The organism is Nocardia sp. NBC_01503, from assembly GCF_036327755.1.
Lineage (GTDB): Bacteria > Actinomycetota > Actinomycetes > Mycobacteriales > Mycobacteriaceae > Nocardia.
The window spans coordinates 1,027,296-1,142,266 of record NZ_CP109596.1 but is presented as its reverse complement, the minus strand read 5'-3'; the positions used below and the strand labels follow the sequence as shown (position 1 = coordinate 1,142,266).

The 114,971-nt window shown below is 65.9% G+C and carries 107 protein-coding genes, 2 tRNA genes and 3 rRNA genes (2 of these 112 cut by a window edge); 77 read left to right on the top strand and 35 right to left on the bottom strand.

Annotated elements, in window-relative coordinates; translation table 11 throughout:
* Positions 1–145 carry the beginning of an MmyB family transcriptional regulator gene (locus OHB26_RS05355; protein WP_330183122.1) on the bottom strand. The gene continues 497 nt to the left of window position 1, outside the view, so the window shows 145 of its 642 coding nt (coding positions 1–145); its start codon is at positions 143–145; the stop codon falls past the left edge of the window.
* Between OHB26_RS05355 and OHB26_RS05350 the strand changes: the two genes are divergently transcribed.
* Entirely contained in the window at positions 144–1,253 is a 1,110-nt protein-coding gene (locus tag OHB26_RS05350) for a DUF2157 domain-containing protein (protein WP_330183121.1), read from the top strand. The two genes, OHB26_RS05355 and OHB26_RS05350, sit on opposite strands and share 2 nt — an antisense overlap.
* 15 nt (positions 1,254–1,268) lie before the next feature.
* Here the strand turns inward: OHB26_RS05350 and OHB26_RS05345 are convergent, their stop codons facing one another.
* From OHB26_RS05345 to icmF, 4 genes are all read right to left on the bottom strand, one after another.
* Positions 1,269–2,330: an amidohydrolase family protein gene (locus OHB26_RS05345; RefSeq protein WP_330183120.1), complete on the bottom strand. Its 1,062-nt coding sequence runs from the start codon at positions 2,328–2,330 to the stop codon at positions 1,269–1,271.
* Positions 2,331–2,428: 98 nt separating this feature from the next.
* Positions 2,429–3,754: a Dyp-type peroxidase gene (locus tag OHB26_RS05340; RefSeq protein WP_330183119.1), complete on the bottom strand. Its 1,326-nt coding sequence runs from the start codon at positions 3,752–3,754 to the stop codon at positions 2,429–2,431.
* 61 nt (positions 3,755–3,815) lie between these two features.
* Positions 3,816–4,223, bottom strand: a complete 408-nt coding sequence (locus OHB26_RS05335; protein ID WP_330183118.1) for a DUF3224 domain-containing protein — start codon at positions 4,221–4,223, stop codon at positions 3,816–3,818.
* A gap of 62 nt (positions 4,224–4,285) precedes the next feature.
* Positions 4,286–7,522 (bottom strand): fused isobutyryl-CoA mutase/GTPase IcmF, encoded by a 3,237-nt coding sequence (gene icmF, locus OHB26_RS05330; protein WP_330183117.1) that lies wholly within the window; start codon positions 7,520–7,522, stop codon positions 4,286–4,288.
* 202 nt (positions 7,523–7,724) lie between these two features.
* Between icmF and OHB26_RS05325 the strand changes: the two genes are divergently transcribed.
* The 5 genes from OHB26_RS05325 to OHB26_RS05305 are packed head-to-tail and all read left to right on the top strand — an operon-like array spanning position 7,725 to position 13,177.
* Positions 7,725–9,257, top strand: coding sequence for a CoA-acylating methylmalonate-semialdehyde dehydrogenase (locus OHB26_RS05325; RefSeq protein ID WP_330183116.1), 1,533 nt, complete (start codon positions 7,725–7,727; stop codon positions 9,255–9,257).
* Positions 9,258–9,259: 2 nt separating this feature from the next.
* A complete protein-coding gene (locus tag OHB26_RS05320) occupies positions 9,260–10,399 on the top strand; it encodes an acyl-CoA dehydrogenase family protein (protein ID WP_330183115.1) in 1,140 nt (379 codons plus the stop codon).
* Entirely contained in the window at positions 10,396–11,496 is a 1,101-nt protein-coding gene (locus OHB26_RS05315) for an enoyl-CoA hydratase/isomerase family protein (RefSeq protein WP_330183114.1), read from the top strand. Before OHB26_RS05320 ends, OHB26_RS05315 begins: the two co-directional genes overlap by 4 nt.
* Complete coding sequence (mmsB, locus tag OHB26_RS05310; protein WP_330185502.1) at positions 11,463–12,404, top strand: 3-hydroxyisobutyrate dehydrogenase; 942 nt, start codon at positions 11,463–11,465, stop codon at positions 12,402–12,404. Before OHB26_RS05315 ends, mmsB begins: the two co-directional genes overlap by 34 nt.
* Positions 12,401–13,177: an enoyl-CoA hydratase gene (locus tag OHB26_RS05305; RefSeq protein WP_330183113.1), complete on the top strand. Its 777-nt coding sequence runs from the start codon at positions 12,401–12,403 to the stop codon at positions 13,175–13,177. Before mmsB ends, OHB26_RS05305 begins: the two co-directional genes overlap by 4 nt.
* Before the next feature lie 32 nt (positions 13,178–13,209).
* Here the strand turns inward: OHB26_RS05305 and OHB26_RS05300 are convergent, their stop codons facing one another.
* Both OHB26_RS05300 and OHB26_RS05295 read right to left on the bottom strand, forming a co-directional pair.
* Positions 13,210–14,247, bottom strand: a complete 1,038-nt coding sequence (locus OHB26_RS05300) for a hypothetical protein (RefSeq protein WP_330183112.1) — start codon at positions 14,245–14,247, stop codon at positions 13,210–13,212.
* A gap of 76 nt (positions 14,248–14,323) precedes the next feature.
* Entirely contained in the window at positions 14,324–14,866 is a 543-nt protein-coding gene (locus tag OHB26_RS05295) for a MarR family winged helix-turn-helix transcriptional regulator (protein ID WP_330183111.1), read from the bottom strand.
* Between the two features lie 90 nt (positions 14,867–14,956).
* Here OHB26_RS05295 and OHB26_RS05290 point away from each other — a divergent pair, with 90 nt between their 5' ends.
* Both OHB26_RS05290 and OHB26_RS05285 read left to right on the top strand, forming a co-directional pair.
* Positions 14,957–15,787, top strand: a complete 831-nt coding sequence (locus tag OHB26_RS05290; protein WP_330183110.1) for a DUF3105 domain-containing protein — start codon at positions 14,957–14,959, stop codon at positions 15,785–15,787.
* A gap of 63 nt (positions 15,788–15,850) precedes the next feature.
* Positions 15,851–15,924: transfer RNA gene (locus OHB26_RS05285), tRNA-Cys, on the top strand.
* A 39-nt stretch (positions 15,925–15,963) separates the two neighbouring features.
* Here the strand turns inward: OHB26_RS05285 and OHB26_RS05280 are convergent.
* Positions 15,964–17,370, bottom strand: a complete 1,407-nt coding sequence (locus tag OHB26_RS05280) for a metallophosphoesterase family protein (protein WP_330183109.1) — start codon at positions 17,368–17,370, stop codon at positions 15,964–15,966.
* A gap of 7 nt (positions 17,371–17,377) precedes the next feature.
* The gene (locus tag OHB26_RS05275) at positions 17,378–17,884 is read right to left on the bottom strand and encodes an Rv0361 family membrane protein (RefSeq protein WP_330183108.1); all 507 of its coding nucleotides are present in this window, start codon (positions 17,882–17,884) and stop codon (positions 17,378–17,380) included.
* Positions 17,885–18,035: 151 nt separating this feature from the next.
* Here OHB26_RS05275 and OHB26_RS05270 point away from each other — a divergent pair, with 151 nt between their 5' ends.
* The 5 genes from OHB26_RS05270 (at position 18,036) to OHB26_RS05250 (ending at position 23,762) form a co-directional block, all read left to right on the top strand.
* Complete coding sequence (locus OHB26_RS05270) at positions 18,036–19,055, top strand: iron ABC transporter substrate-binding protein (protein ID WP_330183107.1); 1,020 nt, start codon at positions 18,036–18,038, stop codon at positions 19,053–19,055.
* 3 nt (positions 19,056–19,058) lie between these two features.
* The gene (locus OHB26_RS05265) at positions 19,059–20,609 is read left to right on the top strand and encodes an ABC transporter permease (RefSeq protein ID WP_330183106.1); all 1,551 of its coding nucleotides are present in this window, start codon (positions 19,059–19,061) and stop codon (positions 20,607–20,609) included.
* Positions 20,606–21,727: an ABC transporter ATP-binding protein gene (locus OHB26_RS05260; protein WP_330183105.1), complete on the top strand. Its 1,122-nt coding sequence runs from the start codon at positions 20,606–20,608 to the stop codon at positions 21,725–21,727. Before OHB26_RS05265 ends, OHB26_RS05260 begins: the two co-directional genes overlap by 4 nt.
* 131 nt (positions 21,728–21,858) lie before the next feature.
* Entirely contained in the window at positions 21,859–22,212 is a 354-nt protein-coding gene (locus OHB26_RS05255; RefSeq protein WP_330183104.1) for a hypothetical protein, read from the top strand.
* A gap of 179 nt (positions 22,213–22,391) precedes the next feature.
* The gene (locus tag OHB26_RS05250) at positions 22,392–23,762 is read left to right on the top strand and encodes a hypothetical protein (RefSeq protein ID WP_330183103.1); all 1,371 of its coding nucleotides are present in this window, start codon (positions 22,392–22,394) and stop codon (positions 23,760–23,762) included.
* Here OHB26_RS05250 and OHB26_RS05245 read toward each other — a convergent pair.
* Both OHB26_RS05245 and OHB26_RS05240 read right to left on the bottom strand, forming a co-directional pair.
* Positions 23,717–25,009 carry an alpha/beta hydrolase family protein gene (locus OHB26_RS05245; RefSeq protein WP_330183102.1) on the bottom strand — a complete coding sequence of 431 codons (1,293 nt, stop codon included), beginning with the start codon at positions 25,007–25,009 and terminating at the stop codon, positions 23,717–23,719. The genes OHB26_RS05250 and OHB26_RS05245 overlap by 46 nt on opposite strands.
* A 50-nt stretch (positions 25,010–25,059) precedes the next feature.
* Positions 25,060–25,455 (bottom strand): winged helix-turn-helix transcriptional regulator, encoded by a 396-nt coding sequence (locus OHB26_RS05240; protein WP_330183101.1) that lies wholly within the window; start codon positions 25,453–25,455, stop codon positions 25,060–25,062.
* Between the two features lie 84 nt (positions 25,456–25,539).
* Between OHB26_RS05240 and OHB26_RS05235 the strand changes: the two genes are divergently transcribed.
* A complete protein-coding gene (locus tag OHB26_RS05235; RefSeq protein ID WP_330183100.1) occupies positions 25,540–25,932 on the top strand; it encodes an alcohol dehydrogenase catalytic domain-containing protein in 393 nt (130 codons plus the stop codon).
* A 116-nt stretch (positions 25,933–26,048) separates the two neighbouring features.
* On the opposite strand, the gene OHB26_RS05230 is transcribed toward OHB26_RS05235, so the two are convergent.
* The 3 genes from OHB26_RS05230 to OHB26_RS05220 form a co-directional block, all read right to left on the bottom strand.
* Positions 26,049–26,124, bottom strand: a tRNA-Arg gene (locus OHB26_RS05230).
* Between the two features lie 121 nt (positions 26,125–26,245).
* A complete protein-coding gene (locus tag OHB26_RS05225) occupies positions 26,246–26,962 on the bottom strand; it encodes a DUF305 domain-containing protein (RefSeq protein WP_330183099.1) in 717 nt (238 codons plus the stop codon).
* Positions 26,962–27,924: a DUF3105 domain-containing protein gene (locus OHB26_RS05220; protein WP_330183098.1), complete on the bottom strand. Its 963-nt coding sequence runs from the start codon at positions 27,922–27,924 to the stop codon at positions 26,962–26,964. The genes OHB26_RS05225 and OHB26_RS05220 overlap by 1 nt, the downstream gene beginning before the upstream one ends.
* Positions 27,925–28,049: 125 nt before the next feature.
* Between OHB26_RS05220 and argS the strand changes: the two genes are divergently transcribed.
* The 31 genes from argS (at position 28,050) to OHB26_RS05065 (ending at position 61,975) form a co-directional block, all read left to right on the top strand.
* The gene (gene argS, locus OHB26_RS05215; protein WP_330183097.1) at positions 28,050–29,708 is read left to right on the top strand and encodes an arginine--tRNA ligase; all 1,659 of its coding nucleotides are present in this window, start codon (positions 28,050–28,052) and stop codon (positions 29,706–29,708) included.
* Positions 29,709–31,130: a diaminopimelate decarboxylase gene (gene lysA, locus OHB26_RS05210; RefSeq protein ID WP_330183096.1), complete on the top strand. Its 1,422-nt coding sequence runs from the start codon at positions 29,709–29,711 to the stop codon at positions 31,128–31,130. It begins immediately after the preceding gene.
* Positions 31,127–32,482, top strand: a complete 1,356-nt coding sequence (locus OHB26_RS05205; protein ID WP_330183095.1) for a homoserine dehydrogenase — start codon at positions 31,127–31,129, stop codon at positions 32,480–32,482. Before lysA ends, OHB26_RS05205 begins: the two co-directional genes overlap by 4 nt.
* A complete protein-coding gene (thrC, locus tag OHB26_RS05200; protein WP_330183094.1) occupies positions 32,479–33,582 on the top strand; it encodes a threonine synthase in 1,104 nt (367 codons plus the stop codon). Before OHB26_RS05205 ends, thrC begins: the two co-directional genes overlap by 4 nt.
* 25 nt (positions 33,583–33,607) lie before the next feature.
* Positions 33,608–34,561 (top strand): homoserine kinase, encoded by a 954-nt coding sequence (gene thrB, locus OHB26_RS05195; RefSeq protein ID WP_330183093.1) that lies wholly within the window; start codon positions 33,608–33,610, stop codon positions 34,559–34,561.
* A 325-nt stretch (positions 34,562–34,886) separates the two neighbouring features.
* Entirely contained in the window at positions 34,887–36,983 is a 2,097-nt protein-coding gene (gene rho, locus OHB26_RS05190; protein ID WP_330183092.1) for a transcription termination factor Rho, read from the top strand.
* Between the two features lie 674 nt (positions 36,984–37,657).
* Positions 37,658–37,885, top strand: a complete 228-nt coding sequence (gene rpmE / locus OHB26_RS05185; RefSeq protein WP_330183091.1) for a 50S ribosomal protein L31 — start codon at positions 37,658–37,660, stop codon at positions 37,883–37,885.
* A 210-nt stretch (positions 37,886–38,095) separates the two neighbouring features.
* Positions 38,096–39,178, top strand: coding sequence for a peptide chain release factor 1 (prfA, locus tag OHB26_RS05180; RefSeq protein WP_330183090.1), 1,083 nt, complete (start codon positions 38,096–38,098; stop codon positions 39,176–39,178).
* 187 nt (positions 39,179–39,365) lie between these two features.
* The gene (prmC, locus tag OHB26_RS05175) at positions 39,366–40,223 is read left to right on the top strand and encodes a peptide chain release factor N(5)-glutamine methyltransferase (RefSeq protein ID WP_330183089.1); all 858 of its coding nucleotides are present in this window, start codon (positions 39,366–39,368) and stop codon (positions 40,221–40,223) included.
* 185 nt (positions 40,224–40,408) lie between these two features.
* The gene (locus tag OHB26_RS05170; protein ID WP_330185501.1) at positions 40,409–41,074 is read left to right on the top strand and encodes an L-threonylcarbamoyladenylate synthase; all 666 of its coding nucleotides are present in this window, start codon (positions 40,409–40,411) and stop codon (positions 41,072–41,074) included.
* An 11-nt stretch (positions 41,075–41,085) separates the two neighbouring features.
* A complete protein-coding gene (locus OHB26_RS05165) occupies positions 41,086–42,279 on the top strand; it encodes a glycosyltransferase family 4 protein (protein WP_330183088.1) in 1,194 nt (397 codons plus the stop codon).
* Between the two features lie 11 nt (positions 42,280–42,290).
* Positions 42,291–42,719: a hypothetical protein gene (locus tag OHB26_RS05160; protein ID WP_330183087.1), complete on the top strand. Its 429-nt coding sequence runs from the start codon at positions 42,291–42,293 to the stop codon at positions 42,717–42,719.
* Between the two features lie 270 nt (positions 42,720–42,989).
* The gene (gene atpB, locus OHB26_RS05155) at positions 42,990–43,838 is read left to right on the top strand and encodes a F0F1 ATP synthase subunit A (protein WP_330183086.1); all 849 of its coding nucleotides are present in this window, start codon (positions 42,990–42,992) and stop codon (positions 43,836–43,838) included.
* Between the two features lie 79 nt (positions 43,839–43,917).
* On the top strand, positions 43,918–44,163 hold the full coding sequence (locus OHB26_RS05150; RefSeq protein ID WP_067562316.1) for an ATP synthase F0 subunit C: 246 nt from the start codon (positions 43,918–43,920) through the stop codon (positions 44,161–44,163).
* A gap of 26 nt (positions 44,164–44,189) precedes the next feature.
* Positions 44,190–44,741 (top strand): F0F1 ATP synthase subunit B, encoded by a 552-nt coding sequence (locus OHB26_RS05145; RefSeq protein ID WP_330183085.1) that lies wholly within the window; start codon positions 44,190–44,192, stop codon positions 44,739–44,741.
* A gap of 19 nt (positions 44,742–44,760) precedes the next feature.
* Positions 44,761–45,573, top strand: coding sequence for a F0F1 ATP synthase subunit delta (locus OHB26_RS05140; protein ID WP_067562321.1), 813 nt, complete (start codon positions 44,761–44,763; stop codon positions 45,571–45,573).
* Positions 45,574–45,643: 70 nt separating this feature from the next.
* Positions 45,644–47,284 (top strand): F0F1 ATP synthase subunit alpha, encoded by a 1,641-nt coding sequence (atpA, locus tag OHB26_RS05135; RefSeq protein WP_330183084.1) that lies wholly within the window; start codon positions 45,644–45,646, stop codon positions 47,282–47,284.
* Between the two features lie 58 nt (positions 47,285–47,342).
* Entirely contained in the window at positions 47,343–48,314 is a 972-nt protein-coding gene (locus OHB26_RS05130) for a F0F1 ATP synthase subunit gamma (protein WP_330183083.1), read from the top strand.
* 91 nt (positions 48,315–48,405) lie between these two features.
* A complete protein-coding gene (gene atpD, locus OHB26_RS05125; RefSeq protein ID WP_067562330.1) occupies positions 48,406–49,848 on the top strand; it encodes a F0F1 ATP synthase subunit beta in 1,443 nt (480 codons plus the stop codon).
* Between the two features lie 6 nt (positions 49,849–49,854).
* Complete coding sequence (locus OHB26_RS05120) at positions 49,855–50,232, top strand: F0F1 ATP synthase subunit epsilon (protein ID WP_330183082.1); 378 nt, start codon at positions 49,855–49,857, stop codon at positions 50,230–50,232.
* Between the two features lie 250 nt (positions 50,233–50,482).
* The gene (locus tag OHB26_RS05115) at positions 50,483–51,088 is read left to right on the top strand and encodes an MspA family porin (protein ID WP_330183081.1); all 606 of its coding nucleotides are present in this window, start codon (positions 50,483–50,485) and stop codon (positions 51,086–51,088) included.
* Between the two features lie 28 nt (positions 51,089–51,116).
* Entirely contained in the window at positions 51,117–51,809 is a 693-nt protein-coding gene (locus tag OHB26_RS05110) for an MspA family porin (RefSeq protein WP_330183080.1), read from the top strand.
* A gap of 149 nt (positions 51,810–51,958) precedes the next feature.
* Positions 51,959–52,378 (top strand): DUF2550 domain-containing protein, encoded by a 420-nt coding sequence (locus tag OHB26_RS05105; protein WP_330183079.1) that lies wholly within the window; start codon positions 51,959–51,961, stop codon positions 52,376–52,378.
* A 204-nt stretch (positions 52,379–52,582) separates the two neighbouring features.
* Positions 52,583–53,176: a cob(I)yrinic acid a,c-diamide adenosyltransferase gene (locus tag OHB26_RS05100; protein ID WP_330183078.1), complete on the top strand. Its 594-nt coding sequence runs from the start codon at positions 52,583–52,585 to the stop codon at positions 53,174–53,176.
* Between the two features lie 10 nt (positions 53,177–53,186).
* Entirely contained in the window at positions 53,187–54,449 is a 1,263-nt protein-coding gene (gene murA, locus OHB26_RS05095) for a UDP-N-acetylglucosamine 1-carboxyvinyltransferase (RefSeq protein ID WP_330183077.1), read from the top strand.
* A gap of 464 nt (positions 54,450–54,913) precedes the next feature.
* Positions 54,914–56,432 (top strand): 16S ribosomal RNA (locus OHB26_RS05090).
* A gap of 318 nt (positions 56,433–56,750) precedes the next feature.
* Positions 56,751–59,866, top strand: a 23S ribosomal RNA gene (locus tag OHB26_RS05085).
* Between the two features lie 104 nt (positions 59,867–59,970).
* Positions 59,971–60,087 (top strand): 5S ribosomal RNA (rrf, locus tag OHB26_RS05080).
* The 16S, 23S and 5S rRNA genes sit together here, the layout of an rRNA operon.
* Before the next feature lie 118 nt (positions 60,088–60,205).
* Positions 60,206–60,943 (top strand): rhomboid family intramembrane serine protease, encoded by a 738-nt coding sequence (locus OHB26_RS05075; protein WP_330183076.1) that lies wholly within the window; start codon positions 60,206–60,208, stop codon positions 60,941–60,943.
* Positions 60,944–60,976: 33 nt separating this feature from the next.
* Positions 60,977–61,657, top strand: coding sequence for an endonuclease NucS (gene nucS, locus OHB26_RS05070; protein WP_330183075.1), 681 nt, complete (start codon positions 60,977–60,979; stop codon positions 61,655–61,657).
* 9 nt (positions 61,658–61,666) lie between these two features.
* Entirely contained in the window at positions 61,667–61,975 is a 309-nt protein-coding gene (locus tag OHB26_RS05065) for an ATP/GTP-binding protein (protein WP_330183074.1), read from the top strand.
* 184 nt (positions 61,976–62,159) lie between these two features.
* On the opposite strand, the gene OHB26_RS05060 is transcribed toward OHB26_RS05065, so the two are convergent.
* Both OHB26_RS05060 and mce read right to left on the bottom strand, forming a co-directional pair.
* On the bottom strand, positions 62,160–63,128 hold the full coding sequence (locus tag OHB26_RS05060) for a hypothetical protein (RefSeq protein ID WP_067574197.1): 969 nt from the start codon (positions 63,126–63,128) through the stop codon (positions 62,160–62,162).
* 86 nt (positions 63,129–63,214) lie between these two features.
* Entirely contained in the window at positions 63,215–63,685 is a 471-nt protein-coding gene (gene mce / locus OHB26_RS05055; RefSeq protein WP_330183073.1) for a methylmalonyl-CoA epimerase, read from the bottom strand.
* Between the two features lie 112 nt (positions 63,686–63,797).
* On the opposite strand from mce, the gene OHB26_RS05050 reads away from it, so the two are divergent.
* The 3 genes from OHB26_RS05050 (at position 63,798) to OHB26_RS05040 (ending at position 66,372) form a co-directional block, all read left to right on the top strand.
* The gene (locus OHB26_RS05050; RefSeq protein WP_330183072.1) at positions 63,798–64,979 is read left to right on the top strand and encodes an acetyl-CoA C-acetyltransferase; all 1,182 of its coding nucleotides are present in this window, start codon (positions 63,798–63,800) and stop codon (positions 64,977–64,979) included.
* A 135-nt stretch (positions 64,980–65,114) separates the two neighbouring features.
* The gene (locus tag OHB26_RS05045; protein WP_330183071.1) at positions 65,115–65,465 is read left to right on the top strand and encodes a DUF3817 domain-containing protein; all 351 of its coding nucleotides are present in this window, start codon (positions 65,115–65,117) and stop codon (positions 65,463–65,465) included.
* Positions 65,466–65,523: 58 nt separating this feature from the next.
* Positions 65,524–66,372, top strand: a complete 849-nt coding sequence (locus tag OHB26_RS05040) for a tetratricopeptide repeat protein (protein WP_330185500.1) — start codon at positions 65,524–65,526, stop codon at positions 66,370–66,372.
* Positions 66,373–66,478: 106 nt separating this feature from the next.
* On the opposite strand, the gene OHB26_RS05035 is transcribed toward OHB26_RS05040, so the two are convergent.
* Positions 66,479–66,706: a hypothetical protein gene (locus OHB26_RS05035; protein ID WP_330183070.1), complete on the bottom strand. Its 228-nt coding sequence runs from the start codon at positions 66,704–66,706 to the stop codon at positions 66,479–66,481.
* Positions 66,707–66,936: 230 nt separating this feature from the next.
* On the opposite strand from OHB26_RS05035, the gene OHB26_RS05030 reads away from it, so the two are divergent.
* Positions 66,937–67,560, top strand: a complete 624-nt coding sequence (locus OHB26_RS05030) for a TIGR03086 family metal-binding protein (RefSeq protein ID WP_330183069.1) — start codon at positions 66,937–66,939, stop codon at positions 67,558–67,560.
* Here the strand turns inward: OHB26_RS05030 and glgB are convergent.
* From glgB to OHB26_RS05015, 3 genes are all read right to left on the bottom strand, one after another.
* The gene (glgB, locus tag OHB26_RS05025; protein ID WP_330183068.1) at positions 67,504–69,720 is read right to left on the bottom strand and encodes a 1,4-alpha-glucan branching protein GlgB; all 2,217 of its coding nucleotides are present in this window, start codon (positions 69,718–69,720) and stop codon (positions 67,504–67,506) included. The genes OHB26_RS05030 and glgB overlap by 57 nt on opposite strands.
* On the bottom strand, positions 69,720–71,720 hold the full coding sequence (locus OHB26_RS05020) for an alpha-1,4-glucan--maltose-1-phosphate maltosyltransferase (RefSeq protein WP_330183067.1): 2,001 nt from the start codon (positions 71,718–71,720) through the stop codon (positions 69,720–69,722). The genes glgB and OHB26_RS05020 overlap by 1 nt, the downstream gene beginning before the upstream one ends.
* A 133-nt stretch (positions 71,721–71,853) precedes the next feature.
* Positions 71,854–72,504, bottom strand: coding sequence for a PaaI family thioesterase (locus tag OHB26_RS05015; RefSeq protein WP_330183066.1), 651 nt, complete (start codon positions 72,502–72,504; stop codon positions 71,854–71,856).
* A 195-nt stretch (positions 72,505–72,699) separates the two neighbouring features.
* On the opposite strand from OHB26_RS05015, the gene glgP reads away from it, so the two are divergent.
* The gene (gene glgP, locus OHB26_RS05010) at positions 72,700–75,267 is read left to right on the top strand and encodes an alpha-glucan family phosphorylase (RefSeq protein WP_330183065.1); all 2,568 of its coding nucleotides are present in this window, start codon (positions 72,700–72,702) and stop codon (positions 75,265–75,267) included.
* Here glgP and OHB26_RS05005 read toward each other — a convergent pair.
* Positions 75,264–77,318, bottom strand: coding sequence for an AMP-binding protein (locus OHB26_RS05005; RefSeq protein ID WP_330183064.1), 2,055 nt, complete (start codon positions 77,316–77,318; stop codon positions 75,264–75,266). The two genes, glgP and OHB26_RS05005, sit on opposite strands and share 4 nt — an antisense overlap.
* A 267-nt stretch (positions 77,319–77,585) precedes the next feature.
* Between OHB26_RS05005 and OHB26_RS05000 the strand changes: the two genes are divergently transcribed.
* A complete protein-coding gene (locus tag OHB26_RS05000; protein ID WP_330183063.1) occupies positions 77,586–78,947 on the top strand; it encodes an NCS2 family permease in 1,362 nt (453 codons plus the stop codon).
* 146 nt (positions 78,948–79,093) lie between these two features.
* Here the strand turns inward: OHB26_RS05000 and OHB26_RS04995 are convergent, their stop codons facing one another.
* The 3 genes from OHB26_RS04995 to OHB26_RS04985 form a co-directional block, all read right to left on the bottom strand.
* Positions 79,094–81,160 (bottom strand): ATP-dependent DNA helicase, encoded by a 2,067-nt coding sequence (locus OHB26_RS04995; RefSeq protein WP_330183062.1) that lies wholly within the window; start codon positions 81,158–81,160, stop codon positions 79,094–79,096.
* 235 nt (positions 81,161–81,395) lie between these two features.
* Entirely contained in the window at positions 81,396–81,965 is a 570-nt protein-coding gene (locus OHB26_RS04990; protein WP_330183061.1) for a nicotinamidase, read from the bottom strand.
* A gap of 209 nt (positions 81,966–82,174) precedes the next feature.
* Positions 82,175–83,536 (bottom strand): nicotinate phosphoribosyltransferase, encoded by a 1,362-nt coding sequence (locus OHB26_RS04985; RefSeq protein WP_442942856.1) that lies wholly within the window; start codon positions 83,534–83,536, stop codon positions 82,175–82,177.
* A gap of 145 nt (positions 83,537–83,681) precedes the next feature.
* On the opposite strand from OHB26_RS04985, the gene clpS reads away from it, so the two are divergent.
* From clpS to OHB26_RS04935, 10 genes are all read left to right on the top strand, one after another.
* Positions 83,682–84,059 (top strand): ATP-dependent Clp protease adapter ClpS, encoded by a 378-nt coding sequence (clpS, locus tag OHB26_RS04980; RefSeq protein WP_442942855.1) that lies wholly within the window; start codon positions 83,682–83,684, stop codon positions 84,057–84,059.
* Between the two features lie 22 nt (positions 84,060–84,081).
* Positions 84,082–84,651, top strand: coding sequence for an oxidative stress transcriptional regulator AosR (gene aosR / locus OHB26_RS04975; protein ID WP_067574202.1), 570 nt, complete (start codon positions 84,082–84,084; stop codon positions 84,649–84,651).
* Positions 84,652–84,687: 36 nt separating this feature from the next.
* Positions 84,688–85,749, top strand: a complete 1,062-nt coding sequence (locus OHB26_RS04970) for a P1 family peptidase (protein WP_330183059.1) — start codon at positions 84,688–84,690, stop codon at positions 85,747–85,749.
* A 149-nt stretch (positions 85,750–85,898) separates the two neighbouring features.
* Positions 85,899–86,348 carry a M67 family metallopeptidase gene (locus OHB26_RS04965; RefSeq protein ID WP_330183058.1) on the top strand — a complete coding sequence of 150 codons (450 nt, stop codon included), beginning with the start codon at positions 85,899–85,901 and terminating at the stop codon, positions 86,346–86,348.
* Positions 86,349–86,379: 31 nt separating this feature from the next.
* Positions 86,380–86,679 (top strand): MoaD/ThiS family protein, encoded by a 300-nt coding sequence (locus OHB26_RS04960; RefSeq protein WP_330183057.1) that lies wholly within the window; start codon positions 86,380–86,382, stop codon positions 86,677–86,679.
* A complete protein-coding gene (locus OHB26_RS04955) occupies positions 86,680–87,642 on the top strand; it encodes a cysteine synthase (protein ID WP_330183056.1) in 963 nt (320 codons plus the stop codon).
* 96 nt (positions 87,643–87,738) lie between these two features.
* The gene (locus tag OHB26_RS04950) at positions 87,739–88,440 is read left to right on the top strand and encodes a rhomboid family intramembrane serine protease (RefSeq protein WP_330183055.1); all 702 of its coding nucleotides are present in this window, start codon (positions 87,739–87,741) and stop codon (positions 88,438–88,440) included.
* Between the two features lie 74 nt (positions 88,441–88,514).
* The gene (locus OHB26_RS04945) at positions 88,515–89,279 is read left to right on the top strand and encodes a cyclic nucleotide-degrading phosphodiesterase (protein ID WP_330185498.1); all 765 of its coding nucleotides are present in this window, start codon (positions 88,515–88,517) and stop codon (positions 89,277–89,279) included.
* Between the two features lie 28 nt (positions 89,280–89,307).
* Complete coding sequence (rph, locus tag OHB26_RS04940) at positions 89,308–90,081, top strand: ribonuclease PH (RefSeq protein WP_067574167.1); 774 nt, start codon at positions 89,308–89,310, stop codon at positions 90,079–90,081.
* On the top strand, positions 90,081–90,689 hold the full coding sequence (locus OHB26_RS04935) for a non-canonical purine NTP pyrophosphatase (RefSeq protein WP_330183054.1): 609 nt from the start codon (positions 90,081–90,083) through the stop codon (positions 90,687–90,689). Before rph ends, OHB26_RS04935 begins: the two co-directional genes overlap by 1 nt.
* 86 nt (positions 90,690–90,775) lie before the next feature.
* Here OHB26_RS04935 and OHB26_RS04930 read toward each other — a convergent pair whose 3' ends face one another.
* From OHB26_RS04930 to OHB26_RS04915, 4 genes are all read right to left on the bottom strand, one after another.
* Positions 90,776–91,183: a DUF3817 domain-containing protein gene (locus tag OHB26_RS04930; protein WP_330183053.1), complete on the bottom strand. Its 408-nt coding sequence runs from the start codon at positions 91,181–91,183 to the stop codon at positions 90,776–90,778.
* Positions 91,180–91,653, bottom strand: a complete 474-nt coding sequence (locus tag OHB26_RS04925; RefSeq protein ID WP_330183052.1) for a transcriptional regulator — start codon at positions 91,651–91,653, stop codon at positions 91,180–91,182. Before OHB26_RS04925 ends, OHB26_RS04930 begins: the two co-directional genes overlap by 4 nt.
* Positions 91,654–91,726: 73 nt before the next feature.
* Entirely contained in the window at positions 91,727–92,602 is an 876-nt protein-coding gene (locus OHB26_RS04920; protein ID WP_330183051.1) for an oxidoreductase, read from the bottom strand.
* 91 nt (positions 92,603–92,693) lie between these two features.
* A complete protein-coding gene (locus OHB26_RS04915; protein WP_330183050.1) occupies positions 92,694–93,632 on the bottom strand; it encodes a sigma-70 family RNA polymerase sigma factor in 939 nt (312 codons plus the stop codon).
* A gap of 73 nt (positions 93,633–93,705) precedes the next feature.
* On the opposite strand from OHB26_RS04915, the gene OHB26_RS04910 reads away from it, so the two are divergent.
* The gene (locus OHB26_RS04910) at positions 93,706–94,362 is read left to right on the top strand and encodes a TetR/AcrR family transcriptional regulator (RefSeq protein ID WP_330183049.1); all 657 of its coding nucleotides are present in this window, start codon (positions 93,706–93,708) and stop codon (positions 94,360–94,362) included.
* Between the two features lie 76 nt (positions 94,363–94,438).
* Complete coding sequence (locus OHB26_RS04905; RefSeq protein ID WP_330183048.1) at positions 94,439–96,475, top strand: MDR family MFS transporter; 2,037 nt, start codon at positions 94,439–94,441, stop codon at positions 96,473–96,475.
* Positions 96,476–96,616: 141 nt separating this feature from the next.
* Here the strand turns inward: OHB26_RS04905 and OHB26_RS04900 are convergent, their stop codons facing one another.
* The 3 genes from OHB26_RS04900 to OHB26_RS04890 form a co-directional block, all read right to left on the bottom strand.
* Complete coding sequence (locus OHB26_RS04900) at positions 96,617–97,834, bottom strand: FAD-dependent oxidoreductase (RefSeq protein WP_330183047.1); 1,218 nt, start codon at positions 97,832–97,834, stop codon at positions 96,617–96,619.
* Positions 97,835–98,034: 200 nt separating this feature from the next.
* Positions 98,035–98,697, bottom strand: coding sequence for a PadR family transcriptional regulator (locus OHB26_RS04895; protein WP_330183046.1), 663 nt, complete (start codon positions 98,695–98,697; stop codon positions 98,035–98,037).
* Between the two features lie 116 nt (positions 98,698–98,813).
* Positions 98,814–99,614, bottom strand: coding sequence for a helix-turn-helix domain-containing protein (locus tag OHB26_RS04890; RefSeq protein ID WP_330183045.1), 801 nt, complete (start codon positions 99,612–99,614; stop codon positions 98,814–98,816).
* A gap of 122 nt (positions 99,615–99,736) precedes the next feature.
* Here OHB26_RS04890 and OHB26_RS04885 point away from each other — a divergent pair, with 122 nt between their 5' ends.
* The 4 genes from OHB26_RS04885 to OHB26_RS04870 all read left to right on the top strand — a co-directional run bounded on the left by OHB26_RS04885 (position 99,737) and on the right by OHB26_RS04870 (position 102,352).
* Positions 99,737–100,180, top strand: coding sequence for a hypothetical protein (locus tag OHB26_RS04885; protein ID WP_330183044.1), 444 nt, complete (start codon positions 99,737–99,739; stop codon positions 100,178–100,180).
* Positions 100,181–100,254: 74 nt separating this feature from the next.
* On the top strand, positions 100,255–101,274 hold the full coding sequence (locus OHB26_RS04880; protein WP_330183043.1) for a zinc-dependent alcohol dehydrogenase family protein: 1,020 nt from the start codon (positions 100,255–100,257) through the stop codon (positions 101,272–101,274).
* A 169-nt stretch (positions 101,275–101,443) separates the two neighbouring features.
* Positions 101,444–101,944, top strand: a complete 501-nt coding sequence (locus OHB26_RS04875) for a hypothetical protein (RefSeq protein ID WP_330183042.1) — start codon at positions 101,444–101,446, stop codon at positions 101,942–101,944.
* Between the two features lie 33 nt (positions 101,945–101,977).
* Positions 101,978–102,352, top strand: a complete 375-nt coding sequence (locus tag OHB26_RS04870) for a hypothetical protein (RefSeq protein WP_330183041.1) — start codon at positions 101,978–101,980, stop codon at positions 102,350–102,352.
* A 10-nt stretch (positions 102,353–102,362) separates the two neighbouring features.
* On the opposite strand, the gene OHB26_RS04865 is transcribed toward OHB26_RS04870, so the two are convergent.
* From OHB26_RS04865 to OHB26_RS04855, 3 genes are all read right to left on the bottom strand, one after another.
* Entirely contained in the window at positions 102,363–103,103 is a 741-nt protein-coding gene (locus tag OHB26_RS04865; protein ID WP_330183040.1) for a VIT1/CCC1 transporter family protein, read from the bottom strand.
* A gap of 146 nt (positions 103,104–103,249) precedes the next feature.
* On the bottom strand, positions 103,250–103,891 hold the full coding sequence (locus tag OHB26_RS04860; protein WP_330183039.1) for an NAD(P)-dependent oxidoreductase: 642 nt from the start codon (positions 103,889–103,891) through the stop codon (positions 103,250–103,252).
* A gap of 1 nt (position 103,892) precedes the next feature.
* Entirely contained in the window at positions 103,893–105,029 is a 1,137-nt protein-coding gene (locus OHB26_RS04855; protein WP_330183038.1) for an SDR family NAD(P)-dependent oxidoreductase, read from the bottom strand.
* Positions 105,030–105,125: 96 nt separating this feature from the next.
* On the opposite strand from OHB26_RS04855, the gene OHB26_RS04850 reads away from it, so the two are divergent.
* Positions 105,126–105,569, top strand: coding sequence for a MarR family winged helix-turn-helix transcriptional regulator (locus tag OHB26_RS04850; protein WP_330183037.1), 444 nt, complete (start codon positions 105,126–105,128; stop codon positions 105,567–105,569).
* A gap of 86 nt (positions 105,570–105,655) precedes the next feature.
* A complete protein-coding gene (locus OHB26_RS04845; RefSeq protein ID WP_442942985.1) occupies positions 105,656–106,741 on the top strand; it encodes a calcium:proton antiporter in 1,086 nt (361 codons plus the stop codon).
* A 9-nt stretch (positions 106,742–106,750) separates the two neighbouring features.
* Here the strand turns inward: OHB26_RS04845 and OHB26_RS04840 are convergent, their stop codons facing one another.
* Positions 106,751–106,954: a nuclear transport factor 2 family protein gene (locus OHB26_RS04840; protein ID WP_330183035.1), complete on the bottom strand. Its 204-nt coding sequence runs from the start codon at positions 106,952–106,954 to the stop codon at positions 106,751–106,753.
* Between the two features lie 443 nt (positions 106,955–107,397).
* Here OHB26_RS04840 and OHB26_RS04835 point away from each other — a divergent pair, with 443 nt between their 5' ends.
* From OHB26_RS04835 to OHB26_RS04800, 8 genes are all read left to right on the top strand, one after another.
* The gene (locus OHB26_RS04835; RefSeq protein ID WP_330183034.1) at positions 107,398–108,246 is read left to right on the top strand and encodes an ABC transporter permease; all 849 of its coding nucleotides are present in this window, start codon (positions 107,398–107,400) and stop codon (positions 108,244–108,246) included.
* Positions 108,246–109,109, top strand: coding sequence for an ABC transporter permease (locus tag OHB26_RS04830; protein ID WP_442942854.1), 864 nt, complete (start codon positions 108,246–108,248; stop codon positions 109,107–109,109). The genes OHB26_RS04835 and OHB26_RS04830 overlap by 1 nt, the downstream gene beginning before the upstream one ends.
* A gap of 3 nt (positions 109,110–109,112) precedes the next feature.
* Complete coding sequence (locus OHB26_RS04825) at positions 109,113–110,141, top strand: MlaD family protein (RefSeq protein WP_330183033.1); 1,029 nt, start codon at positions 109,113–109,115, stop codon at positions 110,139–110,141.
* Complete coding sequence (locus tag OHB26_RS04820) at positions 110,138–111,136, top strand: MlaD family protein (protein ID WP_330183032.1); 999 nt, start codon at positions 110,138–110,140, stop codon at positions 111,134–111,136. Before OHB26_RS04825 ends, OHB26_RS04820 begins: the two co-directional genes overlap by 4 nt.
* Positions 111,124–112,137 (top strand): MlaD family protein, encoded by a 1,014-nt coding sequence (locus tag OHB26_RS04815; protein WP_330183031.1) that lies wholly within the window; start codon positions 111,124–111,126, stop codon positions 112,135–112,137. The genes OHB26_RS04820 and OHB26_RS04815 overlap by 13 nt, the downstream gene beginning before the upstream one ends.
* Positions 112,137–113,219 (top strand): MlaD family protein, encoded by a 1,083-nt coding sequence (locus OHB26_RS04810; protein WP_330183030.1) that lies wholly within the window; start codon positions 112,137–112,139, stop codon positions 113,217–113,219. Before OHB26_RS04815 ends, OHB26_RS04810 begins: the two co-directional genes overlap by 1 nt.
* Before the next feature lie 323 nt (positions 113,220–113,542).
* The gene (locus tag OHB26_RS04805; RefSeq protein WP_330183029.1) at positions 113,543–114,604 is read left to right on the top strand and encodes an MlaD family protein; all 1,062 of its coding nucleotides are present in this window, start codon (positions 113,543–113,545) and stop codon (positions 114,602–114,604) included.
* Positions 114,601–114,971 carry the start of an MlaD family protein gene (locus tag OHB26_RS04800; RefSeq protein WP_330183028.1) on the top strand. The gene runs 586 nt beyond the window's last position, so the window shows 371 of its 957 coding nt (coding positions 1–371); the start codon lies at positions 114,601–114,603; its stop codon lies off the right edge, out of view. The genes OHB26_RS04805 and OHB26_RS04800 overlap by 4 nt, the downstream gene beginning before the upstream one ends.

Below are 114,971 nucleotides of genomic sequence, written 5' to 3'. Positions count from 1 at the left end.
GCGCCGCCCGCGCCGCGGTCGGCCGGGATCCATCGAAACCGGCTCGGCCATAACCTGTGTGGATCCCGGCCAAAAGCCTGCCGGGATGACGGAGAGCGGCCAGGCTCGGGGTGATTGGTGGTTGGGCGGCTGATACTGGGGGCATGATGGTCGAACGTTCGGTGGGGACCGCGCTTACCCGGCTGGTCGGTCAGGGCGTATTGACCGAAGAGCAGCGCACAGCTGTGCTCGAGGCGGTGGCGCGGGAGAGAAGTGCGCGAGCCTCCGGTGGGCGATGGGTGGCGGAGGTCGCCGCGTATGCGGGGGCGGGGCTGCTGCTCGGCGGGATCGTGCTGTTGCTCGGATCATCCTGGGAAGGGTTGGACAGGGCCGCGCAGGTCACCGCGCTGGCATTGGTCACGGTGGTACTGGTGGCCGGAGGTCTGGCGCTGGCGGGCGGGCCGCGAGCCTTGTTCCCCTGGGCCGGGAGGCAAGCCACTGCCTCAGGCCAAGTGGTGCCTGGTGGCCCCGGTGGAGTCGGTACCGGCGGCCCCGATCCCGGTGGCCTCGGTGGAGCCGTCGCCACTGTTTCCGGCGGAGCCGGGCCTGCTGTTTCCAGCGGGTCCAGTGTCCCCGGCGCGGCGGCGCATACCGTGCCGATGCGGTTGGCGGCGGCGCTGTTCGCGCTCACCTCGATATCGGTGGCGGTGCTGGTCGGCACGAGTGTCGACGACGGCGGTAATGACACCGCCTGGACGTGGGCGGCTACGGCGGGTGCGATTGTGGCGGTGCTGGCGTACGCGGCGCTGCCGTCGCTATTGGGTCTGCTGGCCATCGCCGGATTCGGGAATGCGGCCGTGGCGGCGATTCTCGATCAGGTGTCCGGGAACGGTACGGCGATCGGGCTGGGGATTGTGGTGGTCGGCGCGGTGTGGTTCGCGGCCACTCGATTCGGGTTCGCCGAACCGGCCTGGGCCGGATACGCGGTCGCCATCGTCACGGCGCTGGCGGGTGCGCAGGGCGTGCTGGCCGAGGATCGCATGTGGCCCGGTTATCTGCTCGGTGTGCTGGTGGCGCTGGTCTGCTTCGCGCTGTACCGGCGACAGAATCATCCGGTGCTGGTGATCGGCGGCGGTATCGCGCTGGCCGTCGCCGTGTCGGAGGCGGTGTGGGACTGGACGAATGGCTCCCGCAGCGCCTTCGTCGTGGTGCTCATCGCCGGTGCGATTCTGCTGGTCGTCGGTGCGGCCGTGCTGGTGCGCGGCCGCGACTGACTCCGATGCCCGAAGTCAGAGGTTGTCGATCCGATACACGCGCTGGGCATTGCCGCGGAAGATCTGCTCCAGCGCCTTCTCGTCCGCACCATGTGCGCTGAGCGCGGTCGCGACCGCCTCGGCGGCATTGCCGATACTCGTAATCGGTTTGTCCACCGGGAAATTCGACCCCCAGATCAGGCGATCGGCCCCGAATACGTCGAGGGCATGCTCCAGCAGTGGCGAAATGCGTTCCAGCAGTACGGGTACCGGTGTGGGCTCACCGCGCGGCGGCACCGGAAGTCCGAGGATCGGCATCATCAGCCCGCTCACCTTGGCCACCACATTCGGGTGGGTGGCGAGTGCGCTGAGATCGTCCCGCCACCGGATGAACAGCTCCCGCCGTTGCCCCGGATTGTGGCCGGTCTCCTTGCCCACCGGCCCGAAAATGCCCGCGGGCGTGGCGAGATGGTTCAGCACGATGGTGGCGTCCGGATAGTGCCCGGCCAGCGCGGTGACCTCGGGGAGCTGCTGCGAGTACACCCATGCCTCGAAGCTGAGCCCGCGTTCGGCCAGTGCGCCGAAGCCATCGAGGAAGGCGGGGGAGGTGAGCGCACCGGGAGTCCTGTTGTGCGCGCGCACCTTCGGGTCCGGGTGATATTCGACGCGGGTGCGAATACCCCGGAACAGCGGTGACGCCGCCAGGTGCGCGTCCAATAGTTCGGCGAATCCGGGTGCGGCCGGATCGCCCGCCCCGATGATCGCCCCGAGCGCGGGTGTATCGACCCCGAACGGCAGGCTCGCCACCCATCGCGTCTCACCGACCGGGGCCAGCGGCCCGCGACCGGTCCACTCCACCTCGATATGCACGATCGCCTCGACCGGTACCTCCCCGGCATCGGTGCGATAGTCGGCGGGCAGGTACGGATGGACGAAAGGTTCGGGGTCGCCGACGAATTCGCGATCCCGGCGCGGGGCAAGGCGCTTGGCCCAGTCGATCGGGACGGGGACGGCGCGGAAGAACTTGGCCAATCCGCTGAACTCGCGGGGCGTGGTCAGCGGATCCCACTGATGGATATGCGCATCGACGACTGTCATTCCCGCAAGGTCCATGATGTCCCTTCCGTCCGGGTCGGCTTGATGCGGATTGTTCCACGCCCCGGACGGCGAAACGCCGAATTCGCTCAGGGTGGCCGTCAGAGCCCGAGTCCCACACCGATCGGCTGGCCGACCGCGATCCCCGGCGGCATGGCGAAGATGGCGCTACCGGTGTGCTGAACGACGGTGTTCAGCCGATCGGACCCCGAGAGCAGGCGCTGTGCCTTGACGAACTGCTCGGGCGGATTGTTCATATACGCCGCGAACAGCAGCCCGGCATCGAGCTGGGCATGCCCGCTGTGCGTGTGATCGGGCTCGGTGCCCGCCGGATGAGTGTGCTCGGGAACGGATTCCGCATTCGCCTCGGCCTGGCTCGCGCTCGTCGCCACCAGCGTGCCGTAGTCGTAGCTGTACCCGCGCCGCAGCATGGGAATGCCATGCACCAGTCGCACGTGCGCGTCCGCCGGAATCACCGGCTCGCCATTCGCGGCCCGCGCGTCCAGATCCACCGGATCGGTTTCGGCGGTCCCGTTCAAGGGCGACCCGTCATCGCGCCGCCGCCCGATGATCCGATCCTGCTCCGGCCGCGAAAGCTGATCCCATTCGGCGGTGCTCATCCGGATCTTGCGGAAGACCAGATATGTGCCGCCGTGAAACCACTCGGGCTCCTCGGGCGCGTTCACCCAGACCGCCTCGTCGAACGCGGCGGACCCGATGCGCGGATTTGCGGTACCGTCCTTGTGCCCGAACATATTTCGCGGTGTGCCGCCGTCGACGGGCCTGCTCAGGAAGCCGTGCTGAGTCCAGCGCAGGTTGCCCAGTCCCGGCATGCGGGCACGTAGGGCGCGAAAAGCGTGGCTGACGATCTGCGGGTCGTCGGAGCAGATCTGCGCCATGATGTCGCCGCCGGTCCAGCCGGGGCGCAACTGATCTCCGGTGAACTCGGGCAGGGTGGCCAGGTGCCGGGGTCGCCGATCCGTCAGCCCCGACCACTCGTCGAAGACCGACGGCCCCAGTCCGAAGGTGATGGTGAGCCGGGCCGGATCGAGTCCGGTGGCGAAATCGGTGTGATCGCTGAATCCTGGTGCGCTGTCTGGTTTATCGGGTACGCGATCGCCCGCGGTCAGGGCAACGGCGGTCTCGGTCCACGCGGCCAGCAGATCCCGCAGTACGCCGCGGTCCCGGCGGGCGAGATCGCAGGACAGGAACAATGCGTGCGATTGTGCGGTCGTCGCGATTCCGGCCTGCTGGGCTCCATGGAAATCGACCGTGCGAGAGGTGTTTTCACCCGATGCGGTGACTCGACCGGCCACCGCGCCCGCCGTGGCCGCGCCCGCGGCGACCAATGCCGACCCGAAGAGTCCGCGCCGGGAGACTCGGGGCGATTCGCTCTGATTACTACGATCTGTAGTAGCTCCACTCATGCTCTCGAAGGGTAGCGACTTTCGGGGGCTGGCGCTGAAAACGCTGGTGGCGCAGCGGCTGTCAGGCGATCTCGTAGTCGAAGGCGATGCGATGGGTGCCGTCCGCATCGACATCGAGACTGCCCGCGCCGGTAATGCCCGCCAACTCCCCGGTACCGCTGCCCGGCACGATAATGAAGAACTGCGAGCTGCGATCGGTACCGGTGGTGGTCGCCGAATGCCCGAAGGCGAAGGTGCCCGCCCGGCCGTTGAGCGAGCCCTCGAAGGACTCCATGGCCAGATAGGTCCCGGTCTCGGTGGCCGGATCGAAGGCGGCGGTGAACAGGGTCGCCGCGCGCCCGGCCACCTCACCCTCGAACACCTTCTCCATCAACATGACGCCCACGGGCACGCCGGTGCTGATCGGCGGGTCCGGGACGACCTCGGTGGGTACGAACGACTTCACACTGAAAGTTCCTGTTGCCTGCATGAATTCGAGCCTAAGGGTGGGGTCCGACATGATCTTGGATAAACACGTCAGCGATCCGCGCCTCACACATTGCGCCGATACTGCCCCCCGACGGTGAAGAAGGCGTCGGTCACCTGCTGCAACGTGCACACCCGCGCGGCGTCCATGAGCACCTCGAACACATTCGCGTCGGTACTCGCCGCCTCCGCCAGCCGGGCCAGCGCCGCCGGAGCCTGGTCCCGATGCCGCTCGGTGAACTCGCGCACCCGGTGCAGCTGCGACTGCTTCTCCTGTTCGGTGCCGCGCGCCAACTCCAGCACCGGATGCTCCTGCTCCGCATGCGGATTCCGGAAGGTGTTCACGCCGATGATCGGCAGGCTGCCCTCATGCTTGCGGCGCTCGTACAGCATCGATTCGTCCTGGATGCGCCCGCGCTGATAGCCGGTCTCCATGGCCCCGAGCACCCCGCCGCGTTCGGAGATCCGCTCGAATTCGAGCAGCACCGCCTCCTCCACCAGATCGGTGAGTTCGTCGATGATGAAGCTGCCCTGCAGCGGATTCTCATTCATCGCCAGCCCCCACTCGCGATTGATGATCAGCTGAATCGCCAGCGCGCGGCGCACCGACTCCTCGGTCGGGGTGGTGACGGCCTCGTCATAGGCATTGGTGTGCAGGCTGTTGCAATTGTCGTAGACGGCGATCAGGGCCTGCAGCGTGGTGCGAATATCGTTGAAGTTCATCTCCTGCGCGTGCAGTGAGCGGCCCGAGGTCTGCACGTGGTACTTCAGCTTCTGCGACCGCTCACCGGCTCCGTACCGGTCCCGCATGGCCACCGCCCAGATGCGCCGCGCCACCCGCCCGATCACCGAGTACTCCGCGTCCATGCCATTGGAGAAGAAGAAGGACAGATTCGGCGCGAAATCGTCGATGCGCATTCCGCGCGCCAGATACGACTCCACATAGGTGAAGCCGTTCGAGAGTGTGAAGGCCAGCTGGCTGATGGGGTTCGCCCCGGCCTCGGCGATGTGATAGCCGGAGATGGAGACCGAGTAGAAGTTGCGAACGCTGTTGCGCACGAACCACTCCTGGATATCGGCCATCATGCGCAGGCTGAATTCGGTGGAGAAGATACAGGTGTTCTGACCCTGATCCTCCTTGAGGATGTCGGCCTGTACGGTGCCGCGCACGGTCGAGAGCGTCCGCGCGCGCAGCTCGGCAGCCTCCTCGGCGGTGGGCTCTCGGCCCTCGGCGGCCGAGAACTGTTCCACCGCTTGATCAATCGCGGCATTGAGGTAGAACGCCAGAATGGTGGGCGCGGGGCCGTTGATGGTCATGGAGACCGAGGTGCTCGGCGCGTCCAGATCGAAGCCGTCGTACAGCGCCTTCATATCGTCGAGCGTGGCGATGGAGACACCGGAGGTGCCGACCTTGCCGTAGATATCGGGCCGCTCGGCGGGATCATGCCCGTACAGCGTCACCGAATCGAAGGCGGTCGAAAGCCGTTTGGCCGCAGCGTGTTCGGACAACACCTTGAACCGCCGATTGGTGCGGAACGGATCGCCCTCCCCGGCGAACATGCGCGCCGGATCCTCATTGTCCCGCTTGAACGGGAACACCCCCGCCGTGAACGGGAACCGCCCCGGCAGATTCTCCGACCGCAGAAAACGCAGCAGCTCACCGTGATCGGTGAACCTCGGCAGCGCCACCCGCGGAATCGAACTGCCGGACAGCGTCTCCCGCCGCAACCGCGTGCGCAGTTCCCGATCGCGAATCCGCACCACCTGCTCATCCCCGCGATAGGACTCGGCGACCTCGGGCCATTCGGCCAACAGCGCGGCATTCTCGGGCGAGAGTTCGGTGCGCGCCCGGCGCAGCAGCTCACCGACCTCGGCTGCCCCCGAGGACGATGCATCCGCCGAAGGTGTCAGTTCGGCGAGGACCAGCTCCAGGCGTTGAATGCGTTGTGCCGCAGTGCTTTGCCGTGCCGTCGCGGCGTGATAGTCGCGCACCGTCTCGGCGATCTCGGCCAGATAGCGCACCCGGGCGGGCGGAATGATCTGCGCGAAACGAGTCGAGGCGCGGGTGTCCACGCGCGGCAGCACGCCTGGTTCGAGAGGGAGTCCCTGCTCGCCGAGCAGTCCGCTCAGATGCTGATACAGCGCCGTCACACCGTCATCGTTGAAGGTCGCGGCGCTGGTGCCGAATACCGGCATATCCTCCGGGTCGGCATGGAATGCCTCCCGGTTGCGCACCAGCTGCCGCGACACATCGCGCAACGCGTCTTGCGCGCCGCGCCGCTCGAACTTGTTGACGGCCACCACATCCGCGAAATCCAGCATATCGATCTTCTCCAGCTGGGAGGCCGCGCCGAACTCCGGTGTCATCACATAGAGCGAGACGTCCACATGCTCCGCGATCGCCGCATCGCCCTGTCCGATACCCGGCGTCTCCAGCACGATGAGGTCGTAACCCGCTGCCTTGCAAGCGATCACCATGGCATCGATATTCTGCGGCAATTCCCGTTCGCCGCGGGTGGCGAGCGAGCGGAAGTACACCCGCTCGGAGTCCAGGGCATTCATTCGAATGCGATCACCCAGCAGTGCCCCGCCCCCGCGCCGCCGGGTGGGATCGACCGCGAGCACCGCCACCCGCAGTTTGTCCTGCTGGTCCGTGCGCAGCCGTCGAATGAGTTCGTCTGTGAGAGAAGACTTTCCGGACCCGCCGGTACCGGTGATACCGAGTACGGGCACCCGCCGCGCACTCGCCGCCGCGGTGAGCTCGGCCAGATCCGCCGCGGGCAGCGCATCCTGCTGCAGGCAGGTGATGGTGCGCGCCAGCGCCGTTCGATCCCCGCTGAGCACCGCCTCGATGGCGGCGGGCGAGGTGGACAGATCCCTATCGCATTCCGCGATCAACTGATTGATCATTCCCGGCAGTCCGAGCCGCTGCCCGTCCTCGGGCGAGAAGATGGTCACCCCGGCCGCTCGCAGCCGCGCGATCTCCTCGGGCACGATCACCCCGCCGCCCCCGCCGAAGATCCGCACATGCCCGGCCCCGGCCTCGCGCAGCGCGGCGGCCAGGTATTCGAAGTACTCGATATGCCCGCCCTGATACGAGCTGACCGCGACGCCCTGCACATCCTCGCTGACCGCCGCGTCCACCACCTCGCGGACGGCGCGGTTGTGCCCGAGGTGGATCACCTCGGCCCCCTGCCCCTGCAGGATTCTGCGCATGATGTTGATGGCCGCGTCATGGCCGTCGAACAGCGCCGCCGAGGTCACGAACCGTACCGGGTGCGTCGGAATATGCAGATCGGCCATGGGAATCCTCCACGTCTGAGGCCGTACCGTTGATAATCCAATAGTAGGACGTCAAATCAAATATGAGGTGAGATCCGCCACAGCAACATCTCTGGAAATAGATGGATGTCCAACTATATGGTGACCTAAGACCGCGTGGACCTCCCGCGGAGCCGGGCTCCACCTTGGCGGATACCGGCGGTGACATCGAGACAGGACTGGCATGGTTCGCGAACTCACGCACTTCATCGGCGGGCAGCACGTCGCCGGCGCCTCCGGCAAATTCCGGGACGTCTTCAATCCCAGCACCGGACAGGTGCAGGCGCGCGTACCGCTGGCGAGCAAGGCCGAGGTCGAGGCCGTCATCGCCAATGCGGCGCAGGCGCAGCAGGTGTGGGCCGCGTACAACCCGCAGAAGCGGGCGCGGGTGCTGATGAAGTTCCTGACCCTGGTGCAGGACGAGATGGATTCGCTTGCGGCACTGCTCTCCTCGGAGCACGGCAAGACCATCCCGGACGCCAAGGGCGATATCCAGCGCGGCCTGGAAGTCATCGAATTCGCCGTCGGCATTCCGCACCTGCTCAAGGGTGAGTACACCGAGAGCGCGGGCACCGGCATCGACGTGTACTCCATGCGCCAGCCGCTCGGCGTGGTCGCGGGCATCACCCCGTTCAACTTCCCGGCCATGATCCCGCTGTGGAAGGCCGGACCGGCGCTCGCCTGCGGAAACGCCTTCGTGCTCAAGCCCTCCGAGCGCGATCCGTCCGTGCCGCTGCGCCTGGCCGAACTGTTCCTCGAGGCCGGACTGCCCGCGGGCGTGTTCAACGTGGTCAACGGTGACAAGGAGGCCGTCGACACCCTGCTGCACGATGAGCGCGTCAAGGCCGTGGGCTTCGTCGGCTCGACGCCGATCGCGCAGTACATCTACGAGACCGCCACCGCCAACGGTAAGCGCGCCCAGTGCTTCGGCGGGGCCAAGAACCACGCCATCGTCATGCCCGACGCCGACCTCGACGATGTGGCCGATCAGCTCATCGGCGCGGGCTACGGCTCGGCGGGCGAGCGCTGCATGGCCATCTCCATCGCGGTGCCGGTCGGCGAGGAGACCGCGGATCGCCTGCGCGACAAGCTGATCGAGCGGATCGCCAAGCTCAATGTCGGCCTGTCCGACGATCCGGGCGCGGACTTCGGTCCCCTGGTCGGCCAGGACGGCGTCGACCGCGTCAACGATTACGTGCAGATCGGCGTCGACGAGGGCGCGGAGCTGGTCATCGACGGCCGCGGCCTGGTGGTCGAGGGCGGCGAGGACGGCTTCTTCGCGGGCGCGACGCTGTTCGATCGCGCCACCCCGCAGATGCGCATCTACAAGGAAGAGATCTTCGGTCCCGTGCTCACCATCGTGCGCGCCAAGGATTACGAGGAGGCGCTGCGCCTGCCGAACGAGCACGAATACGGTAACGGCGTAGCCATTTTCACCCGCGACGGTGATACCGCCCGCGACTTCGCGGCGCGCGTCCAGGTCGGCATGGTCGGCATCAATGTGCCGATTCCGGTGCCGATCGCGTACCACACCTTCGGCGGCTGGAAGCGCTCCGGCTTCGGCGATCTCAACCAGCACGGCCCGGATTCGATCCGCTTCTACACCAAGACCAAGACGGTGACCCAGCGCTGGCCAGCGGGAGGAAAGGAGACCCTGTCCTCGGGCCGCTCCGCAAGCTCCGCGGCCAACGCGTTCGTCATCCCGACCATGGACTGACGATGTTCACACTCGACGAGGACGAGAAGGCGATCACCGCGACCGCCCGCTCCTTTGCCGACGAGCTGCTCGCGCCGAACGCGCTGGAATGGGATGAGCACAAGCACTTCCCGATCGACGTACTGCGCAAGGCCGGGCAGCTCGGCCTGGGCGGCATCTACGTGGGCGAGGATGTCGGCGGCTCACAGCTGCGACGCCTGGATGCCGTGCGCATCTTCGAACAGCTCTCCACGGGCTGCCCGGCCATCGCCGCCTATATCTCCATCCACAATATGGCGGCGTGGATGATCGACAGTTACGGCGATGCGGCACAGCGCAATCGGTGGCTGCCGGGGTTGACCTCGATGGATCTGCTGGCCAGCTACGCCCTCACCGAACCCGCCGTCGGCTCCGATGCCGCGGCCTTGAGCACCAAGGCCGTTCGCGACGGTGACGACTATCTGCTCACCGGGGTGAAGCAATTCATCTCCGGTGCGGGCAGCAGTGACGTCTACGTGATCATGGCGCGTACCGGAGACCAAGGCGCACGCGGGATTTCGGCATTCATCGTGCCCGCCGACACCCCCGGACTGTCCTTCGGCGCCAACGAGAAGAAGATGGGCTGGAATGCCCAGCCCACCCGGCAGGTCATTCTCGACAATGCCCGGGTGCCCGCCGCCAATCTGCTCGGCGCGGAGGGCAACGGCTTCCGCATCGCCATGAACGGGCTCAATGGCGGGCGACTCAATATCGCAGCCTGCTCACTCGGCGGTGCGCAGGCCGCCCTGGACCGCACCGTGCAGTACCTGGCCCAGCGCAAAGCCTTCGGATCGCGGCTGCTCGACAACACCGCACTGCAATTCGACCTCGCCGATATGCGCACCTCCCTGGAGGCCGCCCGCACCCTGCTGTGGCGCGCGGCCGCCGCCCTGGACGCGGACGCCCCCGACAAGGTCGAACTCTGCGCCATGGCCAAACGGTTCACCACCGACGCCGGATTCGAGGTGGCGAACAAAGCCCTGCAATTGCACGGCGGCTACGGTTACCTGCACGAATACGGGATCGAGAAGATCGTCCGCGACCTGCGGGTGCATCAGATCCTGGAAGGTACGAACGAGATCATGCGGGTCGTGGTGGCCCGCTCGGTGGTAGGAGCAGCATGAGTGAGAACGTGGCGGAACCCGAGGTGCTCATCGAGCAGCGCGACGGGCTCGGCCTGATCACGCTGAATCGGCCCCGGGCGATCAACGCGCTGAACCACCCCATGGCCCTGGCCATCCTGGAAGCCCTGCGTGCCTGGGCGACCGACGATTCGGTGCGCACCGTACTGCTCACCGGCGCGGGGGAGCGGGGACTGTGCGCGGGCGGGGATATCGTCGCCATCCACACCGATGCCAAGAACGCTGTCGCACAAGGTGATTCGCCATGGACCGCCGCCGATTCGCCGAGCGGGCGGTTCTGGCGGGACGAGTACATGCTGAACGCGCTCATCGGCGACTACCCCAAGCCGTATGTGGCGATCATGGACGGCATCGTCATGGGCGGTGGCGTGGGCCTGTCCGGGCACGCCTCGCATCGCATCGTCACCGAACGCTCCAAGGTCGGTATGCCCGAGACCGGTATCGGCTTCATCCCCGATGTGGGCGGCACCTACCTGCTCTCGCGCGCACCCGGTGAGATCGGCACCCATATCGCGCTCACCACCGCGCGAATGACCGCCGGTGACGCCATCGCCGCCGGATTCGCGGACGCTTTCGTTCCGTCGGAACACATTCCGGCACTGGTGGAGGCGTTGCACACCCTCGACGCGGATGACGCCATCGCCAAATTCGCTCAGCCCGCACCGGTTTCGGAGTTCATCGGCCAGCGCGACTGGATCGACTACTGCTACGGCGCCGACACCGTCGAGGAGATCGTGCACCGGCTGCAGACCGACGGGCGCGCGGAGGCCACCCAGGCCGCCGCCGATGTGCTGTCGAAATCGCCGGTGGCACTGAAGGTCACGCTGCGGTCGCTGCGCACCGCGCGCAAGGCCGCGAGCCTGGAGGAGGTGCTGAACCAGGAGTACCGGGTCTCGGCCGCCTCGCTGAACACCCACGACCTGGTGGAGGGTATCCGCTCCCAGGTCATCGACAAGGACCGCAATCCGCAGTGGCAGCCCGCGACGCTCGCGGAGGTCACCGACGCCGATGTAAACGCCTACTTCGGCGCACTCGGCGATCGCGAATTGGGTTTGGCCACACCGAAGGACGAGCTGTGAGCACTGAGAACGTCAGCAAGAAGGTCGGATTCCTCGGCCTCGGGCATATGGGCGGGCCGATGGCCGCCAACCTGGTGCGGGCCGGGTACGAGGTACTCGCCTTCGATCCCGTGCCCGCCGCGCAGGAGCAGGCCCGGCGGGACGGGGCCACCGTCGTCGCGACACCCGTTGCGGCCGTGGCCGAATCGGAGATCGTGATCACCATGCTGCCCAACGGCCGCATTGTGCTGGACCTCTACAACGAGGTGCTCGCGGCCGCCGAGCCCGGCACCCTCTTCGTCGACTGCTCCACCATCGATGTGGACGATGCCAAGTCGGCGGCGGAACTGGCTGTGGCAGCGGGACATCGGGCCCTGGACGCCCCCGTCTCCGGCGGCGTGGCCGGTGCCGCGGCGGGCACCCTCACCTTCATGGTGGGCGGCGCGGACGACGACTTCGCCGCCGCCCTGCCGCTGCTCGAGATCATGGGCGGCAAGGTCGTGCACTGCGGCGGCGCGGGCGTCGGCCAGGCCGCCAAGGTCTGCAACAACATGATCCTGGGCATCTCCATGATCGGACTCTCCGAGGCCATCGTGCTCGGCGAGAAGCTGGGCCTGACGCACGAGAAGTTCTTCGACGTGGTCTCCACGGCCTCGGGTCAGTCCTGGGCGCTCACCTCGTACTGCCCGGTGCCCGGACCGGTGCCGACCAGCCCGGCCAATAACGACTACCGGCCCGGCTTCGCGACCGCGCTCATGACCAAGGACCTCGGCCTGGCAGCTAATGCCCTGCAGGCCAATGGCATCGACGGCCAGATCGGTTTGCTGGCGGCGGAGATCTACCACCGCTTCAACCAGGACGAAGCGGGCAAGGATTTCTCCGCTATCGTCACCGATATCCGTAAGCGATCTGGAGGAGAACAGGCGTGAGTGACTTCGAGACCATTCTGCTGGAGCGTAAAGGCCGCGTCGCGCTCATCACGCTCAACCGGCCGAAGGCCCTCAACGCGCTGAACTCGCAGGTCCTGGCCGATATCTCGGCCGCCCTCGACGAGCTCGAGAATGACAATGAGATCGGCGCGGTCGTGCTGACCGGCTCCGAGCGGGCCTTCGCGGCGGGCGCGGACATCAAGGAGATGTCCGAGAAGTCCTATATGGAGATGTTCCTCGCCGATCACTTCGCCGGTTGGGACCGACTGGTCGCCTTCCGCAAGCCGATCATCGCCGCGGTCGCCGGGTACGCCCTCGGCGGCGGCTGCGAACTCGCCATGATGTGCGACATCCTGCTCGCCGCCGACACCGCCAAGTTCGGCCAGCCCGAGATCAAGCTCGGCGTCATCCCCGGTATGGGCGGCTCGCAGCGCCTGACCCGCGCCGTCGGCAAGGCCAAGGCCATGGACCTCATCCTCACCGGCCGCAATATGGATGCCGAGGAGGCCGAGCGCGCGGGCCTGGTCTCGCGCATCGTCCCGGCGGCCGATCTGGTCGCGACCGCGCTCGAGGTAGCCGAGACCATCGGCGCCATGTCGCTGCCCTCGGTCATGATCGCCAAGGAAGCGGTCGACCGCGCCTTCGAAACCACCCTCACCGAGGGCCTGCGCTTCGAACGCCGCGTCTTCCACTCGCTCTTCGCCACCGAGGATCAGAAGGAAGGTATGGCGGCCTTCGTCGAGAAGCGGCCCGCCAACTTCGGCAACAAGTAGTCAAGGGGGTTCGGGGTTCGGCCCCGAACCCGTCAATGCCTGGGTGGCCCAACCACTTCCACGGTCGGTGGCTTACCGTCGGTGTGCTCGCCCTCGTGGTTCATGGCGAGCGCGCCCGCGATGGTTCCGCCGAGCGTGGCGGTGACGGCGATGGCCGCGACCAGCTTTCGACGCGAGGGCGTGTCCTCACCGCGCAGGGTGGGGACCGGATTGAAGCGCACGCTGCGCACTCGGCGGGCGGAGGGGCGCTCCGCGGCGAGCAGTACCGCACCCCGGGTCGAGACGAATTCGGGCTCCGGATCGTAGATCAACGGAAGATCGAGCTGCTGTTCCAGCTCATCGCGAATGCTCTTGTTGCGGGTGCAACCACCCAGTAGAGCCATACCGCAGGGGTGCACACCGGTCTCGTCGATCATCTGCCGGACGAATGACACCGAATGATGGACACCGGCGGAGACCAGATCGGCGAAATCACTGCGGGTGATGACCGCGCGATGCCCGTCGATCGGATCGCATACCGTAATGACGCGCTCGGTGGCCAGGGCTTCCTTATGACGGCGGCTGGTGGGTAGGTCCACATTCACGCCGCCGCGCACCAGCAGCCAGCGAAGCAGTGCGTCATGCCCGTCACCGCCGAGCACCGTACTGCGCTTACTGGCCAGGATCGCATCGGTGCGACAGTCGATCTGGGTCAGCGTCAAACCGGATGCGCCCAGGTCATATAGCAGAATCGAGCCCGTCGAGGGCAGTCTGCCGGTGAAGCGTAGGTACCGGAGCTGGGCCACCTGCTCGTCGATCACCGTCAGGCGATTGCGGCCCGCGGTGGTGCGAATGGCATCGGCATGCGCCGGGCAGCGGCAGGTGACGGCGATACCGGTAATGAACTCGTCGCGCTGATCGGCGGATCCGCGCATGAGCCGGATGGCCTCGAAGACCCCCTCCTCGATACCGCCGCCGGTGCGGCGCGGCACCCTGCAACGATCGATCGGGGGCAGATGCGGCTGGTCGGAATGGGTCAGCATGGCACGCGCACCGGCCGCGCCAGCTGACACCCCGAGGACCAGCACCATGGCCTCAATGGTGAACCTTTTATCAGCCGATTCCAAGACTATGACGCAGGAAATTGGCTGACCGGATGCTGGATGGTTACTGCGGACCCCACCGGGTCGGCGAGCCACCACTGTCGAAGTCCCCTGCGGTCTGCCGGAATTCCGCCAGCAATTGCAGCAGCAGCTGTAAACGCTCCGGTTCGAGACCCGGGTTGGCGAAGACCTGCCGGTTCAAGCCGGTGGTGGCCTTGGCCACCAATTCTCTTCCGGCATCGGTGATTTCGATCAAGGTCGCACGCCGGTCACTCGGATGCGGCACCCGCTTCACCAACTCCGCCGCCTCCAGCCGATCCACCGTATTGGTGACACTCGTCGGATGCACCTGCAAACGCGCACTGGCCACCGCCATGGGTAGCGCGCCCGTTTTGCTGAAGCTCAGCAGCATCAGTAGCTCGTACCGGGAAAACGTCAGCCCCGAGGGCTTGAGCGCCTCATCCACCCGGGCCATCACGATTTGCTGGGCCCGCACCAGAGAGGTAACTGCGGCCATCCCATCGGCCACCTCGCCCCAGCCGTGTTCGGTCCACTGGCGGTGCGCCTCCTCGATCGGATCGAGCGGCAGGGGACGTGGCCGGGACATGCCCACGATCATCGCATGAGAAGCACTCGTATTCCGCCGCACCGGACCCTATTTCGGTGTCGTAGTCTTTGCGCTACAAGGAGGCAGTACGTGACCAACCCGCTCGGCCCGAAGTTCGACCCGACACCAGCACCTCGGGGCCCGTACAGTGTGCCGTTCCCAGAATTCGCTCCGCGCAAGCGCAATCGGCAGCCGCTGCTACTAGGACTCGTCATCGCCGTGATCGCCGCCGGTGTCGCGGGCCTACTCCTGTGGCCGCAGAACGCCGGGGGCGACTCCACGCCCGTCGACGAATTCGCGCCCACCGCCGCCGACCACGACCCCTCCACCCGCATCAACGGCGTCGTCCGCAAGGACTACCCGGCGGGTGTGCACGTCGCGGGCAATCAGCGGGTCGCCTACACCCAGACCCCGCCCTTCGGCGGCGCGCACGACGGCTCCTGGCTGCCCTGCACCGGCGTGAACTTCGCCGTTGCCATCCGCAATGAGAACGCGGTGCACGCGCTCGAACACGGTGCGGTGTGGATCGCCTACAATCCGGCCACGCTGGACGCCGACGGGCAGGCCGTGCTCAAGGGTCAGGTCATCGCCAAGCCGTACATGCTCATGTCGCCGTATCCGGGCCTGGACACCCCGATCTCGCTGCAGTCCTGGGGACATCAGCTCAAGCTCAGCGATCCCCGCGATCCGCGTATCGCACAGTTCATCACCGCGCTGCGAGTGAACCAGTACACCTATCCGGAGCCGGGTGCGAGCTGCTCCAACCCGACGATCGACAGCAACAACCCACCGCTGTTCGATCCCAATCCGCCGGGACCGGACGCCTATTCGGAAGCCGGGGTCGCTCCGCCGCCGCCCCCGCCTGCCCCGGAGCCCGCGCCCGAACCACCGCCCGGCCCGGAGCCCGCGCCCGAACCCTGATTGAAATCAGCGTGATTCGAACCCTGGCCCGGAAGCGTCCCGCCCGACATCATTGATTCCGATGCGGGTGTGACCGAGTGGCCAGGTAGCGGTCTGCAAAGCCGTATACGCGGGTTCGACTCCCGCCGCTCGCTCCAAACAGGCAGTCCCCCATGGATTTTCATGGGGGACTGTTCTCATTGTGGCGACGTCAGACCCGAGAAGTCGTGCAGCACGGTGTGATTGCGATCGGCGGTGGTGCCCAGGGTGTACTCCGGGAACAACCCGGAGAATTCGCTGCGGGTGCGAGTGCTCCAGCGGCGCGCGTTCGCGGTGCGGGTCTTGTGGAAGTTGAGGGTGTAGCCGCCTTCGTAGATCCGCAGCAGGGAGTAACCGCCCGGGTATTCCTTGGCCGCGGCGACCTCCAGGAACTCGACCGAAAGCGGCAGGTCCGGGTGGGTCCGGCGATTTCGGTGGGTATGTCCGGAGTGATGCAGGAAGACACCCGATGCCGACTGATAGAGGGATTGCAGTTCGGCCGAATCGGCGGCATTGAGGACGAAGCCGGGCCCCGCGAGATTGGACCAGCCGGATTCGGCGGTAACCGGGTGATGGCTGAAGACCAGGGTGGGGCGCTCCGGATCGGCTCGCAGCACCTCGCGCAGGTGATCGAACTGCGGGCGCTCGATGGTGCCGCCGGAGCCGTCCAGTTCGGTCGTGTCCAGCGAGAGTAGTCGTAGCTCACCCACCTCGAACTCGGCCAATTGCTGTCGCGGGGAGAAGGATTCGCCCCAGCAGTCGAAGTGATCGAGGTATGGCTCGCAGCTCGAGTAGTCCTCGCCCAGGTGTGGCCGGTCATGATTCCCCCTGCACGCGAACCAATCCCGGCCCGCCTCGCCCCAGGTCGTGAGGTGGCCGTGTACGCCACGGACCTGATCGGGAGTTGCCTCGGCGGTTATATCGCCCGCGATCACCAAATGGTCGGCGGCGCGATCCGGGAGACGCAAGTCATCCAGGACCGCGGTCAGCATGACCTCGGGATACGGTGGGAGACCGGGCTCCTGGCGCAGGCCGGGCGGTAGGCCCGCTGTGATGAGACCGCTGATCTCCTCGCCGAAGTGCACATCATTGGCGAGCGCGATGGTGCGCAGCAGGCGACCGGGCGGCGGCACCGGGGTGGTGAACTCGCCGGTCGCCTCCGGCGTATTCGGTAGTCGCGTAGCGATATTCAGAGCCGGTGCGGCCGGAACACCGAGGGACCGCGCCTGGAATCGATAGCGCCGCCCGGGCTCCAGGCCGGTGACCTCCGCGTAGTGGAAGGCGGTCGGCTCGGTCTCCGCGAACACCTGGCGCAGCGCACCATCCGCCGGACCCAGCCACACCTCGCCGTCGGTCTCGACCGGCACCGGAGCGCCGCTGCCGTCGGGCCCCAGAGTCGTCCAGGTCAGCACCGCCGAACTCGCGGTGATGGTGACCACCTCGAGATCGGTCACCAGCACCGAACCCGGTTGTGCGCGAACCGAACCCGGTCGGGCCAGCGGTAGCAAGGCGGCCGCCGCGAACGCGCCCAGCATCCGCCTGCGGCTCGGCCCACAGCAGGTCATGGTCGAATTACCTGCCGTCGGTCGAACACACTCGCCAGGTGCCCTCCTCCTTGCGGAGGTGCTCGGTCGCGGTGGTGGTTTTGTCGTCCGATCCCGGAACGGTCAGCGCGCCCACCATTTTCGCGGTGGCGCGATCGCCGGTGACGGTTACCTGATCGATGCTGACAATGCGGATATCCATCCGCCCCTGCTCGGCCGCGGCCTGCTGCGCGGCCGGGAGCGCGTCGTACTCGGCGCGGTCCGCGGCGCAGGCCTTGGTGACCGCGACGCCCGGACCCTTGGCCGAGAGCGTGCCGTAGAAATCGCGAATCGCGGAGTCGATGCGCTGACTGTCGCCGGGGGAATCCTTGCCGGACAGCGAGACCGCCGTCGCGATACCGCCGCCTACCACGATGACGGCCGCCGCGATCACTCCGATGAGTAGTGGTTTGCGTCCACCCCCGCGAAATTTGCCAGAGGGTTGCTGAACGTCCGTTGCGGGACTGTACGGTTGTCCGCCGGGCGGCAGGGTCATCGAGTTCCTTCGATCGGTCCACCACTGAATGTCCGCAGACTACGGCAAATCGGTTGCGATTCGGTGGGGTGCCGGATCTGTCCGCCCCGTGAGACGGTAGGTTGGTTAGCCAAACCTCAGGAATGAGGATTGGCATGTCGAAAGGACGGTCATGGCAGCGGCTCGATGGAAACTGGTGTCCGGCGCGATCGCCGCGATCACCCTGCTGGCAGCGACGGGATGCTCCGCTTCGTCCAAGGACGACAACGAGATCCTGGTCTACAACGCCCAGCACGAATCGCTGACCAAGGAGTGGGCCGAGGCCTTCACCAAGGAGACCGGCATCAAGGTCACCATGCGGCAGGGCGGTGACACCGATCTGGGCAACCAGCTCGTCGCCGAGGGCAAGAACTCGCCCGCCGATGTCTTCCTCACCGAGAACTCCCCGGCCATGGCGCTGGTCGAGAACGCCGGACTCTTCGCCGACGTGAACGCCGACACCCTCGCCCAGGTGCCCGAGCAGTTCCGCCCGTCCACCGGCAAGTGGACCGGAATCGCCGCCCGCTCAACCGTTTTCGTCTACAACACCGGCAAGCTCCAGGGCGACCAGCTGCCCAAGTCGCTGCTGGATCTGCAGCAGCCGCAGTGGAAGGGCCGCTGGAGCGCGGGCGTCTCCGGCGCCGACTTCCAGGCCATCGTGGCCGCCCTGCTCGCGCTCAAAGGTGAGGACGTCACCAAGGCGTGGCTCGAGGGCATGAAGGACAACGCCATCGCCTCGCAGAACAATGTGACGACCATGAAGGGCGTCAACTCCGGCCAGTTCGACGGCGGCGTGATCTACCACTACTACTGGTACCGCGATCAGGCCAACACCAAGGAGAGCAGCAACAACACCAAGCTCTACTACTTCAAGAACCAGGATCCGGGCGCCTTCGTCTCCATTTCCGGTGGCGGCGTACTGAAGTCGAGCAAGAAGCAGGAGAACGCGCAGCGGTTCCTCGCCTTCATCGCCTCGCAGAAGGGCCAGGAGGTGCTGCGCGACGGCGACTCGATGGAGTACCCGGTCTCGGCCACCGTCGCCGCCAACCCGGCACTCCCGCCGCTGGCGAGCCTGGACGCGCCCAAGGTCGATCCGAGCAAGCTGGATGCCAAGAAGGTCACCCAGCTCATGACCGAGGCGGGTCTGCTCTAAATCATGGCTGTCCGGACCGCTGTCGCCTCCCGGGCCACCCGGCCCGGGCTGCTCGTCACGATAATCGCGCTACTGCTGGTGGCCGCGACCTTCGTGCCGCTGGGCTATATCGTGTCCACGCTCCTCAGCACCGGATTCCATGAGACCGCACAGCTGGTCTTCCGGCCCCGGGTCGGCGAATTACTGCGCAACACAGTGAGTTTGGTGGTCATCACGGTCCCGGTCTGCCTGGTGCTCGGCATCGGACTGGCCTGGATCGTGGAGCGCACCGATGTACCCGGCACCGCCTGGTGGGGCCCGATATTCGCCGCGCCCCTGGCGGTTCCGGCCTTCGTCAACAGTTACGGCTGGGTGAGCGCCTTCCCGTCGCTGAACGGATTGTGGGCGGGCGTACTCATCGCCACCGTCTCCTACTTCCCGTTGGTCTACCTGCCCGCCGCCGCCACCCTGCGCCGCCTGGATCCGGCGGTGGAGGAGTCCGCGCGAGCGCTGGGCTCCGGGCCGATCGCGGTCTTCGTGCGAATCGTGCTGCCGCAGTTGCGCTTGGCGATCCTCGGCGGCGGACTGCTGATCTCACTGCATCTGCTCGCCGAGTACGGCGCCTTCGCCATGATCCGGTTCTCCACCTTCACCACCGCCATCTTCGAGCAGTACCAGTCCAGCTTCGCCGGAGCCGCGGGCAGCACCCTCGCGGGCGTACTGGTGGTGCTGTGCCTGGTGCTGTTGGCCGGTGAGGCCGCCGCCCGCGGTAATGCCCGCTACGCCCGCATCGGCAGCGGCGTACCGCGTGCCGCGATCCGGGTTCGGCTGGGCATCAACAAGATTCCGGTCTTCCTCCTGCTGGCCGCCGCCCTGGTCGCCGCGCTCGGGGTACCGCTGTGGACCATCATCCGCTGGCTGCGTATCGGCGGATCGAAGGTCTGGGTGATGGACGATATCGGCGAATCCCTCGGCCAGACCATCGGATTGGCCGCCACCGCCGCCGTCGTCACCACGCTCTGCGCCTTCCCGGTCGCCTGGATCGCGGTGCGCTCCACCTCACGCTTCGCCCGAATCATCGAGGGCGCCAACTACATCACCAGCTCCCTGCCCGGCATTGTGATCGCGCTGGCCCTGGTGACGGTGAGTATTCGCTGGCTGCCCGCGCTCTACCAGACGGCCGCGACGGTGCTGGCCGCGTACACACTGATGTTCCTGCCGCGTGCCCTGGTCGGTGTGCGCGCCGGGCTCGCCCAGGTGCCGATCGGACTGGAAGAGGTATCGCAGGCGCTCGGGAAATCCCGGCCGGTCACCTTCCTGCTCGTCACACTGCGGCTCACCGCACCCGCCGCGGCCTCGGCGGCGGCCATGGTCTTCGTTGCCGTGGCCACCGAACTGACCGCCACCCTGCTGTTGGCTCCCAATGGAACTCGCACCCTGGCCATGCGGTTCTGGTCGCTCTCGGGCGAACTGGACTACGCGGCGGCCGCACCCTATGCGCTGATCATGATCATCGCGGCGGTGCCGGTCACGTATCTGCTGTTCACTCAATCCAGGAAGGCGGCCGGGCTATGAGTCGTCTTGTCGTCGAGAACGTTTCCAAGACCTTCGGGTCGACCCGGGTGCTGGACGGTATCCGGCTCGAGGTGCCCGATGGCAGCTCCACCGCGGTCGTCGGCTCCTCCGGCTGCGGTAAGACCACGCTGCTGCGGGTCATCGCCGGATTCGAGAACCCGGACGCCGGGTCGGTCACCGTCGGATCGGAAGTGGTTACCCGGGAAGGGTTCTCGCTGCCGCCGCACCGCCGCAAGATCGGCTATGTGGCGCAGGACGGTGCGCTCTTCCCGCACCTCACCGTCGGCCAGAACATCGCCTACGGCCTGGATGGCGGATTGGGCGGCCGCCGACGGCATCGGCAGCAGGTGCGCGAACTGCTCGAAATGGTCTCGCTCGGAGCGGATTACGCGGAACGGCGGCCACATCAGCTCTCCGGCGGACAGCAGCAGCGGGTGGCCTTGGCCCGAGCCATGGCCCGCAAGCCCGATCTCATGCTGCTCGACGAACCATTCAGCGCCCTCGATACCGGATTGCGCGCCGCGACCCGGCAGGCCGTCGCCGATACCCTGCGCGCGGCGGGTATGACCAGCATTCTGGTCACGCACGATCAGGAGGAGGCGCTGTCCTTCGCCGATCAGGTCGCGGTCATGTGCACGGGCCGATTCACCCAGGTCGGCACGCCCGAACAGGTTTACGCGGCACCCGCGGATCTGTTCACCGCCGGATTCCTCGGCGATACCGTCCTGCTGGACGCGACCCTGCGCGCCGATGCCGCCGAAACGGCCCTGGGCCGGATTCCGGTGCAGGCCGATGCCCCGGCCGGTGCGGCCACCGTCATGATGCGGCCGGAACAGCTTGTCGCCCATGTGGTTTCCCAGGGCGCTCCAGGCTGCGCGACCGTGCGCGGCGTCGAATTCCGAGGCGCGGATGTCATGCTCACCCTGGACCTGGACGGGCGGACCGAACCCATTCAGGTGCGCCGCGTGAGCGTGGCGGCGCCGACGGTGGGGGATCGGGTCGAGCTCGAAGTACTCGGTGCCGCAGTGGCATTCACCTCCGAACAGTGCTCGGCGGCGGCCGGGACGGCCAACGGCGCCTCCCGCGCGATCACCGCTCGGGATGCCCTGGCCGTCTGAGTCGTATGACCACCGCGGCGGCGTGAATGTGCCAGCGCCGCCGTGCGCTCGGCGTGCTGCCCACGCGGCGGGGTCCGAGCACCTATATTGACGCGGGGGCGAATTGCCCCGGTTCGACGTAAGGAGTCCCGGTGCGCAGCACGCTGTTCGTCATGTCCGTCCTAGGCGCGGCAACCGTTTTCGCCCCGCTGGCCTCGGCCCAGCCGCCCGCCGGTGACTCCGCGGTGAAGGTGCAGGCCGTGTACGGCGTCGAACAGTTCCCCATCGCGGGCGTCACCGCCGATGTCACCCCGTGCGCGGGCGGCGCGGCCACCACCGTCACCACCGCGACAGACGGCAGCGCCACCTACACCGGCGGCTCGGGCTGCTATCGCGTCCAGGTCGCCACCCCGTCCGGCTGTGCGCTCGACGGTGATGCCGCCCAGCAGGTGAGCACGGTCCCGGGCATCACCCCGACCGCCACCTTCCGCTTCCGCTGCGCATAGCGGTTCACCACCGCACAAACCATCCGGCCGGTCACCGCCGGGTGCGCACCGAACCGAGTCATGGGCAAAGTCACTGCCCCTGACCTGCATGCGCATTTGCTGTTAATCTCGCAAACAGTTAGCTGTTAGTTCTGCTGAAGCGCGAGAAGCGTTCGATCACCGGTGAGAGGGTGACGAAGATGGGCGCGAAGTTCGCGTTGGTGCAACCCATGGGCGTGACTGCGATGCCGGATATACGGCGGTACACGGGGGTTGTCGAGGCGACCTCAGCATTCCTCGGTGCGGTGATCGCCGGATTGTTGCTCATGGCCCCACTCGATCTGGCCTGGACCCAGCAGGGGCAACTGGAGCTCGACCTGCTGATCTTGAATATGCCGCGGGCGGCCGCCGCCGGCGCCATGTTCGCGGTCATCGCCGCGGCGCTCGCGGTGGTGCTGGGACGGCGCACCGCGTGGGTCGTAGCCTTCGGGAGTGCCGCGATTCTGCTCGGCGATCACCTGTGGAATGTGAACAACGCGCTCACCGGAACACTCATCACCGTCAACTACGTCGATTCGATCTTCGGCGGAATTCTGCTGGGGGCTCTCACCGTCGCGGTCTTCGGCCGGCCCATCGCCACTGCCGCCTTTCTCGTCGGCGCACTCTCCAGCATTCTGATCGGCGATCTCACCGCGCTGCCCGCCTCGGGCGGATCTCCCACTTCGCTCGTCGAATGGGCAGCCGGCGGGACCCCGCCGCTGTGGCTTTTGGTGCTCGCGGTGGCGGCCCTGGCGGTGGGTGCCGGAATTCAACGCGCGGAACCGAAATCGGAGGAGGAGAACGGCGGCGATCTGCCTATCGGCCCGATCCTGTCCGCGCTGTTCCTGGTGGGTATGACCGCGGTGTCCACCGAATGGCTGGTCAAACACGCGGGGACACCGATGCAGATCGCGCTCGTCGTGGTGGGCACGGTGGCGGTCGCGCTGCTCGGCGCGCTCCTGCTGCCGGGTCGCGACGGCGCGGTGGTGCTCACGGCGGTGGCCGTGGCCAACTCCGGTAGCGCCATCATCGCGGTGCCGCGACCGGACTGGAGTGTGCCGCTACCGCTGTTCGCCGTGGTGGCGGGCTTCTATGCCGGACGCCGATGGGGTTCACCGCTGCTCGGGCTGTTCGGCTCCGCGGCGCTCGGTGTCTTCGCCACGGTGACCTCGGCGCTCGGACTTACCGACATGATCGTCCCGCTGTTGGGCATCACGGCGGTGGGCGCACTGCTGGGCTACTGCTTCGCGGATGCGGCGGATTCCCGGTCGGCCGGAAGCACCGCGGTGGCCCTGGCGGTCCTGCTGGTGCCGTGCCTGGTGGTCGCCTTGCGCGGTAGCGGCTTCGAACGCGTCGCCTACTCGCCACGCTGGTATCGGGATCCGTCGGCGGGGGCGATCTCGGCGGTACCCGGTTGGGTGTCGGTGGCGGTCAGCCTGGGCTGTGCGATCGGACTGGTGCTGCTCTACCGGCTGCGGCCACTCGATCACCTGCCGAAGCGGCCGTTCACCCAGTTCAGCGCATCCGCGTAGGACGCCTCCAGGACACCTCGGTGATCCACCCCGGGATAGGCGCGATACTGCACCGGACGACCGGCCGCGCGCTGCCGCACCACCATGGCGTCGGTCGCGAGGGCGGGGACGGTGGTATCCGCCCGGCCCTGCAGAACCAGTAGCGGCTGTGAGAAAGCCAGTGTGCTGGGGTCGTTCTCATTCAGGACGCGGGTGAGGACGCTCGTATCCCCGCCGGGGGAGAAGACCTCACCCGGCGGAACACCGCCCCACTCCTGTGAATCACGCAGCTGCGCAATACATCCGGAGTCGGCCAGGGAAACCATCGCCGCCGTGCGCGGGGTGAGAAAGCGCGCCGGATCGACATCGGTGACCGTCTGCGCACCACGAATGATCAAGGGCAGGAACGCCGTTCCGCCCCCGGTGAGCGGCGCCAGCGCGGTGGCCGCGCCCGCCGTCGTCGCCATCTGGGTGGCCTGCAATCCGATGCCCTGATGTGAGGCCGGGGCCAGCGCCACCGCACCCAGCAACTGCAACTCCGGCGCCCACTGCTGGGCCTGCGCATCGGTGAAAACCGCCGCCTGGCCACCCTGTGAATGCCCCACGGCCACCCAGCGGGTTCCGATCTCCGGGTCGACTTCCCTTGCGGCCCTGGCCATATCGGTGACGGCGCGCTGCTCCGCGGTGCCGATCAGATATCCGTGCGGTCCCGGCGTGCCCAGCCCCTGATAGTCGGTCTGCGCGACCGCGTATCCCGCGGCGATCCACTGCGCCTGCACCTTTCGCACCAGCGAGGTGTAGTCGTGCGCCGGGAAATCCGGGGAGGTGTCGTGCGATGGGGCGCAGGAATCATCCACCCCGGTGGTGCCGTGTGCCCACGAGATCAGCGGCCATCCACCCGGTGGCGCCTGTCCGTCCGGTACCGCGAGGGTGCCCGATACCGCCACCGAACCGCCGCGCATATCCACGGACCGGTACAGCACCAGGTAGTTGCGCGCGCCCTCGACTCCGGGATCGCCGTCGATCGGCCGCAGCTGGATCACCGAGCCGTGCGCCCCGACGAGCCTGTCCTCGGGCGGGGTGTAGAACGCCGCCACATCACTGGTCTCCTCGGCCATCGAAATGCTGGTCACGGGCGTCGCATGCCCGGGCGCGACGGCTATGAACATCCCCGCGATTCCCGCCAGCGCCGTGCCCGCGATCAGCCCGGTCCGCCGCGCATGTCGCCTCTGCGGTAGGTCTCCGCACCCCTCCTGGATGTCCGACATGCCCAGAAGATACCGGTCTGTTGGTCAATTGAGCGGCAAGGCCACACACCCTAGCGAGTGTCGGTGGCCCTGCCGTCGTAGGCGGCCCGGGCCGCGGTGATCTCGGAGATATTCGCGTACGACCAGGCCCGCAAGCCCGCCACCGCCGTCGCCAGACTGCGGCCGAGCGGGGTCAGCGAGTACTCCACCGTCACCGGCACCGTCGCGAAGACCTGACGCTCGACGATGCCGTCCCGCTCCAGTGCGCGCAGGGTCTGGGTGAGCATCTTCTGCGTGATGCCCTGAATCCGCCTGCGCAACTCCGAGAAACGCTGGGTGCCCGGCTCCAGTGCCAGCAGCACCAGACCGGTCCAGCGCTCGCCGACCCGATCGAAAACCTGCCGCGTCGGGCAGTTGATATTGAAGACATCCCACTCCGGAGTGCCCTCTACCTCGATGGTTTCCACCAGGTACCTATACCACTTCAGACTGCCTTCTTCCGCTTGGATACCGGGCTTCCTACCGTCGAAGCCAGCGACAGAGGAGGAAATATGAAGGCGCAGACCGCCACCGCGGACGACCGGGTGATCACCCGCACCGATGTTCCCGAACCCGAGCCCGCCGACCACGAAGCGGTGATCGCGGTCGAGGCGTTCTCGGTCAATCGCGGCGACTACTTCGCGCTCACCGGCGTGTACGGAACCGAGCCGATCCCGGGCCGGGTACCCGGTCAGGATGTGGCCGGGCGCATTGTCCGCGCCGCCGCGGACGGCAGCGGTCCCGTCGCTACCACGCACGCCACCACCATCGACGGCGCACCCTTCACCAACCACGTAGCCATCGTCTTCCGAATCAGCAACGGCCGCATAGCCGAAGCCCGCGAATACTTCGACACCGCGTACGTCGGCCGCCTGCTGTTCGGGCCGGTGCGGCGAAATCGATAGCGGTGACCAATTGGACGGGCTCCCAACAGGTTTGCCGGGTCGCTCGCGGGCAGCGTGATTCGGGTGCGGAACAGATAAGGCCCCGACCGGCGAATGCTGGTCGGGGCCTTACGTTCTGGTGCCCTCGGCAGGATTCGAACCTGCGGCCTTCTGCTCCGGAGGCAGACGCTCTATCCCCTGAGCTACGAGGGCGGGGGTGGACCCCCTCGGACTTCTCGACTTTCCGAGTGGGCTGGGAAAGCGTATCGCATTGGCTGCGCTGCGCCAAAAAGGCGGGTGGACCGGGCGTTTTGAGGGACGCCCGGTGCGATGGTCAGTTGAAGGGGAGAGGATCCGCGTGGCGCTCGGCGAGCATTTGGGTCATCAGCGTGGCTTCGCTGGACTGGGTTTTCACCATGGAGTCGGCCAGTGAACGGACCACCTCTACGTCAGCACGCTGGGCGGCGTATTCGGCCATGGGCATGCCGCCCTGATGATGACGCAGCATCAGTTGCAGGAACATGATGTCCAAGGCCGGGCCGGTGGCCTGGCGCAAGGCGGCGAGCTCTTCCGTGGAGGCCATACCGGGCATGGCGGCTACCGGGCCCGAATGTTCCGCGGTACCGCTGTGATGATGTGCGGACATATCGGTCATCCAGCCCATGTAGCCGCCCACCGACAGCTGCGGTTCACCCCAGCTCTGCAGCCAACCCTGCATGCGGCCCGCCTGATTCTCCTGGGTGGTGAGAATGTCGTAGGCCAGGCGCTTCACCGCGGGATCGGTGGAGCCGTCGTAGGCCAGCGCCGACATCTCCACCGCCTGCAGATGATGCACAGACATGTCCTGGCTGAAGCCGATATCCACCGCACTCGGCTTTTGGCTCGAATCCTGCTGCTTGCCCACCAGCAGGCCCGCCGCGAAACCGGTCAGCAGCACGGCGATTACGCCGAGGACCAGCAGTACGGACCGCTGGCTGCGGTGCGGTGGCGCCACGGGTTCGGTGGTTTCGGAGTCACCGGGCGCGCTCGCGTTCGATACGGATGATGTCATCACTGCCCCTGAACTGGTTGCTGTTCGTCGGTGGGTGCGGGAATGCTCGGGATACCGCCGGGCAGCGTCGGATCGCCGCCGGGTACGGTCGCGTCGCCGCCGGGTGCGGTCGCGTCACCACCGGGCAGGGACTGGAGGCCACCGGGCAGGCCACTCGGGAGATTCGGGATGCCGCCCGGATTCTGGCCCATGCCACCGAGTTCGGTGGTGTCGGCGGTCAGACCCTTACCGTCCATCGGCACCGCGTCCGCGCCCGGTTTGGACGGATCGAACGGCGGCGGATTGGTGGTGTCGAAGGTCGGGTTCGCGCAGCTGGCACCGACCTCGGGGTAGGTGTTCGAGTTCAGGCGCAGGTCCTTGATGAACCGGTCCAGCCGGGAATCGGTGACGCTCTGCAGCTTGAGCTGATGGCCCCACGACTGCAGCGAGATCGGCGTATCCAGACCCGGGTACGGCGACATCAACATGTACTGCTGGCCTTCGACCTTCTTCTTCAGCGTGTCGATGGTCGCGGCGTCGACCTTGTCCGGGTTGTAGGTGATCCAGACCGCACCGTGCTCCAGTGAATGCACGGCATTCTCCGAGCGGATGGCCTTGGTATACACATTGCCCATGCACGCCGCCCACGAACCGTCATGCGGGCCACCGAAGGGCGGAGCCTGGTCATAGGCGACGCGCTGGGTGGGGGCCACGTGCAGACCGGCCGGGTACTCCTTCTTCACCACGCCGTCGATGTACGCGGAGGGATTCTTGATCTCCTCCTTGGCGTTGTACTTCGGCACCAGGAATGCGGCGATTCCGCCGATCAGCGCCAGGACGGCCACCACCGCGGCAATGGTCATCCACGGAATGTTCCGCTTCACGGGCAGTTTGCCCCCGGTACCGCCCTTACGGAACTGACCGGACGATTTGCCCGCGGCTTTAATGGCCTTGGCCGACTTGGCACTGGTCCTGCTCGGCATAACTAGTTGTGCTCTCTTCGACGTGTTCGGACAATCAAGCGATGCGGCCGCATCGTTTGCTGGGCGCCTGCCCGTGAGGTGCCCGCGCGCGGCGTACACCTGCTCAGACCATAGGATAGTGACTCGTGACTCCAGCTGACCTTGCAGATCTCCTTCGCGCAACCGCGGCGAAGGTACTTGTCGAACGTGGATCCGACCCTTCGGTCCTGCCCGACGAGGTCAAGGTGGAGCGTCCCCGCAACCCCGAGCACGGTGACTATGCCACGAATGTGGCCATGCAGGTAGGCAAGCGGGCCGGAATGAACCCGCGCGACTTTGCGAATCTGCTCGCCGAGGCGCTCGGCCAGGCCGAGGGCATCGAGGTCGCCGAGGTCGCCGGACCGGGCTTTCTGAACATCCGCCTGGCCAAGGCCGCCCAGGGCGCGATCGTGGAGAACATCCTCGCCGCGGGTCCGAAGTACGGCACCGGTGACGCCCTCGCCGGGACCAAGATCAACCTGGAGTTCGTCTCCGCCAACCCGACCGGACCCATCCACCTCGGTGGCACCCGCTGGGCCGCCGTCGGTGACGCGCTCGGCCGCATTCTGTCGGCCCAGGGCGCGGAGGTCACCCGCGAGTACTACTTCAACGACCACGGCGCGCAGATCGACCGCTTCGCCAACTCCCTGGTCGCGGCCGCCACCGGTCAGCCCACCCCCGAGGACGGCTACGGCGGCGCGTACATCAAGGAGATCGCCGACACCATCGTCGCGGCGAACCCGGGCGCCGCCGAACTGCCAGAGACCGAACGGCACGAACTGTTCCGCCGCGAAGGCGTCGAGCTGATGTTCGCGCAGATCAAGCAGAACCTGCACGACTTCGGCGTCGACTTCGACGTGTACTTCAACGAGAGCTCGCTGTTCGCCTCCGGCGCGGTCGACAAGGCCATCCAGACGCTCAAGGACTCCGGCAAGCTCTACGAGAAGGACGGCGCCTGGTGGATCGCCTCCACCGAGTACGGCGATGACAAGGACCGCGTTGTCATCAAGAGCGACGGCAATTCGGCGTACATCGGCGGCGATATCGCCTACTTCCAGAACAAGCGTGCGCGCGGATTCGACCTGTGCATCTACATGCTGGGCGCGGACCACCACGGCTACATCGGCCGTTTGAAGGCCGCCGCCGCCGCGTTCGGCGACAACCCGGACACCGTCGAGGTGCTCATCGGCCAGATGGTGAATCTGCTCGAAGGCGATGTGGCAGTGCGTATGTCCAAGCGCGCGGGCACCGTGGTCACCCTGGACGATCTGGTCGAGGCGATCGGCGTGGATGCCGCCCGCTACTCGCTGGTGCGCTCCTCGGTGAACTCCAGCATCGATATCGATCTGGACCTGTGGACAAAACAGGACACCGAGAATCCGCTGTACTACGTGCAGTACGCGCACGCGCGCACCAACAACATCATCGGCAACTCCGCCGCCTTCGACTTCGCCTCGGTCACACCGGATTTCAGTGAGATGACCGCCGATCGCGAAGGCGCGCTGATCCGTACGCTCGGCGAGTACCCGCGTGTGCTGACCACCGCCGCCGAGATGCGCGAACCGCATCGCGTGGTCCGCTACCTGGAAGAGCTCGCGGGTGTGTACCACCCCTTCCAGTCCGATAAGGAGATGCGGGTGCTCCCCATGGGAGACGAACCCGTCACCCCCCGTAATGCCGCTCGCCTCGAGCTGGTCAAAGCCACCCGTCAGGTTCTCGCCAACGGCCTCGGCCTGCTAGGCGTCACTGCCCCGGAGCGTATGTAAATGAGTGCACATCCCGCCGGTCCCCGCCACGCGGACATCCCGCCCACTCAGAATCTTCCTGAGCGGCCGGAGAATTCGCAGCAGATGATCACGCTGCCCGCGAATGTGTGGCCGCGCAACGCTTCTCGTGATGCCGAGGGTGTCGTCCAGCTCGCCGGGGTGCCCGTGCACGAGCTGGCCGCCGAGTTCGGCACCCCGCTGTTCGTCATCGACGAGGACGACTTCCGTTCGCGCTGCCGCGATATGGTGCGCGCGTTCGGTGAGGGCGCGCGAGTGCACTACGCCTCCAAGGCTTTCCTCTCCGGTGAGATCGCCCGCTGGATTCGCGACGAGGGCCTGCACCTGGATGTCTGCTCCGGCGGCGAGCTCGCGGTGGCGCTGCACGCGGGTTTCCCGGCCGAGCGAATCGCCCTGCACGGCAACAACAAATCGGTTCCCGAACTGGAGACCGCGGTGGCGACCGGCGTCGGTCATATCGTGCTCGACTCGCTGATCGAGATCGAACGCCTGGAGGCCGTCGCCAAGTCCGCCGACAAGGTCGCCGATGTGCTGGTGCGCGTCACCGTCGGCGTGGAAGCCCATACGCACGAATACATTTCGACCGCGCACGAGGATCAGAAGTTCGGCTTCTCGATCGCCAGCGGTGATGCCATGCAGGCCATCGCCCGCGTCTTCGAGTCCGACAACCTGCGCCTGGTGGGCCTGCACAGCCATATCGGCTCGCAGATCTTCGAGATCGACGGTTTCGAGATCTCCACCCGCCGCATGCTGGGCCTGCTGCGCGAGGCCGCCGACAAGTTCGGCATGGAGCGCGCCGCGCAGATCAGTGTGCTGGATCTCGGCGGCGGCCTTGGTATTTCGTACCTACCGCATGAGGATCCGCCGTCCCTGGACGATTTCGCCTCGAAGCTGCGCCGCATCGTCGCCGAGGAGGCCGAGCGGGCGGGTCTGCCCGTGCCGACCATCGCGGTCGAGCCGGGCCGCGCCATCGCCGGACCTGGCACGGTCACCCTGTACGAGGTCGGCACCACCAAGGATGTGGTGCTGGACGCGGGCGCGCGCCGCCGCTATGTCAGCATCGACGGCGGTATGAGCGACAATATCCGGCCCGCCCTCTACCAGGCCGAATACGATTGCCGCCTGGTTTCGCGCTCCAGCGAGGCCGTCCCGGTGGTCGCTCGGGTGGTCGGAAAGCATTGCGAGAGTGGGGATATCGTCATTCGCGATACCTGGCTCCCGGCTGATGTCGGTCCGGGCGACCTGGTTGCGGTGGCGGCGACCGGCGCGTACTGCTACTCGATGTCGAGCCGTTACAACATGCTCACCCGGCCCGCCGTGGTCGCGGTGCGAGACGGTAAGGCGCGCTTGATCCTTCGCCGCGAGACGGTGGAGGACCTACTCAGCTTGGAGGTGAATGCATGACCGCCACGGCAGGCCGTGAAAAGGACACAGCAGTGAAGACCGGCGTGTGGGGATCGGACCATCCCATCGGAATCGCGGTGCTCGGTATGGGCACGGTCGGCACCGAAGTGGTTCGCATCATTCGCAACCAGGCCGAGGATCTGTGCAATCGCGTCGGCGCCCCCGTCGTACTGCGCGGGGTATCGGTTCGCGATCTGAGCAAGGACCGCGGTATCCCGGCCGAGTTGCTCACCACCGATGCCGAGGCCCTGGTCGCGCGCGACGATGTGGACATCGTGGTCGAGGTCATGGGAGGTATCGATCCGGCGCGCAAGCTGATCAAGACCGCCCTCGAGGCCGGAAAGTCCGTGGTCACCGCGAACAAGGCGCTGCTCGCCGATCACACCGGTGAACTGGCCTCGGCCGCCGAGGCGCACCGCGCCGACCTGTACTTCGAGGCCGCCGTCGCCGGTGCGATTCCGGTCGTGCGCCCGCTCATCCAGTCGCTCTCCGGTGACCGGGTGAACCGTGTGGTCGGCATTGTCAACGGCACCACCAACTTCATCCTCTCGGCCATGGCCGAGACCGGCGCGGCCTACGCCGATGTGCTGGCCGAGGCCACCCGCCTGGGCTACGCCGAGGCCGATCCGACCGCCGATGTCGAGGGCTACGACGCCGCCGCCAAGGCCGCCATCCTCGCCTCGGTCGCCTTCCACACCCGCGTGACCTCGGCCGATGTCTACCGCGAGGGCATCTCCCAGATCACCGCAGAGGATCTCGAGACCGCCGCCGCCGTGGGCTGCACCGTCAAACTGCTGGCCATGGCCGAGCGCGTCACCGATGAGGGCGGCAAGGAGTCCATCTCCGTGCGCGTCTACCCGGCCCTCATTCCGCGCAAGCACCCGCTGGCCTCGGTCAGCGGTGCGTTCAATGCCGTCGTGGTGGAGGCCGAGAACTCCGGCCGCCTGATGTTCTACGGGCAGGGCGCGGGCGGCGCGCCGACCGCATCGGCCGTCATGGGCGATCTGGTGATGGCGGCGCGCAACAAGTTCTACGGTGGCCGGGCGCCGGGCGAGTCGGTTTATGCTGAGCTGCCGATCGCCTCGATCGGCGACACCCCCACCCGCTATCACGTGAATATGCAGGTCGCCGACCGCACCGGCGTATTGCGGGCGGTCGCGGGCGAATTCGCCAAGCACGGGGTCAGCATTTCGACGGTCCGCCAGGAAGGTCATGACGCGGGCGCTCGCCTGGTCGTGGTGACCCACCATGCGCGGGAATCGGACCTGGCAGATACCGTTGCCGCGTTGGCCGAATTGGACTCCGTCACATCCGTGACCAGTGTTCTGAGATTGGAAGGCACCGAGGAATGAGTACGACAGCGAGGGCCGCGGCGAGCCGCGAATCCGGCACCGCCGCCCCCTGGCCCGGTCTGATCGCCGCGTACCGGGATCGACTCCCGCTCGGCGCCGACTGGGAGCCGGTCACGCTGTTCGAGGGCGGCACCCCGCTGGTCGCCGCCACGCACCTGTCGGAGCTCACCGGCTGCGAGGTGTACCTCAAGGTCGAGGGCGCGAACCCGACCGGTTCCTTCAAGGACCGCGGTATGACCATGGCCATGACCGAGGCCAAGGCCAGCGGTAAGAAGGCCGTGCTCTGCGCCTCCACCGGCAATACCTCGGCCTCGGCCGCCGCCTACGCCACCCGCGCGGGCCTGCACTGCGCGGTGCTGATTCCGCAGGGCAAGATCGCCATGGGCAAGCTGGCGCAGGCGGTCATGTTGGGCGCGAAGATCATTCAGGTCGAGGGCAACTTCGACGACTGCCTGGAGCTGGCGCGCAAGGTCACCGCGGAGTTCCCCGAGGTCGGACTCGTGAACTCGGTCAACCCGTTCCGTATCGAGGGCCAGAAGACCGCCGCCTTCGAGATCGTGGACGTGCTGGGCAAGGCCCCCGATGTGCATGTGCTCCCGGTCGGTAACGCGGGCAATATCACCGCGTACTGGAAGGGCTACAGCGAGTACTTCGCCGACGGCATCACCACCTCGCGCCCGCGCATGCTCGGCGTGCAGGCCGCGGGCGCCGCGCCGCTGGTGCACGGCGCGCCGGTGAAGGATCCCGAGACCATCGCCACCGCGATTCGCATCGGCGCTCCGGCGTCGTGGAATCAGGCCATGGCCGCCAAGGAGGAGTCCGGTGGTGCGTTCCGCGCGGCCACCGATGAGGAGATCCTCGAGGCGTACCGCCTGGTCGCCAGCACCGAGGGCGTCTTCGTCGAGCCCGCCTCGGCCGCCTCGGTCGCCGGTCTGCTCGCCGCCCGCAAGGAAGGCTGGATGGAGGCCGGTCTCACCGTGGTCTGCACCGTGACCGGCAACGGCCTCAAGGATCCCGACAATGCCCTCAAGGGCATGCCGGAGATCACCCCGATCCAGGTCGATCCGATCGCCGTGGCCCGTGAACTCGAGCTGGGCTGAATTGAATTCGCGCGAAGGTCAGTTGATGACCAGGACCCTGCCCGCCGGAATCACCGTCACCGTGCGGGTTCCGGCGTCTAGCGCCAATCTGGGTCCTGGATTCGATACGCTCGGCATCGCTCTGGGGCTGTATGACGAGATCGTGGTCGCCACCACCGATACCGGGCTGAACATCCGGGTCGAGGGTGAGGGTGCGGACGATGTGCCCTGGGGCCCTTCACATCTCGTCGTGCGCGCCATCGAACGCGGTCTGCAGGCCGCGGGCGTCTGGGCGGACGGCCTGGACGTGCTGTGCCGCAACGTGATTCCGCATTCGCGGGGGCTGGGTTCCTCGGCCTCCGCGGTGGTCGGCGGTTTGGCCGCCGGTCGCGGTCTGGCCGCGAAATTCGATGCGGCGCTGGCCTATGACGATGAGGTCATGGTGCAGCTCGCGGCCGAATTCGAGGGCCACCCGGACAACTCCTCGGCCAGCGTGCTGGGCGGAATCGTGGTGTCCTGGACCGAAACCGACCGCCTCGCAGACGAAAACGGCTTGGCGGATCACCATACGCGCGCCTACCGCGCGGTGCGGCTGGAACCGCACCCCGCATTGCGTCCCGTGGTGCTGATTCCCGAAGAGCGGTCCTCCACCGCGCACACCCGCGGGCTGCTGCCGGACAAGGTCCCGCACGCCGACGCGGCCTTCAACGCCAGCCGCGCCGCACTCGCCGTCGTGGCCCTCACGCAACGCCCTGACCTGCTGCTCCCCGCCACTGCGGACCGGCTACACCAGGGCTATCGGGCCGCCGCGCTGCCGCTCACCACCAAGTGGATCGAGCGTCTGCGCGAGGCGGGTATCGCCGCCACCGTATCGGGCGCGGGTCCGACCATTTTGGCCCTCGGGACCAGCGAATTCCCTGCGGAACTGCGTGAACTCGCGATCGCCGACGGCCTGCGCGTGCTCGAGCCGGGCATCGCCGACGGCGTCTTGGTGGATTGACAGCGCGCCTGCCTTGCCGATGTAAAGGTCGAGAGCTATCCTGAGCGAGTCCGTACATCGTGCGCGTCAGACGCCGGTGCTTCATCAGGGCAAATCGCTCCAGAGGCTCCTTGCTCAGGCTTGAGGCTTGAGGCTCGAAACTTGGGGGTAGCCAGTTCACTGGAATGATCTCTCCCACCTTTTCACTCGGTGGCGAAGCCCACGCGGTGGTACCCCCACCAATCCGGCGCAGCACGCGATACGGCATCCGAGTCCGGCATACGACCGGACTGCAGGAGGAACCCTCGAACAGGCACACGGCAGTCGAGGGAAGGAAAGGATTTCCGTGACAGATACGGACCTGCTCGCGACACCCGGGGTGGAAAGTGATTCAACCTCCTCGGATCGCGAAAGTGAATCCGGACAGATTTCGAAGATGAGCGAACACACTGACATCGCACGATCGGGGCTGACTGGAATGTTGTTGCCGCAGTTGCGTGCGCTTGCGGGGGAACTCGGTATTCGAGGCACTTCCGGAATGCGTAAGGGTGATCTCATCGCCGCCATCAAGGAGAATCAGTCCGGTGGCGCCAAGGCGACCGCGGCGGTCGGCAAGGCCACCACCGCGCGAAATGCCAAGGGCAAGGGCGATACCGCGCCGACCGGCGGCGAATCCGCGCCGGCCGATGCCGCTCCCGCGAAGGCCGTCAAGGCCGAGAATGCTCCCGCGCAGGACGAGAAGTCCTCCGCGAAGGTCGAGAACGTACGGGCCAAGACCGACGTTCCGACGTACAACTCCGCACCCGCTCGGGAGAGCGCGGACAAGACCGCCGAGCCGCGTGCGGACAAGCGGGACGAGGGCGACAACGCCCGCGCCGAGGGCGGCGACGACAGCCGTGACGGTGGCCAGCGTGGCCGCGGTCGCCAGCGTCGGGGCCGCGACCAGCGCGCCGAACAGCGCACCGGTGCCGGCAATGCCAATGCCGAGGCCACTGCCTCGGAGACCACCTCCACCGGCGAGTCCAAGCCGGAATCCGAGGGTGGTGAGCGTCGCCGCGAGCGCAATAACAACCAGCAGTCCGGCGGCGGGAACCAGCAGAACAACCAGAACGGCACCGCGCGCGGCGGCAACAACAACGACCGCGACCGCAATCGCGGACCCGTCGCCGATGACGACGAGGAAGGCGGCCGCGGTCGCCGGGGCCGTCGCTTCCGCGAGCGTCGCCGTGGGCGCGATCGCGATGGCGCGCCGGGCGAAACCAGCCGGGAGAGCCGGGAATTGGAGATCCGCGAGGACGATGTCCTGCAGCCGGTCGCCGGAATTCTCGATGTGCTCGACAACTACGCGTTCGTCCGCACCTCCGGCTACCTGGCCGGCCCGAACGACGTGTACGTGTCGATGAACCTGGTCCGCAAGAACGGCCTGCGCCGCGGTGACGCCATCACCGGTGCGGTCCGCGCTCCGCGGGACGGCGATCAGAGCAATCAGCGGCAGAAGTTCGATCCGCTGGTGCGCCTGGACACCATCAACGGCTCGGATATCGAATCCGCCAAGCGCCGTCCGGAGTTCCAGAAGCTCACCCCGCTGTACCCGAATCAGCGACTGCGGCTGGAGACCCAGCCGAACAAGCTGACCACGCGCATCATCGATCTGATCATGCCGATCGGTAAGGGTCAGCGCGCGCTGATCGTGTCCCCGCCCAAGGCGGGTAAGACCACGATCATGCAGGACATCGCGAATGCCATCGCGGTCAACAATCCCGAGTGCTACCTCATGGTCGTGCTGGTGGACGAGCGTCCCGAGGAAGTGACCGATATGCAGCGCTCCGTGCGCGGCGAGGTCATCGCCTCCACGTTCGACCGCCCGCCGGGCGATCACACCTCGGTCGCCGAGCTCGCCATCGAGCGCGCCAAGCGCCTGGTGGAGATGGGCCAGGACGTCGTCGTACTGCTCGACTCGATCACCCGATTGGGCCGTGCGTACAACAACTCGTCCCCGGCCTCGGGCCGAATCCTTTCCGGTGGTGTGGATTCCACCGCGCTGTACCCGCCCAAGCGGTTCCTCGGCGCGGCCCGCAATATCGAGAACGGCGGCTCGCTCACCATTATCGCGACCGCGATGGTGGAGACCGGTTCCACCGGTGACACGGTCATCTTCGAGGAGTTCAAGGGCACGGGTAATGCCGAGCTCAAGCTCGATCGCAAGATCGCCGAGCGCCGCGTGTTCCCGGCGGTCGACGTCAACCCGTCCGGCACCCGCCGCGACGATCTGCTGATGTCACCCGATGAGGCGGGCGTGCTGCACAAGCTGCGGCGCGTGCTCTCGGGCCTGGATTCGCATCAGGCCATCGACCTGCTCGTGGATCGACTCAAGAAGACCAAGAGCAATGCCGAATTCCTGATGACCGTTTCGAAGACCGCCCCCAACGCGATCGACGAATAAGGTTCGTACGCAGGCGATTTCGCCCCGTATAGCTCGGCTACAGCCCCACTCCGGTGGGGCTGTAGCCGTTTCACGGGTAGGTACGTGGGTAGTCGCCTCGGATCCCGGCGCGGGCTGTAGAACGCCATGCCGATGAGCGCCGCCCCGAAGATCATGAAGGCGAGAATGGACGCGGTCACGGCCCCGGACTGCGCGTCCGGGGCCGTGACCGCTGTGTAGGTGAGCGTGCCGTCCCCGTGTGGCGGGGTTGGGGCCAGGGTCTGGTTCCCCGCCGCACGACCGGACTTCTCTGGAGCGGCACACCACCCCACGATCACGATCAGAGCCAGTACTCCCAGGACCACCCCTGCGGCGATCTCCGCATCCTTCCTGGTCACAGCTGCCCTTCCCGTAGTCGCGAGGCCCTCACCTGCGACTACTCTATGAACAACGGTGTTCGCATTCTTGAGTAGCGAACTACTCGTCTTCAGCCTGGCTCGAGGACCGCGAACTTGCGTGCCCACAGTTTCTTGGGGGATACACGAAACCGACCTGTTGGTTGGTTCAACGCCCGCCGGGACCCTCCCGGAATTTTTCGCGCCCCGGCATTGTCTATACTTTCCGTTTGGCAACCATGCCTAGTCGGTTCCGGTTCACGCCTCGCGAGGCGACCCGGCGCCATTCGAAAGGACACCATGAAGGCAGGAATTCACCCCACGTACGTCGATACGACGGTCGTGTGCGGCTGCGGCAACACCTTCCAGACCAAGAGCACCAAGGAGTCCGGCCAGATCACGGTCGAAGTCTGCTCCCAGTGCCACCCGTTCTACACGGGCAAGCAGAAGATCCTGGACACCGGTGGCCGCGTGGCTCGCTTCGAGGCTCGCTACGGCAAGCGTGCGAAGGCCAACGAAGCCAACTAGCTACTCTGACGACGCCCGTCCTGTGCAAACAGGCCGGGCGTCGCTGCATTTTCTGCCTCCGCTTCGCTCCGGCGGTTCGCGGCCCTCGTGACCCCGGTTCTTCCCTCCTCCGCTCCTCCGCTTCGCTCCCCCGCTCCGTCAGTCCAGAACCGGGGCGGGCCGCGAACTCGGGGTGGTGTAGCCCTCAGTCCTATCGAAGGAGCAACCGCGATGGCCGACAAGTCCGCGGCCCCGAATGCGATCGACGACATTCTGGCCGAGTACGGCGCACTCGAAGCCCAGCTGGCCGATCCCGACCTGCACAACAACCCCGGTGCGGCCCGCCGCGTCGGCAAGCGCTTCGCCGAACTCGGGCCCATCATGTCGGCCCATAAGAAACTCACCGCCACGCGCGATGATCTGGCCGCGGCCGAAGAACTCGCCGCCGACGACTCGTCCTTCGCCGCCGAGATCCCCGGCCTGCGCGCACAGGTCGAGGAGTTGGAGAAGACGCTCACCGATCTGCTCGCCCCGCGCGACCCGCACGACGCGGATGATGTTGTGCTGGAAGTGAAATCGGGTGAAGGCGGCGAGGAATCCGCGCTCTTCGCCTCCGATCTGGCGCGCATGTACATCCGGTACGCCGAACGGCACGGCTGGAAGGTCGAGGTCCTCGACGCCAATATCACCGATATGGGCGGCTACAAAGAGGCAACCATCTCCATCAAGGCCAAGGAACCGTCCCTGGACGGGGTCTGGTCCAAGCTCAAATTCGAGGGCGGCGTGCACCGCGTACAGCGCGTCCCCGTCACCGAATCGCAGGGCCGCATCCACACCTCCGCCGCCGGTGTCCTGGTGTACCCCGAGCCCGACGAGGTCGAAGAGGTGCAGATCGACGACAAGGATCTGCGCGTCGACGTGTACCGCTCCTCCGGTAAGGGCGGCCAAGGCGTCAACACCACCGACTCCGCCGTGCGCATCACCCACCTACCCACCGGCATCGTCGTGACCTGCCAGAACGAGCGCTCACAGCTGCAGAACAAGATGCGCGCCATGCAGGTGCTGGGTGCGCGGTTGCAGGCCCTCGCCGAGGAGCAGGCCGATCAGGAAGCCGCCGCCGGGCGCGCCTCGCAGATCCGCACCGTCGACCGCTCCGAGCGCATCCGCACCTACAACTTCCCCGAGAACCGCATCGCCGACCACCGCATCGGCTTCAAGGCGCACAACCTCGATTCGGTCCTGGACGGCAACCTCGAAGACCTCTTCCAGGCACTCGGCGAAGCCGACCGCGCCGCCCGCCTCGCCGCCGAATAAGACGCGCCGTAGCGGGTCCCGGCAACCGCCGGGTTCGAGACGGGACAACTGATTTCGTGAGAAAATGGGTAACTCCTGGGGTACCCCCAGAACGCGAGTGGCACCTGGCCGGCGGCCCGGTACGGAAGGAACGAGGCTCCCACTGATCGGCAAGAGTTCCGGGGAGGCGGCGCGGCACCGCGCGCCATTGCGTCCAGCGATCCGCGAGGCCATCGACAAACTGGAGTCCGCCGGGGTGCGCAGCCCCGGAGCGGATGCGGAATACCTTGCGGCACATGTCTTGGGCGTGGACCGCATGCGCTTGGCATTGGTTCCGATGGTGACCGCCGAACAGTTGGACGAATTCCGCCGTCTTGTTGCCCGCCGCGCGGAACACATTCCCTTGCAACACCTTACGGGCACGGCCGCCATGGGTGAGATCGATCTGGCGGTCGGGCCCGGCGTCTTCATCCCGCGCCCGGAGACCGAACTGCTCTTCGCCTGGGCGCTGGCCCAGCTCGAGGCGGTGGGCCACGAACACCAGCCCGTCGTGGTCGACCTGTGCACCGGTTCAGGGGCTTTGGCGCTGGCTATCGCACACGCCCGCCCCGACGCCCAGGTGCACGCGGTGGAACTCGACTCCGAGGCGCTGGCCTGGGCGCGCCGCAATGCCCTGCAACTCGCGGACGAGGGCGATACCCCCATTGATCTGCACAATGCCGATGTCACCGATCCGGCTCTGCTGGAGCGGCTCTCGGGCAAGGTCGACATCGTCGTCTCCAACCCGCCCTATATCCCCGAATCCGCGCAACTGGATCCCGAAGTGGCAGACCACGATCCCCACCGCGCCCTCTTCGGCGGCCCCGACGGCCTCTCGGTAATCCGCCCCATGATCCCCAACATCGCCCGCCTCCTCCGCCCTGGCGGCGCGGTAGCCATCGAGCACGACGACACCAACGGCTCCGGCGTAGCGGCTCTTCTGGCTGCCGCAGGCTTCACCTCGGTAGTCGAACACCCCGACCTCGCTGGCAAACCCCGCTTTGTAGTGGCGCATCACCCTGCCTGAAGCGATCGATTCCATCCCGGGGCCTTCGTAGCCGAACCCCGCTGGGACTGAGGGTGGCTGCAGGGTCCGGCTACGGAGGCCCCGGGTACCTCCCGTCCCCACCCCGAGCCACATCCCCTTCGCCACCACATCCGAATACCCCCGCGACGATGGCCGAGCCCAGCAGCCATGCCAAGATGTCAGCCGTGAGTACCGTCTACGACTGTGCCGATTCCGATTCGCGGGCCGCGGGGTTGATCGCGGCGCGGAGTGCGCTGAAATCCGGACGGTTGGCTGTGATTCCCACCGATACGTTGTACGGGCTGGCCGCCGACGCGTTCGACAGTCAGGCTGTCGGCGCGCTGCTCGCCGCCAAGCGGCGGGGGCGGGATATGCCGGTGCCGGTGCTGGTCGGGTCGTGGAACACGATCGACGGGCTGGTGTTCTCGGTGCGGCCGCAGGCGCGGGAATTGATTCGCGCGTTCTGGCCGGGCGGGCTGAGTCTCGTTGTGCAGCAGGCGCCTTCGCTGGCCTGGGACCTGGGGGATACCCGGGGGACGGTCATGCTGCGGATGCCGTTGCATCCGGTCGCGCTGGAGGTGCTGCGCGAGGTCGGGCCACTGGCGGTATCGAGTGCGAACGTTTCGGGGCAGCCGCCCGCGAAGACGGTCGACGAGGCCAAGGCCCAGCTCGGCGATCTCGTCGGGGTGTACCTCGACGGCGGTCCGGCCGATCACGCGATCGCCTCCACCATCGTGGATCTGACTTCCGATATGCCGCGCATTCTGCGCGAGGGTGCCGTCCCCACCGAGAAGGTGGCGGAGGTCCTCGGCATGTCGCCGGAGGAGCTGCTTTCCCAGAGCGCGCGGTGACGGCCCGATAGATGCTGTTGAGTCAGGGCGTTTTCAGCCAGGGCGCGGTCGTCCCGCTGCGGGAGCTGCTGCTGGTGCTGTTCGTCGCGTCGGTGGTGACCTTCCTGAGCACCGGCGGAATCCGGGTGGCCGCCATCGCCTTCGGCGCGGTGGCCGTTCCGCGTGAGCGTGACGTCCATGTGAAGCCGGTCCCGCGCATGGGCGGTCTCGGCATCTACCTGGGTGTGGTCGCGGCCGTGCTGTTCGCGCACCAGTTGCCGGCCCTGCGCCGCGGATTCGACTATCCCAAGGACATTCCGGCGGTGCTGGCGGCGGGCACGCTGATCGTGCTGGTCGGCATAATCGACGACCGCTGGGGCTTGGACGCGCTCACCAAATTCGTCGGTCAGGTGACCGCCGCCGGGGTGATGGCGGTCATGGGCCTGTCCTGGGTGGCCATCTACAACCCCTTCACCAATGAGACCGTGGTGCTGGATCCGCTGCAGGGCGGTCTGGTCACCGTCGGCATCACCGTCACCTTGATCAACGCCATGAATTTCGTGGACGGTCTGGACGGTTTGGCCGCGGGCCTGGGTTTCATCGCGTCGGTGGCGGTTTTCGTCTTCAGCGTCGGTCTGCTCTACGAAGTGGGCGGTTCCACCGATACGTATCCGCCCGCGCTGCTGGCCGCCGCGCTGGCGGGCGGTTGCCTGGGATTTCTCGCGCACAATTTTCAGCCCGCGCGAATATTCATGGGCGATACCGGTTCCATGCTCATCGGATTGGTGCTGGCCGCGGTCTCCACGGGTGCTTCGGGCCGAATTCCGTTGCAGGGTTACGGCCCGCGCGACATCGTCGGTCTGCTGTCGCCGCTGTTGCTGGTGGGCGCGGTCATGTTCATTCCGGTACTTGATCTTGTTTTGGCCATCGTGCGCCGAGTTCGCGCGGGTGTGAGTTTCTCCACCCCGGACAAAATGCATCTGCATCACCGTTTGCTGCAGATCGGGCATTCGCATCGCCGCGTGGTGTTGTTGATCTACTTGTGGGTGAGCGTCTTCGCATTCGGCGCGGTCGGCACGTCACTGATGGATCGCCGCGTGGTGGTGTTGCTCTTCGCCGCGGGCCTGGTCTTCGCCCTGATCGTCACGTCGGTGCCGTCCTGGCGCGACCTCACCGATCGGGCCACGCGTAAACCACCGCGCGGCCCGGACGCGACCGCCCGGTAGAGTTCGCTGTCGTGAGCACGTCTTCCACCCCCGGTCCCGACGCCCCGCTGCGGGCGGCCCTGCGCTACGGCCTCATGGGATTGGCTGTGCTGGTGGTGGTTTCGGCAATTCTGTCGTCGATCATCGCCGGCATGCCCGGTCTGTGGGGCGCGTTGATCGGCGCCGCCATCGGCGGCGGCTTCATTCTCACCACCGCCGCCTCGGTGCTTTTCAGCGCGAAAATCGAGTCCGGTTTACAGGGCATCGTGATCCTGGGCAGCTGGGTCGGCAAGATCGTGCTGGTGCTGGCCATCGTCGCCATTTTGAAGCGATTCGACTTCTACAGCCCCGTCGCGCTCTTCCTCACGGTCGTCGGCGCACTGCTCATCGTGCTCGGTGCGGAGACGTACGGCCTTCTGCGGCAACGGGTTCCGACCGTCGAGACGGAGCGTGAGCTCTAACTCCGACACAGTTCACTGCCTGTTTAGGCCACCCCCTACACGTTGTCGTAGATAACTTGATAAACTCTTTACTTGTAGCCGACCGAAGCACAAGGGGGGGTCACCTGAGACCCACCTGAGAGCAGGTTATGCTTACTGCCGTACCGGACCCTTCGGGTCACCGGTTCTGCACCGTCGACGATGTCGCCGACGCGCGTACAGACGCCCGGGCGCAAGCCCCTCAGCTGCTGACGAACTTCGAGCCGACCTGAGTCGACCACCAGATCGTCAATGTCCGATCGAACCGCGGGAAAAGGATTTCCCGCGGCCCGACCACGGGAGAGAACGCTGAGCGTCACCATTTTGGCGGGCGAGTTCCACGCGCCGTCGCTTAACGACTTCTTCCCTCCAGCAGTGCTGTTCGAGGGGACGCCTTTCGAGCTCGACCGTTTGATGCTCGTTCGCATCATCATGGCGGCCGTTCTCTTGATCGTGATGCTCGCGGCTTTCCGTCGTCCGCGGCTTGTTCCGCGCGGTCTGCAGAATGTCGCCGAATCCGGTCTGGTGTTCGTGAAGGAACAGATCTGCGATGAGGTGCTGGGCAAGGAAACCGGTAAGAAGTTCTTCCCGCTCATCGCGTCGATCTTCTTCACCGTGCTGTTCCTGAACTTCTCCAGCGTCATTCCGGGCCTGAACATCTCGTCCAATGCGCGCATCGGTATGCCGCTGGTGCTGGCCGTCGTCGCCTACCTGACGTTCAACTACGTCGGTATCAAGAAGTACGGCTTCCTGAAATACATGCGCTCGAGCATCGTGGTGCCGAATGTGCCGCCCGCACTGCACGTGCTGCTGATTCCGATCGAGTTCATCTCGACCTTCGTACTGCGTCCGTTCACGCTGACCGTCCGTCTTATGGCGAATATGCTGGCCGGCCACATCATGTTGGTGCTGTTCTTCAGCGCCACCCAGTTCTTCCTGTTCGACGCCGCCTCGTGGATGAAGGTGTTCTCCCCGTTCTCGCTTATCGCGGGCCTCGGCTTCACCCTCTTCGAACTGCTGGTTGTCGTTCTGCAGGCCTACGTGTTCGCACTGCTGACCGCTGTGTACATCGGTCTGGCGCAGCACGCCGACTCTCACTGACCGACCACATAGCAAGAACCACAAACCTGCTTCACACGCCGCCCCGGCGGGTGGGCGACAGAAAGGGAATGGAACACACATGAGCACCCTCTCGTACCTGGCTGCTGAAGTTGCCGAATCCAAGTCCAAGGGCTTCGGCGCCATCGGCTACGGCCTCGCTGCGATCGGCCCCGGCATCGGTGTAGGAATCGTCGTCGGTAAGGCCATCGAGGGCATCGCCCGTCAGCCCGAGCTGCAGGGCACCATCCGGACCACCATGTTCCTGGGCATCGCGTTCACCGAGGCCCTGGCGCTGATCGGTCTCGTCGCCGGCTTCATTTTCTGATTCCGGCAAAGACTTAGGAATCAACGATGAACAGCATTTATTTGCTCGCGGCCGAGGAGGATATCAATCCCCTCGTCCCCAAGACCTATGACATTGTCTGGTCTGCGATCGTCTTCATCGTTATCGCTTTTGTCTTCGCCAAGTACGTCGTCCCGCGCCTGACCAAGGTGCTGGACGAGCGCACGGAGAAGATCGAGGGCGGTATCGCCAAGGCCGAGGCCGTGCAGGCCGAGGCGCAGGCCACCCTGCAGCAGTATCAGGAGCAGTTGGCCGAGGCTCGCCTCGAGGCCGCGCGCATTCGTGAGGAAGCGCGCACTCAGGGCCAGACCATCCTGGCGCAGCTGCGTGCCGATGCGCAGGCCGAGGCCGACCGCATCGTGGCGTCGGGTCACACCCAGCTGGAGGCACAGCGCCAGCAGATCGTGACCGAACTGCGTTCCGAGCTCGGCCGCACCGCGGTCGACCTGGCCGAGAAGATCATCGGTCAGTCGGTGGCCGACGAGGCCAAGCAGGCGGCGTCGATCGACCGGTTCCTCCAGGAGCTGGACGCGAACGCCGGCATCGGGGTCGGAAGGTAACGAACCGAAAGTGGGAAGCATGTACGCAGCGAGCCGTGAGGCGAGCTCCCGTGCGCGGGAAGCTCTTCGGGCCGCTCTGACCGGAAGCGACACCGTCGCGGCCACGACGGGCTCCGAACTGTTCGCCGTTGTCGCCGTCCTCGACGACCAGCGCTCGCTGCGTGTGGCGCTCGCGGATAAGTCGGTGTCCAGCTCGGCCCGCGCCGAATTGGCCGAGCGCCTCTTCGGCGGCAAGGTCAGCGGAGCCACCCAGACGGTGCTGACCACCGCGGTGGCACAGGACTGGTCCCGTTCCCGCGATCTGGTCGACAGCCTGGTGCTGCTCGGCCGCGAAGCGCTGCTGCGCGCCGCGGAGGATCGCGGCCGCCTCGGCGCCGTCGAGGACGAGCTGTTCCGCCTGGGCCGGATCGTCGAAGACAACCCCGTGCTGGAGCAGGCGCTGACCGATCACGGCAAGCCGCTCGCGGCCAAGCGTGAACTGGTCCAGCGTCTGCTCGCGGGCAAGGTCGAGGAGATCACCCTCGAACTGGTCCAGCAGGCGGTCGCCCGCAGCAAGAAGGGCGATATCGGCGAGGCCTTCGACCACCTGTCCGATCTGGCGGCGTCGCTCCGGGATCAGATCGTGGCGCATGTGCGCTCCGCGTCGACCCTGACGACCCAGCAGCGTGAGCACCTGGCGGCTTCGCTTCAGCGCATCTACGACAAGCCCGTCACGGTGCACGTGCAGGAAGACCCGAGCCTGCTGGCCGGCGTCGTCGTGCGCGTGGGCGACGACCTGATCGACGGCAGCGCCGTCGGCCGACTGCAGCGCTTGCGCCAGTCGCTGGCCTGACGCCAGCGACCCGGCCTGACAAGCGCACCAACACACCGACATTCGAGACCACAGCGAGAGCAGGAAGAACATGGCGGAGCTGACGATCTCCCCCGATGAGATCCGTAGCGCGATCGAGAGCTACACCCAGAGCTACACCCCGGAAACCTCCATCGAGGAAGTGGGCGTCGTCACCGACACCGGCGACGGCATTGCCCACATCAGCGGCCTCCCCGGCGCGATGGCGAACGAGCTGCTGGAATTCCCCGGCGGCGTGCTCGGCGTCGCGCTGAACCTGGAGGACACCGAAATCGGTGCCGTCGTCCTGGGTGAGTTCGACACCATCGAGGAGGGCCAGCAGGTCCGTCGTACCGGCGACGTGCTCTCGGTCCCGGTGGGCGACAACTTCCTCGGCCGCGTGGTTAACCCGCTGGGCGCCCCGATCGACGGCCTCGGCGAGATCGAGTCCGACGAGCGTCGCGTGCTCGAGCTGCAGGCCGCCACCGTGCTGGAGCGCCAGCCCGTCGGCGAGCCCCTCGCGACCGGTATCACCGCGATCGACGCCCTGACCGCCATCGGCCGCGGCCAGCGTCAGCTCGTCATCGGCGACCGCAAGACCGGTAAGACCGCGGTCTGCGTCGACGCCATCATCAACCAGAAGGCCAACTGGGCCTCGGGCGATCCGTCGAAGCAGGTGCGCTGCATCTACGTCGCGATCGGCCAGAAGGGTTCCACCATCGCGGGCGTCAAGGCCGCGCTGGAGGCCCACGGCGCGATGGAGTACACCACCATCGTCGCGGCCCCCGCGTCGGACTCCGCCGGCTTCAAATGGCTTGCGCCGTACACCGGTTCGGCCATCGGCCAGCACTGGATGTACCAGGGCAAGCACGTTCTGATCGTGTTCGACGACCTGTCCAAGCAGGCGGAGGCGTACCGCGCCATCTCGCTGCTGCTGCGTCGCCCGCCGGGCCGCGAGGCGTACCCGGGTGACGTCTTCTACCTGCACTCCCGTCTGCTGGAGCGTTGCGCGAAGCTCTCCGATGAGCTCGGTGCCGGTTCCATGACCGCGCTGCCGATCATCGAGACCAAGGCCAACGACGTGTCGGCGTTCATTCCGACCAACGTCATCTCCATCACCGACGGCCAGGTGTTCCTGGAGTCGGACCTCTTCAACAAGGGTGTCCGTCCGGCCATCAACGTCGGTATCTCGGTCTCCCGTGTCGGTGGCGCCGCGCAGACCAAGGCCATGAAGCAGGTCTCCGGTTCGCTGCGTCTGGAGCTGGCCTCCTACCGCGAGCTCGAGGCGTTCTCCGCCTTCGCCTCCGATCTGGACGCGGCCTCGCTGGCGCAGCTGGAGCGCGGCGCGCGCTGGGTCGAGCTGCTCAAGCAGGACCAGTACGCCCCGGTTTCGGTTGAGGATCAGGTTGTTTCGCTGTTCCTGGTCGACGCCGGCTACTACGACTCGGTTCCGGTCGACGATGTGCGCCGCTTCAACGTCGAGCTGCTGGAGTACCTGCACAGCTCGGTGCAGGCTTCCTTCGACGCCCTCGCGGGTGGTTCGAAGAAGCTCGAGGGCGAGAACGCGGAGTCGTTCAAGGTCGCGACCGACAAGTTCAAGCAGGGCTTCCTGGCTTCGGACGGCAGCCGTGTCGTGAACGAGGCCGAGGCCGGTCAGCTGGATCACGAAGAGGTCGAGTCGCTGTCCGTCACTCGCAAGCACGTCGAGAAGTAAGAACGGCGAAGCACATGCGACTGTCTGACTCGAGGAATGAAGGGAGTGTGAACCGCTAATGGCAAGCGTGCGCGAACTGCGCTCCCGAATTCGTTCCGTGAGCTCGATCAAGAAGATCACCAAAGCGCAAGAGCTGATCGCGACCTCGCGAATCAGCAAGGCGCAGGCCCGGGTCGCGGCGGCCAAGCCGTACGCGGAGGAGATCACCAAGGTGCTCGCCGAATTGGCAAGCGCCAGTGGGAATCTCACCCACCCGCTGCTCACCGAGCGGCCCAACGCGCGGCGTGCCGCGGTACTGGTGATCACCAGTGACCGCGGTATGTGCGGCGGCTACAACTCGAATGTGCTCAAGCGCACCGAGGAGCTGCTCACCACGCTGCGCTCCGAGGGCAAAGAGCCGGTGCTGTACGTGATGGGCTCGAAGGGCCTGACGTTCTACACCTTCCGTAAGCGTGAGGTCAACGGATCGTGGACCGGCTTCTCGCAGTCGCCGAACTATGTGGACGCGTCCTCGGCGTGCAACCACCTGGTTGAGGCGTTCATGGCGGGCGCCGACGGTGAGGTTGCCGCACCCAACGGTGAGGGCACCATGGCCGGTGTCGATGAACTGCACATCGTCTACACGCGTTTCGTGTCGATGCTGTCGCAGGTCCCCGAGGTCCGCCGCCTGGCTCCCATTCAGGTGAGCTATGTGGAGGAGAACTACGAGCTGGGCGATGACAGCTTCTCCGACTCCGAGTCGGCGGATGTGCACGCACAGTACGAGTTCGAGCCGGATGCGGATCGCCTGCTGGGCGCGCTGCTGCCGAAGTACATCAACACTCGCATTTACGCGTCGCTGCTCGATGCGGCGGCGTCGGAGTCGGCTGCGCGCCGCACCGCGATGAAGGCTGCTACCGATAACGCGACGGATCTGGTGAATTCCCTGACCCGCACCGCGAATTCGCTGCGTCAGGCCGGAATCACGCAGGAAATCACGGAAATCGTCGGTGGCGCCAACGCGCTGGCGTCGAGCTCGGACCGCGACTAGACACGCGGTATGGGCGCTGGGAACGGAGGCGGCAGCTCGCGTAACCACGTAGTGACCCGCCCATACCGCATTCAAACACGGAAGAGAACCAATGACCGCAGCTGTCACTAACGAAACCCGGGTTGGCGCCGGCACCGGCCGCGTCTCCCGCGTCATCGGCCCCGTCGTGGACGTCGAGTTCCCGCGCGGGTCCATCCCCGAGCTTTACAACGCGCTGAACGTGGATATCGCGCTCGCGTCGGTTGCGAAGACCCTGACCCTCGAGGTCGCACAGCACCTGGGCGACGGCATCGTGCGCACCATCTCCATGCAGCCGACCGACGGTCTGGTGCGTGGGGTCGAGGTGCGCGACACCGGCAAGCCGATCTCGGTTCCGGTCGGCGACGTCGTCAAGGGCCACGTCTTCAACGCGCTCGGCGACTGCCTGGACACCCCGGGCCTCGGCCGCGACGGCGAGCAGTGGGGCATCCACCGCCAGCCGCCCGCCTTCGACCAGCTCGAGGGTAAGACCGAGATCCTGGAGACCGGCGTCAAGGTCATCGACCTGCTGACCCCCTACGTCAAGGGCGGCAAGATCGGTCTGTTCGGTGGTGCCGGCGTCGGCAAGACCGTTCTGATCCAGGAGATGATCACCCGTATCGCTCGCGAGTTCTCCGGCACCTCGGTGTTCGCGGGCGTCGGTGAGCGTACCCGTGAGGGCACCGACCTCCACCTGGAAATGGAAGAGATGGGCGTCCTTCAGGACACCGCCCTCGTCTTCGGCCAGATGGACGAGCCGCCGGGCACGCGTATGCGCGTCGCCCTGTCGGCCCTGACCATGGCGGAGTACTTCCGCGATGTGCAGAACCAGGACGTGTTGCTCTTCATCGACAACATCTTCCGGTTCACCCAGGCCGGTTCCGAGGTCTCGACCCTGCTGGGTCGTATGCCCTCGGCCGTCGGTTACCAGCCGACCCTGGCGGACGAGATGGGTCAGCTCCAGGAGCGAATCACCTCGACCCGTGGCCGTTCGATCACCTCGATGCAGGCGATCTACGTCCCCGCCGACGACTACACCGACCCGGCGCCGGCGACCACCTTCGCCCACCTGGACGCGACGACCGAGCTTTCCCGCCCGATCTCGCAGAAGGGCATCTACCCTGCCGTCGACCCGCTGACCTCGACCTCTCGTATCCTCGAGGCTTCGATCGTCGGCGAGCGGCACTTCGCGGTGGCCAACGAGGTCAAGCGGATCCTGCAGAAGTACAAGGAACTGCAGGACATCATCGCCATCCTCGGTATGGACGAGCTCTCCGAAGGCGACAAGGTCCTCGTCGGCCGTGCCCGCCGTCTGGAGAAGTTCCTGGGTCAGAACTTCATCGTCGCCGAGAAGTTCACCGGCCAGGAAGGCTCGGTCGTTCCGCTGGAGCAGACCATCGACGACTTCGATCGCGTCTGCAAGGGCGAGTTCGATCACCTGCCCGAGCAGGCGTTCAACTCCTGCGGTGGCCTGGACGACGTCGAGGCGGCCGCGAAGAAGATCGCCGGGAAGTAGTCCACCATGGCGGATATGTCAGTTGATCTGGTCGCCGTTGAGCGACTGCTGTGGTCGGGCCGGGCGAAGTTCGTCTCGGCCCAGACCACGGAGGGCGAGATCGGCATCCTCGCCGGCCACGAACCGCTGCTCGGTCAGCTGGTCGAAGCCGGCACGGTGACCATCGTGTCCGACAGCGACGAGCGCATTGTCGCGGCCGTGCACGGCGGATTCTTCTCGGTCACCGGCACTTCGGTGCGAGTGCTCGCCGAATCCGCTGATTTCTCGGGCGATATCGACGAGGCGGCCGCCAAGGCCGTGCTCGCCGATGCGGACGCCAGCCCGGAGGCGCAGGCCAAGGCTCAGGGCCGACTGCGCGCCGTGGAGAAGGCCGCACAGGGCTAAAACGCGGAGTATTCACTCAGCAAAGAGCGGCGGCTCTGGGAAATATCCCAGGGCCGCCGCTCTTTTCGTTTACACTCAGCACGGCTCCGGAGTGTGATCTGACCCATTCCGCAATGCCTCGGCTATTTCAGCACTTTCAGCTTTACCTCAATGAGTTGGCGCAGCGCGGTCTCGCCCGGGTATGAGCGGGTGTGGCCTCGCCACGATGAGCGAGGGGTGAATGAGCGTTAGCAGATGGACCGTTACGGCAATGGCGGTCGCGGTAGGCATCGGATTCTTCTCACCGGGCGCGGCGAACGCGGACACCATCGTCCCGCTGCCCAACGGGCATATCGAGGGTCCGGGCGTCAAAATCACGAGTGTCGGTGAGCGCGCGGTCATTTCGCCGTCGCTGGCGTCCAATGGCGCGGGCCGTACGTCGTGGGTGAGCGGCAATGTGATCGCCGAGGTGGAGACGCCGGACGGCACGGTCGGGCCGAACAATGGTCCGCTGAACTATCCGGGCACCAATGATTCCGGAACTCACGGCTCCTCCAATTTGACGGTCGGATATGTGGTGGGCTGCCAGGTTTCGCTGGGTTCGCTCAGCGGCAACGCGTCCGTCACGATCAGTACCTCGCCCGCGGTGTCGGCGGGATTCAGTTTTCCGCTGTCGCCGGGACAGGTGAAGTGGATGGCGATCAACAACATCGAGTTGATCAAGAGCGGTTCGTATCAGATCCAGTACCAAGACGTTCCGATGGAAATTCAGGGTTGCGGCGGATACGCGCAGGCCCGCCAGTTCTCGGTGGTGGAGATCATCGGCGTGGACTACGCCAAGGTCACCCTCTACGGCCAGCCGTTCAGCATCGGCTGAGGATCGAACTTCGACGCGAAGGGATCGCATGTTCGGCTCTGATGTAAAACCCTGGGGCGGAAGGCTTTTCGGGATAGCGGCGGCGGTGATGATGGCGTGCGGTGTCAGTGCGCCGGGCACGGCGACCGCGGACACGTTCATTCCTTTGCCGGGTGGGGTGATCACCCGGGAACTGGCGGACGGCACCACCGTCACCATTCGCATCGACGGGGAATCGGCCAAGATCAACCCGTCCATGGGGTCGACGCCGGTGCACCGCAATGTGTGGACCACCGGACGCGGCAGCGTGGACCTGGCCGGACCGAGCGCATCGACGGCGACCATCAAGATCTCGCCCGGCTATGTGGTCGGCTGCCAGGTGGATATCGGCCCGTTCTCGGAGAGCTCCAACGCCAGTGAAGCGCCGTCCGGCGCCGGCGCGCAGCAATTGCTACAGGGTGCGTCCGAGGTGGTGGGCGGCGGTATCACGCTCTCGGCCGGGCAGGCGGTCGCGCGTTTGATGCTCGATCTGGAGCGGCCCGACGACTACGGCATGGAATCGCATAAGCGCTACAACAAGGTTCCCGGTCCGCATGCCAGCGTCAGCTGGGTGGACGAGACCTTCTCGGTGGATGGTTGCGGTGGCTACGCGCAGGCGCGCTCATTCATCCTCGCCGAGGTCGACACAACCACCTTCATCGGAAATCTGGCGCTCTGGGGCCAGCCGTTCAGCATCGGCTGAGGCCAGCGCTGAGCAGGGCATACGTCACATTCGGTGGATGGCCGAACCTCGTGTTCACACGGTCGCTACTATCGACCACACACGGGGTCCGGCCGATGGCCGGAATCGTGCTCGACAGGTGAAGGGACGGAGCAACATTGCGGACCGGGATGGTGGTTCTGATCATTCTGGTGCTGTTGCTTGTCGGTTTGGCCCTGGCCTCCACATATCGCCTGATCATGCTGCGTCGGGGCGGAACCGCAGCGCTGTTGCGGGTGCTCCCGGTACGCGGTCACGGTGCGGGCTGGCGGCACGGTCTGATCCGCTATGGCGAGGACACCCTCGTCTTCTACAAACTCTCCAGTCTCAAGCTGGGTCCGGATTGCACGATTCGCCGTCAGGGGATCGAGGTCGGCACCGGCCGCCGCAAACCCGAGGGCGACGAGTTCGACATCATGAACGACGAGGCCATCGTCGAAGTCACCGATGAGAACGGCAGCTACGAGCTTGCGCTCGATCGCGGCGCCCTCGCGGCCTTCCTGTCCTGGGTGGAATCCCGCCCGTCGGAGCGCATTCGGCGGCGCCGGTGAGGTTGCGCGCGTAACGACTGATCTCGTGCGCTCGGGGTAACGCTTTCCCGCCTCCTCGCCACTTTTGCCGGCGGGTAGGTGCAGCGCAATTGCCGTTGCGGGCCGCCGGTCGGCGGGTTGGCTGAGTTCCGGACGTCCCCGACGAGTTACCCCGATCCTTGCGAGATATGCAGTCACCTATCACCCCGGCGTTACTGTTGGCCCGTGAGTGTGCACCTGACGCGGATTTACACGCGGACCGGCGATGACGGAACGACCGGGCTCAGCGATTTCTCGCGGGTCTCCAAGACTGATGCCCGACTGGTCGCCTACGCCGACTGTGATGAGGCGAACGCCGCACTCGGTGTCGCGATCTCGCTCGGCAATCCCGATGAGCGCATCCTGAGTGTGTTGCGCGCCATCCAGAACGATCTCTTCGACGCGGGCGCGGATCTGTCGACCCCGGTGGTCGAGGACCCCAAGTATCCGCCGCTGCGCATCACCCAGCCGTATATCGACCGCCTCGAAAAGTGGTGCGATGACTTCAATGAGCCTCTGGCACCGTTGAATTCGTTCATTCTGCCCGGTGGCACACCGCTTGCGGCGTTGCTGCACACCGCGCGCACGGTGGCCCGACGCGCCGAGCGTTCGGCGTGGGCCGCGGTCGACGCGCACCCCGACGACACCAGCGTGCTCCCGGCGAAATACCTGAACCGCCTCTCCGACCTGCTGTTCATTCTGGGCCGGGTGGCCAACCCGGAAGGCGACATCCTCTGGCGGCCGGGCGGAGAGGCCACGAGCGCGGGACAGGAGCACTAGGCTGACCGTCGTGAGTGAACGGTTTCTGGTGACCGGGGGCAGCAGGCTCGTCGGTGAGGTCGCGGTGGGCGGCGCGAAGAACAGCGTCCTCAAGCTGATGGCCGCCGCGCTGCTGGCCGAGGGTACGACCACGATCACCAACTGCCCGGACATCCTCGATGTCCCGTTGATGGCTGAGGTGCTGCGCGGGCTCGGCTGTGATGTCACGGTCGACGGCGGGACGGTCACCATCGTGACCCCGCCGGAACCCAAGTACCACGCGGACTTTCCCGCGGTGACCCAGTTCCGCGCCTCGGTGTGCGTACTGGGTCCGCTGATGGCGCGCTGCAAGCGCGCGGTGGTCGCGCTGCCGGGTGGCGATGCCATCGGTTCGCGGCCCCTGGATATGCATCAGCAGGGGTTACGCCTCCTCGGCGCGACCAGCGAGATCGAGCACGGTTGCCTGGTGGCGCGCGCCGATCAGTTGCAGGGTGCGCGGATTCGGCTGGACTTCCCGTCCGTCGGCGCGACCGAGAACATCCTGATGGCGGCGGTGCTCGCCGAGGGGGAGACGGTCATCGACAATGCCGCGCGGGAACCGGAGATCGTCGATCTGTGCAACATGCTGGCGCGTATGGGTGCCCGCATCTCCGGTGCGGGCACCTCGGTATTGACGATCGAGGGCGTGGACGCGCTCTCGCCCACCACCCATCGTGTGATCGGTGATCGCATTGTCGCCGCCACCTGGGGTATCGCCGCCGCCATGACGCAGGGCGATGTGCGGGTGACGGGTATCAACCCCAAGCATCTGTCGCTGGTGCTGGACAAGCTGCGCTCCGCGGGTGCGCGAATCTCGTTCGAGCCGGACGGTTTCCGCGTCGTGCAGTCGGATCGTCCGCGCGCGGTGAACTTCTCGACGCTGCCGTTCCCGGGTTTCCCCACCGATCTGCAGCCGATGGCCATCGGCCTGGCCGCCATCGCGGACGGCACCTCGATGATCACCGAGAACATTTTCGAAGCGCGCTTCCGCTTCGTCGAAGAGATGATTCGCCTCGGTGCCGATGCGCGCACCGACGGACATCATGCTGTGGTGCGCGGGATTCCGCGTCTGTCGAGCGCGCCGGTGTGGTCGTCCGACATTCGCGCCGGCGCGGGTCTGGTGCTCGCGGGTCTGGTTGCCGACGGGGTGACCGAGGTGCACGATGTCTTCCACATCGACAGGGGCTACCCGGATTTCGTGGAGAACCTGCGCTCGCTCGGAGCCGAGATCGAGCGGGTCGGCACCGCCGAATGAACGGCCGGTGACGGACAGGGTTTGCGAAAACCCCTCCTGAACAGCCGATTTGACATGCGAATGACCAACACGTAACTTTATTCGAGTCAGAGCGACACGGACACCAACCCGGACCGAGAGGTCAGGGAAACGAGGTTGGACGGCGAGCGCCTGACTGATCACATTGGCTCTCCTGATCAGCGGATTTGGTTTCGCTGCGACGGTGGGGCTAAGCTTTGAAAGCAGCCACTGAGACCGACCGGGACAAAGAGCCCGTAAAGTTCTGTGTGCGTGTGTTCTTTGAGAACTCAATAGTGTGTCGATGAATGTCAGTGCCAATAATTTATTGGTTCCGATGCTTCCCACCCCCGTGAGATGTGTCGGACATTTAGTCAGCAAATACTTTTGCTGGCGTTTGATTTTGCCAAGGTTTTCGGACTCTGGTTAATTCTTCCAATTAGCTCTTCGGAGCGAGTTGAGAGTCTTCAACGGAGAGTTTGATCCTGGCTCAGGACGAACGCTGGCGGCGTGCTTAACACATGCAAGTCGAGCGGTAAGGCCCTTCGGGGTACACGAGCGGCGAACGGGTGAGTAACACGTGGGTGATCTGCCTCGCACTCTGGGATAAGCCTGGGAAACTGGGTCTAATACCGGATACGACCAGGGAATGCATGTTCTTTGGTGGAAAGGTTTACTGGTGCGAGATGGGCCCGCGGCCTATCAGCTTGTTGGTGGGGTAACGGCCTACCAAGGCGACGACGGGTAGCCGACCTGAGAGGGTGACCGGCCACACTGGGACTGAGACACGGCCCAGACTCCTACGGGAGGCAGCAGTGGGGAATATTGCACAATGGGCGAAAGCCTGATGCAGCGACGCCGCGTGGGGGATGACGGCCTTCGGGTTGTAAACCCCTTTCGACAGGGACGAAGCGCAAGTGACGGTACCTGTAGAAGAAGCACCGGCCAACTACGTGCCAGCAGCCGCGGTAATACGTAGGGTGCGAGCGTTGTCCGGAATTACTGGGCGTAAAGAGCTTGTAGGCGGTTCGTCGCGTCGATTGTGAAAACTTGGGGCTCAACTCCAAGCTTGCAGTCGATACGGGCGAACTAGAGTACTTCAGGGGAGACTGGAATTCCTGGTGTAGCGGTGAAATGCGCAGATATCAGGAGGAACACCGGTGGCGAAGGCGGGTCTCTGGGAAGTAACTGACGCTGAGAAGCGAAAGCGTGGGTAGCGAACAGGATTAGATACCCTGGTAGTCCACGCCGTAAACGGTGGGTACTAGGTGTGGGTTTCCTTCCACGGGATCCGTGCCGTAGCTAACGCATTAAGTACCCCGCCTGGGGAGTACGGCCGCAAGGCTAAAACTCAAAGGAATTGACGGGGGCCCGCACAAGCGGCGGAGCATGTGGATTAATTCGATGCAACGCGAAGAACCTTACCTGGGTTTGACATACACCGGAAAGCTGTAGAGATATGGCCCCCCTTGTGGTCGGTGTACAGGTGGTGCATGGCTGTCGTCAGCTCGTGTCGTGAGATGTTGGGTTAAGTCCCGCAACGAGCGCAACCCTTATCTTATGTTGCCAGCGCGTAATGGCGGGGACTCGTGAGAGACTGCCGGGGTCAACTCGGAGGAAGGTGGGGACGACGTCAAGTCATCATGCCCCTTATGTCCAGGGCTTCACACATGCTACAATGGCCGGTACAGAGGGCTGCGATACCGTGAGGTGGAGCGAATCCCTTAAAGCCGGTCTCAGTTCGGATCGGGGTCTGCAACTCGACCCCGTGAAGTTGGAGTCGCTAGTAATCGCAGATCAGCAACGCTGCGGTGAATACGTTCCCGGGCCTTGTACACACCGCCCGTCACGTCATGAAAGTCGGTAACACCCGAAGCCGCTGGCCTAACCCCTTGTGGGAGGGAGGCGTCGAAGGTGGGATTGGCGATTGGGACGAAGTCGTAACAAGGTAGCCGTACCGGAAGGTGCGGCTGGATCACCTCCTTTCTAAGGAGCACATCTCCACGACTCTTCACATAGGTGAATGACGTTGTGGCAGAGACCGTTTAGTCCTCACATGTAGGACTGCGGACGCTCATGGGTGGAACACTGACAATCTCATCGCACTCGATCAAACCTCAGCGGTTGATCGCGGTGATATACCGACACACTATTGGGTCCTGAAAGAACAGACGTTCTTTCCAGGCAAGATAACGACGAAATCTGGTCCGCCACATACCGCAGAGGTTCTCTGGCTGGTGTCGCATTCGAGATCGGGTTTCGTGTGTTGTTTGAGAACTGCACAGTGGACGCGAGCATCTTTGTTAGTAAGTGTGTAAGAGCGTACGGTGGATGCCTTGGCACCAGGAGCCGATGAAGGACGTAGTAGGCTGCGATAAGCCTCGGGGAGCTGTCAAACGAGCTGAGATCCGAGGATTTCCGAATGGGGAAACCCAGCACGAGTGATGTCGTGTTACCCGCACCTGAATATATAGGGTGTGTGGAGGGAACGTGGGGAAGTGAAACATCTCAGTACCCACAGGAAGAGAAAACAACAGTGATTCCGTGAGTAGTGGCGAGCGAAAGCGGAAGAGGCTAAACCGTGTGGATGTGATAGCCGGCAGGCGTTGTCCATGCGGGGTTGTGGGATTGTTCTTCCCGATTCTGCCGAATCGGGCGAGAGTCAGAAACCGTTGTGTTAGTCGAAGTGGCCTGGGAGGCCCGTCGTAGAGGGTGAGAATCCCGTAGACGAAAACTCAACGGCTCTCGTGAGCAACTCCCGAGTAGCAGCGGGCCCGTGAAATCTGCTGTGAATCTGTCGGGACCACCCGATAAGCCTGAATACTACCTGGTGACCGATAGCGGACTAGTACCGTGAGGGAAAGGTGAAAAGTACCCCGGGAGGGGAGTGAAATAGTACCTGAAACCGTGCGCTTACAATCCGTCAGAGCCTTCGCAACTTGTTGTGTGGGGTGATGGCGTGCCTTTTGAAGAATGAGCCTGCGAGTCATCGGTGTGTGGCGAGGTTAACCCGTGTGGGGTAGCCGTAGCGAAAGCGAGTCCGAATAGGGCGAGTTAGTCGCACACTATGGACCCGAAGCGGAGTGATCTACCCATGGCCAGGGTGAAGCGACGGTAAGACGTCGTGGAGGCCCGAACCCACTTAGGTTGAAAACTGAGGGGATGAGCTGTGGGTAGGGGTGAAAGGCCAATCAAACTCCGTGATAGCTGGTTCTCCCCGAAATGCATTTAGGTGCAGCGTCACGTGTTTCACACCGGAGGTAGAGCTACTGGATGGCCTAGGGGGCCCACAAGCTTACCGAAGTCAGCCAAACTCCGAATGCCGGTGTGTGAGAGCGTGGCAGTGAGACTGCGGGGGATAAGCTTCGTAGTCGAGAGGGAAACAGCCCAGATCGCCGGCTAAGGCCCCTAAGCGTGTACTAAGTGGAAAAGGATGTGGGGTCGCGAAGACAACCAGGAGGTTGGCTTAGAAGCAGCCACCCTTGAAAGAGTGCGTAATAGCTCACTGGTCAAGTGATCCTGCGCCGACAATGTAGCGGGGCTCAAGTACACCGCCGAAGCCGCGGCATTCACACATTATCCCGCCTTCGGGCCAGGAGTGTGGATGGGTAGGGGAGCGTCCTGTGGCCAGGGAAGCGGCGGAGTGATCCAGCCGTGGAGGCCATGGGAGTGAGAATGCAGGCATGAGTAGCGAAAGACGAGTGAGAAACTCGTCCGCCGAATGACCAAGGGTTCCTGGGCCAGGTTAATCCGCCCAGGGTGAGTCGGGACCTAAGGCGAGGCCGACAGGCGTAGTCGATGGACAACGGGTTGATATTCCCGTACCCGTGTATCCGCGCCAAATATCGAATCATCTGTGCTAAATGTCCAAAAGCGGTCTTATCCACCTTCGGGTGGAGGGAACGTGGCTGCACATGACCCCGGGTGTAGTAGGTAAGCGATGGGGTGACGCAGGAAGGTAGCTGGGCCCGGTAATGGTTGTCCGGGTGTAAGCCTGTAGGGCGAGACATAGGCAAATCCGTGTCTCATATGGCCTGAGAGGTGATGCGTAGCCGATTGAGGCGAATTCAGTGATCCTATGCTGCCGAGAAAAGCCTCTAGTGAGTTGGTACACGGCCCGTACCCCAAACCGACACAGGTGGTCAGGTAGAGAATACTAAGGCGATCGAGATAACTGTGGTTAAGGAACTCGGCAAAATACCTCCGTAACTTCGGGAGAAGGAGGGCCTTGTCTGGTGACGGCACGTGCTGCCCGAGCTGGGTGAGGTCGCAGAGACCAGTGAGAAGCGACTGTTTACTAAAAACACAGGTCCGTGCGAAGTCGTAAGACGATGTATACGGACTGACGCCTGCCCGGTGCCGGAAGGTTAAGAGGACCGGTTAGCCCGCAAGGGCGAAGCTGAGAATTTAAGCCCCGGTAAACGGCGGTGGTAACTATAACCATCCTAAGGTAGCGAAATTCCTTGTCGGGTAAGTTCCGACCTGCACGAATGGCGTAACGACTTCTCAGCTGTCTCAACCACAGACTCGGCGAAATTGCATTACGAGTAAAGATGCTCGTTACGCGCGGCAGGACGAAAAGACCCCGGGACCTTCACTATAGCTTGGTATTGGTGTTCGGTACGGTTTGTGTAGGATAGGTGGGAGACTGTGAAATCAGCACGCCAGTGTTGGTGGAGTCGTCGTTGAAATACCACTCTGATCGTATTGGACCTCTAACCTCGGACCCTGATCGGGTTCAGGGACAGTGCCTGGTGGGTAGTTTAACTGGGGCGGTTGCCTCCCAAAATGTAACGGAGGCGCCCAAAGGTTCCCTCAGCCTGGTTGGCAATCAGGTGTCGAGTGCAAGTGCACAAGGGAGCTTGACTGTGAGACCGACAGGTCGAGCAGGGACGAAAGTCGGGACTAGTGATCCGGCACCGGCAAGTGGAAGCGGTGTCGCTCAACGGATAAAAGGTACCCCGGGGATAACAGGCTGATCTTCCCCAAGAGTCCATATCGACGGGATGGTTTGGCACCTCGATGTCGGCTCGTCGCATCCTGGGGCTGGAGTAGGTCCCAAGGGTTGGGCTGTTCGCCCATTAAAGCGGCACGCGAGCTGGGTTTAGAACGTCGTGAGACAGTTCGGTCTCTATCCGCCGCGCGCGTCAGAAACTTGAGGAAGGCTGTCCCTAGTACGAGAGGACCGGGACGGACGAACCTCTGGTGTGCCAGTTGTCCTGCCAAGGGCACGGCTGGTTTGCTACGTTCGGAAGGGATAACCGCTGAAAGCATCTAAGCGGGAAGCCTGTTCCAAGATGAGGTTTCTCACCACCTCGAGTGGTTAAGGCCCCCAACAGACCATTGGGTTGATAGGCCGGAACTGGAAGCCCGGTAACGGGTGCAGGTGACCGGTACTAATAGGCCGAGGACTTACCAACAAAGAAGCTACGCGTCCACTGTGCGGTATCTGAAACAACACACAGATACTCAGAAGACTTGCCCTGTAAGGGGTTAAGGCTCTCTGTGTACAGTTTCATAGAGTTACGGCGGCTATAGCGGTGGGGAAACGCCCGGTCCCATTCCGAACCCGGAAGCTAAGGCCACCTGCGCCGATGGTACTGCACTCGACAGGGTGTGGGAGAGTAGGACACCGCCGGAACATCATTCGAGAAGACCCCCAGCTTGCGCTGGGGGTCTTTTTCGTTTTCTGAGACTTTCGCCGTTTAACAGCATGTTCTCGAGGAACTCGTAGGCTGTACGGAGCGGTGCCGTGGATCATGGAAGTAGGCATCGACGGACAGGAGAGCATTGTGGCGATCGTTGAGCAGACCGCGGCCACTCGTACCGGGTGGCGTCGCCTGTTCCTGCCGGTCACCTATGGGTATGCGGCCCTGCTGATTTCGGTGACGGTGCTGCTGTCCATCCTCTCCGAGGCCACCCAGACCCGGGTGATCCTGCATGCCAGTACGAATCTGAGCAATCTGCTGCGCGGTCACTTCGCCACGCTGTTCTCCAGCGCCTTCGTCATCGATGATCTGCAGAGCGCCGCGGTGATCATTCCGCTGCTGGCCTGTCTGCTCGCGCTCGCGGAGTTGAGGTTCGGCGCGCTGCGCCTGCTGCGCATTTTCATCGTCGGCCATATCGGCGCGACCGTACTGGTGGCGCTCGGCCTGTGGGTGGCGGTGTCGGCGAATTGGCTGCCGCAGGAGGTCACCAAGGTCTCCGATGTCGGCGTCAGTTATGGCGCAATGGCTTTGATCGGCGCGTTCATCGCATTGGTTCCGTCCCGCTGGAAGCCCACCTGGGCGATTACCTGGCTGGCGGTCGCGGTGGCCGGTGTGGCGATGGGGCGCACGTTCACCAATGTCGGTCACCTGCTGGCGTTTTCGATCGGTCTGCTGGCCGGTTATCGGGTGCTGCGCCGCGGTCGTGCCGAGTTGCCGAGGTTGAATACCTGGGAGGGCGGTCTGCTGGCCGCGGCCTCAGCGCTCGGCTACATCATGCTGGTCGGTTAATCCGCGAATTCGGCCGTCCCCTAGAGTGCTTGGGTGCGCCTTGTGATTGCTCGTTGCCAGGTCGATTACGTCGGTCGTCTGACTGCCCACCTCCCGATGGCCCGTCGCCTGCTCATGATGAAGGCGGATGGTTCGGTATTGGTGCACTCCGACGGCGGTTCCTACAAACCGTTGAACTGGATGAGCCCGCCCTGCTGGCTGGAGGATCGGGAGCCGGAATCCGAGACGGCGCAACAGCTTTGGGTGGTCACCAATAAGGCCGGTGAGGAATTGCGGATCACCGTCGAGGAGATCGAGCACGATTCCAAGCATGAGCTGGGTATCGATCCGGGTCTGGTGAAGGACGGTGTCGAGGCGCATCTGCAGGAGTTGCTGGCCGAGCACATCGAAACCCTCGGCGCCGGTTATTCACTCATCCGCCGCGAGTACATGACCGCGATCGGCCCGGTGGATATCCTCTGTCGCGATGCCGATGGCTCGACTGTGGCGGTGGAGATCAAGCGCCGCGGCGAGATCGACGGTGTGGAGCAGTTGACCCGATACCTCGAGCTGCTGAACCGTGACCCCCTGTTGGCTCCGGTCGCGGGCGTCTTCGCCGCCCAGCAGATCAAGCCTCAGGCCAAGGTGCTCGCCAACGACCGTGGAATCCGCTGCCTGACACTGGACTACAACGCGCTACGCGGCACCGACAGCGACGAATTCCGGCTGTTCTAGGGTTGGGTCATGCCCCGCCGGAAACCTCGCCCCAAGGGCTCTCAGGCGCGGTCCCAGTCGGATCAGCGCCCGCTCGGTGACGTCTTCGGCCGCACCGAGGACGGCCCCGGCGGCGACGAGACCTATATGGTCCGCACCATCCCGGGCACCCGGGCCACCAAGTACTACCGCTGCCCCGGCTGCGACCACGAAATCCCCCCCGGCGTAGCCCATATCGTCGCCTGGCCTGCCTACGGCGGCGAGCAGGACCGTCGCCACTGGCACACCGGCTGCTGGAAAGGCCGTCACACCCGCGGCATTACGCGCCGCTGGTCATAGGAACACCTCGTAGGGACATCCCGGCATCCCGGCGCGTTTTTGGCCGGGATCCACTAACGGGGGTGGATCCCGGCCAAAAGAATGCCGGGATGACGGGGCTGATCCAGACGGGGCTGAGCAATAGGGAAGGCCGCTCCCGGATCGGGAGCGGCCTTCAGGTGTGCGGGTGTCGCCCGGGTGGGTGCTAGCCGGAGATGTCGGCGTTCTCGCGCTCTTCGTCGACGGCGTCGTCTTCACGGGTGTCGATGGCCTTGCGGTTGCTCTTGTTGAGCGAGCGCTGTTCGGGGGCACCGTCGAGGAGTTCGCTTTCGCGGTTGACGGCGGCGAGCATGGCCGGCACCGAGTCGAGTTGGCCGCGGATGCCGAGCAGCTGGGCCAGGACGCGGCCGCGCAGGACACGCATTTCCTCGGCGAGTTCCTTGGCGTGCGCGATCTTCCGATCGGCGGTGTTGGTCGCCGAGGAGATGAGGCGGTTGGCCTCGTCCGTGGCGTCCTTGATGCGCTGGGCGGCCTCGGCGCGCGAGGTGGCCTCCAGCTCTTCCATGGCGCGGGTGAGCTTGGTGCGGCGCTCGGCCATGGTGACCTCGAAGTCCTGCTGCGCGGCCTTGCGCTTGGCCTCGGACTCCTTGGTGAGGCGATCGGCTTCGGCGTTGGCGGCCTCGACGATCTTGTTGGCTTCGGAGCGGGCGTTGGCGAGGGTCTGCTCGAACTCGATCTCGAGCGCCTCGCGCTTCTCCTTGGTTTCAGAGAGGAGCGATTCGTACTTACCGCGCATCTCGGTCGCCTGCTGTTCGGCGATCGAGATCATTTCGGCGGCCTCGGCCTGGGCCTGCGCGCGGACCTCGGAGGCCTCGTCGGAGGCCAGGCGCAGCATGCGAGAGATGCGGTCCGACATGCCTTCCGCGGTGGTCGGCGGCACGGAGAGGCGGTCGACCTCCTTACGGAGCTCGTCGATCTCGTCGCGGGCGTCCTCCAGCTGGGCCGCCAGGTTGCGCGCCTGGGCTGCGGCGGCATCGCGGTCGGTCGCGGTGACCCTTAGCTCGGCATCGAAACGGTCGAAGTAGTTACGCACCTCGTCACGGTCATAGCCCTTCCGCACGACGGTAAAGGGCAGTGCAACGAAGCGATTACGATCGGGCTCAGTGGACGACATGGCACACAAACTACAGCCTGGTGACCACTGATGGTGACCCGACCGCGAATGTTGTTACAGCCTCTTTAGGGTCGCTGATCTCGGTACTAGTGGGTAGTTTTCGCCGCCGGTTCGACGAGTTCGACCAGCACACCGCCAGCATCCTTCGGGTGGATGAAGTTGATGCGCGAACTCGCTGTACCGGCGCGGGGGGCGTCGTACAGCAAACGCAAGCCCCGTGAACGCAGAAATGTGGAGACAGCCTCGATATCGGTGACTCGGTATGCGAGCTGCTGCAGGCCAGGCCCGTTTCGGTCGATGAACTTGGCGATGGTGGAGGTCTCGTTCAGGGGGGCCAGCAACTGCAGGGCAACGGTGCCGGCCGGGGCGCCCGCATAGGACAGCATGGCTTCGTGCACGGCCTGCGCCTCATTGATCTCGCGATGTGCCTCCACCATCCCGAGATTGTCCCGGTACCAAGCGACCGCCGTATCGAGATCGGGGACAGCGATGCCGACATGGTCGATGGCGGTGATGTATTCGGCGGGGATGAATTCGGTGTTCTCGGTGTTGCTCACGCCTCGACGGTAGCGCGCACCTGGGGAAGGCCGTCGAGGTCGGTCGGGTTACCCTCGGGTAGGGCTCCGATGGTTGGCGGGGCCACGACATCCGACGTAAGCGAGGCACATCGTGACCACCACCGTCATCGTTTCCGGCGCGCGCACCCCGATGGGGAAGCTGCTCGGTTCGCTGAAGGATTTCAGCGGCTCCGATCTCGGCGGTATCGCCATCAAGGCGGCGCTGGAGAAGGGTGGAGTCGCCCCGGACCAGGTCGATTACGTGATCATGGGACAGGTGCTCACCGCGGGCGCGGGCCAGATCCCGGCGCGGCAGGCCGCGGTGGCCGCGGGCATTCCGATGGATGTTCCGGCGCTCACCGTCAACAAGGTGTGCCTGTCCGGCATCAACGCTATCGCCTTGGCGGATCAGCTGATTCGCGCCGGCGAGTACGAGATCGTGGTGGCCGGCGGCCAGGAATCCATGACCCGGGCCCCGCATATGCTGGAGAAGAGCCGCGAGGGCTTCAAGTACGGCGATGTCACCCTGCGTGACCATATGGCCTACGACGGTCTGCACGACGTCTTCACCGATCAGGCGATGGGCCTGCTCACCGAGCAGCAGAACGATGTCGAGCCGATCACCCGCGAACAGCAGGACGCCTTCGCGGCCGCTTCGCATCAGCGCGCGGCCGCCGCGTGGAAGAACGGCCTCTTCGACGATGAGGTTGTGCCCGTTGCCATTCCGCAGCGCAAGGGCGATCCGATCCAGTTCGGCACCGATGAGGGCATTCGCGCCGACACCACCGTGGAGTCGCTGAGCAAGCTGCGCCCCGCCTTCCGCAAGGACGGCACCATCACCGCCGGTTCCGCCTCGCCCATCTCCGATGGCGCGGCTGCCGTAGTGGTCATGAGCAAGGAAAAGGCGCAGTCCCTCGGTCTTTCGTGGATCGCCGAGATCGGCGCGGCCGGTGTGGTCGCCGGTCCGGACTCCACCCTGCAGGATCAGCCTGCCAACGCCATTGCCAAAGCCTGTGCCCGCGAAGGTATTTCGCCCGCGGATCTGGACCTGGTCGAGATCAACGAAGCGTTCGCCGCGGTCGGCATCGCCTCCACCCGCAAGCTGGGCATCGATCCGGAGAAGGTGAATGTCAATGGCGGCGCGATCGCCATCGGCCACCCGCTCGGCATGTCCGGCGCCCGCATCGTGCTGCACCTGGCGCTGGAGCTGAAGCGCCGTGGCGGCGGTGTCGGCGCGGCCGCGCTCTGCGGTGGCGGCGGCCAGGGTGACGCCCTGATCATCCGCGTGGCGTAATGATCGAATTCGGCCGGGATCCGCAACTGCCGGATCTCGGCCGGAACAATGCCGGGGCTGTCGACCCCTGCGCGTCCGGCCGCATGTGACGAGCTCCACGACGTAGCGTCGTAGTCGTCCGGCACAATGGAGGCCGTGGATATCTTCGATCTGAGCACGGTCGCGAAGCGGGTTCGATTCCTGGGCATTCTGGAAGCCATCACCTGGGTGTTCCTGTTGACCGGTTCGGTGCTCAAGCGACTGCCGGAACCGATCACCTGGCCCGTGATGGTCTTCGGCATGCTGCACGGACTCGTCTTCGTCCTGTACGCCATCAATTGCCTGCTCGCCTCGCGTGAGTTCGAATGGCCGGGCAAGACCACCGGACTGGCGCTGCTGTCCGCGGTCGTTCCGTTCTCCAGCCTGTTCTTCGAGCGCTGGGCCATCCGCACCGGTCAACTCGGCGAATTGAGTGAGGCCGCGGCCCCCGCCGCCGCCCGTTCGTGACAGACTGGAAATCGTGACTCGACCCGCACGACGCCCCTCAGCCGCCGCTGCCGCCGCTATGTCCGGCGCGGTGGACCTGTCCAGCTTGAAGCAGCAGCCGGTGACGGATGTGCCCGGCGACCATGCGGTCACCGAGGCCGATTTCGAGACCAAGGTGCTGCGCCGTTCCGCCCAGGTGCCGGTGGTGGTGGCGCTGTATTCGCAGCGCAGCCCGGGCAGTATCGAATTGGTGAAGCTGCTCGAGCAGTTGTCTCTCGACAATGGCGGCGAGTGGGAGCTGGCCACCATCGAGGCCGAGGCGAATATGCGGATCGCGCAGGCCTTCGGTGTGCAGGGCATTCCCACGGTGGTGGCGGTGGCCGCCGGTCAGCCGCTGGCGGACTTCACCGGTAATCAGCCCGAGGCGCAGGTGCGGCAGTGGTTGTCGGCCGTGGTGGACGCGGTGCGCGGCAAGCTGCCCGGTGTCGGTGCGGCCGAGGGTGAGGCGGAGATTCCGGAGGATCCGCGTTTCGTCGCGGCCGAGGAGGCTTTGGAGCGTGGCGATTTCGCCACCGCGGAGGCCGCGTACAAGGCCATCCTGAATGCCGAGCCCGCGAATGTTGAGGCCAAGGCGGCGCTGCGTCAGGTGCAGTTCATCGCGCGCGTGCAGGAGATCGATCCGGCGACGATCGCCAAGGCCGATGGCGATCCGGCGGATCTGGATGCCGCGCTGGCCGCATCGGATCTGGAGATGTTCAATCAGGAGCCGCAGGCGGCGTTCGATCGTTTGATCGCGTTGATCAAGCGCACCGCCGGTGATGATCGCACCCGGGTGCGCACGCATCTGCTGGAGTTGTTCGAGCTGTTCGACCCGGCGGAGCCGATCATTATCGCCGCGCGTCGTAAGCTGGCCGCCGCCCTGTACTGACATTGAATCGAAGGACTGCGCCCCTGTCACGAGTGTGTCAGGGGCGCAGTCGTTTTCACCGTGGTGCTGATTCCCCGGCTGTAGGGTCGCCGAGGATGCGCGCGACCTAGTTGGTGGTGGTCGGCGCGGTCTTGGTGCCGAGGCTGCCGGTCAGCGTCTCCAGCAGCTTCGGCAGCGCCGAGGTGGAGCCGGTGCCGGTCGGGTCCGGCTCGCCGACGGCGACCACGGGATCGGCGGAGGTCACGGGGACCTCAGCCGCGGCCACGCCCGCTCCGGTGCCGACGATGGCGGCCGCTGCGGCACCGATGAACATGGCAGTTCCGAGCTTCTTCATACAGATTCAGTCCTCTTCTACAGGTTTCGTTTATATGACGGCCGTCTCGCCAAGTGCACTACAGCGCAATGCAATTCGGCAGCCCGAAGAGTTCGGGGCATGGAGATGTGTAACGCGTTCCAAACGACCCCACTTCTCGGGGGTTGATCTTTTTCCGCGGATGTTCGTCAGGAGACGGCCGGTAGAAGTCGCGGGTGCGCGATCGCCCAAAAATTAGTAAGCTCGTGCGTATGAATTCACTGACGTACGACGCACTGCTCGCCGATGGGCCGGCCCTGATCGCCCTGGACGAACGCGCGGTGCGCACCAGCATCGATCTGGTCTCCCGGTTGACCGCCGCCGACCTGGACGCCCCCACCCCCTGTGCGGGCTGGAATCTCCGGGACCTCCTGGAACACTTGATCATTCAGCATTACGGCTTCGCCGCCGCCTCGCGTGGCGTGGATACCCTCGCGCTCTGGAAGCCGAGCCCGCTCAGCCCGGATCCGATCGCCGAATACCGCGCCGCCGCCACGCATGTGCTGTCGGCCTTCGCCCTGGACGGCGTACTGGAGCGGGACTTTCCGCTACCGGAGATCCGTGCGGGCATCGTCATTCCCGCACCGTTCGCGATCAGCTTCCACTTCGTGGACTATGTGGTGCACTCCTGGGATATGGCAAGGACTTTGGGGCTGCCCGTCGAGTTCGATGATGAGGTGATCGAGGCGGCGCTACTGGTCGCGCAGGCGGTGCCGGGCGGCGATATCCGCACTCAGCCGGGCGCGGCCTTCGCCCCCGAGGTGATCCTCCCGGATGGTTCAGGGCTCGATCGGGTGCTCGCGCTGCTGGGCCGCTCGCCGAGCTGGCCGCACTGATTCGCCGGGCAGCACCGCCGGAACCAGCCACAGTCCACTGCTGGGCGGCAGTGTGATGAGCGCGGAGGCCGGTCTACCGTGCCAACTCTCATCGGTGGCGGTGACCGCGCCCAGATTCCCGATGCCATTGCCGCCGTACGCGATCGCGTCGGTATTGAGCACCTCCCGCCATTCACCGGTGGCGGGCAATCCGATCCGATAATCGCGATGCTCGGATCCGGAGAAGTTGTAGACGCAGGCCAGAATCGATCCGTCCACCCCGTAGCGCAGGAAGGACAGCACATTGTTGTCGCGATCGTCGGCGTCGATCCAGGAATAGCCGCCGGGTGAGGTGTCCTGGCTCCACAGCGCGGGCGTCCCGGTGTAGCGCAGGTTCAGATCCCGTACCAGGGTGTGAATCCCTTGGTGCAGTGGGTTTTCCAGCTCGTACCAGTCCAGACCGCGGTCGTGGTCCCACTCGCGGAACTGTCCGAACTCCTGCCCCATGAACAGCAGCTGCTTGCCCGGGTGCGCCCACATGTAGGCGAGCAGGGCGCGCACCCCGCTGGCCTTGGTGAAGTCGTCGCCGGGCATACGCGTCCACAGTGTGCCCTTACCGTGCACGACCTCGTCGTGGCTGATGGGCAGGACATAGTTCTCACTCCAGGCGTAGGTGAGCGAGAAGGTGATCTCATTGTGGTGCCAGCTGCGATGCACCGGATCGTGGCCGAGATACCCGAGGGTGTCGTGCATCCAGCCCATATTCCATTTCATGGTGAAACCCAACCCGCCGACCTCGGTGGGGCGGGTGACGCCGGGCCAGGTGGTGGACTCCTCGGCAATGGTGACCACACCCGGATGATGCTTGTGCACGGTGGCGTTCATTTCCTGCAGGAACGCGACGGCCTCCAGATTCTCCCGGCCGCCATGGATATTGGGTTCCCAGTCGGGGCGGGAGTAGTCGAGGTAGAGCATGGAGGCGACCGCGTCCACGCGCAGGCCGTCGATGTGGAACTCCTCGATCCAGTACCGGGCGTTGGCGACCAGGAAATTCCGGACCTCGCGGCGGCCGAAGTCGAAAACGTAGGTGCCCCAGTCGAGTTGTTCACCGCGGCGGGGGTCCGGATGTTCGTAGAGTGCGGTGCCGTCGAAGCGCGCCAGCGCCCATTCGTCGCGCGGGAAGTGCGCGGGCACCCAGTCCAGCAGTACGCCGATTCCCTTGCGGTGCAGGTGGTCCACGAACCAGCGAAAGTCGTCCGGACTGCCGAAGCGGGCGGTCGGCGCATAGTAGGAGGTGACCTGATAGCCCCAGGATCCGCCGAAGGGATGTTCGGCGATGGGTAGTAGTTCGATATGTGTGAAGCCCTGTGCGGCAACGTATTCGGCGAGCTGTTCGGCGAGTTCGCGATAGCCGAGTCCCAGTCGCCAGGAGCCGAGGTGCACCTCGTAGACGCTCATGGGGGAGCGGGTGGGATCGTGTTCGTCGCGAGTGCGCAGCCACGCCCCGTCACCCCAGTCGTGTGCGGTCTCGGTGACGACGGAGGCTGTGGCAGGGGGGATCTCGGTCGCGAAGGCGAAGGGATCGGCGTGATCGACAGTGCGCCCGTCGGCCCCGTGCACCCGATACTTGTACTTGGCCCCCGCGCCGATTCCGGGCAGGAACACCTCCCACACGCCGGAGTCGCCGAGCCGCCGCATGGGCGCGGTATTACCACTCCAGCCGTCGAAATCGCCGATGACGGCCACTCCGCGTGCGTTCGGAGCCCAGACCGCGAACGCCGTACCGGTCACCTCCCCGTCGAGGGTGGTGTACCGCCGCGGATGCGCGCCCAGTACATCCCACAGCCTTTCGTGCCGTCCCTCGCCGAGCAGATGCAGATCGAGTTCGCCGAGCGTGGGCAGGAATCGATATCCGTCGGCATCGACGACGGTCCGCCCGCCCGGATAGGAGGTGACGATCCGGTAGTCCCACAGCTCCGGAAACGGCACCGTCCCTTCGAATATCCCGTGTCCGGCGTGTTCGAGCGGGTGATCGTCCCCGCCGATGCGCGCGTGTACGGTCTCCGCATGCGGTCGCAGTACCCGGATGACGGTTCCGTCCGGATGCGGGTGCGCGCCGAGCACGGTGTGCGGATCGGGGTGCGTGCCCGCGGCGAGCAGCAGCAGATCACGCCGGTGCATCAGAATGTGCTCCGATAGGAGAGTTCGGCGCGGGCGGCGGCGGGTACGGGCGGCAGGACGAGAATGTGCGCGACCGCGCGGGCGGGGTCCAAGCGCACGTAATTGCTCTGCCCCCAGTGGTATTCCTCCCCGCTGATCTCGTCGTAGACCACCGGCCGGTCATGCCATTCGCGGCCGATGGCGGGCAGATCGAGCGAGACATGGCCCTGTTCGGGGCCGTACGGGTTGAGATTGACCACCACCAGTACGGCATCCCCGGTGGTGGGGTCGACCTTCGAAAAGGCAAGCAGCGCATCGGTGTCGGTGTGATGGAAGTGAATGCAGCGCAGCTGTTGCAGCGCCGGATGGGTGCGCCTGATCTCATTGAGCCTGGTGATCCAGGGCTCGAGCGATTCCCCGCGCGCTGCGGCTTCGGCGTACGGGCGGGGCCGCAGCTCGTACTTCTCGGAGTTGAGGTACTCCTCGCTACCGGGTTGTGCCGCTTGATGTTCGAAGAGTTCGAAGCCGGAGTACACGCCCCAGGTGGGGCCGAGAGTGGCGGCGAGTACGGCTCGAATGGCGAACATGCCCGGTCCGCCGTGCTGCAGTGTCTCGTGCAGGATATCGGGGGTGTTCACGAACAGGTTGGGCCGCGCCTCATCGGCCTTGGCCGCCAATTCCCTGCCGAACTCCTCGAATTCGTGTTTGAACACCCGCCAGGTGAAGTACGTGTACGACTGGGTGAAGCCGCGCCGCGCGAGGCCGTAGAGGCGGGCGGGCCGGGTGAACGCCTCGGAGAGAAAGATGATCTCCGGATGCTCGCGATGCACCTGCGCGATCAGCCACTCCCAGAAGTCGGCGGGTTTGGTGTGCGGATTGTCGACGCGGAAGATGGTGACGCCCAGCGAGATCCAGTGCCGCACCACCCGCAGCACCTCGGCGTAGAGCCCGTCCGGATCATTGTCGAAATTGACGGGGTAGATGTCCTGGTACTTCTTCGGCGGGTTCTCCGCGAAGGCGATGGTGCCGTCCGGCAGGGTGGTGAACCATTCCGGATGCGCGGCCACCCAGGGATGGTCGGGTGCGCACTGCAGCGCCAGATCCAGGGCCACCTCCATCCCCAATTCCCGTGCGGTCTCCACGAATTCGGTGAAGTCGGCCTCGGTGCCCAAGGCCGGGTGGATGGCGTCGTGCCCGCCGTCGGCCGAGCCGATGGCCCACGGTGAACCCACATCACCGGGTTCGGCGGTGAGGGAGTTGTTGCGCCCCTTGCGATTCACCGTGCCGATCGGATGGATCGGCGGCAGGTACACCACCTCGAAGCCCATGGCGGCGATGCGCGGCAGATCCTTGGCGGCGGTGACGAAGGTGCCGTGCACGGGTTTACCGTCGGCATCCCGGCCACCGCTGGAGCGCGGGAAGAATTCGTACCACGCGCCGTACAGCGCCCGCTGCCGCTCGACCAGTACGGAGAACTGCGGACCCTGTGTCACCAGCTCGCGAAGCGGTGTGGCGCGCAGGATTTCGCCGACCTCGGCACTGAAGGCCGGACCCACTCGCGCGGGCAGTTGGGCGTCCCCGCGCAGTGCCGTCGCCGCCGCGCGCAGTACTTCCCACTGCTTCTTGGGTACGGCCTGCGCGGCCCGATCCAGCAGCCGGGCGCCGATCTCCAGATCATTGGCCAGGTCGATCGCGCTCTGCCCGACCGAGAGTTTCGCCTCCACCGCGGAGCGCCAGGTGGCGAGCGGATCACTCCACCCTTCGATCCGATACGTCCACAGCCCCGGCTTCCCAGGCGTGAAGGTGGCGTTGAAGACGTCCGGCTGATAATCCGGCGACATGCGAATCCGCTGGGTGCGCGAGGACCCGGGCGCTTTCACCGCGAGCGTGGCGGCGACGGCGTCATGCCCTTCGCGCCACACCACGGCGCGCACCGGGAAGACCTCTCCGACGACGGCCTTGGCGGGCCGACCGCCGGGTATCGCGGGGGCGGTGTCATCGATGGCGATGCGGCCGGTCACCCGTCCGAACTTACCGGTTCCCCCCGCGCACCCGCGTCCCGCCGTGTGCGTTCCCGCGCACTATTTCGCGGCCCGCGCATCGAATGCGATGCGATTTCGTGCGCGCCGCGCGAACTTGTACGCGGCGACGGGGTTACTGCTGGCCGGGCTTGAGCATGAGGAACAGTCCGTGCGCCTCACAGCAGAGCCGGTCGCCGTCGTGCAGGGTGGCGCGCACGAAGACCTTGCGGCCCTCCACGCGCTCGACCCACCCGTGCAGCTGCAGTTCGGTGTCGAGCGGGGTGATGGATCGGTAATCGACATGCAGGAACGCGGTGCGGGTGACCGCGCGGGTGTGCACTGCCGCGGTCATGCCGAGCAGATCGTCGAAGCCGAGCGCGATATGCCCGCCGTGCGCCGCGCCGTTACCGCCGAGATGGAAGGTGCGGAACGTGATTCGCGCGTGCACACCCTCGGCGTTCGCCTGATCCACCTCGAACGGCGGCAGCGTGATATTGCCGCGGGAGGGCAGGTCGGTGCGGTGCCAGCTGGGCGCGGACCACTCGTCGGTGACCACTTCGTCGAGCCGCTCATTGAGCTTCTTCAACTCCGCGATGGCCTCGAGGGCGATCTCATCGGTCGGACTGGCCAACCGGACCCGGTCCATCAGACCGCGCACCTGCTCGATGAACTCCCCGTAGTGCGGTCCACCCTTGGTGTTGTCCCGGCCGAGTTCGGCGATCGGTCGGAACCCGCCCTCATGATGCTCCTGGGACGGAAGTGCCTCGACCTGCTGCTCGCTCATGAGAACACGTTATCGGTTGCCGCCGGAATGCTCGTGCGCGGGTTGTGCGTGATACATACCCATCAAGGTTCGAGGCCCGCCCCATTTCTGGACTGAGTGGAGCGGGGGAGCGAAGCGGAGGAGCGGAGGGAGGGAAGAAATGGGGCTCAGGGGGCCGCGAACCCGCCGCAGCGAAGCGGAGGCAGAATAAACACCGTGAAGGCATTGCGTCGTTTCACCGTCCGCGCCCATCTGCCCGAGCGGCTCTCCGCGCTGACCGAGTTGGCGACCAATCTGCGCTGGTCCTGGCATGGGCCGACGCAGGATGTGTTCGCCGAGCTCGATCCCGCCCTGTGGGTGGAGGTCGGGCGTGATCCGGTGCGCATGCTGGGGGAGGTGCCCGCCGAGCGGCTCGATCAGGTCGCGGTGGACGAGGCGTATACCCGGCGGGTGGATGCCGCCGCCGCGGATCTGGCCGACTATCTGGCCCGCCCGCGCTGGTTCCAGCGGCAGGAGCAGGGGCCGCGCGGGATCGCCTACTTCTCGATGGAGTTCGGCGTCACCGAGGTCCTGCCGAATTATTCGGGTGGGCTGGGGATTCTGGCGGGCGACCATTTGAAGGCCGCCTCGGATCTGGGGCTGCCGCTCATCGGTGTCGGCCTGCTGTACCGGTCCGGATACTTCCGGCAGTCGCTCACCGCCGATGGCTGGCAGTCCGAGCACTATCCGGCACTGGATCCGCAGGGCCTGCCGTTGCGACTGCTCACCGATGGTGGTGCGCCGGTGCTGATCCATGTCGCCATGCCCGAGGGCCGGGTGTTGCGGGCGCGGGTGTGGATCGCCCAGGTCGGCCGAATTCCGCTGCTGCTCTTGGACTCCGATATCGCCGAGAACGATCCGGAGCTGCGCGCGGTCACCGACCGGCTGTACGGCGGCGATCAGGATCACCGCATCAAACAGGAGATTCTGGCCGGGATCGGCGGGGTGCGCGCGGTGCGCGCCTACACCCGCGCGCACGGCCTGCCCGATCCCGATGTGTTCCATATGAACGAAGGCCACGCGGGTTTCCTCGGTATCGAGCGTATTCGCGAATTCATGGTCGGCGGAATGGATTTCGACGCCGCGCTGACCGCGGTGCGGGCCGGCACCGTCTTCACCACGCACACCCCCGTGCCCGCCGGTATCGACCGCTTCGCGAGCGCGCTGGTGCGGCGCTACTTCGGTGGCGCGCACGGTGAGCGGGAATCGCTTGTGCTGCCCGGTGTTTCGGTGGATCGCATTCTGGCCATGGGCCGCGAGGCCGATCCCTCGGTCTTCAATATGGCGCACCTCGGGCTGCGACTGGCCCAGCGCGCCAATGGCGTATCCGCACTGCACGGCGAGGTCAGCCGCGAGATGTTCGCCCCGCTCTGGCCGGGATTCGATGCGTCCGAGGTGCCGATCGGGTCGGTCACCAATGGCGTGCACGCACCCACCTGGGCGGCACGTGAATGGATCGACAAGGCCCGCGAACTCATCGGCGATGAGCTGGTGGAGGAGGCGCGCGGCTGGGAGCGGCTCTGCGATGTGGATCTGCGCGAACTGTGGTCCACGCGAAATGCCTTGCGCGGCATCCTCGTCGACGAGGTGCGTCGCCGGGTGCACGCCTCCTGGCTGGAGCGGGGCGCGGCCCCGGCCGAACTCGGCTGGGTCGACGAGGTCTTCGATCCGCGGGTGCTGACCGTCGGTTTCGCCCGCCGCGTGCCCACCTACAAGCGCCTGACCCTGATGCTGCGCGATCCGGAACGCCTGCGCGCGTTGCTGCTCGATCCCGAACGTCCGGTGCAGCTGGTGGTCGCGGGTAAATCGCATCCGGCCGATGACGGCGGTAAGGCGCTCATCCAGCAGGTGGTGCGGTTCGCCGATGATCCGGAGGTCCGGCACCGCATCGTCTTCCTGCCCAACTACGACATGTCCATGGCCCGGTACCTGTACTGGGGTTGCGATGTGTGGCTGAACAATCCGCTGCGGCCGCTGGAGGCCTGCGGCACCTCGGGGATGAAGTCCGCGCTCAACGGCGGCCTGAACCTGTCCATCCGCGACGGCTGGTGGGATGAGATGTACGACGGCGAGAACGGCTGGGCCATTCCCACCGCCGACGGCGTGCGCGATGACCATCGGCGCGATGATCTGGAAGCCTCCGCGCTGTACGAACTGCTGGAACGCGCTGTGCTGCCCCGCTTCTACGACCGCGATCACGATGATCTGCCGGTGCGCTGGATGGAGATGGTGCGGCACACCCTGCAAACCCTGGGGCCGAAAGTGCTGGCCTCGCGCATGGTCCGGGACTACGCGGTCGACTACTACGCGCCCGCCGCCTCGGCCTTCGCCGCAGTCGCACAGAACGATTTCAAGGGTGCGCGGGATCTGTCCGAATACCGCCGTCGTATCGAATCCGCTTGGCCCACGGTCAAAGTCGTCCAGGTGGACAGCTCCGGTCTGCCGGACACCCCGGTCATCGGCGCGAATCTGGCGCTGCGCGCCCGCCTCGATCTGGGCGGCCTGAGTCCGGCCGATGTCAGCGTGCAGGCGGTGCTCGGCCGGGTCTCCACCGCGGACGACCTCTCGGACGTGCATGCCGTCACCATGACGCATGCCGGAACCGACTCGGGCACAGCGGTTTTCACCGTGGAGACGCCCGTGCCGATCTCGGGTGCGGTCGGTTACACCATTCGCGTGCTGCCGAGTCACCCGTTGCTCGCCTCGGCCGCGGAGTTCGGTCTGGTCGCGACTCCGAGTCCCTAACCCGGTTGTCCCAGTGTGCGTTTGAGGATCTTCCCGGTCGCGTTGCGGGGCAGCGCGTCCAGGAAGGTCACATCCCGGGGTACCGAGAAGCGGCTCACCCGATGCCGGATGTAATTGCGCACCATCTCCGAGTCCAGCCCGGATCCGGGGCGTTTGACCACGAAAGCCGCCAGCCGCTGGCCGAATTCGTGATCCGGTACACCGACCACGGCCACCTCGCTCACCTGCGGCAGATGTGAGAGCGCCTCCTCGACCGAGCGCGGGAAGACGTTCTCCCCGCCGGAGATGATCATCTCGTCATCGCGTCCGGCGACGAAGAGCTTGCCGGAGGCGTCGAGATAACCCACATCGCCGGTATCGAGCATGCCGTGCGCCTCCGCGGGCGGGGTGGCATCGGTATAGCCGTCGAAGAGCATGTGATTGCCGACGAAGATCCGCCCGGTCGCGCCGACCGGCAGAATCCGCTGATCCGGTCCCAGCACACCGATTCTGGTGCCCAGCGGCGGTCGTCCGGCGGTGGTGGGGGAGATCCGCAGATCGGCCGGATCGGCGATGCTGGCCCAGGACACCTCGGTGGAGCCGTACACGTTGTAGAGGATGTCGCCGAAGGTGTCCAGGAATTTCAGGACGGTCGCCCCGGCCAGCGGAGCACCGCAGCTGGCAACGACTTTCAGGCTGGACAGGTCGTAGCGCGCCCGCACATGGGTCGGCAGATCGAGAATGCGGTTCACCATGACCGGCACCACGATCAGCGCGGTCACCTTGTGTTCGGCGATGCGGCGCAGGCAATCCTCGGCATCGAACCGATCATTGAGCACGATGGTGGCGCGAATCGCCGTCGAGATCTGCAGCGCCGCCAGCCCCCAGGTGTGGAACAGCGGTGACGGAATCAGCATGGTCTCGTTGACGCCGAACGGGATTCGCGACAGCAGTGCCGCCACCGTCCCGAAGCCCTTGGGATGCGGTCGGCGCGCGCCCTTGGGTGTTCCACTGGTTCCGGAGGTGAGCACGATCAGCCGCCCCGGGCGCGCGGGTTTCTTGGCCGTCAGCTCCCGCATGGCGATGAGGTCTTCGATGGTGGTGTGCCCGGTCGCGGTCGGTTGATCATCGGTGGTGAAGCGCGGCAGATCCGCCGGGAGGTACCGGACCAGATGCTCGAATTCACCGTCCACGAACAGCGCCGCGAGTTCGTGCCGGTGCACGATCTCCTCGATCTGCCGGGTGGGCAGTCCGGTATTGAGCAGTACCGCGTCCGCCCCCGCCTTGCCCGCGGCCACCATGGCCTCGACCATGCCGGTGTGATTGCGGCACAGCAGGCCCACGGCGGTGCCCGGACCGAAGCCGAGCGCGCTCATGGCTCCCGCCAGTGCGTTACTGCGCGTGTGCAATTGGTCGAAGGTGCTGGAGAAGCGGTCATCCACCACCGCGAGCCGATCGGGTGAGTGCGCCGCGGCGGCCGCGTAGCCGCCCGCCAGGCTGAATCCCCATTTGGCCAGGCTGCCAAGCTGTTTCAGCCCGATATCGGGCCGGTAGGTGCGTACCACCCCGGAGGTCACCATCTGCCTGGCCACGCTGGCCTGGAGTTTCATCGGCGAGTCCTCGCCATTGATGATGACCGCGGTCGGCGCACCGGTGATCATCTCGGCCGCCCGCTTCAGCCCGGCCACCGTCCAGGCCACGGCCGCCGAGTTCGGCAGCTGCGCGACCATCGGATGCACAAGTGCCGCTTTGAAATACGTGACCGAGACCCGGGTCTTGTCGCCGCTCTCGCGCAGTCGGATGGCGGCGAAGCTGCCGGTGCCCGCGCAGTGCAGCTCCAGGCTCTCGTATTCGCGTCCGATCCGCAGTTGGACCGTCAGCGAACGTACTTCGATTCCCGCGCCGCCGACACGCAGATTCAAGGTGGGGAATTCGTCGGCCGCGTCGCGTTCTTCGCAGGCGCCGATGCCACGGAAGAGCCGGGGGTAGGACTGGGGTTCGACAAGCACATCCCAGAGTGATTGGCGGCTGATCGCCAGTTCGGCGATCGCATCGATGACATCGGTAACCACGCGTGTGCAATTCTCGTCGGCCGGTTCGAATCCTCCACCCCCGGATTACGTATTTGTAACGTCCCAGACAGTAGTGCGCAAGGTTTTCCAATTACCGGTGAGTAATAAGTTTATTTGCGCGGTAATTGCGCAAGTGTGGATATGAATCCGAGAGTGAGGCAGGTACGGTAGCTCACGATTCGCCGGGTCGGATGAACTCCCGGCGAACGGGACAAGTACGGTGCCCAGGGCACCCTTCTGACCTCCCGCCGACTGGAGACCACACTCATGAGCACCGACGTCCTGTCGCGCACCAAGGGACGCGTCGACGCGTACTTCGGCATCAGCCAGCACGGTTCCACCGTCAAACGCGAGCTCATGGCCGGAACGATCACGTTCCTGGCCATGTCCTATGTGCTGGCGGTCAATCCGGCCATCCTCGGCGACCACGGCGTACTCGGCGACAAGGGCATGCCGACGCAGGCGGTCTTCACCGCCACCGCCGTCGCCGCTGTGGTCGGCACGCTGGTGATGGGCATCTGGGCCAAGTATCCGGTGGCGCTCGCGCCCGGTATGGGGCTCAATGCCTTCTTCGCCTACACGGTCATCCTCAATATGGGTATCCCGTGGCAGGAGGCGCTCTCGGGCACCTTGCTCTCGGGCATCATCTTCTTCGTCCTGGCCGTCACCAAGGTGCGCGAGAAGATCATCGACGCCATCCCGCTGCAGATGAAGCTGGCGGTCGGCGCGGGCATCGGAATGTTCGTGGCCTTCCTGGGCCTGAAGAACGCGGGCATCGTGGTCGCCAGTGACGCGACCTTCGTGCACCTGGGCGACTTCCACAAGGGCACAACGCTGCTCGCGCTGTTCGGCCTGCTGGTGACGGTCATCTTCCTGGTGCTGGGCTGGCACGGTGCGGTGCTGTACGGCATTCTCTCGACCACGATCCTGGGCATCGTCTGCGGTCTGGTGGAGCTGCCGAACTCGTTCGCGGCGCTGCCGCACGGCCTGGACAAGACCTTCGGCCAGGCGGTCATCCATCTGCCGGACGCCTTCACCGGACAGATGATCATCGTGGTGCTCACCATGCTGTTCGTCGACTTCTTCGACGCTTCCGGCACGTTGATCGGTGTGGCCAATCAGGCCGGGCTGCTCACCAAGGAGGGCAAGCTCGAGCGGGCCGGACAGGCCCTGGCGGCCGACTCGGTCGGTACCGCGGCGGGCGCGATCATCGGAACCTCCACCACCACCGCGTATGTCGAGTCCACGGCGGGTGTCTCGGCGGGTGGTCGCACCGGTTTGACCGCGGTCTCCACGGCGGGCTGGTTCCTGCTCGCCATGTTCCTGTTCCCGCTCTTCGCGGTGGTCGCGGATGTGCCCTCGGTGACGGCGCCCGCGCTCATCGTGGTCGGTGTGCTCATGTCCCGGGCGCTCGGCGATATCGACTGGAGCCGTTTGGAATACGCGGTTCCGGCGTTCATCACCGTGATCATGATGCCGCTGACCTACTCGATCGCGAACGGTATCGCCATGGGGCTGCTGTTCTACCCGGTCGTCATGGTGGCCAAGAAGCGCGCCCGCGAAGTGCACCCGGTGATGTGGGTGCTGATGCTGGTCTTCCTGTCGTACTTCTGGTTCCTGGCCGAATAGGGCCGGAGAGGTTTCGGGTCCCCGCGCCGCGTGCAGGGCTTGGCGCGGGGACTATGACACATCCGATGTGGGAATTGGGGGGTCACCGGAGCATCGCAAGCCAATTTACTTCTGTTCGGAAGTATGGACCACCCCTGTGAGGGTTCTCACACGGGTGTTTTGTTCTGCGAAACACTTTGGGTCAAACGCTCCAAAGCCTTTGTCACCACCTGCGGATCGGACGTTTCCCAATAGGGCGGTAGTGACGCGCGCAAATATCCGCCATATCTGGCGGTCGCGAGACGCGAATCCAGAATAGCGATTACACCGCGATCATCCACACTGCGCAGCAGTCGGCCCGTGCCCTGCGCCAACAACAGCGCCGCGTGATTCGCGGCCACCGCGAGAAATCCATTACCGCCCCGCGATTCCACCGCGCGCTGACGCGCTATGAGCAGCGGATCATCCGGGCGCGGGAACGGAATCCGGTCCAGGATCACCAGACTCAGCGACGGGCCCGGCACATCCACGCCCTGCCACAGCGAAAGGGTGCCGAAGAGTGAGGTTTCCGGATCCTCCGCGAATTTCTTCACGAGTGCGCCGGTGGCGTCATCGCCCTGGCACAGCACGGGGGTATCCAGGCGTTCACGCAGAATTTCGGTGGCGGCCTTGGCCGCTCGCATGGAGGAGAACAGCCCGAGGGTGCGGCCATTGGCCGCGATGATCAGCCGTTCGATCTCATCGAGATAGGCGGTGGGCAGACCGTCACGGCCGGGAGCTGGCAAATGCTTTGCCACATAAAGGATTCCGGATTTCGCGTGATCGAACGGCGAACCCACATCGACCGAATTCCAGCGCATCTTGGCATCATCGGCCGGAGCCTCGATACCGCTCGCCAGCGCCGGATCGACCTTGGCCGAGGACTTCGGCGGCAGCCCCCAGGTGACCGCCAGATTGTCGAAGGAGCCACCGACCTGAAGCGTCGCCGAGGTCAAAACCACCGTGGCGGTGGCGAAGAGGCGACTGCGCAGCAGTCCGCCCACCGACAGCGGAGCCATATGCAGAGTGCGGCGCGGGACACCGCGCATCTCGTCCACCGCCAGCCAGATGACATCGCGGTGCGCCGCCGGATCGGGCTCCTCGTAGGTGGTGAGCACGCGCACCGCGGCATCGTGCACCTCCTCGATGGCGGCCACGGCCTGATTGCGGGCGGCCGCGCCCTCGGGATCGGCCTGCGCGTTGTTCACCGCGCCCTGCGGGGCCAGCGCGGTGCGCGCATTCCAGGCGGCATCGCGGATGAGCGCCAAAACCGGTGCGGCGCCGTCGGGTAGGCGATCCCAGCGGCCGGGGGCGAGTTCGTCGAGCAGGGTGTGCCAGGCCTCGGCCGCGCCCTCGAGCCGGTCCACCTCCTGCTCGTCGATGAGTTTGGTGCAGCGCTTGGCGGCGGCGCTGATCGAGGCCGTCGAAAGCTCCGCCGTGGCGACGCCGGTGACCCGGTCGACGAGTTCGTGCGCCTCGTCGATGACGACCACATCGTGCTCGGGCAGCACCTGGATCCCGCTGATGGCGTCGATGGCCAGCAGTGCGTGATTGGTGACCACCACATCCGCGGCCCCGGACTCGGCACGGGCCTTCTCCGCGAAGCAGTCCTGACCGAACGGGCAGCGCGACTTGCCAAGGCACTCACGCGAACTCACGCTCACCTGCCGCCAGGCGCGATCGCTCACCCCCGGGGTCAACTCGTCACGATCCCCGGTCTCGGTATCGGAGACCCATTCGTGCAGTCGCTGTACCTCGCGCCCGAGCCGGGAAATGGCGAAGGCGTCGAACAACTCCGCCTCGGCGGGCTCATCCGGAATAGCGCTATTGATCTTGTTCAGGCACAGATAGTTGTTGCGCCCCTTGAGAATCGCGAACTGCGCCACCCGCCCCAGCGGCTCCGCCAGCGCCTGGCTCAAACGCGGCAGATCCCGGTCCACCAGCTGCCGCTGCAATGCGATCGTCGCCGTCGACACCACCACGGTCCGCCCGGTCCGCACCGCATGCCGCAGACTCGGCACCAGATAGGCCAGCGACTTACCCGTACCCGTCCCCGCCTGCACGGCGAGATGTTCGCCGGTATCGATCGAATGCGCCACGGCCGCGGACATGGTCTGCTGCCCCTTGCGCTCCTTACCCCCGAGGGCCTGGACTGCGGTGGCCAACAGCTTCGGTACGGGAGGGAGTTCAGGCACGACGGCCAGGTTACTGCCCCTCGCCGACAACCCGCGCGCAAACCTCGGTGGGCCCACCGCCCAGGGGCCTGCCCCGCCGCCCGGGACGGTCGCGTCGCGTGGCGGGGATGCTCGCGTCGCGTTCGGGGGCGGATGGTCGCGCCGCATCATCCCGGCGTGCTTGTGGCCGGGATCCACGGTGGCAGATCCCGCTCGCATTCAGCCATCAGCGCGTGGGAACCGCAGGTGAAGCGGCTCAGCTCTCCATGGTTCCCGCGAGTTCGACGCCCGATGCGCGGAGTTTGTCGAGGGCGGTTTCCAAAGTGGCGGGGGACACGGCGGCGGTGAGGCCGAGCAGAACGCGGGTCTCGAAGCCGGCGGCGCGGGCGTCCATGGCGGTGGCGCGGACGCAGTGATCGGTGGCTATGCCGCAGACATCGACGGCGTCGATGGCGTGGGCGCGCAGCCACTCGGCGAGGGTGGTGGAGCCGTCGGAGGCGGTGCCTTCGAAGCCGGAGTAGGCGGCGGTGTACGCGCCCTTGGAGAAGACCTCCTGGATCGGCGACGTGTCGAGTCCCGGGTGGAAGTCCGCGCCGGGCGTGCCGACTCGGCAGTGCGGCGGCCAGGTGTCGACGTAGTCCGGGTTCTCGGAGAAGTGCGCACCCGGATCGATGTGGAAGTCGCGGGTGGCGACCACCGCGGTGTAGTCGGAGACGCCGAGGTATTCGGTAATGCGCTCGGCCACCGCCGCACCGCCCGCGACAGCGAGCGAACCGCCTTCGCAGAAATCGTTCTGTACGTCGACGACGATCAGGGCTCGGCTCATGATGACCTCCCGGGCGGCCGGGGCGAACCGTGCCGGTTCGCGCTCGTATCGCATTGTGCCGCCCGACCTGCCGAGGCCGCCATCCGGCGGAGCCGGCCCCCGACTTGCGGGGCTCGGCGCGCGGGTTCGGTCGGCGTTCGGCTACTGACCTGCGGCGTGGCATGTCACCCGGAGTGACGAGGGCGGGTGACGACTTTCACGCCTGCAGGTCAGTGGCTGATGAAGGTGGTGGGAATGGCGGGCTCGCCGGCGGAGAGCTTGAGACCCTCCCAGGGCAGGCTGATCAATCCCTGTGCGACGAGTGCGCGGCTCTCCTGCAGGGTCGGCTGATCGTCCAGTACCTTGCCGCCGCGCACCAGAGCGACTTGCAGATCCCGAACCTGATAGCCGTTCGGTTCGGGCCGGGTGCCCGTAGCCGGGTAGACGATCTCCTCCACGAGGGTGCCGGTGGAGCGGGACAGGCGCACGGCTTTCTTGGTGCCGCCGCGAGATTCCTTGTGGGAGCTGCGTTTCGCCACCGGGACGCCCTCGACCTCGACCAGTTTGTAGACCATTCCGGCGGTCGGCGCGCCGGATCCGGTGACCAGGGAGGTGCCCACGCCGTAGACGTCCACGGGTTCGGCGCGCAGTGCGGCGATCGCGTATTCGTCCAGATCTCCCGACACCACAATGCGGGTGCGGGTGGCGCCGAGCGCGTCGAGCTGTTTGCGGACCTGCCCCGCCAGCACCCCGAGATCACCGGAATCGATTCGCACACCGCCCAATTCGGTTCCGGCCACTTCGATGGCGGTGGCCACGCCGCGGGTGATGTCGAAGGTGTCCACCAGCAGGGTGGTGCCCACGCCCAGCGCGGCGATCTGGCTGCGGAAGGCGTCGGCCTCGTGTTCGCCGTCGGATCCGCTGTGCAGCAAGGTGAATGCGTGCGCACTGGTGCCCGCGCCCGGAACACCGAAGCTACGCACGGCTTCCAGGTTGGAGGTGGCGTCCAGTCCCGCCAGGTACGCGGCGCGCGAGGCCGACGGTGCGGCGAGCTCATGTGTTCGGCGCGAACCCATTTCGATCATGCGACGCCCGGCGGCGGCGCTCACCATGCGCGCGGCCGCCGCGGCGATCGCGCTGTCGTGGTTGTAGATCGAGAGTGCGAGAGTCTCCAGCAGTACGCATTCGGCGAAGGTGCCGCGCACGGTGAGGATGGGGGAGCCGGGGAAGTAGAGCTCACCCTCGCGATATCCGTCGATATCCCCGCTGAACCGATAGTCGCGCAGCCACGCCACGGTGTCCGCGTCCAGGAATCCGCCGACGATCGCGAGTTCGGGCTCCCCGAAACGGAATTCGCGCAGCGCGTCGAGCAGCCGCCCGGTCCCGGCCACCACGCCGTACCTGCGCCCATGCGGCAACCTGCGGGCGAACACCTCGAAGCTGCACTGCCGCTGCCCCGATCCGTCGGCCAGCGCCGCGGCGAGCATGGTCAACTCGTACTGGTCGGTGAGCAGCGCGGTGCTTTCGACCCCGTCAACGATCGTCACGCTCACACTGTAAGTCGAGAGCCCGAGAAGAGGCTCCACCACCATGTTCGCGGCCCGTCTCGGTTCTGGACCGAGTGGAGCGGGGGAGCGAAGCGGAGGGAGGGAAGAACCGAGACTCCCGGGGCCGCGAACCCCGCCCGTAGCGAAGCGGAGGGCGAAATAAACAGAGCCGAGTCGTACCCTGGACGTTATGGGTCTGTGCACAGAAGATGCTGTCCGGATTGCCGCCGGTCCGGTCGGCGTGAATGGGACGGTATCGGCGGCACGGGTGGTACTGGGGGCCTCGCAGGCCATGCCGGAGGCGATCGAATACACCGAGATCCTGGAGGCGGAGGACCGCCCGTGGGTAACGGTCGTTTGGGACGATCCGGTCAACCTCATGCATTACGTGACCTACATCTTCCAAAAGCTCTTCGGCTATAGCAAAGCCAAGGCAACCGAGCTCATGCTGCAGGTCCACAACGAGGGCAGGGCCGCCGTGTCGTCGGGATCCCGCGACAAGATGGAACACGACGTGCAACGCCTGCACGCGGCCGGACTATGGGCGACCATGCAGCGTGACCAGTGACCCGGGCGACTACGGTGAACCCGTGCGGAAGTGGAGCAGAAAGAACTCCCTGGGCGGGCTGAAACTCCGTTCGGAAATGGACGCCCACGAGGCGGAGGTACTGCGCTCGCTGGTGGGCGCGGTGACCGGACTACTCACCGACCGAGCCCGGTCGGCCCCCGAGGACGATCTGGCCGCGCTCACCGGGTTACAGCCGGGCAACACCACCCCGCCCGATGATCCACGACTCGCGCGACTGCTGCCCGATTTCCATCGCAGCGAGCCCGGCTCCCCGGACGCCGATCGCGCCGATCTCAACAGCGCCCTGCGCGGCCTGCACGAACCCGACATCATCGAGACCAAGGTCGCCGCCGGACTGGTGATCCTGGAGACCCTCCCGCCGCAGGGCGGCAAGATCGTGCTCACCCCCGAGCAGGCCGATCACTGGCTCAACGCCCTCAACGATGTGCGCCTGGCACTGGGCACGGCCCTGGATATCAATGCCGATACGCCCGACCATCTGGACGAGGACGATCCGCGCGCCCCCAGCCTGGACGTCTACCACTGGCTCACCTGGATGCAGGATTCGCTGCTGCAAGCACTCATGCCCTAGCCGCCCGGATTACCCTCGCCCTCGGAGGTGCGTGCCGTGAACAATATTGCGGGACCGAACAATTCGATCACCGATGTGGCGGGCGTGCTGGTCGGGCACCATCACGAGATCGACCCGACGGCCACCCTCGGCTCCGGCGCGGCCACCGGCTGCACCGTCGTCCGCGTCCCCGGCGGCGCGACCGCCTCGGTGGATGTGCGCGGCGGCGGACCCGGCACCCGCGAGACCGATCTGCTCGATCCCGGCAATACCGTGCGCCAGGTGAATGCCGTATTGCTCACCGGCGGAAGCGCTTACGGCCTCGCCGCCGCCGACGGCGTGATGCGCTGGCTGGAGGAGCACCAAGAGGGCATCCCGATGGATCCGGCCGATCCCGGTCGGGTGGTGCCGATCGTGCCCGGTGCGGTGATCTTCGATCTTCCGGTGGGCGCGTGGAACATTCGCCCCACCACCGATTTCGGCTTCCTCGCCGCAGAGGCCGCCGCGCCCGAATTCGCCCGTGGCTCAGTGGGTGCCGGTGCCGGAGCGCGGGCGGGCTCCATCAAAGGCGGCGTCGGCACGGCCTCGGTGCGCTTCACCGACGGTCCCGCCGCCGGAATCACGGTGGGCGCGTTGATAGTCGCCAACCCCGTCGGCTCGGTCTTCGACCCGCGCACCGGATTGCCCTGGGGCGCGGGCACCGACGGCCCGGAACATTTCGGCCTGCACCCCGCCGATCCCGAGCGCCTGGCCGCCGCGAACGCCCTCCCCGTGAAGGGCACGGTCCTGAACACGACCATCGGCGTGATCGCCACCGACGCGGCCCTGGACCCATCGGCCTGCCGTCGCATGGCAACCACCGCGCACGACGGTCTGGCCCGAGCCATCCGCCCGGCCCACTCACCCCTCGATGGCGACACCCTCTTCGCCTTGGCCACCGGTACCGCGAACCCGGCCCCGACCTTCCCGCTGCCCCCGGCCTTCCCCGCCGACCTGCTCCTGCTCGACCAACTCTGCACCGCCGCCGCGGTCTGTGTGGAGCGCGCCATAGTCGACGCCATCCTCTCGGCTACCTCGCTGGCCGAAATCCCTTCCTATGCGGAGTTGTTCGGAGTCTGATCTTGGTGTCGAGCTCGAAGCGCGCCCGGGCAGCCGGGGGTGTGATCTCGGCCGCCGGGAATAGGTGAATATTCTGACCTGTTGACGACAGCGTTTCGACCGTCCGCATTCCTGCGCCGCGTCGAGCGGTGAGCGGAAGGATTCGAACTGTGCTGGTGATCAGGGCCGATCTGGTGGAGGCAATGGTCGCGCACGCGCGCGCCGATCATCCGGACGAGGCGTGCGGCATCATCGCCGGTCCCGAGGGTTCCGATCGCCCCGAACGCTTCGTCGCCATGGTGAATGCCGAGCGCTCACCCACCTTCTACCGCTTCGACTCCGGTGAACAGCTGCGCGTCTGGCGCGAAATGGACGATGCCGACGAGGAGCCGGTGGTGGTCTACCACTCGCACACCGCGACCGAGGCGTACCCGAGCCGCACCGATATCTCGTACGCGTCCGAGCCCAACGCGCACTACGTGCTGATCTCCACCCGAGATGCCGAACAGCACGAATTGCGCAGCTACCGCATCCTCGAGGGTGTGGTCACCGAGGAGCCGATCGAGATCGTGCCCGCCTACTCCGGCGCTGTGTCGGACCCCGAATCCGCCGACGCCTGAACAACTTCCGCCGGAAACCCAAGGAGCCCCAATGCCGGTCACCGTCTCCATCCCCACCATCATGCGCACCCTCACCGGTGGTGAGAAGCGCGTCCAAGCCGAGGGCGCGACCCTGGCCGCGATCATCGACGACCTGGACGCCAACCACACCGGTCTCAAGGACAAGCTCCTCAAGGACGGCAAGCTCAACCGTTACGTGAATATCTACGTCGATGACGAGGATGTGCGCTTCTCCGGTGGACTCGAGGCCGAGGTGCCCGAGGGCGGCACCGTCACCATTCTTCCGGCGGTCGCAGGCGGCGCATCGGACACCGTCGGCGGCGTCCGCTAGATGGCCCGCTATGAGTCGCTGATCGCGACACTCGGCAACACCCCGCTGGTTGGCTTGAAGAATCTTTCCCCGCAGTGGGACGGCGACAATCACATTCGCCTGTGGGCCAAGCTCGAGGACCGCAATCCGACCGGTTCCATCAAGGACCGGCCCGCGCTGCGCATGATCGAGCAGGCCGAGGCCGACGGCAAACTCACCCCCGGCTGCACCATTCTCGAGCCCACCAGCGGCAATACCGGCATCTCGCTGGCTATGGCCGCGAAACTGAAGGGCTATCAACTGGTCTGCGTCATGCCGGAGAACACCTCGGTGGAGCGGCGGCAGCTGCTCACCATGTTCGGTGCGCGGATTATCGACTCGCCCGCCGCGGGCGGCTCCAATCAGGCTGTGGCCCTGGCCAAACAGATCGCCGCCGAGAATCCGGACTGGGTCATGCTCTACCAGTACGGCAATCCCGCCAACGCCCTCGCGCACTACGAGACCACCGGCCCGGAGATCCTCGCCGACCTCCCCGAGATCACCCATTTCGTCGCGGGCCTCGGCACCACGGGCACCCTCATGGGTACGGGTCGCTTCCTGCGCGAAAAGGTCCCGTCCATCGATATCGTCGCCGCCGAGCCCCGCTACGGCGAACTCGTCTACGGCCTGCGCAATATCGACGAGGGCTTCATTCCCGAGCTCTACGACGCGTCCGTGCTGACCTCCCGCTTCTCGGTGGGCCCCTACGACGCCGTCCGCCGCACCCGCGAATTGGTCCTGGAAGAGGGCATTTTCGCCGGTATCTCCACCGGCGCGATCCTGCACGCCGCGCTCGGGGTGGCGAAGAAGGCCCAAAAGGCAGGTCGGACCGCCGACATCGCCTTCGTGGTGGCCGACGGCGGCTGGAAATACCTCTCCACCGGCGCGTACGACGGCACTCTCGAGGAAGCCGAAGATCGCCTCGACGGCCAACTCTGGGCGTAACCAGAGTCTCCTGATCACTCGGCCACCTCATCGCCGGTCAGTGCGGAAGGGGCGGCGGTACGCTCGACGGCAGGGCTTGCCTAGGAGGAACCGGCTATGAGCGGCAGCGGCGGCGTGGGTGCGTCATTCGATCCCGATCGGATCGCCCGACTACGCGGGCAGGTGACCAACCCGGGGGTCGCGGCGCAGGGCGGAAGTGTGCTGAAGCTGCTGTGGCAGCGGGCGATCGCGATCATTCTCGCGTTTACGGCTCTGCTCTACGGGGTAGAGGGTGTCGACTCGGTCACCGATCACAGCCTGGACGCCGCGGGCGGTGTGAAGCCCCGTCAGGCCGACGGTTTGGACGGCATTCTCTTCGGTCCTGTGCTGCACGCCAATTGGGAGCATTTGATCGGTAATACCGTCCCGGTATTGGTCCTCGGGCTGCTGACCCTGCTCACCGGCATCGGCCGCGGGCTCGCGGCGACCGCCATCATCTGGGTGATCGGCGAGTCCGGCACCTGGTTGACGGGCCAATCGCACTCCGTGCACATCGGCGCGTCGGTGTTGGTTTTCGGCTGGCTCACCTATCTGATCTCGCGCGGGATCTTCGCCCGCAATGTGTTGCAGATCGCCATTGGCCTGGTGGTGGGGTTGCTGTATGGGTCGATTCTGTGGGGCGTACTGCCTGGCCAGCCCGGAATCTCTTGGCAAGGACATCTTTTCGGGGCGGTGGGTGGCTTGGTTGCGGGATGGGTACTCTCAGCGGATGAACGTCGTCATCGTCGCGGGGCCAGTGTCGGCCGTCTCGTGGCGTAGGGGTGACGGTGAACCCGGCCGGCGATTTGGGGGATCCCTCCTTGACTGAGACAGCAGCGTGGCAGCATGGGGGAATGCGCCTCACCGTGATCGGGTGCTCGGGCAGTGTGTCCGGCCCGGATTCCCCGGCGTCGGGATATCTGCTCACCGGCCCGGATATGACTCCCACCGTGATCGATTTCGGCCCCGGCGTTCTCGGTGCGCTGCAGCGCTATCTGGATCCGGGTGAGGTGGATATCTTCCTCACGCATCTACATGCCGATCACTGCCTGGATCTGCCGGGTCTGCTGGTGTGGCGGCGCTACCATCCGAATCCGCCGACCGGTAAGGCCATCGTCTACGGCCCGTCCGACACCTCGCTGCGGATCGGCAACGCCTCCGCCGAGATCGGCGGCGAGACCGACGACTGGTCCGATGTGATCGATATGCGGCAGTGGGCGGTGGGCGAGCCGATTCCGTTCGGTCCCGGCCATACCGTCGAGGCGCGGCGCATGTTTCACCCGCCGGAGTCCTACGGTCTGCGCATCAATACCGCCGCGGGCAAGACCTTCGTCTACACCGGCGACACGGCCATCTGCCCCGAGGTCTACGACCTGGCCCGCGGCGCGGATGTGCTGCTCGCCGAGGCGTCCTGGACGCACGATCCGGCGAATCGTCCCCCGGGTATCCATCTCTCGGGCACCGAGGCGGGCATGATCGCCGCCGAGGCGGGCGTCGGTGAACTGCTGCTCACCCATATTCCGCCGTGGACCTCCCGCGAGGATGTGATCGCCGAGGCGAAGGCCGTCTTCAGCGGTCCGGTGCACGCGGTTTCCCCCGGCGAGGTCTTCGAAATCTGAGTCCGCCCCGCACGTTAGGCTGAGGCCCGTGTCTAAACGAGCCGATGGCAGGGCGGATGACGAACTCCGCGAGGTAAGGATCACCCGTGGGTTCACCACGCATCCGGCGGGATCGGTGCTGGTCGAGTTCGGCGGGACCCGGGTCATGTGTACAGCGAGCGTCACCGACGGGGTGCCGCCGTGGCGGCGCGACTCCGGATTGGGCTGGCTGACGGCCGAATACGCCATGCTGCCCGCCGCCACCCACACCCGGTCGGGGCGTGAGTCGGTGAAGGGCAAGGTCGGCGGTCGCACCCAGGAGATCTCCCGGCTGATCGGGCGCTCACTGCGCGCCTGCATCGACCTCTCGACCATCGGCGAGAACACCATCGCGGTGGACTGTGATGTGCTGCAGGCCGACGGCGGCACCCGCACCGCGGCCATTACCGGAGCGTATGTGGCGCTTTCGGATGCCATCACCTACCTGGGCGCGGCCGGACAGCTGACCGATCCGCAGCCCATCTCCTGTGCCATCGCCGCGGTGAGCGTCGGCGTGGTGGATGGCCGGGTGCGGCTGGATCTTCCCTACGAGGAGGATTCGCGCGCCGAGGTCGATATGAATGTGGTCGCCACCGATACCGGCACCCTGGTCGAGATCCAGGGCACCGGTGAGGGCGCGACCTTCCCGCGCTCCACCCTGGACAAGCTGCTCGACTCCGCGCTCGCGGGTTGTGAGCAGATCTTCCAGGTGCAGAAGGAGGCGCTCGCCCTGCCGTACCCGGGCGTGCTCCCGGAGCCGTCCGAGGGGAAGAAGAAGTCCTGATGTCCCGCCGCGTCCTGGTCGCCAGCCGAAATGCCAAGAAGCTGAACGAATTACGCCGCATTCTCGATGAGGCCGGAATCGCGGGCGTCGAGATCGTCGGGCTGAACGACGTGCCCGAGTACGAGGAGGCGCCCGAAACCGGTGCGACCTTCGAGGAGAACGCCCTCGCCAAGGCGCGTGACGGCTTCGCCGCCACCGGATTGCCCTGCGTCGCAGACGATTCCGGTATCGCGGTGGACGCGCTCAACGGAATGCCCGGAGTGCTCTCGGCGCGCTGGTCCGGTGTGCACGGTGCCGATGAGGCCAACAACACACTGCTGCTGGCCCAGCTCGGCGATGTTCCGGACGAGCGTCGCGGTGGCAGCTTCGTCTCCGCGTGCGCGCTGGTCGCGGACGGTGTCGAAGAGGTCGTGCGTGGTGAGTGGCCGGGCGTCATCGCCCGAAAGCCGGTGGGCGACGGCGGTTTCGGCTACGACCCGCTGTTCATCCCGGCGGGCGGCACCGTCTCGGCGGCCCAGCTCACCCCCGCCGAAAAGGATGCCGCCTCACACCGCGGCCGCGCCCTGCGTCAGTTGCTCCCGGCCCTGAAGGCCCTGGCCGCCAACTGAATTCGTCGATCAAGCAAACGCGCTCCCGTCCGCATGGACGGGAGCGCGTTTGCTTGTGAGGTGGAGACGGAGTCTCCCGTTGGAGCTCAGAGCCCGAAGGTGGTCTTCACTTCCTTGGTGCGCAGGTGCTCGAAGACGAAGGACAGGAACGGAATCGTGCCCGCCAGGCAGGTCAGCGCCGTGGTGACCGGCTTCCACCGCGCCTTGATGCCCAGGTCGATGGTCATCACCAGGTACAGCATGTAGAAGATGCCGTGCACCTGACCGACGTAGAACAGCCAATGCGGTGCGGTACTGCTGTCATCGAGCAGCAGGTACTTGTAGATCACCTCACCGGTGAGCACGAGCAGCCAGAGGCCGGTGATCCAGGCCAGAATCCGGTACCGCAGCAGTGCGCCGCGGATCTTCTCGGGAGCGGCCGCGCCGAGCGGTCGGGGCGCGAGGGTGGCCTCACCGGTCGCGACGGGGGCCTGGGAGTTGTCGCGCGCGGTCACCCGGCGCTCCTTTCGGGGTGGTTGCGCAGCCCGGCGTCCTGAATCTGCTGATCCAGATCGCTGGCGTGCAGATCGGCCAGGTACCTGTTGTATTCGGCGGTCTGCGGATCGTCCTCGGCGACCGCTCTGGGCCGCTCGGGCAGCAATCCGGCCGGAATCTCACGCGGCGCGACCGGTTTCGGCCGCTTGGGCCGGGGCGCGGATGCGCTCCGGGTGGCGGGTGCTCCCTCGGTGGCCGAGGTTTCCGACTCAGCCTCCCGAGCATCCTTCTCCAGCCGCACGAATCGGAGGTACGCCCAGACCACGAAGCCCGCGAAGAGCGGCCACTGCAAGGCGTATCCGAGATTCTGACCCGTACCGCTGCCGGATTCGTACCGCCCCCACTGCCACCACCCGAGGCCCAGGCAGGCCACGAACGCCACGACCACGAACACGATCAGGGCCGGACGGCGGTGGGGAGCAGCGGACACGCTCCCCACGGTACCTGCCTACTACGGCCCACGTAGTAGGCAGGTATGTCGCACTATCGGAAGAGCCGCACGCTCAGAACTTGTAGGTGACGCCGGTGAGGCGTTCGGACTCTTCCCAGAGTCGGCGCCACAGGTCCTGGTTCTGGGAGAGCTTGCTCGACGGGCAGGGTTCGACGGGGCCCTTGTTGCCCATCAGGCGGGCCGGGCCCCAGTAGATGGTCGGGTCGGCGTCGGGCATGGTGGCCGCGAAGAGGGAGGAGTGCGCCGCTTTGGCGGGGGAGTGGCCGACCAGGCGGACGAAGGGCTTGGAAATCTTGTCCAGTGGGGTTTCGGTGCGCGCGAAGAGATCGGTCGCCGAGACACCGGGGTGCACGCCGTAGGAGCGCTTGCTCGATCCGGCCGCGGTGAGGCGGCGCTGTAGTTCCCGGGCGAACATCAGGTTGGACAGCTTGGACTGCGCGTACGCGAGATTGCGCTGGTACCTGCGGTTCTCGTAGTTCAGGTCGTCGATCCACAGCTTCGGGGTCTGCTTGTGCGCGATGGAGGACAGGGTGACGACCCGGTCGCCGATCTTGTCGAGCAGCAGTCCGGTGAGCGCGTAGTGGCCGAGATGGTTGACGCCCCACTGGGTTTCGAAGCCGTCCACGGTGCGCGAGAACGGGATGTTCATCAGTCCGGCGTTGTTGATGAGCACATCGAATTCGCCTGTGCTGTCCGCGAATTCACGCACCGAGGCGAGGCTGGCCAGATCCAGTGCCGCGACCCGCACATCGCCCTCGATACCGTCGGCGACCTCCTGCGCCTTGGCGGTATTGCGGCAGGCCATGATGACGGTCGCACCCTTGCTCGCGAGCACCTTGGTGGTCTGCTCGCCGATGCCGCCATTGGCTCCGGTGATCACGAAGGTGCGCCCGGACTGGTCCGAGATTTCGCTTGGCTTCCATGCCATGGCTGTTGACCTCACAGGTTCGGCTTTCGATGTGCCTCGTCGCACACGGTTCCATGACCTTACTCCAGAGTAAGTTCCAGTGGTAGGCCGACTAGCCGAGCATGCCCTCGAGGGCCGATCGCCGCGACGGTTGCCGCAGCCGCTGCATGGCCTTGGACTCGATCTGGCGAATCCGCTCGCGCGAAACGCCGAAGAGCCGGCCGACCTCCTCCAGGGTGCGCGGCTCGGCACCGTCCAGACCGTAGCGCAATGCGATGACCTGCGCCTCCCGCTCGGGCAGGCCGGACAGCACCCGGCCCAGTTGGCCGCGCAGCGCGCCCTCGGTGACGGTGACCGACGGGTCCGGCGCGGCATCGGCCAGTAGTGCGCCGAGTTCGGTGGCATCCTCCGCGCCGACCGGGGTGTGCAGCGAAATCGGTTCGCGCCCATGGCGCATGACCTCGCGGACCTGATCGACCGGCAACTCCATATCGGCGGCGATCTCCTCGACGGTGGCTTCGCGGCCGAGCTGTTGCGACAGCTCCCGCCGGGTGCGAACGGCCCGATTCAGCACCTCCACCACGTGTACCGGGATGCGAATCGTGCGGCTCTGATCGGCCAGGGCGCGGCCGATGGACTGCCGAATCCACCAGGTGGCGTAGGTCGACAGCTTCAAACCGCGGCGATGGTCGAACTTGTCGACCGCGCGCATCAGGCCCACGGTGCCCTCCTGGGTCAGATCGAGCAGTGACATTCCGGTCGGGGTCGGATAGTGCTTGGCGATGGAGACCACCAGGCGCAGATTGGCGCGCACCATATGGTCCTTCGCGTTCCGGCCGTCGATGACGGTGCGCTGTAGTGCGCGCCGTTCTGAAGTGCTGAGTTCAACTGCGGTGGAAGCGGATTCGTCGATTCTCTGCTGCGCCAGTGCGCCCGCCTGGATGCGCTCCCCGAGTGCGTACTCATCCTCGGCGGTCAACAGTGCCGTCGCGCCGATGCGGCGCAGGTAGTCCTTGATGGCATCTTCGCTGAGGGTGATCGGGCTGCTCATGAGAACAAACATAGAGCCGACCTAAAAATATGTCAACAATGAATTTATGACGGAATCGGTTATAGTTCTGCGTATGAGCGCACAGACCGCCGATACCCGGCCGCTGGGGCTGCGGGAGCGGAAGAAGCAGCAGACCCGGCAGAACATCTCCAATACCGCGACCCTGCTGTTTCTGGAGCGCGGCTATGACAACGTCACCATCGCCGAAATCGCGGTCGCCGCGGATGTCGCCAAGATGACCGTCACCAATTACTTTCCGCGCAAGGAAGATCTGGTCCTGGACCTGCACGATGTTTTTGTCGAAAGCCTCGCGCGCACCGTCGGGGAGCGGTCGCCCGGCGAATCCGCGCTGGTGGCGCTGCGGGACGCCTACCTGTCCGCGGCGGCGGACCAGGATGCGGTGGCCGGCTTCTCCGGTCCGGAGTTCGCCCGGCTGATCACCGGCAGCCCGGCGCTGGTGGCTCGGTTGCGCGAGTTCCACGATGAGCGCGAACGCCGCCTCGCGGAGGCTCTCGCGGTCGAAACAGCCTCCGCCCCCGGCGATTTCACGCCGCGTATCGCGGCCGCCCTGTTCGGTGGCATTCATCGCGCCCTCTTCGACGAGACCCTGCGCCGTACGGTTGCGGGCGAATCCAACGACGCCATCGCCGCCGCGCTGACCGGATATATCGCCGACGCCTTCGCGACCCTCGAGCCGGCGCTGGGCGACTACGCGGTATGTGCGAAGTGATACTGCCGTGCACGCGAAGCAGCTGTTAGCCGTGTCGTTGCTGTTCATCGGCTTATGAGCGAAACATACTGGGCCGATGACCGGTGCCAGCGCGGCCGTCGCCTCCTCCGTGCCCCAGCCTCTGAGCCGGGCCAGGATCAATGTCATCTTCGGCACCGTGGTGCTCGGGATGCTCATGGCGGCACTCGACTCGACCATCGTCTCCACCGCCCTGCCGACCATCGTCGCCGATCTGGGCGGTGCGGGCCATATGGCATGGGTGGTCACCGCCTATCTGGTGGCGGAGGCGATCGCCACCGCGCTGGCCGGAAAGCTCGGTGACCTGTTCGGCCGCAAACTGATCTTCCAACTCAGCGGAGCCATCTTCATTCTCGGCTCGATCGTCGCCGGCATGGCGCACGGCATGGAGTTGCTGATCATTGCCCGAGCCGTACAGGGACTCGGCGCGGGCGGGCTCATGGTGACCTCCATGGCGCTCATCGCCGATGTGATTCCACTGCGCGAACGCGGTCAGTACCAGGGCGCGCTGGGCGCGGTCTTCGGCGTGACCACGGTGGTCGGCCCGACCCTGGGCGGCCTGTTCACCGATCATCTGAGCTGGCGCTGGTGCTTCTACGTGAACGTGCCGATCGCGGTCATCATGATTCTCGTCGCGGCGCGCACGATTCCGGTGGTGCGCAATGCGGTCAAACCGCTGGTCGACTATCTCGGCATCGCGCTCATCGCCATCGGCGTCACCTGCCTGATCCTCGGATTGGAGTGGGGCGGACAGGAATACGCGTGGGGTTCGGGCATGATCCTCGGTCTGTTCGCGGCCGCGGTGGTGGCGCTGGCGGCTTTCGTGGCGGTGGAGTTGCGGGCGCAGGAGCCCATGCTGCCGATGCGGCTGTTCCGCAGCAATGTATTCACCATCTGCTCGATCCTGAGCTTCATCGTCGGCTTCGCCATGCTCGGCGCGATGACCTATCTGCCCGCGTTCCTGCAATACGTGAAGGGCGTCTCGGCAACCGCGTCCGGCGTGCAGACCTTGCCGCTGGTGGTCGGATTGTTCACCACCTCAATCCTTTCCGGCACCATCGTGGGTCGCACCGGGCGGTACAAGTTGTTCCCGATCGCCGGTACCGCCGTCATGGCGGTGGGCCTGTTCCTCATGTCGACCATGGATGCGAGCACCGGCTTCTGGTTGCAGTCGCTGTACATGCTGATTCTGGGTTTGGGTATCGGTCTGGCCATGCAGGTGCTGACCATCGCGGTGCAGAACAGCGTGCCGTATTCGGATCTGGGCACCGCGACCTCCGGTGTGACCTTCTTCCGGACCATCGGCAGCGCCTTCGGCACCACCGTTTTCGGCACGCTGTACTCGAATCAGCTTGGGCCGCATCTGGGTACGGCACTCATGGAGGCGAAGGTGCCGCCGGAGGTCGCGCAGAATCCGCAGGCGCTGCGCGCGCTGCCGCCGGAGCAGGCCATGCCGATCGTCGACGCCTACGCCACCTCGATCGATTACGTCTTCCGCTGGGTGGTGCCGGTCGCGGTCCTGGGGTTCCTCATCGCCTGGCTGTTGAAAGAGGTACCGCTGCGCGATAGTTCGCGCGGTGAGGCCACCGATGTCGGCGAGGGGTGGGCGGTACCGGATTCACCCGATAACGGGGTGCAGATGGAGCGGGCCATCGTCCGGGTGCTGCGCAAGCTGCGTGACAATGCCGTGCCCGAACCGGGAATCCTCGCGGCGGCGGGCAGTGCGCTCGGCCGGGATGAGGCGTGGGCGCTCGGACAGGTCCGCATGTATCAACGCCTGCGTGGCTCGGTGACGGTATCGGACATCGCCAAAACCCATTGGATACCAGCGGAATTGGTGGAACCGGTCTTCGAGAAGGCGCAGCGCGAGGGGTTGGTCCGCCTGGACGGCAAGGAACTGACGCTCACCGAGCGTGGCCTGCGCGAGGTCGATACCGTGCAGGTCGCCTGGAAGCGCTGGCTCGAAAACCAGCTCGGCGACTGGGATCTCACCGATCCCGAGGAGCGCGCCCTCTTCGATCAGAGCATCGACAATATCGCCACCAAACTCCTCGACGAGGCCGACCGCCCCGACGCCCTTCCCGCCAGAGGCTGAGAACACCCATCCCAAGCTGCTGCCGGTCGGCGCCCCGTCCTCTCGGCGAAATCACCCCCGTCATCCCGGCATGCTTTTGGCCGGGATCCACACCCCGCTGTCCCGCTGCGATAACCGCAGCGGGACAGCGTGTTTCAGAGGTCAGGCGACTGCGCGCACCGGTCGCACCGGAGCATCCCAGTCGATCCGGAACCGCTGTTCATGCCCGAATGCCTTCTCCGGATCCATCCGCTTGAACATCATCGGCATGATCATCCCCATGAACGCCCGGGTCACCGGCCCCGCCGCCTTGGTGTGATTCATCCGCTTGACCCGATCGGCCACCCCCTCCACCCGGGGCCGCCGCAGCGCCTCGTAGGTGGCGAAAGCCGTTGTCGGATCCTCGATATCGCGCAGGCAGCGCGCCAATTCGACGGCGCTCTCGATGGCCATCGACCCGCCCTGCCCGGAGGTATTGCTGGGCGCGTGCACGGCATCGCCGGTGAGCACCATGCGCCCGCGGTACCAGTGCGGCACCTTCGGCATGATGTGCAGCGCGCCCACCACCATCAGTTCCTCCGGCTTGGTATTGCGAGCCAATTCCGCGCCGGGGGTGTCATCGGAGTAGACCTCGCGCAGGATGCGCAGCCACTCCGCATTGGGCACGGTCCGCGCCTCCGAGAGCGACATGTACTTCTCGTGCGGCAGATTCGCACCCCACGCGGCCCGCCCGTCGGGCATGGTCCAGTACAGGTAGTAGCCGCGCTTGCCGAAGGCGAAGGTCATATTCCCCGGCGGGATGGGGTTGGAGATCTCGGTGTACGCGCCGAAGCCCAGCATGCCCAGGTAGGTCGGTCCGGGGGCATCCGGATCGATGAGGGTGCGCACGGTGGAGCGAATACCGTCCGCGCCGATGAGCACATCCCCGGTGGCGCTGCTGCCGTCGGCGAAGTGCGCGGTGACCCCGTCCGCATGCTCCTCGACGTCGATCAATTTCTTGTTGTACTCGAACTGAACGCCATTGGAGACGGCCGTATCGTGTAGTGCCACATGCAGATCCGGCCGATCGACCAGGCACAGTGGTTCCACCCCGGTCAGCCCGGGCAGTGCGACGTTCTTGCTGTTGACGGACATCGAGCTGGTGTGGATCGGTGCGGCGACCGCGCGCACCGCCTCACCCGCGCCGATGATGTCGAGCGCGGCGACCCCGTTCGGGGCGAGGGCGAGATTGGAGCCGATGCCGTAGGCGGGGCCGGGGTACGCCTCGAAGACGCGCGCCTCGATTCCGGCCTTGGTCAACGCGGTCGCGGTGACCGGTCCGGAGATGCCGCCGCCGATGACGAGGGCGGAGCGAATCGCGCGTGGATTTGTCGTGGACATGGGTTGTCTCCCTGAATGTTCGAAGGTTTGGAATAACCCCGAATCAGAGCGCGCGCGGAGAACCCAGTTATCCTGTAGTTGCCAAACTCGGTACGAGTTCGCCTGCACGAGCACGGATCGGGAAGGTGTGTTCCCGGGTCTCGGCGGTGGTGTTGCAGCACCTTCGTCGGGGCCCGGTTCTTGTCGTCGGTCCGGTGTTGTCAGTCCGGCGGCGTCTGCTCGCCGAGCAGTCCTCCCTCCACCATTGCGGAGGCCTCGGCGGGGGTGACCCCGTCGCGATGCCAGGTCCGCCACATCTCGACCTGCGGGAAGGTGCCGTCGGCGAGTGAATCACGCAGTGCGCGAGCCCAATTCGCCTCGGCGGTCAGCATGGCCAGCTCATAGTCGTCTTCGATCAGGAAAAGGCGCGGCAATGAGCCTTCCAGTGCGGCCAATTGGGTCTTGGAGGCATCGATTGTGCTCTCCAGCTTGGTGATTCGGTCGGTGAGGAGTCCGACGACCTCATCCGGCGGCAGTACCGAGAGCACCGAGAGGCCGGCCATGAAGGGGCGCTGCTCGGGTTCGGGGCTGGCGATGAGTTCGCGGGTCCAGTCGGCGAGTTCGGCCCGACCGGCCTCGGTGATCCGATAGATGGTGCGTTCGGGGCGGGCGCCGTCGCGTTCGCTGCCGGTGACCTCGAGGAATCCGTGTTTGGTGAGGTTGTCGACAACGGTGTACAGCGAACCCCACTTGACGCCCATGTCGTGGTCCTTGCCGTACTCCCGCAACCGCCCGGCGATCTCGTAGCGATGCATGGGCGCGATGGCCAGGACGGACAGCACGGCCAGTGCCATCAGATTTCCGACTTTGCGTTTGCGGGCCATCTCCGGCACCTCCTTTACTCGTCTACGAATATACGTCTACGAGTATTAGGGCACAAGTACCCCGCCGGACCCGAAAAAGCGCCCCTCACGGCGGTGAGAGGCGCTGGGGGAGTGGCTCAGGAGGTCGCGAACCGGGAGCGCAGATAGTCCGAGGTGGCCTGGTCGGCGGGGAGGAACGCCTCCAGGTGCAGTTCGGCCAGGGTGATATCGGTGGCCGTCGCGAACGAGGTGAGCGTGGTGATCAGCCGCAGCTCGCCACCCGGGCTGCGCAATCGCAGCGGTACCGCGAAGCCGAGGTGATGCGGTCCTGGGTCGACCGGCGGCAGATATCCGTCCAGCTCCGCGATGAGACCGTCCAGATCCGGATCCGGGCTGCGCGCCGCCCGATTGCGCAGGCTGTCGGTGATATGCCGTCCCCATTCCGGCAGATTGATCACCCGTCGCGCCAGGCCGTCCGGATGCAGGGCCAGGCGCAGCACGTTCAGCGGTGCGTCCAGTAGCTCCGGCGCGCACCCCTGCGCGAGCATCTCGAACGCGGCATTGGCGGCCACCAGTACCCCGTACGGCCTGGTCACCACCGCCGGATACGGCAGATGCCCCTGCAGGATGGTGTCCAGCGCGTGGCGCACCGGTCCGAGTTCCGGTGCGTCCAAAGCGGATTCGGGAAACGCGGGGGCATAGCCCGCCGCCAGCAGCAGCGTATTGCGTTCGCGCAGTGAGAGTCCCAGCGATTCGGCCAGCCGCACCACCATGGTCCGCCCCGGATGCGAACGCCCCTGCTCCAGGAAGCTCAGATACCGCTGGCTGGTCTCGGCGCTGATCGCCAGGTCCAACTGGCTGATTCGGCGGCGGGTGCGCCAATGCTTCAACTGCTGTGCGAACGGGCTCGCCGGGGCTGCCACCGCCATGATCGTCATACCTCCACTGTCTGCGCCCGTTCGCTCGTGAGCGATTCCCTGGAAGGAATGACAAGCGCGGCCACATGATCATTCCCTGCGGGGAATCGCGCTCAGCAGCGCCGCCGAACAGACTTTGTGGCATGAGCAACGACCTCGACATCACCGCCCTGACCACCCTCACCGAGCAGTACATCGCCCTCTGGAACGAGGCCGATCCGGCCGCCCGCACCAAGCTGATCTCCGAGCTGTGGGCGCCGGACGGCAGCCAGGTTCTCACCGATCCGCCGCAGGAGATTCGGGAGGCCGCCGCCGAGCTCGCCTTCCCGATTCCCTACCTGTCGGTGCGCGGCCATCGCGAACTGGACGCACGGGTGACCCGGGCCTACGAAATGTTCATCGCACCGGGCGAATACACGTTCGCACCGCGTGGGGTGGCGCAGCGCCTGGCCGGTGGTCTGGTCGGCCTGGGCTGGGCGATGGTCTCCACCGCCGATGGCTCCGAGGGCGGCGCGGGCTACGACGTGCTCGCCCTCGACGCGGACGGCCGCATCCGCAGCGATCACCAGTACATCGGCCCCGCATAGCGATTCCCGGAATCGTCGGACCCGCGCCGGTCACCGAACCGGCGCACCAGCACTCATTTCTCAGGAGAAGAATCATGAATGCCATTGCGTACCAGATGGATCCGCTGCGCGGGCTGGACGGGCTCAGCACCCGGGTGCAGGAGATCCCGGTTCCCGGACCGCATCAGGTCGTGGTGCGGGTCCGCGCCGCTTCGCTGAATCGGCGCGACATCCTGCTGTACGAGGGCAACTATCCGGTCCCCATGACACCGGGCATCACGCCCCTGGTCGACGGGGTCGGCGAGGTGATCGCGGTGGGCGACGGCGTCACCCGCGCCGCGCTCGGCGATCGTGTCACCGGTACCTACTTCGTGGCCTGGAACGACGGACCGCAGACGCAGCGGTCCTCCTTCGAGCAGTACGGCGCCAATCACCACGGCTGGCTGGCGAACTATGTACTGCTGGAAGAGGATTCGGTGGTGCACGTACCTGCGCACCTCACCGATGCGGAGGCGGCCTCGCTGACCGCCGCGGGTCTGGTGGCGTGGTCGGCGCTGACCAAGCCGGTGCCCGCCGGACCGGGCGACACCGTGCTCACCGTCGGCACCGGCGTGGTCGGACTCTTCGCCGTCCAGCACGCCAAAATGCTTGGTGCGCGGGTTATTTCGGTCACCTCCTCGCAGGACAAGGCGGAGCGCCTGCGCAAGCTCGGCGCGGACGAGGTCATCGACCGCAAGCAGACCCCCGATTGGGAGAACACGGTGCTCGAGCTCACCGGCGGCGACGGCGTACAGCATGTGATCGACGCGGTCGGTATGCCGACACTGCCGAAATCGCTGGCGTCCGGGGCCTACAACGCGATGATCACCCTGATCGGTGCGTTCCCGGCCGAGGCGGGTCAGCAGCCCGGCGACCCCACCGGCTACAAGTATCTCGGCGTCCGCCGGATCGCCGTCGGCAGCCGCGCCGATTTCGAGGCCATGAACCGCACCATCACCGAGCACGGCATGCGCCCGCTCATCGATCGGGTGTTCCCGTTCGAAGAGGCCGCGCAAGCGTTCCGGTACTACACCGAGGGCGATCCTTTCGGCAAGGTCGTCATCTCGATCCTCTGATGCCGGAGATCCGAAGAGTGATCTCCCGGCAATCTCGGAAAATAGATATTGAGCTGGAACAATTCTGTTCTCAACAGGAGGTTCATCTCGGTAGCAAACTTGTGTACGGTCCTGGAAGACGAGCTTTTCGGATCGGCAGGCGACTGTTCGGAGATCGAAGGAGCTTCCGGTGGCACTCGGCACGGTGCATGAGAAACCAGCAGCGAGCGCGGACGACGGCACACCCGGTGTGGTGGAGACCGGTGAAATGTCCACACGCACGCTGCTGCTCATGATCGTGCTGTCGCTGGGTGTGGTGCTGGCGCTGGTCGGTGGCAGTCTCCGCAACAGCTTCGCCGGCACCGGCGAGAACTCCGATAAACCGGCCGCCCCGGCCGCCACCTCCAGTACGACTCAGCAGCCCGCGAGTGCGGCCCTGCCGCCTCCGGCCCCCGCCCCGCCGCCACCCGCGCCGGAACCGGCCCCGGCCCCGGCCCCCGCCCCGGTGCAGGCCCCGCCGCCGCAGACCTATAACGCCCCGGCTCCGGTCGAGCCCGCTCCCGAACCCCCCGCTCCGGCTCCGCCCGCGCCGCCGCCACCTCCGCCGGCCCCGGTGATTCCGGATATTCTCGCGCCCATCCTCCCGTTCCTGGTGCCACCGCCACCGCCGCCCCCACCACCGGCCCCCTGACCGGTGGCCGCCGGAATCCGAAGGAGGACAACCATGCTCGGCAGCCCGCAGGAATCCCATCCGGCATACGAGGGCGATATCGATCCGCGCGGCCTGGCCGTGGTCGTCGCCGTCTCCGGACTCATGGTGCTCGCCATCGGCCTCGGCATGCTGCTCACCGGCTCGGGCGAGGTGGGTGCGGCCGATCCCGCGCCCGCCCGCAGTGTGCCCACGCATCAGCGGGGGTCGATACTCCATCCCCCGGCCGCCCCCGCGGCCGCCGTTCCGCCCGCCAAATCCGCGTCGGCGAATCCGCCCGCGACTCCGGCGCCCGCACCCTCGGCGGTATCGAATATCTCTCCGGCGCAGGTGTATCCGCCCGCGCAACCGCATCCGGTGGAGGCTCCGGTACTACTGCCGGCGGGGTGAGTCGGCCGGTTCAGAGCCCGGAAACCCCTGCGAGCTGGCCGATTCCGTAGGTGACCGCCATGGCGAGCGCGCCACCGATCACCACGCGCAATACCGCCCGTCCGGTATTGCCGCCGCCGAGGCGCGCGCTCACCGTGCCGGTTATCGCCAGTGCCACCAGCACGGCCGCGAAGGTGACCGGGATTCTCCAGGAGACCGGCGGTAGCAGGATCGCCAGCAGCGGTAGCAGCGCGCCGAGCGTGAACGCGATGGCCGAGGAGATGGCGGCGTGCCAGGGATTGGTGAGTTCGGTTGGGTCCAAACCCAATTCGGCCTCGGCATGCGCGCGGAACGCGTCGTGGGCGGTGAGCTCCTCGGCGACCTGCTTGGCCGTGGCGGGTGAGAGTCCCTTGCTTTGGTAGATCTGCGCCAGCTCGGCCAGTTCGAAGTCCGGCTCCTCGGCCAGCTCCCGCCTCTCCTTGGAGAGCAGGGCCTTCTCGCTGTCCCGCTGGGTACTCACCGAGACGTATTCGCCCGCGGCCATGGAGATCGCCCCGGCGGTCAGTCCGGCGATACCGGCGGTGAGAATCGCCGAACTCTCGGTGGTGGCCGCGGCCACGCCCACCACCAGACCGGCGGTGGAGACGATCCCGTCATTGGCCCCCAGCACCCCGGCCCGCAACCAGTTCAGCCGCGAGGCCAATCCTTCGGCGTGCGGTTCGTGGGGGTGCGGTTCCCCATTGGCGGGCGGGTCGACGCTCGTATCGTCCACGAGGGAGAGCCTATGCCAACCCATGACCGATTTGCCGGATGCGCCGCTCGTGGGGAGGGGGATCCCCGGCCGAAAGCATGCCGGGCTGACGAGGGGTGGTCGTGTCGGGGTGGCGGGTGTCTCGCTCGACCAGGAGGTTCCCGATGTCAGGACGATATGGCGACGGGGCGGCGGTGGGTGTGCGGGTCGTCGAGGGCGTTGAGGAGATAGTCGGCCAGATCCGCGCGGCGGGTCCGCGATCCGACCGGGTCGGACGCGTCGAGGCAGATGCGGGGCGTGCCGGTGGCCGGGCCGTCGGTGAGCCGGCTCGGACGGATGGCGGTCCAGATCAGTTCACTGGCGGCGAGCTCGGCCTCCATCCGGGCCATATCGTCGTAGGTGCCGCGCATGATGCGGTGCAGCAGTCGCCCGGCGAGCCGGGTTCCCGCCCCTGCGGTGGCGGGCACTTCGATTCCGGCGGAAGAGATTACGAGCAGTCGAGTGTCCGGGGCGAGTGCCGCTACCAGGGCGGCGGCGCTCGCGGAGTAGAGGGTGGTCGGCCCGCGCCCGGTGGTGCCGAGCGCGGAGATCACCGCGTCGTGTCCGTGCAGTACCTCGGTGAGTGACCGCGGATCCGTCACATCCCCCACCACGGTCGACAACCCGGCGGAGTGCGCGGGAAGGTCGCCGGAACGGAGGTCGTTGGACCCGCGGGTCACCGCAGTGACGCGATGACCGCGAATCAATCCCTGCCGCACCAGTATTCGGCCGGTGCGACCGTTCGCGCCCAGGATCGCGATGGCTGCCATATCAGTGCGCGGCCGGGCGGGTGGCGGGCTGGAACTTGAAGGAGACCGCCTCCATGATCGGCTTGTGCTGAGTCTTCTGCACGGCGGCGATGCGCCATTCGCCGTCGGTATCGCGAATCACGGTGTAGGTGGCCAGTTTTCCGAGCTTCTTGGCCTCACCCTTGCCGGATTCGCCACGGGTCACCACGATCGCGGTGTCCGCACCGTAGCGGCGAATCTCCTGGATGTCGATGGTCAGCCGGGTGCCCTTCAGGAAGCTGTCGAACAGGGCCTGGTGCGCCGCGCCGATCTCCTTACCGCCGTGGTAGACGGTACCGACGTAGGTGACATCGGTGGCGTCGTCGGTGAAGCACGCGCCGTAGGCGGTCCCGTCGCCGCGGCCCCAGGCAGCGGCGCTGCGCTCGATCAGGGCGCGGATGGCGGTGTCGTCGATATCGTTGGTGTACATGGTGTTCGCCTTTCGGTAGTGATCATTGGTGTGGACGATGGGGCCGCTGCCGTCGGTGAGCGCGGCGAATGCGCGATCCACCACCTGCTGTGGTGTCTGCACGAATGCGGCGGGAATACCCGCGGCGGTCTGGGCGCGGGTGACGGTGACGCCCGGGCACAGGCCGATAATCTGTACGCCGCGCGAATGCTGTTCGTGCCACAGTGTTTCCGAGAACGTCGTGACGAAAGCCTTGGTGGCGCTGTATACCGCAAGCCCCGGCTCGGGATCGAAGGCCAGCTCGGAGGCCACATTGACGAGCGCGCCACCGGGCTCGGCCGATACGAGAAAAGCGTGAGCGAGTGCGATCACGCTGCGGCAGTTGAGATCCAGCGCGCCGAACGCGTGCGGCAGGGGAGTGTTCGCGAAGTCGCCGTGCGTCGCGGTGCCCGCATTGTTCACCAGCACCGCGTAATTCGCCGCGCCGAGCCGTTCGGTGACGATCCGGATTCCGGCGTCGGTGGCGAGGTCGGCGACCAGGAATTCATGCTCCGAGCCGATCTCGTCCCGGAGTTCGGCCAGTCCGGCCGCGCCCCGCGCTACCGCGGTGACCGTGTAGCCCCGCGCCGCCAGCGTGGTGGCGAAGGCCCGCCCGATTCCGGCGCTCGCACCGGTAACCAGTGCTCGTCCGGTTCGCGTGGTGGGAATCATGGGTTTCGCCCTCCGTGTTATTCTTCTTCCTAGAAGATGCTTCTTCGTTTAAGAAGTTTCTTCGTTGAAGAAGAGATTACGCAGAGGAGGCGGACCGTGTCAACACCCGAGGTCTCGAAGGAACGCGAGATTTTCCGGCGCTATGAGAGTGCCGTTGTGCTGCATGCTCAGGCGGGTGCGAAGGCGGTCGGGTTGGGCGCCACCGATCTCTACGCGCTCAATATCCTGGAGTTGAACGGCTCGATGACCCCGGGCGAGTTGGGTACGCGCACCGGTTTGACGACCGGCCCGACCACTCGGCTCATCGATCGGTTGGAGGCGGGGGGCTATGTGCGGCGAGCGAGCGATCCGGGCGATCGGCGCAAGGTGATCGTGGAACCGGTCGGCAAGCCCGCGGATCTGGATAAGGTGCTCGCACCTGTCCGCCGGGCGATCGGCGAAATCGTCGGTGGATACCCCGCTGACCAGCGTGCCGTTCTCTTCGACTACTTCGAGCGCGCGGCCGCCGCGTACCGGCGCGCGGCCGAGGAAATCGGCTGACGAACTCTTATAGGTCCGGCTCGCCGAGCGAGGTCTGGCTCTCGTTTTGCGGTGAATGCGAACAATTTGCTGGAACGATGAAGGTCATGGTCCGTCTCGCCGTTCGCTATTGGTCCGTCGTCATTCCACTGATCGCCGCCCTGGTGCTGGCAGTTTCCTGGGGTCGCGATCTCGGTCCGGCGGTGGTGGTGCTGGTGTCCGCGGCGCTGGTCGGTGCGGTGCTCTCGGCGGTGAGTCACGCCGAGGTGGTGGCGCATCGGGTGGGTGAGCCGTTCGGCTCGCTCATCCTGGCGGTGGCGGTGACCATTATCGAGGTCGGTTTGATCGTCACGCTCATGCTCTCCAGTGGAGACAAGGCGGCTTCGCTGGCGCGCGATACCGTCTTCGCCGCGGTCATGATCACCTGCAACGGCATCCTCGGCCTATCACTCCTGGTGGCCGCGGCGCGCCGGCGACTGGCGGTCTTCAATGCCGAGGGCACCGGTGGCGCATTGGCCACGGTCGCCACCCTGGCCACCCTGAGTCTGGTGCTGCCGACCTTCACCACGAGTGAACCGGGCCCGGTCTTCTCGGCCTCGCAATTGATCTTCGCGGCGACCGCCTCGCTGGTGCTCTACGGCGTCTTCGTCATGGTGCAGACGGTCCGCCACCCAGGTGATTTCCTTCCCGTCGAGGACGGTGAGCAGAACGACGACGACCATGACGAATTGCCCACCGGCAAACAGGCTTTCGCGAGCCTGGGTCTGCTGCTGGTGGCTCTGGTCGGGGTGGTCGGCCTGGCCAAGCTGGTCTCGCCGTCCATCGAAAGCGGTATCGCCGCAGCGGGATTGCCCGCCTCGGCGGTGGGTGTGGTGATCGCGTTGCTGGTGCTGCTGCCGGAAACCATTGCGGCGGTGCGGGCCGCGCGCCGCGAACGAGTGCAGATCAGTTTGAATCTGGCGCTGGGTTCCGCCATGGCGAGTATCGGTCTGACGATTCCGGCCATCGCGCTGGCCTCGATCTGGATCGAGGGTCCGCTCATGTTGGGGCTGGGTGCGACGCAGATGGTGTTGCTGGCCTTGACCGTTGTGGTGGGCGCGCTCACCGTGGTGCCCGGGCGCGCCACCTTGCTGCAGGGTTGTGTGCACCTGGTGTTGTTCTCCGCCTTCGTATTTCTGGCGGTCAGCCCCTAGCCGGGGCTGTCATGAGGTCCAGCGGTAGACCTGCCCGTCGCGCAATTCGTAGGAGCTGGCGGGTTTGACGCCGTCGTGGCCGGAGAGCCGGGCCATGACCCGGGTGCGGCCGCGCGTGGTGATGCCGTCCGCGGTCCAGTGCACGTAGGGGTGTACCAGTTTGGCGAACGCCGTCCAGTCGTCGGAGGCGACGGCCGAAAGAACTGCCGACACGGTTGGATCCACAGGGCCAGTGAACACGCCGGTCGGTTCGAATGCGCGTGTACGGCGGAAAACCGCCATTTTGGGTGGATGCCAAAATCCGCTCCCAACGTGTAGCTGACAGTTCACTCAATTCCGGTTTTGGTATGGCCGAAGCTGTTTTCGGCCCTGCGCCGAGGGGTTGCCGGACGTATGTCCAGCATCACGCCGATAGCTGTTACGTCTAATAACACGTTCTAGAATCGCAGGTCACATGGCATATTCTCCGCTGAGCTGTGATGGTCATGCATATACCAGTGGGTAACTTAGAGGCTTGGGTCACACTTCGAACGGATTTGTTGTAACTCGGCGTAACCATTAGCTTTGATGGCAGGCAGTGTTGCCGATCACGGAGAAGAAGATTTGAACCTCGTCACCCGGCGTCGGATCCGACGTCCCGCGGAAGTAGTCCCGCAATGACCCGGACCGCCGCGCGCAGCTCCGCCGTACGCAGCAATGTCCGCATCGTTCGCGAGAACTTCTCCGGCACCGTGGTGGCCTCCCTGCGCACCTTCGGCCGTGCGGCCGGTATCGCCAGGGAATCCGTCGGCGGCACCTTCGGCGATATCGCGCGCGGAGAGTTTCAGTGGAAAGAGGCCATCCTCCAGGCCTGGCGACTGGTCACCGTCACCGCGATTCCGGCCATCCTGATGGCGATTCCGTTCGGTGTCATCGTCTCGGTGCAGGTCGGCAATCTCATTCACACGCTCGGCGCGGATTCGCTGCTCGGCGCGACCGGCGGCCTCGGCGTCATCAAACAGGGCGCGCCCCTGGCCACCGGCTTCCTACTGGGCGGCGCGGGCGCGGCGGCATTGGCGGCGGATCTGGGCGCACGCACCATCCGTGAAGAGATCGACGCGCTGAACACCATGGGCATCAGCCCGATTCATCGCCTGGTGATTCCGCGCATGGTCGCCATGCTGGTGGTGGCGCCGCTGCTGAATGTGCTCATCATCTTCGTCGGCGTGCTCGCCGGATACATGGTCGCCATCGGCGGCCAGAACGTCACGCCGGGCAGCTACTGGGCCACCTTCGGCTCCTTCACCACCACCGCCGATGTGTGGATCTCGCTGCTCAAGGCCGTCATCTTCGGCTTCATCGTGGTGATCATCGCCTGCCAGCGCGGGCTCGAGGCCAAGGGCGGGCCGCGCGGTGTGGCAGATGCGGTGAACGCGGCAGTGGTGCTCTCGGTGGTGTCGATCGTGGTGGTCAATCTGATCGCCACCCAGATCACGGCGATGTTCCTGCCGACGAGGCTGGCCTGATGTCGGCAACGTACGTCCCGAAAGGGCTGGGCTGGGCCGCGCGCTTCTATCACCGGCGCGGACTGGTATTGCGCCGCGTCGAGGGCGTGGGCTTCGTGCTCGCCTTCGTCTGGCAGGTGCTGTCGTCGATTCCGTTGACGCTCGAGCGGTATCGCGACGAGACCATGCGCGCTATCACCAATATGACCTGGGGTCGCGGGTCGATCATCGTCGGCGGCGGGACCGTGCCGATGATGATCGTGCTCGGCCTGGTCATGGGCGCGTCCGTGGCGGTGGAATCCTTCGCAACCCTCGACATGCTCGGTATGGGTCCGGTCACGGGTCTGGTCTCGGCCTACGCCACCACCCGTGAGCTGGCCCCGATCGCCGCTGCCATCGGTTTCGCCGCGCAGGCGGGCTGCCGCATGACCGCCGAGATCGGGTCGATGCGCATCTCCGAGGAGATCGACGCCATCGAATCGCTGGGCCTGCGGTCGGTGCCCTTCGTGGTGACCACCCGCGTGCTGGCCGGTGTGGTGGCGATCGTGCCGACCTTCCTGATCGCGCTGATCATGTCGTATCTGGCCTGCCGCGGGCTGATCACGCTGGTGCACGGATCGTCGGCGGGCGTCTACGACCACTACTTCTTCCAGTTCGTCTCCGGTTTCGATGTGATCGCGGCGGTGGTGAAGGTGGCAATCTTCGCGGTGGTCGTGATTCTCATCCACTGCTATTACGGCTTCTTCGCGACCGGTGGTCCCGAGGGTGTCGGCATTGCCTCGGGTAAGGCCGTGCGAGCCAGTTCGGTGGCGATCATCGCCCTGGACATGGTGCTCTCGCTCGCGCTGTGGGGCTTCAACTCGGCGATCACGTTCACGGGGTAGGGGATGCCGAACTACGGAATGCCCGGTGTTGCCGTGGACCGGAAACGGTCCATGGCGGTCGGCGCGGTCGCGCTGGCGCTGATCGTCGCGGTGGCGATCGGCTGGACGGTGTACTCGTCCGCGAAAACCGAAGCTGGACTGGCGATTTCGCTGCGCACCGAACAGATCGGTGACGGCGTGCTGGTCGGCACCGATGTGCGGGTGAACGGGGTGATCGTCGGCAGGGTCACCGACATCACGCCCGATGCGCACGGTACGCAGCGCATCGATATGCGGCTGGACGATTCCCGGCTCTTCGGGATCGACGACAGCATGCTGGTGGATTACGCGCCCGCGAACCTCTTCGGTATCAGCGAGATCGATCTGCGCGGCGGGCCCGGCGGGTCACCGCTGCGCGCGGGTGCGGTCATCGATCTGACCGGCGCCAAGGCGAACACGGTCTACGACGCCACCATGGGATCGATTCTGCGCAGTGCCTCGCAGGTCGGCGGTTCGGTGCTGACACCGCAGCTGGCCTCGGTCATCGCGCAGGCCGCCGCCGATACCGAGGCGTTCACCCCGCTGGCGCAGGCGCTCATCACCGCGGTGCGCACGGTGGCCGATAACCAGAAGATGCCGATGTCGGAGCTGATGGGTCAGCTGGGGCCGGCCTTCGACGGCGGCGGCAAATTCGCCGGAGCCACCGTGCAGGTGGTCGATATGATCCGCAGTATTCAACGGCTGCAGGGCAATCGGGCCGACTATGACTCGAATCTGGCGCTGGTGACCGGGCAGCTGCTGCCCGAGCTGGCGAAAACCCTTGGTACGGCCGGGAATCAGCTCTCCGGTCTGACCGACATGCTGGCACCGGTGCTGGCCATGCTCGCCCAGATGGTGCCGCAGCCGCAGCAGTCCAGCGCCGAATTGCGCACGCTGCTACAGCGTTTGAACGCCGCCATGCCGGATAACGGGCAGGGGCCGGTGCTCAATGTCGAGGTCGATCTGCGTGGGGTGCCCGCGCTCGCGGTACCGCTGCTGGGAGGTGCGCGATGACCGTCAAGGGTGCGGCCTGGCGGCTGAGCCTGTTCACCGCGGTGATCGTGGTGGTGCTCATGCTGGTGATCTCCGCGATTCAGCGGCCGGTCTCGGGGGATACCGAGACCCACGACGCCATCTTCACCGATGCCAATGGCCTCAAGGTCGGTGACGACGTGCGCATGTACGGCGTGCAGGTCGGCAAGATCAAGCACATCGAACTCGAGGGCGCGAAGGCGCGAGTTCAGTTGTCGGTCAAGACCGATGCGCCCATCTACGACAACAGCAAGCTCGCCATCCGATATCAGAATCTGACCGGGCAGCGGTATATCGATCTGCAGCAGCAGCCGCGGCCCGGACAGCGCCTCGCGGCCGGTAAGCGCATCGAAATCGACCACACCGTGCCGTCTTTCGATGTGACGAGCCTGTTCAACGGCTTGAAGCCGGTGCTGGCCACCATTTCTCCCGAGGCCATCAATCAATTCAGCGCCAGCATGGTCGCTTTGATCGAGGGTGACGGCAGCGGTGTCGGACCGGCCCTGGACGCCATCGGGAAGCTCGCGTCGTACGTGGACAATCGGCAGCAGGTGATCGGCACCCTCATCCGGAATATGTCCGATCTGGATGATCGGCTGAGCGGGCGGGTGCACTATCTGGTGCCGCTGCTGGCCCGGCTCAGCGATATTTTCGAAGCGCTGCAATCGAATATCGGCGGGTTGGCGCAGTTCGCCATGACCGCGCCGTCGGTGCTCGGGCCGATCGACAGCCTGATGCGCACGCTCGGCATCAACAACGGTAGCGATGTGGACGCGCTGATCCGGCGCATCTTCCCCGACGCACAGCAGGCCGTGGAGGTCTTCGGGCGACTGCCCGCCGTGCTGGCCGCGGCCGATGCGTCGGCACCGGCCAATGCCAGCGGTTGGAAGCCGGTGTGCAGCAAGGGCAATGCCGAGGTGCCGCCGGTGCTCGGGCTGCTGATCGTAGGACAGCAGGTGGCGGTATGCAACGGATGAGACTGCCACGCTTCATGGTTCGGGACGATCGGGTCGTCGACGACGGCACGAAGAAGAAACGTGAACTGCGCCTGGGGATTATCGGCGCGATACTCGTCGCGCTCGGCTTGCTGGCCGCCGGTGTGCTGTTCGTGGTGCCGTTCGGCAAGCACACCTATACCGCCGAACTCTCCGAGGCGCAGTCGGTGAAAACCGGTGACGACGTGCGTATCGCGGGTATTTCCGTCGGTGAGGTGAAATCCCTGGAATTGAAGCCGGACAAGGTTGTCATGCGCTTCACCGTGGATTCCGATGTGTTCCTGGGCGATCAGACCTCGCTGGATATCCGCATGCTCACCATTGTCGGCGGGCACTATGTCGCGGTCTTCCCGGCGGGTGATAAAGCCCTGGGGGACAAGGCCATTCCCGCCGATCGCGTGCGCCTGCCGTACAGCCTGGTGCAGACCTTCCAGGATGCGGCGACCCCGCTGTCCAAGATCGACGGCCAGACGCTGAACCGCAATCTCGCCGCGCTGGGCAACTCCATCGACGGTGCGCCGGAGAGCCTGCGGACCACCTTGCAGACTGTCAGCACCTATGTGGATGCCCTGGACCGGCAACGGTCTCAGGTCTCCAATGCCATTTCGGTCGCCGACGAGTACGTGCGCATGTACGACGGCGCGAAGAGCGATCTGGGCCGACTCATGGACAATGCCAACCTGCTGGTGACGGTCCTCGAGGACAAGCATTCGGAGATGGCCGAGGCCATTCGACTGCTCAGCGATGTGGTCGGCCGCCTCGGTGGCGCGCAGCCGCAGTGGGATGCCTCGCTGAAGACCAAGCTGACCGCTGCGGTCGACCAATTGGAGCAGCTCGGAACGCGTTTCGGGCCGACGCTCACCGCGGCACAGGGGTTGCGGCAGCAGCTGTCCTCGCTGGTGATTCCCGAGGGCGGCGTGACCATCGACCAGTCCGCTCAGACGGTGCCCGTCTGCGTGCCCGTGCCCGGAAGGGACTGCTGATGCTCAAGCGATTGCTCGCCTCGCAGGCGTTCATGTCGGTCGCCGGTGCGGTGGTCGTGGTGGTGCTGGCCGTGGTCGGTTACTTCGTCTGGTTCGATCCGATGAAGAAGACCGAATCCTATTGCGCGGTCATGCCGGACGCGGTCGGGCTGTATGTCGGCAACAAGGTGACCATGCGGGGTATCCCGGTGGGCACGGTGACCTCCATCGACGCCGACGGCGCGAAGGTCAAGGTCGGGTTCTCGGTGGACGCGAAGTATCCGGTGTACGCCGATGCCGCGGCCACCACGGTCTCGGATTCCATTGTGGCGGACCGCAATCTGGCGGTGCTATCCACCGGTAAGAACCTGGCGCACTGGGACTCCTCGCAGTGCATCACCAAATCCCTCACCCCCAAGAGCATTACCGAGACGCTGACCGCGCTGGCGGATCTCTCCGCGCAGTTGCAGCAGGCGCAGGCCCCGGATGCGCTGGCGCACGGGCTCTCCGGGCTCGATGCCGCCACCGTCGGCGCCGGACCGCAGATCAACGAGATCGTCAAGAAGCTCGGCTCCGCGCTATCGCAGCCCGATGCCGATATCGGTCATCTCGCGGGCATCTTCGATGCCTTCGCCTCGGTGGGCGAGAAGGTGGAGGCGCACTGGGGTGATCTGCGCTCCATGCTGCTGCGCCTCGCCCCGGCGCTGAACAATGCCAGCACCGAATTGCTCGGTCCCGGCGCCGAACTCATCGACCGGCTGGGGCAGGCCCTGCCCATGCTCAATGATCTGGTCACCATTGCGGGCGATCCGATCATGCGGGCGCTGGACGACACCCTGCCGCTGGTTCGGTTGCTGCGCGCCAATGTCGGCTCGCTCTCGGAGATCATGCTCAAGCTCCCGGTGCTCACCAATGCGGCCGAATCGGTCATGGGCTCGGGTATCACCTACGGTTCGCCGCGCGCCGCCCTGCCCACGCCCGAGGCCGCCCAGGTCTGCGCGGCCGTGAACGCGGTGACTCCCGGCTCCTGCACCGATCCGGGCAACGGCATGGTCGATGTCCCGCTGGTGCCCCTCGTGCTCGGAATGGCAGGTGCGCGATGAGAATCGGACTCTGGAAAGTCACGTTCGATGCCGGATTGATCCGATTTGCCCACCGGGTAGTAACGCCGGAGCAATCTGTGACGACACACCCACCGCAAGCAGGGACTGCGCTGGCCGCAGCTACTGCCGGGGCTGCGGAATCTGCGATGAGGGCAGGTTCCGCACGCCGGGCAGCGACCCCCGGGCGTGCGGGCTCCGTGCCGAGGGCAGTCGGCCGGAGCCACCCCCTGGAAGCACCCCGTCGAACCTTCCCCCGTCATCCCGGCATGCTTTTGGCCGGGATCCACAGCGGCGAGGTGGATCCCGGCCAAAAGCGCGCCGGGATGACGAGGTGGCGGATCGGGCAGGCGGTGGGCGCTGTGTTGCTTGCGGCGGGCTTGGTAGCCGGTGTCGGCGGTTGCGCCTTCGACCCGTCTTCGGTCCCGGTTCCCGGCACCTCCGTCTCCGGTCCGACGTATCGCATTCACATCGAATTCGGCAATGTGCTGAATCTGCCCGCGCGCGCCAAGGTCATCGCCAATGGCGCCCAGGTCGGCACGGTTTCCGGTGTGCGCGTGGTGGATTCGGCGCATGCGGGTGGCCGCGGCGGGTATGTGGTGGTGGACGCCGATATCTCGGCCAAGGTGCAGTTGCCCGAGACCACCATCGCCGAGCTGCGCCAGAACACGGTGCTCGGTGATATCCACCTGGCCCTGACCACGCCGACCGATGGTTTCGGCTCGCTGCTGCGTGCGGACGGCACCATTCCGCGGGAGCGCACGCATCCGCCGGTACAGCTCGAGGACACCATGGCCGCGCTGGCCGCCTTCACCCAGGGCGGTGCGGTGAATCAGTTGCAGGACATCATCAATCGCTTCAATGCCGTACTTCCTGCCGATCCGAACGAGACCAAGCGGATCGCGCGGAACGCCGCGGGCAATGCCGTGGATCTGGCCGCGAATCTGGATCAGGTCGACTCACTCCTGAACGGTCTGGGCACCAATGCCCAGGTGCTGCACGATCGCGTGGATTTCCTGGACCATCAGCTCAGCCAGGAGTCGGTCGATGCCATGAACGGCATCACCGATTCGATCCGTGGCGTTACCCAGATCTTCGCCGCGCTCGGCCAGCTCGGCTCATCGCTCACCTGGCTGGCCCCGGTGGTCAATTCCGCCGATGGTGCTGCCAAAGCGTTCGTGCCCCTGGCTTTCTCGGGTTCGCCGCTGGATCTGTCGGTGCCCTCGAACCTGTCCATGCTGGTATCGCTGCTGCGCGACAAGCTGATTCCCTTCGTCGAGCACGGACCGAAGGTGAATATTACCGGCGTACAGGTGAATTCGGTCTCCAAGGACGACCAGGTGGGGAATATCCTCTCCGCCCTGCGCATGATCGGAGCGGTGCGATGAAGTGGGGATCGCTGGCCTCGCTCGGCGGTATCGCCGCGGTCACCGTGGTGGGCGCGAGCTACCTCACCTTCGGGGTGGTGCGCGCGGACCCGTTCGCCGAGTACACGCACGCCTCCATGGTGCTGGCGAACTCCGGCGGTTTGAGTGTGGGATCGCCGATCCTGTTGACGGGTATGAAGGTCGGCAAGATCACCTCGGTGGACAGCACCGCCGCGGGGGTCGAGGTCGGCTTCCGCGTCGACGCCGATCGCCGGGTGCCGACCGACAGTGTCATCAGCATCGAACAGCTCTCCGCCCTGGGCGAACCGTATGTGGAGATCCGCCCCAAAACCGGTGGTGCGCCGTATCTGAAGGACGGGCAGCGCCT

What these genes read in the sequence shown, in the direction of transcription:
- OHB26_RS05350 (WP_330183121.1), top strand. Translation starts at nt 144, where the DNA reads ATGATGGTCGAACGTTCGGTGGGGACCGCGCTTACCCGGCTGGTCGGT.
- OHB26_RS05345 (WP_330183120.1), bottom strand. Translation starts at nt 2,330, where the DNA reads ATGACAGTCGTCGATGCGCATATCCATCAGTGGGATCCGCTGACCACG.
- OHB26_RS05340 (WP_330183119.1), bottom strand. Translation starts at nt 3,754, where the DNA reads ATGAGTGGAGCTACTACAGATCGTAGTAATCAGAGCGAATCGCCCCGA.
- OHB26_RS05335 (WP_330183118.1), bottom strand. Translation starts at nt 4,223, where the DNA reads ATGCAGGCAACAGGAACTTTCAGTGTGAAGTCGTTCGTACCCACCGAG.
- icmF (WP_330183117.1), bottom strand. Translation starts at nt 7,522, where the DNA reads ATGGCCGATCTGCATATTCCGACGCACCCGGTACGGTTCGTGACCTCG.
- OHB26_RS05325 (WP_330183116.1), top strand. Translation starts at nt 7,725, where the DNA reads ATGGTTCGCGAACTCACGCACTTCATCGGCGGGCAGCACGTCGCCGGC.
- OHB26_RS05320 (WP_330183115.1), top strand. Translation starts at nt 9,260, where the DNA reads ATGTTCACACTCGACGAGGACGAGAAGGCGATCACCGCGACCGCCCGC.
- OHB26_RS05315 (WP_330183114.1), top strand. Translation starts at nt 10,396, where the DNA reads ATGAGTGAGAACGTGGCGGAACCCGAGGTGCTCATCGAGCAGCGCGAC.
- OHB26_RS05300 (WP_330183112.1), bottom strand. Translation starts at nt 14,247, where the DNA reads ATGGTGCTGGTCCTCGGGGTGTCAGCTGGCGCGGCCGGTGCGCGTGCC.
- OHB26_RS05295 (WP_330183111.1), bottom strand. Translation starts at nt 14,866, where the DNA reads ATGTCCCGGCCACGTCCCCTGCCGCTCGATCCGATCGAGGAGGCGCAC.
- OHB26_RS05280 (WP_330183109.1), bottom strand. Translation starts at nt 17,370, where the DNA reads ATGACCTGCTGTGGGCCGAGCCGCAGGCGGATGCTGGGCGCGTTCGCG.
- OHB26_RS05275 (WP_330183108.1), bottom strand. Translation starts at nt 17,884, where the DNA reads ATGACCCTGCCGCCCGGCGGACAACCGTACAGTCCCGCAACGGACGTT.
- OHB26_RS05270 (WP_330183107.1), top strand. Translation starts at nt 18,036, where the DNA reads ATGGCAGCGGCTCGATGGAAACTGGTGTCCGGCGCGATCGCCGCGATC.
- OHB26_RS05265 (WP_330183106.1), top strand. Translation starts at nt 19,059, where the DNA reads ATGGCTGTCCGGACCGCTGTCGCCTCCCGGGCCACCCGGCCCGGGCTG.
- OHB26_RS05260 (WP_330183105.1), top strand. Translation starts at nt 20,606, where the DNA reads ATGAGTCGTCTTGTCGTCGAGAACGTTTCCAAGACCTTCGGGTCGACC.
- OHB26_RS05250 (WP_330183103.1), top strand. Translation starts at nt 22,392, where the DNA reads ATGGGCGCGAAGTTCGCGTTGGTGCAACCCATGGGCGTGACTGCGATG.
- OHB26_RS05245 (WP_330183102.1), bottom strand. Translation starts at nt 25,009, where the DNA reads ATGTCGGACATCCAGGAGGGGTGCGGAGACCTACCGCAGAGGCGACAT.
- OHB26_RS05235 (WP_330183100.1), top strand. Translation starts at nt 25,540, where the DNA reads ATGAAGGCGCAGACCGCCACCGCGGACGACCGGGTGATCACCCGCACC.
- OHB26_RS05225 (WP_330183099.1), bottom strand. Translation starts at nt 26,962, where the DNA reads ATGACATCATCCGTATCGAACGCGAGCGCGCCCGGTGACTCCGAAACC.
- OHB26_RS05220 (WP_330183098.1), bottom strand. Translation starts at nt 27,924, where the DNA reads ATGCCGAGCAGGACCAGTGCCAAGTCGGCCAAGGCCATTAAAGCCGCG.
- lysA (WP_330183096.1), top strand. Translation starts at nt 29,709, where the DNA reads ATGAGTGCACATCCCGCCGGTCCCCGCCACGCGGACATCCCGCCCACT.
- OHB26_RS05205 (WP_330183095.1), top strand. Translation starts at nt 31,127, where the DNA reads ATGACCGCCACGGCAGGCCGTGAAAAGGACACAGCAGTGAAGACCGGC.
- thrC (WP_330183094.1), top strand. Translation starts at nt 32,479, where the DNA reads ATGAGTACGACAGCGAGGGCCGCGGCGAGCCGCGAATCCGGCACCGCC.
- thrB (WP_330183093.1), top strand. Translation starts at nt 33,608, where the DNA reads ATGACCAGGACCCTGCCCGCCGGAATCACCGTCACCGTGCGGGTTCCG.
- rpmE (WP_330183091.1), top strand. Translation starts at nt 37,658, where the DNA reads ATGAAGGCAGGAATTCACCCCACGTACGTCGATACGACGGTCGTGTGC.
- prfA (WP_330183090.1), top strand. Translation starts at nt 38,096, where the DNA reads ATGGCCGACAAGTCCGCGGCCCCGAATGCGATCGACGACATTCTGGCC.
- OHB26_RS05165 (WP_330183088.1), top strand. Translation starts at nt 41,086, where the DNA reads ATGCTGTTGAGTCAGGGCGTTTTCAGCCAGGGCGCGGTCGTCCCGCTG.
- atpB (WP_330183086.1), top strand. Translation starts at nt 42,990, where the DNA reads ATGTCCGATCGAACCGCGGGAAAAGGATTTCCCGCGGCCCGACCACGG.
- OHB26_RS05150 (WP_067562316.1), top strand. Translation starts at nt 43,918, where the DNA reads ATGAGCACCCTCTCGTACCTGGCTGCTGAAGTTGCCGAATCCAAGTCC.
- OHB26_RS05145 (WP_330183085.1), top strand. Translation starts at nt 44,190, where the DNA reads ATGAACAGCATTTATTTGCTCGCGGCCGAGGAGGATATCAATCCCCTC.
- OHB26_RS05140 (WP_067562321.1), top strand. Translation starts at nt 44,761, where the DNA reads ATGTACGCAGCGAGCCGTGAGGCGAGCTCCCGTGCGCGGGAAGCTCTT.
- atpA (WP_330183084.1), top strand. Translation starts at nt 45,644, where the DNA reads ATGGCGGAGCTGACGATCTCCCCCGATGAGATCCGTAGCGCGATCGAG.
- OHB26_RS05130 (WP_330183083.1), top strand. Translation starts at nt 47,343, where the DNA reads ATGGCAAGCGTGCGCGAACTGCGCTCCCGAATTCGTTCCGTGAGCTCG.
- atpD (WP_067562330.1), top strand. Translation starts at nt 48,406, where the DNA reads ATGACCGCAGCTGTCACTAACGAAACCCGGGTTGGCGCCGGCACCGGC.
- OHB26_RS05120 (WP_330183082.1), top strand. Translation starts at nt 49,855, where the DNA reads ATGGCGGATATGTCAGTTGATCTGGTCGCCGTTGAGCGACTGCTGTGG.
- OHB26_RS05115 (WP_330183081.1), top strand. Translation starts at nt 50,483, where the DNA reads ATGGCGGTCGCGGTAGGCATCGGATTCTTCTCACCGGGCGCGGCGAAC.
- OHB26_RS05110 (WP_330183080.1), top strand. Translation starts at nt 51,117, where the DNA reads ATGTTCGGCTCTGATGTAAAACCCTGGGGCGGAAGGCTTTTCGGGATA.
- OHB26_RS05105 (WP_330183079.1), top strand. Translation starts at nt 51,959, where the DNA reads ATGGTGGTTCTGATCATTCTGGTGCTGTTGCTTGTCGGTTTGGCCCTG.
- OHB26_RS05075 (WP_330183076.1), top strand. Translation starts at nt 60,206, where the DNA reads ATGGAAGTAGGCATCGACGGACAGGAGAGCATTGTGGCGATCGTTGAG.
- OHB26_RS05065 (WP_330183074.1), top strand. Translation starts at nt 61,667, where the DNA reads ATGCCCCGCCGGAAACCTCGCCCCAAGGGCTCTCAGGCGCGGTCCCAG.
- OHB26_RS05060 (WP_067574197.1), bottom strand. Translation starts at nt 63,128, where the DNA reads ATGTCGTCCACTGAGCCCGATCGTAATCGCTTCGTTGCACTGCCCTTT.
- OHB26_RS05040 (WP_330185500.1), top strand. Translation starts at nt 65,524, where the DNA reads ATGTCCGGCGCGGTGGACCTGTCCAGCTTGAAGCAGCAGCCGGTGACG.
- OHB26_RS05035 (WP_330183070.1), bottom strand. Translation starts at nt 66,706, where the DNA reads ATGAAGAAGCTCGGAACTGCCATGTTCATCGGTGCCGCAGCGGCCGCC.
- OHB26_RS05030 (WP_330183069.1), top strand. Translation starts at nt 66,937, where the DNA reads ATGAATTCACTGACGTACGACGCACTGCTCGCCGATGGGCCGGCCCTG.
- glgB (WP_330183068.1), bottom strand. Translation starts at nt 69,720, where the DNA reads ATGCACCGGCGTGATCTGCTGCTGCTCGCCGCGGGCACGCACCCCGAT.
- OHB26_RS05015 (WP_330183066.1), bottom strand. Translation starts at nt 72,504, where the DNA reads ATGAGCGAGCAGCAGGTCGAGGCACTTCCGTCCCAGGAGCATCATGAG.
- OHB26_RS05000 (WP_330183063.1), top strand. Translation starts at nt 77,586, where the DNA reads ATGAGCACCGACGTCCTGTCGCGCACCAAGGGACGCGTCGACGCGTAC.
- OHB26_RS04990 (WP_330183061.1), bottom strand. Translation starts at nt 81,965, where the DNA reads ATGAGCCGAGCCCTGATCGTCGTCGACGTACAGAACGATTTCTGCGAA.
- OHB26_RS04985 (WP_442942856.1), bottom strand. Translation starts at nt 83,536, where the DNA reads ATGGTGGTGGAGCCTCTTCTCGGGCTCTCGACTTACAGTGTGAGCGTG.
- clpS (WP_442942855.1), top strand. Translation starts at nt 83,682, where the DNA reads ATGGGTCTGTGCACAGAAGATGCTGTCCGGATTGCCGCCGGTCCGGTC.
- OHB26_RS04960 (WP_330183057.1), top strand. Translation starts at nt 86,380, where the DNA reads ATGCCGGTCACCGTCTCCATCCCCACCATCATGCGCACCCTCACCGGT.
- OHB26_RS04955 (WP_330183056.1), top strand. Translation starts at nt 86,680, where the DNA reads ATGGCCCGCTATGAGTCGCTGATCGCGACACTCGGCAACACCCCGCTG.
- OHB26_RS04950 (WP_330183055.1), top strand. Translation starts at nt 87,739, where the DNA reads ATGAGCGGCAGCGGCGGCGTGGGTGCGTCATTCGATCCCGATCGGATC.
- OHB26_RS04945 (WP_330185498.1), top strand. Translation starts at nt 88,515, where the DNA reads ATGCGCCTCACCGTGATCGGGTGCTCGGGCAGTGTGTCCGGCCCGGAT.
- OHB26_RS04935 (WP_330183054.1), top strand. Translation starts at nt 90,081, where the DNA reads ATGTCCCGCCGCGTCCTGGTCGCCAGCCGAAATGCCAAGAAGCTGAAC.
- OHB26_RS04920 (WP_330183051.1), bottom strand. Translation starts at nt 92,602, where the DNA reads ATGGCATGGAAGCCAAGCGAAATCTCGGACCAGTCCGGGCGCACCTTC.
- OHB26_RS04915 (WP_330183050.1), bottom strand. Translation starts at nt 93,632, where the DNA reads ATGAGCAGCCCGATCACCCTCAGCGAAGATGCCATCAAGGACTACCTG.
- OHB26_RS04910 (WP_330183049.1), top strand. Translation starts at nt 93,706, where the DNA reads ATGAGCGCACAGACCGCCGATACCCGGCCGCTGGGGCTGCGGGAGCGG.
- OHB26_RS04905 (WP_330183048.1), top strand. Translation starts at nt 94,439, where the DNA reads ATGACCGGTGCCAGCGCGGCCGTCGCCTCCTCCGTGCCCCAGCCTCTG.
- OHB26_RS04900 (WP_330183047.1), bottom strand. Translation starts at nt 97,834, where the DNA reads ATGTCCACGACAAATCCACGCGCGATTCGCTCCGCCCTCGTCATCGGC.
- OHB26_RS04895 (WP_330183046.1), bottom strand. Translation starts at nt 98,697, where the DNA reads ATGGCCCGCAAACGCAAAGTCGGAAATCTGATGGCACTGGCCGTGCTG.
- OHB26_RS04890 (WP_330183045.1), bottom strand. Translation starts at nt 99,614, where the DNA reads ATGACGATCATGGCGGTGGCAGCCCCGGCGAGCCCGTTCGCACAGCAG.
- OHB26_RS04885 (WP_330183044.1), top strand. Translation starts at nt 99,737, where the DNA reads ATGAGCAACGACCTCGACATCACCGCCCTGACCACCCTCACCGAGCAG.
- OHB26_RS04880 (WP_330183043.1), top strand. Translation starts at nt 100,255, where the DNA reads ATGAATGCCATTGCGTACCAGATGGATCCGCTGCGCGGGCTGGACGGG.
- OHB26_RS04870 (WP_330183041.1), top strand. Translation starts at nt 101,978, where the DNA reads ATGCTCGGCAGCCCGCAGGAATCCCATCCGGCATACGAGGGCGATATC.
- OHB26_RS04860 (WP_330183039.1), bottom strand. Translation starts at nt 103,891, where the DNA reads ATGGCAGCCATCGCGATCCTGGGCGCGAACGGTCGCACCGGCCGAATA.
- OHB26_RS04855 (WP_330183038.1), bottom strand. Translation starts at nt 105,029, where the DNA reads ATGATTCCCACCACGCGAACCGGACGAGCACTGGTTACCGGTGCGAGC.
- OHB26_RS04845 (WP_442942985.1), top strand. Translation starts at nt 105,656, where the DNA reads ATGGTCCGTCTCGCCGTTCGCTATTGGTCCGTCGTCATTCCACTGATC.
- OHB26_RS04835 (WP_330183034.1), top strand. Translation starts at nt 107,398, where the DNA reads ATGACCCGGACCGCCGCGCGCAGCTCCGCCGTACGCAGCAATGTCCGC.
- OHB26_RS04830 (WP_442942854.1), top strand. Translation starts at nt 108,246, where the DNA reads ATGTCGGCAACGTACGTCCCGAAAGGGCTGGGCTGGGCCGCGCGCTTC.
- OHB26_RS04825 (WP_330183033.1), top strand. Translation starts at nt 109,113, where the DNA reads ATGCCGAACTACGGAATGCCCGGTGTTGCCGTGGACCGGAAACGGTCC.
- OHB26_RS04820 (WP_330183032.1), top strand. Translation starts at nt 110,138, where the DNA reads ATGACCGTCAAGGGTGCGGCCTGGCGGCTGAGCCTGTTCACCGCGGTG.
- OHB26_RS04815 (WP_330183031.1), top strand. Translation starts at nt 111,124, where the DNA reads ATGCAACGGATGAGACTGCCACGCTTCATGGTTCGGGACGATCGGGTC.
- OHB26_RS04810 (WP_330183030.1), top strand. Translation starts at nt 112,137, where the DNA reads ATGCTCAAGCGATTGCTCGCCTCGCAGGCGTTCATGTCGGTCGCCGGT.
- OHB26_RS04805 (WP_330183029.1), top strand. Translation starts at nt 113,543, where the DNA reads ATGACGAGGTGGCGGATCGGGCAGGCGGTGGGCGCTGTGTTGCTTGCG.